The organism is Roseburia rectibacter (assembly GCF_014287515.2).
Lineage (GTDB): Bacteria > Bacillota > Clostridia > Lachnospirales > Lachnospiraceae > Roseburia > Roseburia rectibacter.
This window is the reverse complement of record NZ_CP092473.1, coordinates 1,010,344-1,125,686: the sequence shown is the minus strand read 5'-3', so window position 1 is coordinate 1,125,686 and position 115,343 is coordinate 1,010,344. Positions and strand designations below refer to the sequence as shown.

At 41.8% G+C, this 115,343-nt stretch carries 109 protein-coding genes, 2 tRNA genes and 2 pseudogenes (2 of these 113 only partly in view); 18 read left to right on the top strand and 95 right to left on the bottom strand.

Annotation, left to right across the window (positions count from 1 at the left end; genetic code table 11):
- The 4 genes from cls (H8S51_RS05360) to H8S51_RS05345 all read right to left on the bottom strand — a co-directional run.
- Positions 1-437 carry the 5' portion of a cardiolipin synthase gene (cls, locus tag H8S51_RS05360; RefSeq protein WP_014080824.1) on the bottom strand. The gene continues 1,123 nt to the left of window position 1, outside the view, so 437 of the gene's 1,560 nt are visible here — the first part of the coding sequence; its start codon is at positions 435-437; the stop codon falls past the left edge of the window.
- Positions 438-472: 35 nt separating this feature from the next.
- Positions 473-1,153, bottom strand: a complete 681-nt coding sequence (locus H8S51_RS05355) for a GTP pyrophosphokinase (protein WP_117525961.1) — start codon at positions 1,151-1,153, stop codon at positions 473-475.
- A 38-nt stretch (positions 1,154-1,191) separates the two neighbouring features.
- Positions 1,192-2,169, bottom strand: a complete 978-nt coding sequence (bsh, locus tag H8S51_RS05350; protein WP_005347230.1) for a choloylglycine hydrolase — start codon at positions 2,167-2,169, stop codon at positions 1,192-1,194.
- Between the two features lie 135 nt (positions 2,170-2,304).
- The gene (locus tag H8S51_RS05345; RefSeq protein ID WP_117594046.1) at positions 2,305-2,439 is read right to left on the bottom strand and encodes a DNA cytosine methyltransferase; all 135 of its coding nucleotides are present in this window, start codon (positions 2,437-2,439) and stop codon (positions 2,305-2,307) included.
- A 231-nt stretch (positions 2,440-2,670) separates the two neighbouring features.
- Here H8S51_RS05345 and H8S51_RS05340 point away from each other — a divergent pair.
- Positions 2,671-3,755 (top strand): annotated as a pseudogene (locus H8S51_RS05340) (transposase); the annotation flags it as partial.
- A 183-nt stretch (positions 3,756-3,938) separates the two neighbouring features.
- On the opposite strand, the gene H8S51_RS05335 reads toward H8S51_RS05340, so the two are convergent.
- A complete protein-coding gene (locus tag H8S51_RS05335) occupies positions 3,939-5,279 on the bottom strand; it encodes an MATE family efflux transporter (RefSeq protein WP_117919840.1) in 1,341 nt (446 codons plus the stop codon).
- Between the two features lie 272 nt (positions 5,280-5,551).
- Between H8S51_RS05335 and H8S51_RS05330 the strand changes: the two genes are divergently transcribed.
- Positions 5,552-6,862 carry an MATE family efflux transporter gene (locus tag H8S51_RS05330; RefSeq protein WP_186900616.1) on the top strand — a complete coding sequence of 437 codons (1,311 nt, stop codon included), beginning with the start codon at positions 5,552-5,554 and terminating at the stop codon, positions 6,860-6,862.
- Positions 6,863-6,909: 47 nt separating this feature from the next.
- Here the strand turns inward: H8S51_RS05330 and H8S51_RS05325 are convergent, their stop codons facing one another.
- The 37 genes and pseudogenes from H8S51_RS05325 to H8S51_RS05150 all read right to left on the bottom strand — a co-directional run bounded on the left by H8S51_RS05325 (position 6,910) and on the right by H8S51_RS05150 (position 42,065).
- On the bottom strand, positions 6,910-7,212 hold the full coding sequence (locus H8S51_RS05325; protein WP_186900617.1) for a hypothetical protein: 303 nt from the start codon (positions 7,210-7,212) through the stop codon (positions 6,910-6,912).
- Position 7,213: 1 nt separating this feature from the next.
- A complete protein-coding gene (locus tag H8S51_RS18100; RefSeq protein ID WP_256451909.1) occupies positions 7,214-7,339 on the bottom strand; it encodes a hypothetical protein in 126 nt (41 codons plus the stop codon).
- Between the two features lie 10 nt (positions 7,340-7,349).
- Positions 7,350-7,646 carry a hypothetical protein gene (locus H8S51_RS05320; RefSeq protein WP_055066640.1) on the bottom strand — a complete coding sequence of 99 codons (297 nt, stop codon included), beginning with the start codon at positions 7,644-7,646 and terminating at the stop codon, positions 7,350-7,352.
- Between the two features lie 11 nt (positions 7,647-7,657).
- A complete protein-coding gene (locus tag H8S51_RS05315) occupies positions 7,658-8,641 on the bottom strand; it encodes a DUF6017 domain-containing protein (protein WP_186900618.1) in 984 nt (327 codons plus the stop codon).
- On the bottom strand, positions 8,638-9,552 hold the full coding sequence (locus H8S51_RS05310) for a ParB/RepB/Spo0J family partition protein (RefSeq protein WP_186900619.1): 915 nt from the start codon (positions 9,550-9,552) through the stop codon (positions 8,638-8,640). Before H8S51_RS05310 ends, H8S51_RS05315 begins: the two co-directional genes overlap by 4 nt.
- Positions 9,542-10,327, bottom strand: a complete 786-nt coding sequence (locus H8S51_RS05305; protein ID WP_186900620.1) for a ParA family protein — start codon at positions 10,325-10,327, stop codon at positions 9,542-9,544. The genes H8S51_RS05310 and H8S51_RS05305 overlap by 11 nt, the downstream gene beginning before the upstream one ends.
- Before the next feature lie 10 nt (positions 10,328-10,337).
- A complete protein-coding gene (locus H8S51_RS05300) occupies positions 10,338-11,210 on the bottom strand; it encodes a ParB/RepB/Spo0J family partition protein (RefSeq protein WP_186900621.1) in 873 nt (290 codons plus the stop codon).
- A 101-nt stretch (positions 11,211-11,311) separates the two neighbouring features.
- Positions 11,312-12,958: an IS66 family transposase gene (tnpC, locus tag H8S51_RS05295; protein WP_241070915.1), complete on the bottom strand. Its 1,647-nt coding sequence runs from the start codon at positions 12,956-12,958 to the stop codon at positions 11,312-11,314.
- Between the two features lie 146 nt (positions 12,959-13,104).
- On the bottom strand, positions 13,105-13,458 hold the full coding sequence (gene tnpB, locus H8S51_RS05290) for an IS66 family insertion sequence element accessory protein TnpB (RefSeq protein ID WP_006855325.1): 354 nt from the start codon (positions 13,456-13,458) through the stop codon (positions 13,105-13,107).
- Positions 13,451-13,789 (bottom strand): IS66 family insertion sequence element accessory protein TnpA, encoded by a 339-nt coding sequence (gene tnpA, locus H8S51_RS05285; RefSeq protein ID WP_117922646.1) that lies wholly within the window; start codon positions 13,787-13,789, stop codon positions 13,451-13,453. Before tnpA ends, tnpB begins: the two co-directional genes overlap by 8 nt.
- Positions 13,790-14,234: 445 nt before the next feature.
- Positions 14,235-15,794, bottom strand: coding sequence for a cardiolipin synthase (cls, locus tag H8S51_RS05280; RefSeq protein ID WP_014080824.1), 1,560 nt, complete (start codon positions 15,792-15,794; stop codon positions 14,235-14,237).
- A gap of 243 nt (positions 15,795-16,037) precedes the next feature.
- The gene (locus tag H8S51_RS05275; protein ID WP_015559630.1) at positions 16,038-16,463 is read right to left on the bottom strand and encodes an EMAP domain; all 426 of its coding nucleotides are present in this window, start codon (positions 16,461-16,463) and stop codon (positions 16,038-16,040) included.
- An 89-nt stretch (positions 16,464-16,552) separates the two neighbouring features.
- Positions 16,553-17,074: an O-acetyl-ADP-ribose deacetylase gene (locus H8S51_RS05270; protein WP_186900632.1), complete on the bottom strand. Its 522-nt coding sequence runs from the start codon at positions 17,072-17,074 to the stop codon at positions 16,553-16,555.
- A 1-nt stretch (position 17,075) separates the two neighbouring features.
- Positions 17,076-17,222 (bottom strand): hypothetical protein, encoded by a 147-nt coding sequence (locus H8S51_RS05265; RefSeq protein WP_241070914.1) that lies wholly within the window; start codon positions 17,220-17,222, stop codon positions 17,076-17,078.
- The gene (locus H8S51_RS05260) at positions 17,219-17,581 is read right to left on the bottom strand and encodes a DUF6361 family protein (RefSeq protein WP_241070913.1); all 363 of its coding nucleotides are present in this window, start codon (positions 17,579-17,581) and stop codon (positions 17,219-17,221) included. The genes H8S51_RS05265 and H8S51_RS05260 overlap by 4 nt, the downstream gene beginning before the upstream one ends.
- Positions 17,582-17,593: 12 nt before the next feature.
- Positions 17,594-20,671, bottom strand: a complete 3,078-nt coding sequence (locus H8S51_RS05255; RefSeq protein ID WP_186900633.1) for a type I restriction endonuclease subunit R — start codon at positions 20,669-20,671, stop codon at positions 17,594-17,596.
- 3 nt (positions 20,672-20,674) lie between these two features.
- Positions 20,675-21,721 (bottom strand): restriction endonuclease subunit S, encoded by a 1,047-nt coding sequence (locus H8S51_RS05250; protein WP_256451918.1) that lies wholly within the window; start codon positions 21,719-21,721, stop codon positions 20,675-20,677.
- Between the two features lie 51 nt (positions 21,722-21,772).
- Positions 21,773-22,905, bottom strand: a protein-coding gene (locus H8S51_RS05245) for an IS3 family transposase (protein WP_118772524.1) whose coding sequence is annotated in 2 segments (ribosomal slippage) — positions 21,773-22,638 and positions 22,638-22,905 — 1,134 coding nt in all. Because the reading frame shifts where the segments join, the coding sequence is not laid out codon by codon here.
- Positions 22,906-22,963: 58 nt separating this feature from the next.
- The gene (locus H8S51_RS05240) at positions 22,964-23,179 is read right to left on the bottom strand and encodes a hypothetical protein (RefSeq protein ID WP_186900642.1); all 216 of its coding nucleotides are present in this window, start codon (positions 23,177-23,179) and stop codon (positions 22,964-22,966) included.
- Positions 23,176-24,909: a type I restriction-modification system subunit M gene (locus tag H8S51_RS05235; RefSeq protein WP_186900641.1), complete on the bottom strand. Its 1,734-nt coding sequence runs from the start codon at positions 24,907-24,909 to the stop codon at positions 23,176-23,178. Before H8S51_RS05235 ends, H8S51_RS05240 begins: the two co-directional genes overlap by 4 nt.
- A gap of 23 nt (positions 24,910-24,932) precedes the next feature.
- On the bottom strand, positions 24,933-25,148 hold the full coding sequence (locus tag H8S51_RS05230; RefSeq protein WP_154520135.1) for a helix-turn-helix domain-containing protein: 216 nt from the start codon (positions 25,146-25,148) through the stop codon (positions 24,933-24,935).
- A gap of 217 nt (positions 25,149-25,365) precedes the next feature.
- Positions 25,366-25,842 carry a SecDF P1 head subdomain-containing protein gene (locus H8S51_RS05225; RefSeq protein ID WP_408639575.1) on the bottom strand — a complete coding sequence of 159 codons (477 nt, stop codon included), beginning with the start codon at positions 25,840-25,842 and terminating at the stop codon, positions 25,366-25,368.
- A complete protein-coding gene (locus H8S51_RS05220; RefSeq protein ID WP_241070911.1) occupies positions 25,793-26,146 on the bottom strand; it encodes a hypothetical protein in 354 nt (117 codons plus the stop codon). Before H8S51_RS05220 ends, H8S51_RS05225 begins: the two co-directional genes overlap by 50 nt.
- Before the next feature lie 11 nt (positions 26,147-26,157).
- Positions 26,158-27,078: a ParM/StbA family protein gene (locus tag H8S51_RS05215; protein WP_241070910.1), complete on the bottom strand. Its 921-nt coding sequence runs from the start codon at positions 27,076-27,078 to the stop codon at positions 26,158-26,160.
- A 7-nt stretch (positions 27,079-27,085) separates the two neighbouring features.
- Positions 27,086-27,316, bottom strand: coding sequence for a hypothetical protein (locus H8S51_RS05210; protein ID WP_186900608.1), 231 nt, complete (start codon positions 27,314-27,316; stop codon positions 27,086-27,088).
- Positions 27,317-27,606: 290 nt separating this feature from the next.
- Positions 27,607-27,732 (bottom strand): annotated as a pseudogene (locus H8S51_RS05205) (helix-turn-helix domain-containing protein); the annotation flags it as partial.
- A 392-nt stretch (positions 27,733-28,124) separates the two neighbouring features.
- On the bottom strand, positions 28,125-29,645 hold the full coding sequence (gene hemZ, locus H8S51_RS05200; RefSeq protein ID WP_186900607.1) for a coproporphyrinogen dehydrogenase HemZ: 1,521 nt from the start codon (positions 29,643-29,645) through the stop codon (positions 28,125-28,127).
- Positions 29,646-29,660: 15 nt separating this feature from the next.
- Positions 29,661-30,290 (bottom strand): MBL fold metallo-hydrolase, encoded by a 630-nt coding sequence (locus tag H8S51_RS05195; RefSeq protein WP_186900606.1) that lies wholly within the window; start codon positions 30,288-30,290, stop codon positions 29,661-29,663.
- A 104-nt stretch (positions 30,291-30,394) separates the two neighbouring features.
- Positions 30,395-32,707 (bottom strand): RelA/SpoT family protein, encoded by a 2,313-nt coding sequence (locus H8S51_RS05190; RefSeq protein ID WP_015521218.1) that lies wholly within the window; start codon positions 32,705-32,707, stop codon positions 30,395-30,397.
- Positions 32,708-32,788: 81 nt separating this feature from the next.
- Positions 32,789-33,751: a GNAT family N-acetyltransferase gene (locus H8S51_RS05185; protein ID WP_186900605.1), complete on the bottom strand. Its 963-nt coding sequence runs from the start codon at positions 33,749-33,751 to the stop codon at positions 32,789-32,791.
- Positions 33,752-33,775: 24 nt separating this feature from the next.
- Complete coding sequence (locus H8S51_RS05180; protein WP_186900604.1) at positions 33,776-36,019, bottom strand: DUF5722 domain-containing protein; 2,244 nt, start codon at positions 36,017-36,019, stop codon at positions 33,776-33,778.
- 20 nt (positions 36,020-36,039) lie between these two features.
- A complete protein-coding gene (locus tag H8S51_RS05175; RefSeq protein WP_006855808.1) occupies positions 36,040-36,948 on the bottom strand; it encodes a dihydroorotate dehydrogenase in 909 nt (302 codons plus the stop codon).
- Positions 36,948-37,724, bottom strand: a complete 777-nt coding sequence (locus tag H8S51_RS05170; RefSeq protein ID WP_186900603.1) for a dihydroorotate dehydrogenase electron transfer subunit — start codon at positions 37,722-37,724, stop codon at positions 36,948-36,950. The genes H8S51_RS05175 and H8S51_RS05170 overlap by 1 nt, the downstream gene beginning before the upstream one ends.
- A 29-nt stretch (positions 37,725-37,753) precedes the next feature.
- Positions 37,754-39,079: a dihydroorotase gene (locus H8S51_RS05165; protein ID WP_186900602.1), complete on the bottom strand. Its 1,326-nt coding sequence runs from the start codon at positions 39,077-39,079 to the stop codon at positions 37,754-37,756.
- A gap of 59 nt (positions 39,080-39,138) precedes the next feature.
- Positions 39,139-40,383: a GTPase HflX gene (hflX, locus tag H8S51_RS05160; protein WP_186900601.1), complete on the bottom strand. Its 1,245-nt coding sequence runs from the start codon at positions 40,381-40,383 to the stop codon at positions 39,139-39,141.
- Positions 40,384-40,403: 20 nt separating this feature from the next.
- Positions 40,404-41,552: a tetratricopeptide repeat protein gene (locus tag H8S51_RS05155; protein WP_117919868.1), complete on the bottom strand. Its 1,149-nt coding sequence runs from the start codon at positions 41,550-41,552 to the stop codon at positions 40,404-40,406.
- Between the two features lie 21 nt (positions 41,553-41,573).
- A complete protein-coding gene (locus H8S51_RS05150; RefSeq protein WP_186900600.1) occupies positions 41,574-42,065 on the bottom strand; it encodes a GNAT family N-acetyltransferase in 492 nt (163 codons plus the stop codon).
- 328 nt (positions 42,066-42,393) lie between these two features.
- Between H8S51_RS05150 and H8S51_RS05145 the strand changes: the two genes are divergently transcribed.
- The 5 genes from H8S51_RS05145 to H8S51_RS05125 all read left to right on the top strand — a co-directional run bounded on the left by H8S51_RS05145 (position 42,394) and on the right by H8S51_RS05125 (position 47,413).
- The gene (locus tag H8S51_RS05145) at positions 42,394-42,903 is read left to right on the top strand and encodes an RNA polymerase sigma factor (RefSeq protein ID WP_330414640.1); all 510 of its coding nucleotides are present in this window, start codon (positions 42,394-42,396) and stop codon (positions 42,901-42,903) included.
- Positions 42,900-43,808 carry an RsiV family protein gene (locus H8S51_RS05140; protein ID WP_186900599.1) on the top strand — a complete coding sequence of 303 codons (909 nt, stop codon included), beginning with the start codon at positions 42,900-42,902 and terminating at the stop codon, positions 43,806-43,808. Before H8S51_RS05145 ends, H8S51_RS05140 begins: the two co-directional genes overlap by 4 nt.
- A 29-nt stretch (positions 43,809-43,837) precedes the next feature.
- Entirely contained in the window at positions 43,838-45,190 is a 1,353-nt protein-coding gene (locus tag H8S51_RS05135) for an MBOAT family O-acyltransferase (RefSeq protein ID WP_186900598.1), read from the top strand.
- Positions 45,191-45,202: 12 nt separating this feature from the next.
- On the top strand, positions 45,203-46,042 hold the full coding sequence (locus H8S51_RS05130; protein WP_186900597.1) for a GDSL-type esterase/lipase family protein: 840 nt from the start codon (positions 45,203-45,205) through the stop codon (positions 46,040-46,042).
- Positions 46,043-46,156: 114 nt separating this feature from the next.
- Positions 46,157-47,413 carry a DUF4317 domain-containing protein gene (locus tag H8S51_RS05125; RefSeq protein WP_118210041.1) on the top strand — a complete coding sequence of 419 codons (1,257 nt, stop codon included), beginning with the start codon at positions 46,157-46,159 and terminating at the stop codon, positions 47,411-47,413.
- 1,053 nt (positions 47,414-48,466) lie between these two features.
- Here the strand turns inward: H8S51_RS05125 and H8S51_RS05120 are convergent.
- The 3 genes from H8S51_RS05120 to H8S51_RS05110 form a co-directional block, all read right to left on the bottom strand.
- Positions 48,467-48,964: a CarD family transcriptional regulator gene (locus H8S51_RS05120; RefSeq protein WP_117922659.1), complete on the bottom strand. Its 498-nt coding sequence runs from the start codon at positions 48,962-48,964 to the stop codon at positions 48,467-48,469.
- Between the two features lie 217 nt (positions 48,965-49,181).
- Positions 49,182-49,586: a site-specific integrase gene (locus H8S51_RS05115; RefSeq protein WP_241070909.1), complete on the bottom strand. Its 405-nt coding sequence runs from the start codon at positions 49,584-49,586 to the stop codon at positions 49,182-49,184.
- 335 nt (positions 49,587-49,921) lie between these two features.
- Positions 49,922-50,947: a sugar kinase gene (locus H8S51_RS05110; protein ID WP_117922657.1), complete on the bottom strand. Its 1,026-nt coding sequence runs from the start codon at positions 50,945-50,947 to the stop codon at positions 49,922-49,924.
- Between the two features lie 282 nt (positions 50,948-51,229).
- Between H8S51_RS05110 and H8S51_RS05105 the strand changes: the two genes are divergently transcribed.
- Positions 51,230-52,249, top strand: coding sequence for a sugar kinase (locus H8S51_RS05105; protein WP_118210045.1), 1,020 nt, complete (start codon positions 51,230-51,232; stop codon positions 52,247-52,249).
- A gap of 142 nt (positions 52,250-52,391) precedes the next feature.
- Here H8S51_RS05105 and H8S51_RS05100 read toward each other — a convergent pair whose 3' ends face one another.
- The 4 genes from H8S51_RS05100 to H8S51_RS05085 all read right to left on the bottom strand — a co-directional run bounded on the left by H8S51_RS05100 (position 52,392) and on the right by H8S51_RS05085 (position 59,163).
- Positions 52,392-53,420, bottom strand: coding sequence for a dipeptidase (locus tag H8S51_RS05100; RefSeq protein WP_186900627.1), 1,029 nt, complete (start codon positions 53,418-53,420; stop codon positions 52,392-52,394).
- Positions 53,421-53,467: 47 nt separating this feature from the next.
- A complete protein-coding gene (locus H8S51_RS05095; RefSeq protein ID WP_241070908.1) occupies positions 53,468-54,781 on the bottom strand; it encodes a permease prefix domain 1-containing protein in 1,314 nt (437 codons plus the stop codon).
- Between the two features lie 89 nt (positions 54,782-54,870).
- Positions 54,871-55,212 carry a PadR family transcriptional regulator gene (locus H8S51_RS05090; protein WP_118210048.1) on the bottom strand — a complete coding sequence of 114 codons (342 nt, stop codon included), beginning with the start codon at positions 55,210-55,212 and terminating at the stop codon, positions 54,871-54,873.
- A 1,698-nt stretch (positions 55,213-56,910) separates the two neighbouring features.
- Entirely contained in the window at positions 56,911-59,163 is a 2,253-nt protein-coding gene (locus H8S51_RS05085; RefSeq protein WP_186900256.1) for a glycogen/starch/alpha-glucan phosphorylase, read from the bottom strand.
- 185 nt (positions 59,164-59,348) lie between these two features.
- Here H8S51_RS05085 and H8S51_RS05080 point away from each other — a divergent pair, with 185 nt between their 5' ends.
- Positions 59,349-60,248, top strand: a complete 900-nt coding sequence (locus H8S51_RS05080; RefSeq protein WP_186900257.1) for an AraC family transcriptional regulator — start codon at positions 59,349-59,351, stop codon at positions 60,246-60,248.
- A gap of 23 nt (positions 60,249-60,271) precedes the next feature.
- On the opposite strand, the gene H8S51_RS05075 is transcribed toward H8S51_RS05080, so the two are convergent.
- The 4 genes from H8S51_RS05075 to pap all read right to left on the bottom strand — a co-directional run bounded on the left by H8S51_RS05075 (position 60,272) and on the right by pap (position 64,664).
- A complete protein-coding gene (locus H8S51_RS05075; RefSeq protein ID WP_241070907.1) occupies positions 60,272-62,044 on the bottom strand; it encodes a GGDEF and EAL domain-containing protein in 1,773 nt (590 codons plus the stop codon).
- Between the two features lie 94 nt (positions 62,045-62,138).
- Entirely contained in the window at positions 62,139-62,639 is a 501-nt protein-coding gene (locus H8S51_RS05070; protein WP_117921496.1) for a phosphatase PAP2 family protein, read from the bottom strand.
- A complete protein-coding gene (locus H8S51_RS05065) occupies positions 62,636-63,091 on the bottom strand; it encodes a signal peptidase II (protein WP_117921498.1) in 456 nt (151 codons plus the stop codon). The genes H8S51_RS05070 and H8S51_RS05065 overlap by 4 nt, the downstream gene beginning before the upstream one ends.
- A gap of 100 nt (positions 63,092-63,191) precedes the next feature.
- A complete protein-coding gene (gene pap / locus H8S51_RS05060) occupies positions 63,192-64,664 on the bottom strand; it encodes a polyphosphate:AMP phosphotransferase (RefSeq protein ID WP_186900258.1) in 1,473 nt (490 codons plus the stop codon).
- Between the two features lie 241 nt (positions 64,665-64,905).
- On the opposite strand from pap, the gene H8S51_RS05055 reads away from it, so the two are divergent.
- On the top strand, positions 64,906-66,141 hold the full coding sequence (locus tag H8S51_RS05055; RefSeq protein ID WP_117921502.1) for an EAL and HDOD domain-containing protein: 1,236 nt from the start codon (positions 64,906-64,908) through the stop codon (positions 66,139-66,141).
- 117 nt (positions 66,142-66,258) lie between these two features.
- Here H8S51_RS05055 and H8S51_RS05050 read toward each other — a convergent pair whose 3' ends face one another.
- The 13 genes from H8S51_RS05050 to H8S51_RS04990 form a co-directional block, all read right to left on the bottom strand.
- Positions 66,259-66,885: a V-type ATP synthase subunit D gene (locus H8S51_RS05050; protein ID WP_117921504.1), complete on the bottom strand. Its 627-nt coding sequence runs from the start codon at positions 66,883-66,885 to the stop codon at positions 66,259-66,261.
- 40 nt (positions 66,886-66,925) lie between these two features.
- Positions 66,926-68,311, bottom strand: a complete 1,386-nt coding sequence (locus tag H8S51_RS05045) for a V-type ATP synthase subunit B (RefSeq protein ID WP_186900259.1) — start codon at positions 68,309-68,311, stop codon at positions 66,926-66,928.
- Positions 68,312-68,390: 79 nt separating this feature from the next.
- On the bottom strand, positions 68,391-70,157 hold the full coding sequence (locus H8S51_RS05040) for a V-type ATP synthase subunit A (protein WP_186900260.1): 1,767 nt from the start codon (positions 70,155-70,157) through the stop codon (positions 68,391-68,393).
- 89 nt (positions 70,158-70,246) lie between these two features.
- A complete protein-coding gene (locus H8S51_RS05035; RefSeq protein WP_186900261.1) occupies positions 70,247-70,813 on the bottom strand; it encodes a V-type ATP synthase subunit E in 567 nt (188 codons plus the stop codon).
- A gap of 15 nt (positions 70,814-70,828) precedes the next feature.
- Positions 70,829-71,137: a V-type ATP synthase subunit F gene (locus H8S51_RS05030; protein WP_117921512.1), complete on the bottom strand. Its 309-nt coding sequence runs from the start codon at positions 71,135-71,137 to the stop codon at positions 70,829-70,831.
- A gap of 27 nt (positions 71,138-71,164) precedes the next feature.
- Positions 71,165-71,578 (bottom strand): ATP synthase subunit C, encoded by a 414-nt coding sequence (locus tag H8S51_RS05025; protein ID WP_186900262.1) that lies wholly within the window; start codon positions 71,576-71,578, stop codon positions 71,165-71,167.
- Positions 71,579-71,591: 13 nt separating this feature from the next.
- Complete coding sequence (locus H8S51_RS05020; RefSeq protein WP_241070906.1) at positions 71,592-73,529, bottom strand: V-type ATP synthase subunit I; 1,938 nt, start codon at positions 73,527-73,529, stop codon at positions 71,592-71,594.
- Positions 73,530-73,546: 17 nt separating this feature from the next.
- Positions 73,547-74,581: a V0D/AC39 family V-type ATPase subunit gene (locus tag H8S51_RS05015; RefSeq protein ID WP_186900263.1), complete on the bottom strand. Its 1,035-nt coding sequence runs from the start codon at positions 74,579-74,581 to the stop codon at positions 73,547-73,549.
- Positions 74,582-74,664: 83 nt separating this feature from the next.
- A complete protein-coding gene (locus tag H8S51_RS05010; protein ID WP_186900264.1) occupies positions 74,665-74,976 on the bottom strand; it encodes a hypothetical protein in 312 nt (103 codons plus the stop codon).
- A gap of 215 nt (positions 74,977-75,191) precedes the next feature.
- A complete protein-coding gene (locus H8S51_RS05005; RefSeq protein ID WP_117921521.1) occupies positions 75,192-75,374 on the bottom strand; it encodes an aminotransferase class-III in 183 nt (60 codons plus the stop codon).
- Between the two features lie 221 nt (positions 75,375-75,595).
- Positions 75,596-76,360: an adaptor protein MecA gene (locus H8S51_RS05000; RefSeq protein ID WP_118210057.1), complete on the bottom strand. Its 765-nt coding sequence runs from the start codon at positions 76,358-76,360 to the stop codon at positions 75,596-75,598.
- Positions 76,361-76,454: 94 nt separating this feature from the next.
- The gene (locus H8S51_RS04995) at positions 76,455-77,747 is read right to left on the bottom strand and encodes a glycoside hydrolase family 3 protein (protein WP_186900265.1); all 1,293 of its coding nucleotides are present in this window, start codon (positions 77,745-77,747) and stop codon (positions 76,455-76,457) included.
- Between the two features lie 47 nt (positions 77,748-77,794).
- Positions 77,795-78,688 carry a C39 family peptidase gene (locus H8S51_RS04990; protein WP_186900266.1) on the bottom strand — a complete coding sequence of 298 codons (894 nt, stop codon included), beginning with the start codon at positions 78,686-78,688 and terminating at the stop codon, positions 77,795-77,797.
- Between the two features lie 214 nt (positions 78,689-78,902).
- Here H8S51_RS04990 and H8S51_RS04985 point away from each other — a divergent pair, with 214 nt between their 5' ends.
- A complete protein-coding gene (locus tag H8S51_RS04985) occupies positions 78,903-79,421 on the top strand; it encodes a peptidylprolyl isomerase (RefSeq protein WP_117921529.1) in 519 nt (172 codons plus the stop codon).
- Positions 79,422-79,522: 101 nt separating this feature from the next.
- Here H8S51_RS04985 and serS read toward each other — a convergent pair whose 3' ends face one another.
- The 6 genes from serS to H8S51_RS04955 form a co-directional block, all read right to left on the bottom strand.
- A complete protein-coding gene (gene serS / locus H8S51_RS04980; RefSeq protein ID WP_117921531.1) occupies positions 79,523-80,812 on the bottom strand; it encodes a serine--tRNA ligase in 1,290 nt (429 codons plus the stop codon).
- A gap of 419 nt (positions 80,813-81,231) precedes the next feature.
- Positions 81,232-82,413 (bottom strand): glycosyltransferase, encoded by a 1,182-nt coding sequence (locus H8S51_RS04975; RefSeq protein ID WP_241070905.1) that lies wholly within the window; start codon positions 82,411-82,413, stop codon positions 81,232-81,234.
- Positions 82,414-82,442: 29 nt separating this feature from the next.
- Positions 82,443-83,696, bottom strand: coding sequence for an ABC transporter permease (locus H8S51_RS04970; RefSeq protein WP_117921535.1), 1,254 nt, complete (start codon positions 83,694-83,696; stop codon positions 82,443-82,445).
- Between the two features lie 14 nt (positions 83,697-83,710).
- A complete protein-coding gene (locus H8S51_RS04965) occupies positions 83,711-85,468 on the bottom strand; it encodes an efflux RND transporter periplasmic adaptor subunit (protein WP_186900269.1) in 1,758 nt (585 codons plus the stop codon).
- Positions 85,465-86,154, bottom strand: a complete 690-nt coding sequence (locus H8S51_RS04960) for an ABC transporter ATP-binding protein (RefSeq protein ID WP_006855684.1) — start codon at positions 86,152-86,154, stop codon at positions 85,465-85,467. The genes H8S51_RS04965 and H8S51_RS04960 overlap by 4 nt, the downstream gene beginning before the upstream one ends.
- Positions 86,151-87,650 (bottom strand): efflux RND transporter periplasmic adaptor subunit, encoded by a 1,500-nt coding sequence (locus tag H8S51_RS04955; protein WP_117921539.1) that lies wholly within the window; start codon positions 87,648-87,650, stop codon positions 86,151-86,153. The genes H8S51_RS04960 and H8S51_RS04955 overlap by 4 nt, the downstream gene beginning before the upstream one ends.
- 240 nt (positions 87,651-87,890) lie before the next feature.
- Between H8S51_RS04955 and H8S51_RS04950 the strand changes: the two genes are divergently transcribed.
- Positions 87,891-87,963 (top strand) — tRNA-Gly (locus tag H8S51_RS04950).
- A gap of 8 nt (positions 87,964-87,971) precedes the next feature.
- On the opposite strand, the gene H8S51_RS04945 is transcribed toward H8S51_RS04950, so the two are convergent.
- The 7 genes from H8S51_RS04945 to H8S51_RS04915 form a co-directional block, all read right to left on the bottom strand.
- On the bottom strand, positions 87,972-88,115 hold the full coding sequence (locus H8S51_RS04945; protein ID WP_186900270.1) for a hypothetical protein: 144 nt from the start codon (positions 88,113-88,115) through the stop codon (positions 87,972-87,974).
- 107 nt (positions 88,116-88,222) lie between these two features.
- Positions 88,223-88,305, bottom strand: a tRNA-Leu gene (locus H8S51_RS04940).
- Positions 88,306-88,452: 147 nt separating this feature from the next.
- Positions 88,453-88,707: a hypothetical protein gene (locus H8S51_RS04935; RefSeq protein WP_241070904.1), complete on the bottom strand. Its 255-nt coding sequence runs from the start codon at positions 88,705-88,707 to the stop codon at positions 88,453-88,455.
- Between the two features lie 161 nt (positions 88,708-88,868).
- Positions 88,869-90,554, bottom strand: coding sequence for a S8 family peptidase (locus H8S51_RS04930; RefSeq protein ID WP_241070903.1), 1,686 nt, complete (start codon positions 90,552-90,554; stop codon positions 88,869-88,871).
- Between the two features lie 467 nt (positions 90,555-91,021).
- Positions 91,022-92,575 carry an ATP-dependent Clp protease ATP-binding subunit ClpX gene (gene clpX / locus H8S51_RS04925; protein ID WP_117921543.1) on the bottom strand — a complete coding sequence of 518 codons (1,554 nt, stop codon included), beginning with the start codon at positions 92,573-92,575 and terminating at the stop codon, positions 91,022-91,024.
- A 197-nt stretch (positions 92,576-92,772) separates the two neighbouring features.
- Complete coding sequence (locus H8S51_RS04920) at positions 92,773-93,195, bottom strand: hypothetical protein (protein ID WP_241070902.1); 423 nt, start codon at positions 93,193-93,195, stop codon at positions 92,773-92,775.
- A gap of 95 nt (positions 93,196-93,290) precedes the next feature.
- Positions 93,291-94,073, bottom strand: coding sequence for an IclR family transcriptional regulator (locus tag H8S51_RS04915; RefSeq protein ID WP_117921547.1), 783 nt, complete (start codon positions 94,071-94,073; stop codon positions 93,291-93,293).
- 290 nt (positions 94,074-94,363) lie between these two features.
- Between H8S51_RS04915 and H8S51_RS04910 the strand changes: the two genes are divergently transcribed.
- Both H8S51_RS04910 and H8S51_RS04905 read left to right on the top strand, forming a co-directional pair.
- Positions 94,364-95,326: a bifunctional 4-hydroxy-2-oxoglutarate aldolase/2-dehydro-3-deoxy-phosphogluconate aldolase gene (locus H8S51_RS04910; protein ID WP_117921549.1), complete on the top strand. Its 963-nt coding sequence runs from the start codon at positions 94,364-94,366 to the stop codon at positions 95,324-95,326.
- 88 nt (positions 95,327-95,414) lie between these two features.
- Positions 95,415-95,831: an HIT family protein gene (locus H8S51_RS04905; protein ID WP_117921551.1), complete on the top strand. Its 417-nt coding sequence runs from the start codon at positions 95,415-95,417 to the stop codon at positions 95,829-95,831.
- A gap of 3 nt (positions 95,832-95,834) precedes the next feature.
- Here the strand turns inward: H8S51_RS04905 and spoVAE are convergent, their stop codons facing one another.
- The 3 genes from spoVAE to H8S51_RS04890 form a co-directional block, all read right to left on the bottom strand.
- A complete protein-coding gene (spoVAE, locus tag H8S51_RS04900; RefSeq protein ID WP_117921553.1) occupies positions 95,835-96,191 on the bottom strand; it encodes a stage V sporulation protein AE in 357 nt (118 codons plus the stop codon).
- A gap of 20 nt (positions 96,192-96,211) precedes the next feature.
- Entirely contained in the window at positions 96,212-97,225 is a 1,014-nt protein-coding gene (spoVAD, locus tag H8S51_RS04895) for a stage V sporulation protein AD (RefSeq protein WP_186900271.1), read from the bottom strand.
- Positions 97,226-97,350: 125 nt separating this feature from the next.
- Positions 97,351-97,560: a hypothetical protein gene (locus H8S51_RS04890; protein WP_117921557.1), complete on the bottom strand. Its 210-nt coding sequence runs from the start codon at positions 97,558-97,560 to the stop codon at positions 97,351-97,353.
- 176 nt (positions 97,561-97,736) lie between these two features.
- Between H8S51_RS04890 and H8S51_RS04885 the strand changes: the two genes are divergently transcribed.
- Positions 97,737-98,198, top strand: a complete 462-nt coding sequence (locus H8S51_RS04885; protein ID WP_241070901.1) for a helix-turn-helix transcriptional regulator — start codon at positions 97,737-97,739, stop codon at positions 98,196-98,198.
- 112 nt (positions 98,199-98,310) lie between these two features.
- On the opposite strand, the gene H8S51_RS04880 is transcribed toward H8S51_RS04885, so the two are convergent.
- Together H8S51_RS04880 and H8S51_RS04875 are read right to left on the bottom strand one after the other, a co-directional pair.
- Positions 98,311-99,702 carry a L,D-transpeptidase family protein gene (locus H8S51_RS04880; protein ID WP_241070900.1) on the bottom strand — a complete coding sequence of 464 codons (1,392 nt, stop codon included), beginning with the start codon at positions 99,700-99,702 and terminating at the stop codon, positions 98,311-98,313.
- Positions 99,690-100,142, bottom strand: a complete 453-nt coding sequence (locus H8S51_RS04875) for a hypothetical protein (RefSeq protein WP_241070899.1) — start codon at positions 100,140-100,142, stop codon at positions 99,690-99,692. The genes H8S51_RS04880 and H8S51_RS04875 overlap by 13 nt, the downstream gene beginning before the upstream one ends.
- 396 nt (positions 100,143-100,538) lie before the next feature.
- On the opposite strand from H8S51_RS04875, the gene H8S51_RS04870 reads away from it, so the two are divergent.
- Complete coding sequence (locus tag H8S51_RS04870) at positions 100,539-101,150, top strand: phosphatase PAP2 family protein (RefSeq protein ID WP_207724065.1); 612 nt, start codon at positions 100,539-100,541, stop codon at positions 101,148-101,150.
- On the opposite strand, the gene H8S51_RS04865 is transcribed toward H8S51_RS04870, so the two are convergent.
- Genes H8S51_RS04865 through H8S51_RS04845 form a run of 5 tightly spaced genes read right to left on the bottom strand, consistent with a single transcriptional unit; the run spans position 101,145 to position 107,268 of the window.
- Positions 101,145-102,425, bottom strand: coding sequence for an amidohydrolase family protein (locus H8S51_RS04865; protein ID WP_186900274.1), 1,281 nt, complete (start codon positions 102,423-102,425; stop codon positions 101,145-101,147). The genes H8S51_RS04870 and H8S51_RS04865 overlap by 6 nt on opposite strands.
- Positions 102,426-102,450: 25 nt before the next feature.
- Positions 102,451-103,629, bottom strand: coding sequence for an aldo/keto reductase (locus tag H8S51_RS04860; protein WP_186900275.1), 1,179 nt, complete (start codon positions 103,627-103,629; stop codon positions 102,451-102,453).
- On the bottom strand, positions 103,610-105,544 hold the full coding sequence (locus tag H8S51_RS04855; protein ID WP_186900276.1) for an NAD(+) synthase: 1,935 nt from the start codon (positions 105,542-105,544) through the stop codon (positions 103,610-103,612). The genes H8S51_RS04860 and H8S51_RS04855 overlap by 20 nt, the downstream gene beginning before the upstream one ends.
- Positions 105,545-105,580: 36 nt before the next feature.
- Positions 105,581-106,456: an Hsp33 family molecular chaperone HslO gene (hslO, locus tag H8S51_RS04850; protein ID WP_117921567.1), complete on the bottom strand. Its 876-nt coding sequence runs from the start codon at positions 106,454-106,456 to the stop codon at positions 105,581-105,583.
- A gap of 35 nt (positions 106,457-106,491) precedes the next feature.
- Entirely contained in the window at positions 106,492-107,268 is a 777-nt protein-coding gene (locus H8S51_RS04845) for a class I SAM-dependent DNA methyltransferase (RefSeq protein ID WP_186900277.1), read from the bottom strand.
- A 160-nt stretch (positions 107,269-107,428) separates the two neighbouring features.
- On the opposite strand from H8S51_RS04845, the gene H8S51_RS04840 reads away from it, so the two are divergent.
- Positions 107,429-108,472, top strand: coding sequence for a DUF6709 family protein (locus tag H8S51_RS04840; protein WP_117921571.1), 1,044 nt, complete (start codon positions 107,429-107,431; stop codon positions 108,470-108,472).
- Between the two features lie 171 nt (positions 108,473-108,643).
- Here H8S51_RS04840 and ilvN read toward each other — a convergent pair whose 3' ends face one another.
- From ilvN to H8S51_RS04820, 4 genes are all read right to left on the bottom strand, one after another.
- Positions 108,644-109,141, bottom strand: a complete 498-nt coding sequence (gene ilvN / locus H8S51_RS04835; RefSeq protein WP_186900278.1) for an acetolactate synthase small subunit — start codon at positions 109,139-109,141, stop codon at positions 108,644-108,646.
- Between the two features lie 14 nt (positions 109,142-109,155).
- Positions 109,156-110,877 (bottom strand): biosynthetic-type acetolactate synthase large subunit, encoded by a 1,722-nt coding sequence (gene ilvB, locus H8S51_RS04830; RefSeq protein ID WP_186900279.1) that lies wholly within the window; start codon positions 110,875-110,877, stop codon positions 109,156-109,158.
- A gap of 78 nt (positions 110,878-110,955) precedes the next feature.
- Entirely contained in the window at positions 110,956-111,909 is a 954-nt protein-coding gene (locus H8S51_RS04825; protein WP_186900280.1) for an AEC family transporter, read from the bottom strand.
- 31 nt (positions 111,910-111,940) lie between these two features.
- A complete protein-coding gene (locus tag H8S51_RS04820) occupies positions 111,941-112,435 on the bottom strand; it encodes a dihydrofolate reductase (RefSeq protein WP_186900281.1) in 495 nt (164 codons plus the stop codon).
- A 217-nt stretch (positions 112,436-112,652) separates the two neighbouring features.
- Between H8S51_RS04820 and H8S51_RS04815 the strand changes: the two genes are divergently transcribed.
- Positions 112,653-112,895, top strand: a complete 243-nt coding sequence (locus H8S51_RS04815; protein WP_117921576.1) for a hypothetical protein — start codon at positions 112,653-112,655, stop codon at positions 112,893-112,895.
- An 87-nt stretch (positions 112,896-112,982) separates the two neighbouring features.
- Here H8S51_RS04815 and H8S51_RS04810 read toward each other — a convergent pair whose 3' ends face one another.
- The gene (locus H8S51_RS04810) at positions 112,983-113,399 is read right to left on the bottom strand and encodes an FMN-binding protein (protein WP_118210089.1); all 417 of its coding nucleotides are present in this window, start codon (positions 113,397-113,399) and stop codon (positions 112,983-112,985) included.
- 82 nt (positions 113,400-113,481) lie between these two features.
- Positions 113,482-115,343, bottom strand: partial view of a bifunctional diguanylate cyclase/phosphodiesterase gene (locus H8S51_RS04805; protein ID WP_186900282.1) — the 3' portion only. The gene runs 364 nt beyond the window's last position; only the last 1,862 of its 2,226 coding nucleotides appear in the window; its start codon lies off the right edge, out of view; its stop codon occupies positions 113,482-113,484.

The following is a 115,343-nucleotide window of genomic DNA, read 5'->3' as shown; positions in this document are numbered from 1 at the left end:
TGCGAATTTCTTTGTATGTAACTTGCTATATTTCCTGCTTTCGGAATTGTTTCTTTTATTCTGCTCAAACACTCCTGACTGTCCGGAAGCATTGGTAACAATTTGCTATCAATTTCTGCATATCGCTCACGCATTTTATGTGTGCCACCATTCAAACCAATCAACAAATACAAGCCTACACCCATAATTGGGAAAATTAGAATTAAGATGACCCAAGGCATTTTCATAGAGGATGTCTTATTTGATGCGTACAATCCCAAAACCAAGATCCCACTCAAAATCCTTGTAAATAAATTTATGATTTCTGCATATTCATTCAAGCGTGTTACGATAGTAATAATAAAAATCACTTCCAAAAGAATGCAGATTATGGAAAAACACAGCCGTTTTACCCCATTTTTTGTTTTTGCTTTGCCCTCTAAAGTATCTTGTTTCATATATATTCCACCTTCCTATTTGCTCAGTTTTCTCCCTAAATTTCGTGGAACATACCAATTTTGTCTTTTATTCTCTGCATTTCATTATCTGCTTCAATGATAGCTCTTGCAGAATGAAGTAATTCTTCACTTATCTCATCATAGCCAGGCATTTCTTCAATTCCTTTTTTATAGCGAAGTTGATGTTCCAATGTTGCCCAGAAATCCATACCATTGGTTCGAATCTGTAATTCTACACGCATAGGTGTTTTACCCTTAGCAAAAAATACTGGTATTTCAACAATCATATGATAGCTTCGATAACCATTCGATTTTGGATTTTTTATATAATCTTTTATTTCAATAACTTTAATATCATCCTGTTGGGTAATCAAATCTGATATCATATAAATATCGTCAATAAACGCACAAACTATTCGAACGCCTGCTACATCATTGAGATATGTCTGTATATTTTCTGTTGTAAATTCATATCCCATCTTCTGCAGTTTATCGTAAATACTATTGGGCTGCTTAATTCTTGTTTTTATAAAAGAAATAGGATTTCGATTGTTCTCAACTGAAAATTCATCATCCAAAACCTCAAGTTTAGTTTGTATCTCCCGAATAGCACAACGATACATCATCATTAAATTATAAAATTTTGTAGCATTATTTAAAAACTGTAGTGATTCCGGACTAGCCATCCTGAGTTTTTTTACTTCATCTTTTGTCATGAAACTTTCCTTTCTACCTCATCCCTGATTTCAAAACATTATTTATTTTGATAGTTGATTCGTTCTCCTTGAATTACTGGATAACAAATCATTTTATCACTATCCAGATTTTCTACATGCATATCTACTGCACTGATCTGATGGTTTTCATAAGTATTGTAATAATAAATACCTTTTGTAACATTACAACACGACGTATACAATGTGATTTCATATTTTCCATCCGCTACTTCGCAACATCCTCGTTGCTGATCCACAGATCCGAGAATGTGGAAGAATTGGCTAACGCTTTCTTCCTCTGATTCACCTGAAATTGCATTTACCTTTGTAAAAGCTACACGTACAAAGCGAGAGGAAGATGAGAGATCTCCCGGAAGACCTAATCCTCCCATACCTCTACTATATGCATCAAGAGCCAAATTTTCGCAGAAAGTATTTCTGGGCTGTTTAGGAGATAAATACATATAATTATTTAGTTGAAACATCTGCTGTGGAAATGGCGGATTATTCGTAAGCACTCCTACTGGATTGTCATAAATATGCAAACCATCTGACATAGATTCTACCGTAATTGACTCATTCTCATCAGAAATGATCCAGTGTAATTGTGCTAATGGTAATTGCTCGCTGAAAGGAGTATTAACAATATTAATTCGTTCAAGAAGCTCGCGAACTTCAACTAAAGAAGAACACTGACTTAAAATCCACGGAATAAATTCAAACTGTGCAATATTTTCCACATCTGGCTTAATCGCGGCATAAACAGCATTTCCGACAAAATTCAGTCCTGCCATTGCCACTCCTTTTTCATTCATAGCATCATAATACAAAGGATAATCTTCTGCAACATGAGCCATTCCAATAATTGCATAATGATTTTTCATATCGCCAACATGGCGAAAATTAAACGCATAATTACGTGGTGTAATTACTATCTGATCACCATAAGAGAATTCATAATCGAGGGTTCGTCCAAAGTAAAAATCTTTTGTTTTATAAGTTGCTGCTGTACACATGATCGTTTATCCTCCTAAATAGATTGAAATATGTCAATGAGTTTTTTTCTTGAACAATATTATAGCACAATTCTTTTATTTTGTTCCAACTTCATACATGATCATAACATGTAAACTTTAAACTATTTTCCTAGATTATTTCTCCATCAGTTTTTCAAACCAGGTATCCATAGCTAGGATGAATTGACCTACTGGTATATAGCCATTTCTTTGAAAGCCCTCTGAAAGGCCACCTGCACCAGCAAATATATCAATATATGAAAATGCCATTGTAATGGCCCTCCTTCAATAAAACAATTATGCCAAGTTTAATTTATCCTTTTTTCTTGATATCTATCATTTCACAAACATACGTATACTTTAAAAACTTAGTTCAGCAAGAGAATGAACTTACCGAATTATTTTTGTATTTAATGCCTGAGAGCTAAGAATAGCAGGGACAGGCAGTGTATATACACTGCCGGGCATTCGCCTCAAAAGCGGGACCCTCCCCACTTTTGGAAACGAAAGCTTGTAAAACATAAAAAGCTTTCAAATAACCGTATTATAGAGATCGATAACTGTTCACCGCTTGAAATACGGAAACTCCAGAACAATCTCACGATGATCGCAGACAACGAGGGAATCGAATTCGTTTACGGAAAAGGAAAAAGAAAACCTGCACTTCAACAGCTGCATGAGGAACTGGAACAATGCGGAAAACGACTGATGGAATATAAAGAATGCTTTGAGATCATGGGAAAAGACAGAAACAGTTATTCCAAAACAGATCTGGAAGCGACTTTTATGCGTATGAAAGAAGATCACATGCTGAACGGACAGTTAAAGCCAGCATATAATGTTCAGATCGCGGTAGAGAATTATTATATCGTACATGGATATGTAAGCAGCGACCGCACCGATTATAATACCCTGATCCCGGTCCTTGAAAAACATAAGAATGCTTTCGGGAGTATTCTGGAAGAAGTAACTGCGGACAGCGGGTACTGTAGTGAAAAAAATCTGCTTTATTTAAAACGGAATGAAATATCCAGTTATATAAAACTGCAGGATCATGAAAAGCGAAAAACACGCGCTTATTCAGAAGATATCAGTAAATATTACAACATGAGGACAGGGATCTTTGAAGATGAACAGTTCTATATCTGCCATGACGGACGTGAACTGCGGCATCTCAGGATAGAGAGCAAAGAGCAGGATGGATATACACAGACCTTTGAGGTATATGGTTGTGCAGACTGCAGCGGATGTGAACATAAAGCGCGTTGTCTGTATAAGTATGATGCGGAAAAAGATGCCGAAAAGAACAAAGTCATGAAGATCAATGAACAATGGGAGAAACTGAAAGAAAGATCGCATGCCAATATCCAGAGTGAACGCGGGATCCTGAAACGCCAGACACGTTCCATTCAGACGGAAGGACATTTTGGAGATATCAAGGAAAATGAGAACTTCCGGCGTTTTAATTACCGTTCGGCAGATAAGGTATATAAAGAATTCATGCTGTATGCTATTGGAAGAAATATAAATAAATATCATCGTTTTTATACGAAAAACTGAGAAAATTTGAAGGAAAAACTGCCTAGAAAAAAATGCGGCTGAAAAAATCCAAACAAGGATTTTTTGCGGCCAAAAACAGAAAGTATTTATCAAAATAAAAATATCCTGAACAAGTTGCAGAGCCAGAAAGCTCTGTAACTGTCAGGATATTTTTGTTTGGTGCTGTCAGCTCTAAAAAACGTTATTTACCGACAGCTCCCTGTTTTGTTTTAATGATATTTATGCATCCGTACATAATAGCTGATGCATAAGATCACAGTGGCTCCGCTCCATGCTGCAATCTCTGCAAAGAAAATACCGTCCTGTCCGATAAAATGGGGAAGGATCAGTGCAGCACTGATACGCATGACAAATTCAGCCATACCACTTACCATAGGCATTAAGGTATCTCCCATCCCCTGAAGTACAGATCTGTACACGTACAGGAAGTACAAAACCCAGAGCATGGCAGCCATAATAGAAAGGTATTTAAAAGCAATTGCCAATACCTGCTGTGTCTGCTGCGGTTCACCTGAGATGAAAAGTGAGAGAATATTTTTTCCAAATAAAAACATGGCAGCAGAAATGATCAGTGAGGTAAGCAGGGAAAGCAGCATACTGCTGCGTACGCCTTTTCTGATCCTGTCAATCTTTCCGGCTCCCAGATTCTGACCCACATAGGTAACGATGGCATATCCATAGGAAATAGCAGCCATTTCCAGCAGACCATAAAGCTTGTTTGTAGCTGTAAATCCTGCTACAAAAAGGAAACCATAGCCATTGATCACATACTGGACTACCAGACCGCCCACACCGATGATGATATTCTGAAATACAACAGGAATACCAAGCTTCATCAGGCGGGCATTCATGCCGGAGGCAGGCATAAAATCTGCTCTGGTCAGATGAACGATATCAATTCTGCGTAAAATCAGGAAACAGTAAACAGCGGAGAAGCTCTGTGCAATCACAGTTGCGATTGCTGCTCCTGCCACACCCCATCCGAAGCCTGCCACAAAAAGGATGTCCAGTGAGACATTCAGCACAGATGCGATGATCATTGCGGTCAGCGGTGTTTTACTGTTTCCCATAGCCCTTAGAGCAGAAGCAAACATATTATAGGCTGCTGTGGCGGGGATTCCACAGAAAATGATGCGCAGATATAACAGAGACATTCCGATAATATTGGAAGGTGTATGCAGCCCTGTTAATACCAGCGAAGCAAATGACTGGCTGAGAATCAATACTCCGGCTGCGATGAATGCGGTCAGCCGGTAACTGTGAGCCAGAGATTTACGCAGATTTTCGAAATCCTTTGCCCCATAATACTGGGAGAGTTGAATAGAAAATCCCTGAGTGAGTCCTGTGGATATTCCTGTGACAACCCACATCAGAAAGTCAACAGCACCCAGTGCGGCAAGAGCCTCCACACCTGCAACCTGACCAACAATCATGGTATCCACCATTGTATAAAGCTGCTGACAGATATTTCCCAGCATCAGGGGAATTGCAAAAAGAATGATCAACCGTCCCGGTGAACCGGAGGTCATATCCTGAATCTTGGTTTTCATTAGTATAAAAGTTCCTTTCCGGAGCATATTTGAAAAAGTTTAGAAATGATTATTCGAATATGCCCTGATATTTACATTGATAATTTTACATCATTAACGTGAAAAATGAAATATAATATATCATCAGAATGATATAAATTTATCAATACCTGCTATAAGCAGCATGTTGTTGAAATTATTATGCATAGCGCCTGAGAGGAGTTTTTGATTGCTATTTTTTAAAATACAGATATATAATAGAAGGCAAGTCTTTACGGAAGGAGACATGAATTATGCTGAAAAGATTCACTAAATATGTAACCCAGAGTGTTGCCGGAATGATCGGGATTTCCGTTTATGTTCTGGCAGATACTTTCCTTATATCTGTATATTCCGGTGCTGACGGACTGGCAGTTCTCAATTTGATCCTGCCGGTTTATGGACTGATCTATGCGATTGGGGCTATGATCGGGATTGGTTCCGCTACCAGGTATGCCATAAGCAGGGCAAAAGGAGAAAATACAGAACATTATTTCGTACAGTCAGTAACCTGGAGCATACTGGTTGCTGTTCCATTTATGCTGATCGGAATTTTTATTCCGGACAAAGCATTGGCTTTGCTGGGTGCAGATGCCGGACTGATCGGACTTGGACGAAACTATGTGAGAATTATTCTGATCGCAACACCATTCTTCATGTCAAATTATACATTTACTGCATTTGCCAGAAACGATGGGGCGCCTTCTATTGCAATGATCGGTTCCATCAGTGGAAGTATCTTTAACATTATATTTGATTATATATTCATGTTCCCAGTCGGTCTGGGATTTTCCGGAGCCGGACTGGCTACTGCAATCTGTCCGATCGTAACAATGAGCGTCTGTACCATACACTACAGAAGCAGCAGAAACCATGTAGGATTCCATTGGAAAAAACCGTCATTCAGACACCTGATTTCCTGCTGTCAGCTAGGAGTTTCCGCATTCGTCGGTGAACTGTCTTCCGGTGTGATCGCTATTGTATTTAACTTCCTGATCCTGGGAATTGCAGGAAATGTAGGTGTAGCAGCCTATGGAGTTGTGGCAAACCTTTCTATCGTGGCATTTGCAATCTTCAACGGTCTGGCCCAGGGAGCACAGCCTCTGATCAGTGAAAGCTACGGAAAAGGTCAGCCTACTCAGGTAAAAAAACTTCTGAAATGGAGCCTGCTCGTATGTCTTGCAGTAGAAGCATTGATCCAATTGATCATCTGGACAGCAACTGACCCGCAAATCAGCATTTTCAACAGTGAAAACAATGTTCAGTTATTGAATTATGCACATACAGGACTGCGTCTGTATTTCCTTGGATTTATAGTTGCAGGAATCAATGTTGTACTGGTGGCATATTTCTCAGCAGTAGATGAACCGAAAATCGCGATTGTGGGATCATTCCTGAGAGGAATTGTTGCTATTGTTATCTGCGCAGTTATACTTGCGAAATTATTCGGATTAAATGGAATCTGGATCTCTCTTCTTGCAGCGGAGACAGTTACGTTTCTGACGATTCTGTTTCTGGCATATAAAGACAGAAGAAAAAGAATGGGGCTGTCGGGAAATATGTAAAAAACGTTATTTACCGACAGCTCCACTATTGATTGTGATTTCCTTAATTATGATGTCATAAAACTGTTTCCCTCAAATGGACTTTCGCTTCCCTCTGCGTCATCCATAAGTATATTCATTGCAATAATATATTTTGCAGCATGTGGCTGCTGGTCTATCATCTCCTCCAGAGATTCTTCCAAATCATATTTATGATAACGAACCCAACAAGCTAAGTTACAGGATTGCTGAACAATATCACGAATCATGCTCCGCATGGTTTCTTCATATAAATGAATTGCGTCTGCATCAATCTTTTCGATATTCTCCTGTAATTGCCTGTCTGCTTCTTCTTTCCTCTGATTTAACAATTCAATATTGCTCCTGATAGCGTGCTTGGTATTCCTCAGGTAATTGAATAAACGCCCATAAAACCTTTACAACATCTGGATCCAGATCTCTTTTTAATGCTGGTAGCTGAATATATTCTTTTTCCATAATAGTTTCCTCACTTAATAATCCATTTTCCAATTTTGTGTTGTGCTGATTCCAGTATAACTTCCATAAACACTCCGATCCACAGAAAGAACAGCAAGATACCACTGGCAACTGCAAGTAAAGCAAACCGCTCCCATTGTCTGTACCAGAGCAGTGTTCCAATCAGCATAAAACCCAGAATGAGATTGACAATCCCTTTGCCGATGCAGTAGATTTCAACTACGATCTTTACCAGTAAATGGGCAGTGGCTAATAATAACCACACCGGTAACAATAAAATTTTTCCTGCCATTCTTAAAACAATCATAAGTACCTCCTTCAGTTTGCGTACTGTGGCATGTCGTGATTTACCGCTGCTTTATAATAACTTCCAATCGTTGATGGTGCATTAAATAAAGCAGCCAGCAAATATTGTTTTATGTTTCTGACTTTCGTAGTATTTTTATCCATGCACTCCAGCACATACTCGATATGCGAATAATTCAGTTTCAGTAATTTTCCCTTCACAAAGCCTGCCGGATAATATTCGCCGGCGATCCGTATCATATCCTTTTCAGTTTGAACGGTCTCCAGAATCAACTGATATATTTCTTCTACCAGATCCTGCTCTCTGCTATATGTATGCAGTAAAACATCAAAATCAATATTTTTCTTTACCAGTTCAGCATAAGCATTGATTGTCTGTTCTTTTTGATCACATCGAATCCTATCGCCATCTGATTTGATATGATTCGATGTGATATTACTCTGATTATTATAATTCATATAAGTCTTATTATATAGCGGTACCGTTTTGGGAACCTCTTGCAGTCCGTTTTTGGGCACTTCTGAGGTATCTGTTTCGGCACCTCTGAGGTGCTTATTCATCACCTCAGGAGTTCCCATTTCGATACTTCTATGTACCACATCTTTTTCCTGTGAAGTTCCCATTTCATTACTTCTTTGACTACTCTGATGTGCCATAAAGCTCTTAACATATATAATGTTCGGCAATCCAAAGCCTCTCTTTTTCTTTTCAATCAGTCCGATTTTCTCCAATTCTGTGAGATAATCCATTGCTTTTTTCTTAGAGAATCCCAAGTCACTCTGTATCTCCGTGATCTGATAGATAATGTACACCTTGTTTTCTTCGTCAAGCCATTTATTTTTCATTGACAGTCCCATTCTATCCAGAAGTACCGAGTAAAGGACTTTAGCTGATAAAGACAGTGCGGAAAATGCTTCATCTAATAATAATATCCTTGGAATCCGGATAAAACTGAACTGATCAGCCTGAGTGCCATAATAGTATTCAAAATTCATACTGTTATCTCACCTCTTTTCCATTGATCCAGAAGTTCCAGAATTACACTTTCCATATCTTCTGCCGTATATTTATCAGAGAAGAAATTTCTCAGTTTTTTCTCTGACAATGTGATTTTCTGTTCCTGCTTCCTTCCAGGCTGGCTGTTTACCAGTATGGAAATCATTTTCGCCTGCGTCATCGGTTCTGCTTCAAGTGCTGTGCGAAGTGCCGCTACCTGAACTGCTTTAACCGTACCATTTTCTTTGATGTATTCAAATAACCATGTTTGAATCTCTTTGTCAATATAGGAAATGTCAACCGCAACGGTAAACTGCAGACGTTTCTTATCTACATAATCAAGAAGGTCTGGAATAAGTTCTGTTAGGCGGATATACCTTCTGACTTGGTTTTTACTTTCGCCAACTTGTTTTCCTATTGCTTCGGCTGTTTCTGACTTCCACCCAATTTGGGTGGAAGTGGAACTTGCAATATCATTTCTGGCACCTTGCCTCTTCATCGCATCCATTTTCATTTTATATGCAAATGCCTTTTCACTCGGAAGTAGTTCTTCTCGTTGGATATTGGCATCTACCATTATGACAATGGCTTCATCGTCTTCCATATCTCGCACAATGGCCGGTATTGTTTCCAGTCCTGCTTTTATCGCTGCGTGCATTCTTCGATGCCCGGATATCATCTCATAGCTGTTATTCTTATCTGGCCTTACTAAAACAGGTGTCAGCACACCATTCTGTTTAATACTCTCTACCAGGTCATCCATCTTATCGTCATCCAAAACCTTAAATGGATGATTTGCAAAGCTATGAATTCTGCTAATCTCAATATCTGTTGCACTTTCCTCACCGGACACTCCCAGCAGTTCATCTATACTAGGCATCTTTATTTTGTCTGCACTCTTACTCTTCATTTCCCAGTACCTCCTTTGCAATCGTCTCATATGCTTTCGCTACTTTTCCATTCAGGCAATGAGAAAAAATGCTGACACCTTCTGCACTTGTTTCAGCTGCTTTCACTGACATAGGAATCACCGTATCAAAAATCTCTATCTTTTCTCCATAAGCTTCACGCACTTTACCAGCCACATCTTTTGCATAGTTTGTGCGGAAATCTACCATTGTGAGAAGTATTCCTTCAAATACGAGCTGCCTGTTCAGACGTTTCTTCACCATTGCAATCGTATGTATCAGCTGCTGAAGACCTTTCACCGGAAGGTAAGCCGCCTGTACTGGAATCAACACGGAATCCGCAGCTACCAGCGCATTAATTGTCATTAGTCCCAGGCTTGGCATACAGTCAATCAAGATATAGTCGTACTTCGTTCTCACAGCCTCAATATATTCCTTCATAATCAGTTCCCTGCTCATCACATTCCCCATTGTTACTTCCAATGCAGACAATTCGATATTTGCCGGAAGCAGATCTACATTTTCTTTATGATGCAGAATGCCATCTGTGATCTCAAATTCTTTTTCATTGATGATAGCCATCATAATTGTGGCAAGTGTAGTTCCTATTTCGTCCGGTTCTACATAACCAAGACTTGCTGTAAGGCTCCCCTGTGGATCTGCATCAATCAGCAAAACTTTCTTTCCCTGTCTGGCAAGTCCAATTCCAAGATTTACGGTTGTGGTGGTTTTTCCAACTCCACCTTTCTGGTTTGATATTGCGATTACTCTACACATAATTTTCCTCCTATTTTGCTGCCGTTTTCTGCGATTTCCATTGATTTAACATGCTCAGTATCTCTTCTTTCATTTCTGCCGGGGTATATGATTTTGGGAAATACCGATACAGTTGTTCGTTGTTAAACATCACTCTGGTAATTTCCCCTTTTTTGATCTCACCCATGATCTCTCTCATTTTTGTTCCCGTCAGCTTTTTTTCCCGGCTTAATTTTTTCATTCTCTGTGCCTGAGAAATGGATGGAACTGCCTGTGTATACTCCATAGCATCTATAAATTCCTTTTGTTCCTCTATCGTTAAATACGAAAGTTCCACAGCTGGGTTAAATGAAAGTTCACCGTTATCCAGCTTTTCCAGTAACTCAGGAATCAAATCCGTCAGTTTCAGATACCGCTGTACCTGTTTTGCGCTGTCACAAAATTCTTCACCAATGATTTCTACTGTCTTTTTTCCTTTCAACGGGTAGTCAGACTGGCTACTTTTTCTTCTTCCTCCGGTTCGCTTCATAGCTTCATTCTTCATCTTATAAGCAAAAGCCTTTTCACTGAATGTTATCTGCTGCCTCTGTAAATTGGAATCCACCATATTAATTACTGCTTCATCATCTGACATGACTCTGATAATGACCGGCACCTTCCTGTAACCAAACTTTTCAGCAGCTGCCTTTCTTCTGTGTCCGGAGATAATCTCATAAACACCATCTGGAATCGGTCGTACAATCAGTGGATTTATGATTCCGTATTTCTCAACACTCGCACTGAGCCGAATCATTTCCTGATCCATCCGAACCTTAAATGGATGGTTCCTAAAGGTCCGCAGACGTTCCAGCTGAATCTCTATAATTTTTTCGCCATCTTCTGGAACTGATGCCACTGTATCCATATCTTTCCTCCATTTCTTATCTGCAACAGAAAGAGCGTAAGTACGTAATCATCTGTACCTTGCCTTTTAAAAAAACATGCCGCCCATCAGGGCGGCACATTTTATTTCTTCTTTTTGGTTCGAAATCCTTCCGGTAATTCATTTGACCATGGCAAAAGCCGATTTAGATCATCCAGCTTTGGAAAAGGTCCCATTTTACGAAGTTCGTCTAATACATAGGAAAGATATACATACGGCTTCAGACCATTCAGCAGGGCTGTTTCTGCGATACTGTAAACAATAGCACTGGCATCTGCACCACGGATACTCTTGGCAAACAGCCAATTCCGGCGGCCTACTGCAAAATTTTTGATTGCACGCTCCGCACTATTATTATCAATGCTCAGATGCCCATCATCCAAGTACCTGCGAAGATAGGTTTCCTGATTCAGCGTATATAAAATGGCATCACCAATAAGGGAAGATCTGTCTACAGAATCTTCCATCGAATGCAGCCATTCAAACAGGGCTTCCACTACTGGACGCGACTGCTTCTGGCGTTCCTGATACCGTTCTTCCGGTGTCTTATCTTTGATCAGTTCCTCTACTTTATACAGGATTCCGATCCTCGTCATTGCCTGATATGCAACTGTTTCTTTCAGCTGCTCCTTTGTGAAATCCTTTTTTAATGCCGTGAGTGCAGCATCAAAACGGCGTCTCGCATGGGTAAAGCATCCGGTTACGGTGATGGAATCGTTCAGTCCATGATACGCCTGGTATCCATCACACGTCAGATATCCATGAAATGTATCTCCAAGGAAGTTTACCGGGTGATATCCGGCACGCGTTCTCTCATAATCAAAGAGAACCATCTGTGGGGCTTCACTGTAATGATCTGTCAGATATACCCACATCCAGTTTTGAGATGATCCTTTCTGATCTGGTTCATCAATCACCTGGATCCTGGTTTCATCGCAATGGATGTATCTGCTCTTTAGGAATTCTTCCTTCATCTGCCCATAAAGCAGTCCCAGATACCGGTCTGCACAGCTGATGATCCAGTTTGCCATTGTTTTTGTTGAAAGATTTAAGTCATACCTTGCGAATTCCCGTTCCTGTCTTGCCAGCGGCATGCCATTGACATACTTTGCATTCATGATTCCGGCAACCAGCGAAGGTGTAGCAATGCTTCCCTTGATCAGCGGAAACTCTTTTTCCGGCCGGATCATAGCACCACATTTTGGACAACTGTATACATAGGTTACTTCTTCAACCACTTCAAAGGTGGAGGGGATGAATTTCAGTCGTTTTACGACTTCTTTTGTGACGACTTTATACTTTGTTCCACAGTCCGGACAATAGCGGTCTTCGCCGGTCAGTTTATATTCGATTGTTTCTGTTACTTCGAAATTAGAGAGATCTTCTTCTTTTTTGCCGGTGCGTTTTTTCCGTTTGTGCGATGGAATCACGATTTCCTCTTCAATCTCAGCAGTATCCATATCTGCATTGACTTCAGCCTCATTAAACAGATCCATCTGTTCATATCCATCTGCGTATTTTTCACTGGAAGAACCGAAACGTCTTCTTTGTGCAAGCGCAAGACGGTCTGAAAGCATTGCGTTCATAAATTCCAGTTCTTTCTGCTTGTCTTTCAGAAGCTGTACCTCGGTCTCTTTTTTTTGAACCTGATTCTGCATGATTCTCATAACTTCCATCATGTTTTCACGGCTCATGTTATTCAGCTGTTCCTCTGTAAAAAACGGATCCATCCGGCAATCTCCAAACTCTTATATGATAATTCCAGTATAGCATAGAAAGTCCAGCTGTTCGAGAAAAATCAACGTTTTACTGTGTAGGAATATATACCGATATCCACAAGTATTTCGTGCTTTTTGCGAATTGACAAATCCGTTCTTTATACAACAATCTTTGGATGTCTTTCTTCAAAAGCTCCCTTCGGAGTAAGTGAAAGGCCATCACACAGCCAATGCATTTCTTTCAGGGTCACTTTCTGTAATTCATCCGGAGTATCCGGCCAGTGAAAGGAATCTTTGTCAAGCCTCTTCATCAGAATCCAGAAACCGGATCCGTCCCATTGCAGAATCTTAATAGAAGTCCGCCTGCGGTTGCAGAACGCAAACATGCAGCGCGAATAGGGATCAAGTTTGAATTTTAGCTTGATAATTGCAGCCAGTCCGTGATAGCTTTTTCTCAGATCGGTAGCTCCACATGCAAGGTAAACGGTTGTGCCACCTGCCAGATCAAGCATGATCTTTCAGCCCCTGGATCAGAACACGAAAAAATTCCGGCGGGCATTCAGGCATCACTTCAATCCGAATAGCGTTTGTGATAAAAATGCGGACTGGAGACGGGCTGATATTCAAAGTCTCATTCTTTGAAATCTCTTTTTCCGTTGGCATTTTTGCAAAAATCATATCTGTATCTGATTGTTCGTCCAATTTTTTCAGCTTGCGCATCCAATAATTCATTGTAGAGACTGGAACGTGATGTTCCTGACACCATGTTTTGCAAGTCTGCCCACTGGATTGAAATTCATGGATTCGTTCAGACCACAGAGTGATTTTTTCATCTTTTTTCATAATGATACAGTTTCCTTCCTTTGTTATGAAAAGAGTGTATCAGAAAAATATAGTTGCGGACAGATACGGATGATTACGTACTTACCATACTCTGAATACAGATTCTTACTAATGCTATCATTTTGTTCACAAAAAATTGCTTGCTGTTTCATATAATTTTCCAAATTGCTCATTTGAATCGCTCCTTTCATTCTGTTACGAACTTACATACTATACTCAGATATTCTTGTTTCCAGAGCATTCAGCATTGTCTGTTCTTTTTCTTATTCTTATTCATTAGCAATACAATACAATGGAAAACTCAATTTAACCTCAACAAGGTTTGTTTTTTCATCCATGCAAAATCTTCTTTGTACAACAGACTGTTAGATATAGCAAAAACGGCCTTTCAAAAACAGTTAACTTCTAAATCAACTGTTTTTTGAAAGGTCGTTTCATCAGATTCTTATAGCAATCCAGCAAATAATCTCATAAATAATTGTCCCAGTCGCAAATATGCACTTCGTCCGGTTTGATATTGGTCTGTCACATCACGACATTCTCCCATCGTTCTTATCAGATCATTTTTTATTTCCACAACTGCCTGACAATCTGCCATAAAACAGCCGTTTTCAAAATGGTGATATAAACTTCGATAATCCAGATTAATTGTTCCACAAGTTGCCATACAGTCATCTGCCACACTCATTTTTGCATGACAGAAACCAGGAGTCCACTCATAAACACGAACACCATGTTTAACTAATCCATGATAAAAAGAACGAGTTATATTATAAATGAATTTTTTATCAGGGATACCAGGTGTGATAATTCTTACGTCTACCCCTCGCTTAGCAGCCAGACATAACGCATGCGTCATTTCATCTGTTATGATTAGATATGGAGTCATAAACCAACAATATTTTTCAGCTTTATTTATCATACTGATATAAACTTCTTCTCCTACTTGCTCATTATCCATAGGGCTGTCTGCATAAGGTTGAACAAACCCAGTTTGCTGTGCCGCATAATCATAGTGGAAAAGGTATTTACTAAAATCAGAATCATTAGCATCCTTATCACTTACTGCATTCCACATTTCCAAAAATGTCACCGTAAGCGACTGAACAGCATCTCCTTCTAAACGAATACCTGTATCTTTCCACTGTCCATACGGGTGTGTGTAATTAAAATATTCGTTTGCTAGATTATATCCACCTGTAAATCCGACTTTTCCATCAATAACTGTTATTTTTCTATGATCACGATTGTTCAAAAACAGATTTAAACCTGGCATAAACGGATTGAATACACGGCAATGAATTCCTATTGCCTCCATCTTTTTCACAAAATCTGTGTTAATAAAGCCTATAGAACCCATATCATCGTAGAATACTCTAACTTCCACACCTGCTTTTACTCGCTCTTCCAGAACATCTTGAATCTTATGCCATGCTTCAGCGTCTTCTATCGCATGATATTCCATAAAGATAAACTTCTGTGCTTTCTCCAAATCCTTAAGCTGTGCCTCTAATCCTTTCACTGCTTCATCAAAATACACAATATCCGTATTCTGATAGATTGGATACTGCGAATTTCTTTGTATGTAACTTGCTATATTTCCTGCTTTCGGAATTGTTTCTTTTATTCTGCTCAAACACTCCTGACTGTCCGGAAGCATTGGTAACAATTTGCTATCAATTTCTGCATATCGCTCACGCATCTTATGTGTGCCACCATTCAAACCAATCAACAAATACAGGCCTACACCCATAATTGGGAAAATTAGAATTAAGATGACCCAAGGCATTTTCATAGAGGATGTCTTATTTGATGCGTACAATCCCAAAACCAAGATCCCACTCAAAATCCTTGTAAATAAATTTATGATTTCTGCATATTCATTCAAACGTGTTACGATAGTAATAATAAAAATCACTTCCAGAAGAATGCAGATTATGGAAAAACACAGCCGTTTTACCCCATTTTTTGTTTTTGCTTTGCCCTCTAAAGTATCTTGTTTCATATATATATTCCACCTTCCTAATAAAATACTAATAATTTATTCTACTCAATCATTCTTTCACTAATATCTGCAACCTCATTTGTATGTAACATGACCAATGATATATGCTACTTTATCATCAAAGTCACATAATAACCTTATATGTTTTACCTCTCTCCATAGTTCCTCCTGCTTTTCACATTCTTATCAACAACAACGATAAAATGCCACACAGTTATTAACAACCATGTGACATTTATACTCTTAATACAATTTTGCACCTGCTGGAATTGCATCATCTAACATTACCAGATTCAGTTTTTCTTCTCCATTTACATTGTGAATTGCAGAAAGAAGCATACCACATGAATCTATTCCCATCATAGAACGTGGTGGAAGATTTACGATTGCCAATAATGTCTTTCCAACAAGTTCCTCTGGCTCATAAAAAGCATGTACTCCTGAAAGAATCGTTCTCTCATTCTCAGTTCCATCATCAAGTGTAAATCTAAGAAGCTTCTTGCTCTTTGGAACTGCTTCACAATTCTTCACCTTTACAACACGAAAATCTGACTTTGAAAATGTATCAAAATCAACCTGCTCTTCAAATAAAGGCTCAATTTCAATACCTGTATTATTTTCAGCAACTGCTGCCACTTCTTCTGCTACTACTACTTCATTGTTATCCATTTGGTTAATCTCCTTTTCTTCATTTCTCACAATATATTATATCGACAAAAACAAAATCATCAACAGATATACTAGACATTTCGTTTCTATTATTCATATATCTTATCCACCTCAGCCTCATATACCGCCTCAGTATGAGCATCAAACAACACCCACTCGACTAAATCAAAGCTGTCCGGATTATCTTGCAGGAATCTATTAACTATCTTTACTGCAACCTTTGCTGCCAGTTCTACAGGAAATGCATACACACCAGTTGATATAGATGGAAATGCAATTTTTCTAATTCCATTCTCTAATGCAAGTTTCATCGAATTAAAATAACAGCTTGCCAAAAGTTCCTCTTCCTTATCCCTACCTCCATACCATATCGGTCCAACTGTATGTATTACATAATCACAAGGCAGATTATATGCTTTTGTAATCTTTGCTTCGCCAGTCTCACATCCGTGAAGTGTCCTGCACTCTGCCAGAAGCTCCGGTCCTGCTGCTCTGTGAATCGCACCATCTACACCACCTCCGCCAAGAAGGGAATTGTTTGCTGCATTCACGATTGCCTGCACATCTGTTATCTTTGTTATGTCGCCTCTTATAGTTTTTATTATATACATCTTATTGCTCCTCTTCTAAAGCCTGCCAGGGTTCCAGTCCCATTTCTTCCCAAGTTACTCCATATGGTGCTCCACCGGAAGTATATCCTACAATATAGAAAAATGTGTCATCCTGACAAGTATTATTTTCTACTGCATGATTTTTCATAGCCTGCTTTTTGCTCTCCGCTGTTTTCTTTTCATTTTCAAAACAGCAGCCTTTTCTTCTGGAGTTTTCTTTCGCTTTCTCATATTCAGTTTTTCAAGAGTAATACCATTCTGAATATCTCGTAATATACGCTCCTCATACCTGCCATCAACAGCTTCTCTTAACACATATGGAACAATAAGGAAGTACTTTGCTCTATTCTGGATGGTAGATGTCCCCGGAAAGAAATAATTGGCAAAAGCATCACGAATAATGCCGATTCCAAGTTCATCGACTGCTCCCTGTTCACTCAGAAGGTTGATCACATCTAATGCCTTCTGCCGGTCTTCTTTTGAAAAATCTATCCATCCTAACTGCATGTTTTCACTTCCTTATTTCTTCGTCAAATATGTATCTTCCACATAAGTCTCCGGTGTCGCCTCTTCAATTACGCCAGACTTCGGATCAAAGATATATTTCTTCTTCAATCTCTCATACAGTACAGAACCTACAGTTTCCATTACCTGTTTCATCATATCCGGATCGTCAAATAGCTTGCGGAAAAACTGGTCATTCTGCTCATATCTGTCTGCTGCCATATTCGGAAAATCCTTTTCAAACAACAACATAAAGGTTGCCCTGTCATTGTTCTTTGCGTAGCTCTGCCACTTCTCCTGATTGGCATAATCATTTTCCATCTGAACAAGTACTTTATCCATTTCTGTAAAATGGGTTCCATACTTTTCATTTATCTTATCAATAATTACTGTCAGCGGATCTTTCTTAGGCTCTCTATGACCGGAATCACCGGAGATAGGTGTATATCCGCCTTCTGTGCTTTCAAGCTCTATCGGACCTTCAAAGTCTTTTTCCAGCTTATAGTATTCAAGAAGAACTTTGTCATCAATATTTATCTTCTCTCCACCATGTCCTTTTGGAAGCATCGTGTATAAAAACTTTGAATAAATACTGAATCTGTGAATATCCTTGTCAAATAACCTGTATACCTGTGTAATATAGGCATACACACGATTAAAGCTTGCCAATGTAGACTTGAATATATCCTGTTTTTCAACTTCAAGCACTTCATATCTGTCTACTGCTGGTCTTAACTGTCCCTGAAGCTTTCCAAGATCACCAGCTGATTGATTCTCATTCTGATAGAAAATATCCGCAAATTTATCCACTTCTGATTTCTGATATACCCTGAAATCATCCAAGGTATTCTTCATGTCATATACAACATTAGGATCTGTTTCCTCCAAGAGCACAGTTTCCTCATAGAATGGCTCAAAAGATGCTTTGATATCTTCTGCTGAATTGGCAAAATCAAGTACGAAGGTATCTACTTTTCCTCTTGTAGTACGATTCAGTCTTGATAAAGTCTGTACTGCCTTTACACCAGACAATTTCTTATCCACAAACATGGTGTGAAGCAATGGTTCATCAAAGCCTGTCTGATATTTTTCCGCAACAACAAGGATTCCATAATCATCTGTATGGAATGTTTCCGGTAAAGCCTTTTCTTTGATTGTCTTGCCTTCTTTATCCTTGTTCATTCCCTCTTCGGTAAACACATCATCGTTATCTTTCACTTCACCGGAAAAAGCGACTAACACTTCAAGGTCATTCAGTCCTTTTTCTTTTATCTGTCTCTTAAATTCCTGCACATATCGCACTGCATGAAGTCTGGATGGTGTAACAACCATAGCCTTCGCCCTGCCACCTATCTTATGTCTTGTGACATTCATAAAATGTTCCAGCATAATGGCAGTCTTCTGAGATATATTATGTGGATGTAGTGTCTCATAATTTACAATTGCCTTTGAACCTGCAGTTGTATCAAATTCCGGATTATCCTCAATAATCTTGGCAATCTTGTAATACATTTTGTAGGTCATATAGTTCTGCAAAACATCCAAGATGAAATGCTCTTCTATTGCCTGTCTCATAGAATATATATGGAAAGGTCTGTAGATTCCTTCCGCATCCTTCTGACCAAACATCTGCAATGTCTTTCCTTTTGGTGTTGCTGTAAATGCAAAGAATGATAAGTTCTTATGCATACCCTGTGCCGCCAATTCATCTAAGAGCTTATCCTCATCGTCCTTACGATTTCTCTCGTCCTCATCTTCCATCTCGGCATACTCTTTCAGAATTTCTTCTGTATCAGCTAACGCTCTTTTTAATTTTTTCGCTGCATCTCCGGTCTGCGAAGAATGTGCCTCATCAATAATAATAGCAAATCTTTTGTTTGCAGAATCTACCTCTTTATAGATTACCGGGAACTTTTGTAAAGTAGTGATGATAATGCCTACGCCATCATTAATCGCATCTCTAAGCTGTCCCGAATTTTTATCTACTTTCTTAACCACACCTTCCACATGGTCAAACTGATATACTGTAGACTGCAACTGGCTGTCAAGCACTCGTCTGTCAGTAACGATGATTACTGACTGGAAAATCTTATTATCCTCATAATCATGGAGTCCGGTCAGTCTGTGTGCCAGCCATGCAATCGAATTGGACTTTCCCGATCCTGCACTATGCTGAATCAAATAGCTCTTACCCGAACCATTCTTTTTCACATCTTCCAGAAGTTTTGTGACTACATCAAGCTGATGATATCTTGGGAAAATCATAGTCTCTTTCACTAGATTTCCATTCTTATCATATTCCTGTTGCAAGTGCATATATTTCTGTAGAATTTCCATCAAACTGTCCTTGCAGAGTACTCTTTCCCAAAGATAAGCTGTATCATATCCATCTGGATTTACAGGATTTCCTTTACCGCCTACTTTTCCGGCACCATTACTGCCTTGATTAAATGGCAGAAAATAAGTGTGTGCGCCATCAAGCTTTGTTGTCATATAGACATTGGTAAGGTCTACTGCGAAATGCACCAATACTCTTTCTTTGAAGGCAAAAATTGCATCCTTACCGGCACGATCAAACTTATACTGATTAATGGCATTTGTGGTATCCTGTCCTGTAAACTGGCATTTCAACTCCATAGATACTACCGGAATTCCGTTTACAAAAAGCACTATATCTATGCTGTTCTCATTATGTACAGAGTAGTGAAGCTGTCTTGTACAATGCAGGATATTCGCATCATACTGAATCTGCGTAGTCTCATTCAAAGAGGTCTCCGGCTTCCAGAAAATCGGATAAAACTTAATTCCTCTGTCCGTAAATCCATGCCGCATCACATTCAAAAGATTAGTTGTCTTGACTTCTCTTTTAAAACGCTCAACCACCTGTTTCTCGGAATTCTCCGCATAGATTTTCACATATCTGTCCCATTTCTTAGGCTGGCTTGTCTTAATAAACTCAACAAATGTATCTTCATCAAGTCCTGATTCACGATTAAATTTCTTTGGATCACCTTTGGTATATCCGCCATGATGAATCAGATAGTCTTCGATATCTTCTTCAAATCGTTTCTCTTTTACATCAAAATCAGACATTAGCTACACCTCCTTTTTTCCTGTAACAACCTCGTAGATGAGGGATTTTTTGTATTCCTGAAGTTTTTCAATTGCTTTGTTTCTATCAGCTATTGTTTTATCAAGCATCTCACATTTACTATCTAAATAATCTGCTATTTGACATTGTTCGATATAAGGTGGTACAGGCACTTTAATACTTTTAAACTCTGATGAATATGTCCGCCAGCGCATCGCCATTATTCCACGTCCATATTTATAACATTCAGCAGAAAACGGCTTTGTCCTATATAAATAATGATAATATCTTGAACATACATTTTCATTTGGTTTATATATATCATATGCGGGACTCGTAACCCCATCATATGCCGATCTTCCTATTGCCCCCATCCATGCCAATATAATATTTACTACTATATCATTCTCATAAACCACCTTGTATCCTTCTGCCTTTACTGCCTTATTCCCTCTTTCCTCTTGTTCACCATGTGGAAACACGCCTAAGTCAGTATAAAGAGAAAGTAATCTCACTTCCTCTAATGGTTTATAATTTTTTTCATCTCGTAACGAGAATAAGTATCTATTTTGCGATATGCTCCAATGAACTGGTATTTGTTCACACATATCTATAGTACTATCCTTCAGCTCTACATCTGTATTTATTCCCTTTGTTACAGCTTCCGTAATAATTGAAAATTTGTATTCCTTTAACTTTTCAATAATTGCCTGCTGCTTTTCAATAATTTCATCAATCTTTGAGCACTTGGCATCCAAATAACTAGCAATTTGTATCTGTTCACGTTGCATTGGTAATACAATTTTCAAATCCATCAAATTAGTATTATTTATTGCAGGATAACTAATGCCAACAGAATGAGCTTCTACATTTGATATAAAAGAATGTGTACTCAATGCATAATATAAAAATTTTGCGACAACATCTTTATGTGGTGTCACTACCGAAAAACCAGTAGATACAATTTTATCTGCTAATGAATTATCAATATATGCAATGGCTTTTAAATATGTTCTCACAGTTGAAATAATAGTATCACCATTATGTACAATACGTCTTGCCCTACTTGGTGCATTACCAAATTTTGGATTGTCAACACTTTTTCAGACAAATTTTTTTAGGTTATTTTTCCGATATTGTACAGGCGTTTGATACCCTAAGGAAGAATGTATGCGGTGATGATTATACCAGTTTACATAATCCCATAGTTTTATCTTCAGTTCTTCCTGCGTATGGAATGTTTCATTCCATACAAATTCTGTTTTTATAATCTTGAACGTAGCTTCTGCCACTGCATTGTCATAAGGACATCCCTTATGGCTCAGGGAGCGTTCCATATGGAACGTTTCTAACAGTTCTTCAATTGTCTCGTTTTTAAATTCATTTCCACGGTCTGTGTGGAAAATATGGATTTCCGACAGATTTCCGTCTACTTTCATAAATGCCTGTTTTACAAGTTCTGCTGTTTTATGTTCTCCTGCACTGTATCCAATAATCTCCCTGTTAAAAAGATCAATCAGTACACAAATATAATTCCAGCGGTTTCCTACCCTTACGTAGGTCAAATCACTTACCACTACATTGCGGTATGGCTGGTTTTGAAATTGTCGGTTCAACACATTCTCTACTTTTGATTCATTACATCTGTCTTTTTGCGGTTTAAACTGTGCTGTAGTATAGCTTGATACCAGACCTTCCTGTTTCATAATCCGTCCAATCCTGCGTCTTGATACCTGTTTCCCGCAATCAGCCAGTTCTTTCTTGATCTTTCGTGTACCATAATGGTTCCGGCTTTTTCTAAAAATTTCCTGAATGTCTGCAGTGAGTTCTGATTCATCTTTTTTTGCTGCTGCTTCATAATAATAGGTGCTTCTGTTTACCTGTAGGACGCGACACATTGCTGATACAGAGTATTTGTGGGCATTTGCTTTAATCACATTTACTTTCGTCCTAAGATCAGCGCCGCTTGTTTTAAAATATCATTTTCCATTCTTAACTGCTGGTTTTCTTTCCGAAGCCGGATCAGTTCTTCCTGCTCCGGAGTCCGGTTATCTTTTTCATGGAAAGAACCGGAATTGGATGCCTGCTTTACCCACTTGTCAAACAGGGAAGTAGCAATGTCATATTCACGGCAGATATCACATCTGCGTTTGCCGGAACGATATAGTTCCACCAGTTGCTGTTTAAATTCATCTGTATATTTGCGAGGTTTTCGTCGTTGTTTTTGTTCGGTCATAAAGAGTGCTCCTTCGTGTATTTATTATAGATTATATGACCTTAAAAAATCTGTCCAGTTAATTGTAACCTATCCATTTCATTTTTTCTGTTGTTCTTACCCCATGTTCATATGTAACAGAACCAATCTCTATGTAATCAATTTCTTGCTCTTCTTCATAATTTTCTGGAAGAACATCATTATTGCTGTCAGCAATTTGTTTAACCTTATATACTTTCCAGCTAGAAGGGATTTCACCTACCCACTTCACCCCACTATCCTTCATCTCTCTCATAGGTCAAATACCTCCTCAAGACTTCCGGACAGTTCTGTCTCTAAATCCATAATCTCTGCCATGATTTCTGCTGATGGTCTTGGAGCTTCATACTTATAGAAGTATCTTGTAAATGGAATCTCATATCCCACCTTTGATTTTTTCGTATCTATCCATGCATCCAGTGCGAAAGGTAATACTTCTCTTTCAAAATATTCTTTGATATCCTCTTTTAATGGAACATTTTCCGTATCACGAAGACTGGTATCCGGCTGTTTCTTTCCTTTTTTCAATATTAGATTACCTTCTTCATCACGAAGCGGTCTTTCTACTGTAATCTTTGTATAACCAAAATCCTCGTTATCATAAATCTGACTGATTTCACTCTCTTTAAAATCACCATATATCTTTGTAATCTCTGCAATATCTTCCTCAGAAATATCATTTCGCTTATTTCCCAATGCTTTTCTTCTCTTCACGAACATCTCATTGGCATTAATAAGCTGTACTTTTCCCTCTCTGACTGTACCTGCCTTTTTATTTGACAATACCCAGATATAGGTTGCAATTCCTGTGTTATAGAAAATATCATTCGGTAAAGCAACGATTGCCTCAAGTAAATCATTTTCGAGAATATATCTTCTGATTTCAGAAGGTCCGCTCCCTGCATCTCCTGTAAAGAGTGGTGAACCATTATGAATGATTGCAATTCTGCTTCCACCCTTATCAATATCTTTCATTTTTGATATCGCTGTCATAAGAAAAAGCATCTGTCCGTCACTTGCAGCCGGAAGTCCTGCTCCAAATCTTCCTCCGAAGCCAAGCTTTGCCTCTTCCTCTACTTTCGCCTTTTCATTCTTCCACTCACGTCCAAAAGGTGGATTGGAAAGGATATAGTCAAAGGTACTACCTGCAAACTGATCATCTGATAATGTGTTGCCATCCTTGATATAATCCGCATTGTTCCCCTTAATCAGCATATCCGCCTTACAGATTGCAAATGTCTGATCGTTAATTTCCTGTCCGAAAGATACAAGCTCTGTAGAAGCATTCAGACTATGTAAATATTCCTCTGCAACAGAAAGCATACCTCCGGTTCCACATGCCGGGTCATAAATCGTCTTTGCCACATTATTACCGGAAAGGATATCATTATCATCATAGAAGAGAATATTGACCATAAGTTGAATAACTTCTCTTGGAGTGTAATGCTGTCCTGCATCTTCATTATGCGACTCGGAAAATCTTCTTATAATCTCTTCAAAGATATAGCCCATTTCAAGGTTAGAGATTTCATTCGGATGAAGATTTCCTCTGTCTGTTGTGTATTCCTTTAAAACAATATAAAGAATCCCCTTATTTGCCATAGTTGTGATGTGACCATCAAACTTAAACTTTTCCAGAATGTCCTGCACATTTGCTGAAAATCCATTCAGATAATCTCTGAAATTCTCCTCAATATGGTCTGGATCATCCATAAGTCTCTCAAATGTATATTTGCTGGTGTTATAAAAATCTTTTTCTGCTGCCTTACGAAGTAAAACATCCTTCATTGGAAGATTTTTTACTTCCTCATATTTCTGCAAAACTGCATCCTTTGTATCGGAAAGAATACAGTCAAAACGCCTGATTACTGTAAGCGGTAATATAACATCTCCATATTCATGTGGTTTATATACTCCGGTCAACTTATCTGCTATTGCCCATATCAGGTCTGCTTTCTGATCTATTTTTGCGCTTCTCGTAGCCATTTCATTTTCCTCCATAAGGTAATTTACTTTTCTTCTTCATCCGGTACATAGTCAACCAAATCTCCAAAGTTACAATCCAGCTCTTTGCAGATTTTTTCCAGAACAGATAGTTTAACTGACTCACAGTTTGTCATCTTTGCTATTGTACTGGAACTAAGACCAGTCTTGGCACACAAATCTCCCTTTTTCATATTGTTATCAATCAGTAGTTTCCACAATCCATTATAACTAATTGCCATATGTATTTCCTCTCTCTAACAATTGTCGTAATCTAATACCATCATTGTAAGTATAGCACACAAATTGCGAATATACAATTTGCATTTGCAAATATCGAATGCTATTTTCTAAAGAAAAAAGGAACCAAGGCAGAATACTTCTATCTTGATTCCTATTTTATATCATTTAATGTCCAAAAAACGGGACTTGGCACAATTTACTTCCATATTGTAAATATTATTTGCACTTTTCAAGCGTCTCAGATAATACCTGAGCCTGTTCATATGTATCTACTTCTATTTGACAACTACCTTCAGTTATTGCACACATTACCCTTGGATTTGCAATCATTTCATCATTCAAATAAATACCTATCGTATTTCCAATATTATTTGTAGTAATATCTGCAAATGTTTTCGTTGATTCATCATCAAACTCTATTTGTACTACTGCCTTCTTGATTCCGTCGCCATTATCAACCATTGTTGCTTCTGCCGATTTTATACCACCAGTCATAAGTATATTCCCATCGCTATCCCGTAATGTGAATATATTTGTCTCTTGTTTCCCTGATGGCTGATCATTACTGACATTTTCTTCTATAGTATTTGAACCTTTTTGAAACCATGCTTCACCATGATATCCTTGATATGCACCGATTGCACTATTTATTATTGTCAACACAAGACATATAATACCTAATACAATACCCACTATTGACAATCCAGACCTCTTTCCTAGCCTCATTGGTTGCTGCTTCAATGACTTCTTCCTTAATGTCATCAATATCTTCTGACCGGATATATTCAGCCCTCTCTTTTTCCTTCTTCTTGATAACAAAAGTTTCTTTTCCATAATTATCAATGTAGAACTGAATCGCATCTATAATGAACTGGTTCTTAGATTTGAAAATCTTCGGATCAAGGTTCTGAATCACATCATTGATTTTCACATGCTGAGGATTGCTCATGTTGAGGCGGACAGAAGTTTTTACTTCATATTCAAGTCTTCTTCCCATCATCTGCCTCCTTATGATAATCGCTTAGTGCTTTTAAGTCCCATTGTGGCAAGCTGCTCATATCCTCTTGCATTTGCCTTTACATCAAGGTTATAGGAAATGTTCTTAGCATCATGACTACCAAAATTCTTCATCACAACTGCCCCGCCTCCAACAAATACAATCGGTGTAGTCTTTAAGTTATACCCAAACTCACGGATTGAGTTATATACCTTATCAACAAAATCCTCTATCTCTGCCTTGATAATGGCAAAGTATTCATCATCAATATCTGACCTGCCATATCGCATGATGTTCTGTATCTCCGACTCGTCTACCTCTCCGTTAAGCTGTCTTACACACTGCTCATTGATAGAACGCATACAGGTAATAAGACCTTTTGGAATCGTCACACACTTTGATTCATCCGGTGACTTGTTGATTACCGGCATAATGTCGATTGTCCAGCTACCGATATCTACTATCAGCGTTTTCTTTGCCATAGCAGGTATCTTGTCAACCACTGCTGCATAGCACTGTGGGAATACTGCCACATCATCAATTTCAATATGATATGACTCATTCTCATATTTGAAGCTTAAACGCTTATTCTTTGTCAGGTACTTGATAAAATCATTCTTCTCTGCTCCAAATCTTGTAAGTGGAAGTCCTACAGCAAGGAATACCTTTGCCTCTGCAAGACCTCTTCTTTTAAGTTCCTTAGCAACTGCTGCAAGAGTAAGAAGATAAAAGCTGTCATCTTCGACCTTTGTATCCTTTACTTCCTGCCTCACAGTTCCAACCTTATAGAACTTTCCTTCATACTCAAGTACATCGCCGAAAAGTGCCGGAGTTGTTGTAATCTCCTTAACTCCTGTGACAAATACCTGAGAAATTGTTTTCATCATTGGCCAACCATGATCAATGCCGATTACTTCTAACTTGTTATTCATGTTCCTTTCACTCCTTTTCTGTATTGTCTGCATTATTGTTTTGCAAAATTTCATATAATTGCCCACACCCTTTCAAATGCTCGGTTTTGTCAGATGCAGGAATATCATCAGACCTGCCATAAAAATGTTTTTTCATTAATTCCTCATACAGTTCATCACTCTCTGCCTTAACTTTCATAAGACAGTAGAGAACCACTGTACTAATAATGATTACGAACCAAATTAACACTTTGCCCATTCGACCACTCCTCTCAAATAAAAAGAGGACCAAACCAGCTGATGGAATATTCCATCTCAAGTGCTAATTTAGTCCTCACTAAATGTTTTAATATAAAATTGTACCTAATCTAAGCACACAGATTCACTCTCAGACTGATTGCGGACATCTGTGATACTGACTTGGATTTTCGGTTTTGATATAACAGCGCTGCCTTATCTACCGCTAAATTGGTATAAAAATAAGGACTAAATTAGGCATAACCCCTTGATTTTACTGGGTTTCATCTAACTTGGTCCTATTATAACTCAAACACCACGTTCCCATTTGGAAACTGACTTATCACTCTTACCCAGTTTCTCAGCAAGCTGTTTTTGAGTCATACCAAGTTTTTTTCTTTTTTCTGCAATATAGCTTCCGATTTTCACAAGGTCCATAAATACTTCCCCCTTTCAGAATTATAGTATCTATTTTGTCCCAAAAAGTACACACCTTAATGGTAGAATCGTATTATATAGGCAGAATCTCATCCAATTTCATAAAAAAAATGATAAGATACTATTTCTCTGTTTTCCCATTACCCAGGTTGCATCCTATTACGCTTCCGTATCCGTTTCTACTTTCTGCACCCACTCTTTTTGCATAGCAGCAGCCAGAAAGCATTGAATCAGTTTCATAGAAAACGCTCCACATTCACCATTTATAATCATCCTTACCGCTTCTCCATGTCTCAATTTGCGTTTATATGGTCGTTCACTGACCAATTTTTTGATGTACTTTTGATGTACTAACCCTCATTTGATGTACTATTTCAGGAAGAAAAACCCTTTTATTCTTCTGCAAAAAGTTTCTGCTTCCGCTCAATCATCTCATCAATTCTCTCGATATACTGCCCGACATCCTTGACATTCTCGCATCGTTCGATCCGATGTGTGCCATCCGGATTTGGTTCTGTCCAGACACGTTTTGTGGAAGCTCCGGCTCCGCAAGCTACGATGGTCTGTTTCTCTTCCATGATCAGAATATTATAAACTCCCGCTTTTCCTTCTTTCGCATAACCGACATTCTCAAGGTTTCCCGCCATTCCCTTCTGGCGGTACAGATAATAAGGGAACAGGTCCATCTTCTTCGCATAGGAAGCGGTCAGGTCCATATGTTCCTGCGTGTTGACCATCTTATAATCTTTATAGTCTTCCTTGAACATATTTAAGCGCGCCGCGCGTTTTAGTGCCAGAGAGTGAACAGTCAGATTGTCCGGTTTTAACTGCATGATCTGCTCTAATGTATCGCGTACATCCTCTAAAGATTCTTCCGGCAGTCCCATAATGAGATCCATATTAATATCATCAAATCCAAGTTCTCTTGCGATCTTAAAACTTTCCACAGTCTGTTCTACCGAATGGCGCCTTCCGATCAGGTCGAGCGTTCTCTGCTGCATGGTCTGCGGATTGATGGAAATTCGTGTGATTCCCCATTTGCGCAGCACCTCTAATTTTTCTCTTGTGATGCTGTCCGGTCTGCCGGCTTCCACAGTAAACTCAAGGCAGTCTGACAAATCAAAACTACATTTAATTTTACGGATCAGACGGTCTGACTGATAAGGCTCTAATGTTGTCGGCGTTCCGCCACCGATATAAATGGAATTTAAATGCTTGTGATAAAACTTTGCCGCCGTATAATCAATCTCTTTTTCCAGTGCATCTAAATAAGCATCCACACGGTTCTTCCAGCTTACAAGCGGATATGATGTAAACGAGCAGTACAGGCAGGTCGTCGGACAGAACGGGATTCCGATATAAAGACTGTATCCGTTGTCATAATCAATTTTCTTTAAGATCGCATTTTCTCGTTCTGCAATATCGGTTGCAAGTTCAATCTTCTCATCGGAAGCAAAATAGGTATCCTTCATATACCGGTAGATCTCCTCCCGGCTTTTTTCTTCCTCCAGCAATTTCATAGGAATCTTCGTTGGACGGATTCCGGTCAGGTTTCCCCATGGAAGTGTTCGTTTCGTATAATCACAGAGCATACGGTACAGCATCTGCTTCAGCTGATTTTTCGTCCGCACGCGATCCGAAAAATCTACCTGAATTGTCTCACCCGGTATCTCTTTTACTTCTTCCTGACCCGGTTTTTCATTTGCCTGCGCATCCTCATTTGCATGCACGATCTCCTGCCATGTGATCTGAATCGTATCTTCCCCGTAGTGTACCTGCATGCGGATATCGATTTTTCCATCATATTCTTTTTTTTCTGCCGACACACCCACATACTGTTCCGGGAAAAATGCCTTGATCAGAGAATGAATATCATATTCAAATTCCGGTTTATTTAATAAAACTTCTATCATCCCAAAACCTCTCACTTACAGATACGGATTATACATCCGCTCTGTCCCAATCGTTGTAATATCATTGTGTCCGGTGTACACGGTCGTCTCATCCGGAAGCGGCAGAAGTTTCTCCTTAATGGAGCGGATGATCTGTGCTGCACTGCCCTTTGGAAAATCGGTGCGTCCCACCGATGTGCAAAAGAGGGTGTCCCCGGAAAAAACTACATTCTGATATGGGAAATAATAGCAGCAGCCACCCACCGTATGTCCCGGTGTATGGAATACACGGATATGAAAACCGGCAAGGTCGATCTCCTGCTCATTCTGCAAAAATACATCCGCATGATAGGTCTTTTGTACACCTTCCCAGCCGCTTAAATTGAGAGACGGCGTATCTAAGGTCTCTTTTTCATGCTCCTCGGCATATATTTTGATATCAAAATGTTTTGCAAGTTCCTCCGCTCCACCCGCATGGTCAAAATGTCCATGTGTCAGCAAAATTGCGATCGGTGTCAGCTTTTCCTGACGAATCTTCTTGGCAAGTTGATCTGCACTTGCCCCCGGATCGATAACCAGTACTTCTTTTGTGTCATCGTTGATCGCAAAATAACAGTTTGTCTGTACCGGACCAACTACATATTGTTCTACTTTCAATGGTGCCATATTTTCCCCTTTCCTGTCTGACAAAATCTTTTTCTTTACAGAAAAACTGGCTGCCCATCTGGATGCGGTTCATGTTTCCCACAACCTTCTGACAACCAGTTCTTTTAGCCCGTCGTTCTCTCTATATCAATGATACTCTCGATCTGCCGCAGTCTCTCCACAACGCTTGTAAGTTCTTCCCTGCCCTTTGTGCTGAAAGATACATCGATTGTTGCAATTCCCTGCTTGCTTGTTTTGGAGTGAATCGAATCAATATCGATCTCACGCTCTGTAAATACCTTTGTGATATCCACGAGAAGACCGGTTCGGTTATTGCCGTAGATCTTGATCTCTGCACGGTACAGGCCACTGCTGCCGGACTCTTCATCATGCTGCCACTCGGCATCGATCAGACGCTCACGCTCCATATCAGACAGATTGATAATGTTGATACAGTCTGTTCTATGGATGGAAACACCTCGGCCTCTGGTTACAAATCCAACGATCTCGTCTCCCGGTACCGGACTGCAGCACTTTGAAAAATGCACTGCCACATCATAAAGTCCTTTTACAATGATACCGCTCTTGGAATGTTTCTGTACGACCTTATCTTTATTCTCGGCAATGGTCTCAAGCACTTCATCATCCGTGATACACGCAAGATGGTCTTTTTTGTATTCCTCATACATGCGGTTTACGATCTGACCTTCTTTTAAACCACCATGTCCGATCGTTGCAAGGCAGGAATTCCAGTCATGGAAACCATATTTTCTTAAAATTTTCTCCTGATATTCCGGCTTATTGATATCCGGGAAATTGATTCCCTTGGATTTTGCCGATGCGATCAAAAGTTCCTTGCCGTGTGTAATATTTTCTTCTTTTAACTCACTGCGGAACCACTGATTGATCTTATTTTTCGCCTGGGTGCTTTTTACAATATTTAACCAGTCACGGCTCGGTCCCTTTGAATTCTGGGAAGTGATTACTTCCACACGGTCACCGTTCTGAATGATGTAGTCGATTGGAACCAGTTTTCCGTTGACTTTTGCACCGATCATCTTATTGCCGACCGCGGAATGAATACTGTAAGCAAAGTCGATCGGCGTGGAACCGGTCGGAAGATTCTTGACATCTCCGGTCGGTGTAAAACAGAATACCGTATCGGAAAACAGGTCAAGATCGCTCTTTAGCAGGCTCATGAACTCTTTATTATCTGACATGTCGCGCTGCCACTCTAAGATCTGACGGAGCCAGCTCAGCTTTTCCTCTTCGGTAACGGTCATTGGCTGTGACACACCGCCATTGTTACTTGCCTCTTTGTACTTCCAATGGGCAGCGATACCATATTCAGCCGTACGATGCATCTCAAAGGTACGGATCTGTATCTCAAACGGCTGACCGGTCGGTCCGATCAGAGTCGTATGGAGTGACTGGTACATGTTCGGCTTAGGCATCGCAATGTAGTCTTTAAACCGTCCCGGAATCGGCTTATACATCTCATGAATCACACCGAGTGCTGCATAACAGTCCTTGACGGAATCCACGATGATGCGGATGGCAAACAGATCATAAATCTGGTCTAATGTCTTGTGCTGATTGACCATTTTTTTGTAAATACTGAAGAAATGTTTTGCACGTCCGTCAACCTGTGCAGGAATTCCTGCATCTTTGATGTGCTGACGCACTTCTTCCACCAGTTTCTGTACATATTCGTCCCTGACACTCTTGCGCTGTGCGATCTGATGTACCAGATCATAATAGGCATCCGGCTCTAAATACTTGAGTGAGAGATCGTCCAGCTCGATCTTGATCTTGGAAATACCAAGACGCTGTGCGATTGGTGCGTAAATATCCATCGTTTCACGCGCTTTTTCCTTCTGCTTCTCAGGTGTCATGTATTTGAGCGTACGCATATTGTGAAGACGATCCGCAAGCTTGATCAGGATAACACGGATATCCTTTGCCATTGCAAGGAACATCTTACGAAGATTCTCTGCCTGAACCTCCACTTTATCCGCATCATAAGAGAGCTGTCCTAGCTTTGTAACACCATCTACCAAAAGAGCAACCTCATCGCCAAACTCCTGTGCGATCTGTTCATCCGTCATAACAGTATCTTCCACAACATCATGTAAAAGTCCTGCAACGATCGTCTCCTTATCCAGCTCTAATTCCGCTAAAATAATCGCAACACACAATGGATGGATGATATATGGCTCGCCGGACTTTCTTGCCTGTCCCTCATGTGCATCCCTCGCAACATGATATGCTTTCTCGATCAGCGATATATCTGTCGATGGATGATACTTTCGCACGCTGGCGATCAGTTCGTCATATAGTTTTTCCGGACTCTCAAACTCTTTCATCGGCTTGATGTTATCGTCCTCTTCTTTTACTTTTTTTTGCAGATCCAGTGATTCTGATGAAAAATCCGCCATGTGCCTCACCCACTTTATCCCTTTTTTAGTAGTTTATATTATATTTTATTTTTATGGAAAATGCAACGTTTATTGATGATATCATGCCCCGCTTTTGCTTATGGTATAGCGTTTCATGCATTTTCCGTCCAGATCCATTTCCTCCCGGAACATAAATCCCATTTTTTCTGCCAGACATTCCGATGCTTTATTTCCTTTCTGGATCAGACAGTTTAATTTATTGAATTCAAGAAAATTCCATGCGTAACCGATCACAGCAAGACAGACCTCTGTTGCATATCCTTTTCTCTGATACGATACGTCGATCATATATCCAAGTTCCGGCTCACCGTCACACGCCTCACGATTCTCTATCCCGACCCGCCCGATCAGTTTTCCCGTCGCCTTTTCGATCACGACCCACATGCCGTACCCATAAAGGCGGTACATATAGTTAATATACGACCGCTGATACTCTTTTTCCTTTTCGTATTCATACAGCGGGTCTAAATATTCCGTCATTCCCTCCCCGGCATACAGTGCAAACAGGCCGTCTAAATCATCCAGTGTGATTTCCCGCACAATACAGCGTTCTGTCGTGACGATCGTCCACGGAATACCATGTTTACGTTCATACGCACGAAACAGAAACGTTTCATCCACTTCCTCAAGACCTTCGATTAACATAACCGCAGCCTGCATTCCCTGTTCTTCGATTCCCTCCGTCACTTCATCTGTGCTGTCATTACAATTCACGTTCTGACTACCAATTTCTGTAATCACATCGTCCGGTACTTCTCCTGTGCTCTCATTCTCTGCTCCGCCCGGTCCGATATATCCCAGCGTTGCCATTCCAAGCTGATCCATATTAGAAATAATGTGCCCATCTGTAGAGATGAGCACACTTTCTTCTGGCGGGAACAGAGAAAACTCTGCTCTGCGATTGGCATTATTTTTCCCTGTTACCACCAGTTTCAGATCCGGTTCCGGTCTGATATTCTGTTTTAAATAATCCAGTTCCCGCTCCGGGAGTCTGTCTGCTATTATAAATCTTAATTTCGGCATCGTATTTCACATTACCTCAATCGCTTATTCTAAGGTATCCTCTTCTGTATCCGGTTCCGGCACGACCGGATCTGTGGCATAATCATATTTGATATCATCATATCCCCATCCGGCAATGATATCTTTTGGTTTGCCATCTACCATAACTGTTTTATAGGTCGTTATTCTTACAAAATAGCGTTTGCCCTTGGTAAGTCCCTTGATCGTATATTTTAATTTATTGCTGTTTTTGATCTTGATCAGATGGATATTTTTTTCCGGTGTCGAATAAAAACCACCTTCTCCATCCGTATACTGGATCATATAACCGGTAATCTGCTCTTTGGTCTTCTTTGGTACATTCCAGCTTACCGTAGCAGAATTTGACGTCATCACCAGATCATTCAGCATTGCATTCTGCGGTGCGATCGTAAACTCCCGGATGATCGTTCCGCGGAAATCACCTTTTAATTTAATCTGAATACGATGCACTCCGATACTCCTGCAGTCTGTCAGATATTTTACGGAATAATTCTTTTTTGGAACCGTCTTTCCGGTATAATTACGTTTTACCGTTACTGCAGGTTTATGTTTCTTTCCGTCGTAGACATAAGTTGTCTCTCTCTGCCAGTTATCATCCGCAAGACACACATACAGGCTGGTTGACTGTACTAGCGGCCATTTGTTTTTGATGGAACGGTTATTTTTAAAAGTAGACTTTTTAATTCCAGGAATCTGTGTCCATGAACTTAAGTCTGTATAGGAGAGAAGATTCTTCGTCTTATCCAAAGACTCCTTTGAATCGATCACTTTAAATGTATTATATATTTTACGCTCTCTGCCATTGATATCGCGAAGTCCCCAGTAAAAGCCCTGATCCACATCCGACTGCGGTTCGGTATCTCTCGCATAGATAAAGGATTCGATCATCTTATTTCCTTCGCTGATATAATAAGCATACGCATAAGTTGCTGCCTGTAATTCTTCTCCCTGTGTCGAATTGAATGCCTGCTCTGCGAGCATAATCGTCGCATTTTTTCCGATCTTCTTTTTCACATATTCTGTAAGAACAGAAATGTTTTTCATAGTGATGATCGTAGAATCCACTCCACTGCCTGCTAAAGAGTCATCCCAGAATTTCGGTTCAATAAGTCCCTGTGAATATGCATGATATGCAATGTTTGGACATATCTTACCCTGCGCTTTCAGTTTCGAATAAAATGTGTCCAGTGTATTCTTCGTCGAGAAAAAGCTGTTTCCGCCTCCATCGACATCCTGATTCCAGTTATAATCAAGGCTGATATATACCTTTGAATGGCTGCTGACACTCTTTGTGGCATTATATGCAATGCGGAATGCCCGCGCATAATCATCCATATACGCACTTAAACTTTTTCCGCCCGCATAGTTCCAGTCATAAGGGCTGTCAACCTCATTTCCTAAGATCCATCCGGACACCAAATGCTGTTCATTGCCAAATTTCTCTGCCATGTAACTCATAAATGCTTCCCAGGTACGGCATCCTGCTGCTGATGTTGTCTTAATGGAAGAGAATATTTTTCCACCGCCATAACTCATTTTGCCCGCCTGGCCTTTTGCGTCTTTGCCAAGAAGCAGGATCACATATACTTTGGATCCATCGTCAATATACTGACGCACCTGATCCTGCAACCAGTTTACACGATCCCTGTCAAATGTATATTTTTTCCCGCGGTATTTATACACCTCTTTATTTCCGCAGTTTTTGTTTAAAATTTCTTCAATTGACCAGTTTAAGACAACATGCTGTGTACGAAGCTTTTTTACGGATGTATGGTCTGCCCAGTCCGGCTGCAGTCCCTTTTTAGAGGTAGTCTTTACGCCGGTTCCGGTGTAGGATGCTAATACTTCCGGATTGGTAATGTACTGTGCACCGCTTATTGCTGCATATTTTTTCCCTTTTTTGTATGCAGCCACAAATTTCTGACAAAGCATACTGCTTTTATATTTTACGGAAAATGTAACTGTACCTTTCTTAAAGTTGGCCGAAGCCACCGGTTTTCCGGTAAGCTTTGCATTCTCTTTTACATTGGCGTCCACCGAAAACAGGTAAAGCTTGTTTCCCATTCCTTTCTGTTTTCCGGCAACTTTTGCTTTTACTGTCACCTTGCTGCCACCGGAATTTAGTTTACAGGATACTAACTGTACCGGCTTTCCAGCTGCATAAACCTCTGTCTGTGCACCGGGAAAAAACCCTGCTGCCAGGATTGCAACGAGACAGATACAAATGATTTTTTTTAATATTTTCATAACTTACATTCCCCTGTGATTTATCTATCGTGTACTGCACCTACGAGTTCTTTGATATCTTTTACCTGATAACGCTCCATATAATCGCGGATTCCGTCAACAATCTCCATGGTTACCTGTGGATTGGTAAAGTTTGCTGTTCCGACAGACACTGCCGTTGCTCCCGCAAGGATCATCTCGATCGCATCATCTGCATTCATGATCCCGCCCATACCAACGATCGGGATATTTACCGCCTGTGCGGTCTGATATACCATGCGCACTGCAACCGGATGCACGGCAGGACCTGACATGCCGCCCGTTCTGTTTGCCAGTGCAAACGTGCGTCTGTGGATATCGATCTTCATTCCTGTCAGCGTGTTGATCAACGATAAACCGTCCGCACCGCCGGCTTCTGCCGCACGCGCCATCTCCGTGATGTCTGTTACATTCGGTGAAAGTTTCATGATGACAGGCTGTTTTGCATGCGCCTTGATCTCTCTTGTGATATCTTCAACCATCTTTGGATTCTGTCCAAAGGCAATTCCGCCCTCTTTTACATTCGGACAGGAAATATTGATCTCTAAAAGATCGACCGGCTGGTCTGCAAGTCTGTCCACAACTTCTATGTATTCCGACGTTGTATGTCCACATACATTGACCACAATTCTGGTATCATATTTCTTTAAGAAAGGAATATCGCGCTCAATGAAAAGATCAATACCCGGATTCTGAAGTCCGATCGCATTTAACATGCCCCCGTATACCTCAGCCACACGCGGTGTCGGGTTTCCTTCCCACGGTACATTGGCAACACCCTTTGTCACAACAGCACCAAGACGGTTTAAATCCACAAACTCCGAATATTCTTCCCCGGCGCCAAACGTTCCGGACGCAGTCATGACCGGATTATTTAATGTCACTCCACATAAATCTACTTTCATGTTCATCAGAATTCTACCTCCTGTGCAAGAAATACCGGTCCCTCTTTACAGATTCTCTTATTTTTTACATTGCTGTGTGCATCTTTTTCTTTTGACTTGCACACGCAGGCAAGACAGGCTCCGATACCGCATGCCATGCGCTCTTCCATGGAAATCCAGCACTCGATGTTCTGCTCTGCGGCATATTCTTTGATTGCACGCAGCATCGGGGTTGGTCCACAGGCATAAATGATGTCTGCATCCAGTCCGTTCTCACGGATCGCATCAAGTACATTTCCCTCTGTTCCGGCACTGCCATCCTCCGTTGCAATATAGATCTGTCCGCGATTCCGGAAATCCTCTAATAAAAACAGTTCATCCCTGAATCCAAGCACGATCTTTTTCTCGCAGTCTAACTCTTTTGCGAGTTCTAACATTGGCGGGATTCCGATTCCTCCACCGATCAGAAATGCCTTTTTGTTTTTCTGTGGGAATCCATTTCCAAGCGGTCCTACCACTTTTAACTGCATACCGGTGCGCATGCCGGAAAATTCTGCGGTTCCTTTTCCTGCCACACGGTATACCAGACGGATCGCACCGTCCTTTCTGTCGATCTCACAGATACTAATCGGTCTTGGAAGCAGTCTGCTTCCCTCATTGCAGTAGACAGAAACAAACTGTCCTGCTTTTGCATGTGCTGCGATGTGCTCTGTGCGCAGCCACATACTGTAAATATCGTCCGCGATCTCTTCCTGCCGGATGATGATCGCAGTTTCCTCAAATTTTGTACCCTTTGTCTGCATGAATTTTCTCCTTTTATTAACCGCTTTTCTTATTCTTCATATACAATGTGACCGCCAACGATCGTCATTTTTACTTTTCCGGTCACGGTTCTGCCGTCAAACGGTGTATTTCTTCCTTTGCTGGCAAATTTATTTTTATCAATCTTATAAGTCTCATTTGGATCAAAGATCACAATATCTGCTGTCTTTCCCGGTGCAATATCACCCTTATCGATTCCAACGATCTTTGCCGGATTGTAGCTCATTTTTTCTGCCATCTGCATTGGTGTCAGATAACCGCCAAGTACAAGTTCTGTATAAGTCAGGCATGCAGCCGTCTCAAGACCTACGATTCCAAACGGTGCATTTTTCATGGATGTATTTTTATCTGCAAATGTATGCGGTGCATGATCGGTAGAAATAACATCCATAATATTGTCACGAAGTCCCACTCTTAATGCCTCCACGTCTTTTTTGGTACGAAGCGGAGGATTCATCTTGAAATTGGTATCTGCATCCGCATCCGCAGCGATCACATTCTTTTCCACATCCATTTCCGGTGCGATCTTGCGTATATCATCCGAAGTCAGTGTAAAATGATGCGGACATACTTCTGCGGTAACTTTTACATTCTTCTGCTTTGCAAGATCGACCATCATGACGGAATCTTCCGTCGAGCAATGACATAAATGAAGTTTTGCCCCGGTGTCGTGGCTTAGCATGATATCTCTTGCAACAATGATATCTTCTACGGAATTGGTGATTCCCTTTAACCCAAGCTCCCTTGCGTGCTCATCCTCGTTCATGACTCCGCCATTGACAAGATTTTTATCCTCACAATGTGCAAGTACCACAATGCCCAATTTTGCAGCTTTTTCCATCGCCTCGCGGTATAACTGGGCATTCATGACGGATTTTCCGTCCTCACTGATTGCAGGGATTCCAGCCTTTACCATTCCCTCAATATCCGCAAGTTCTTTTCCTTCCTGATTTTTTGTCACGGCACCCACCTGTAATACATTTACAAGTCCGACCGTTTTTGCTTTATTATGCACATAGTTTACAACATCCGGATTGTCAACGACCGGTTTGGTATTAGGCATTGCAAGGATCGTCGTGTATCCGCCATGTGCTGCTGCCCGGCAGCCTGTCTCGATCGTTTCCTTATCCTCAAATCCCGGATCGCGTAAATGCACATGCATGTCAATGAATCCAGGCATGACAAAACATCCCTTTGCATTGATCTTTTTGTCTGCCTTATCTTTGATCCCCTTTGCGATCTTAGAAACAACACCATTTTCCACAAATACATCCGCAACCTCATTCATCCCTGTAGCAGGATTGATCACCTGTCCATTTTGAATTAATATTGTCATAATTTCTCCATTCCGAAGCACATTCTCATGCTTCTGTTAAAATTCCAACTTTATTTTACCTATAAACTTCCATAGATCTCCGGTGTGACATAGGCGCGGATAAAAATGCCATCCGGCCGGTACTCTTCTTCTAAAAGTTCCCCGCTTTTCCTGATCTGCTGCAAAATTCCCGCATCCTGATAAGCGATCGTGCGCTCCACCAATATCTTATTATCACGCAGTAACGTGCAGAAAAGCTCTTTTAACTCCTCTAAACCGGTTTCCTCTTTCGCAGAGATCGCTAATGTATGATCCGCCTTAAAATCACGTAACGGTTCCCCGTCTGTTACCTGATCCTGTTTGTTAAACAGCGTTATGATCGTTTTTTCTTTGATATCGAGCTGGTAAAGTGTGTCATACACGATATGCATCTGCTTATCGCGCTGTGGATTGGAGGCATCCACCACATGCAGAATATAGTCCGCATATTTTGCTTCCTCTAAAGTACTCTTAAACGCTTCGATCAGATGATGTGGCAGCTTCCGGATAAAACCGACCGTGTCCGTCAGAAGAATTTCCTGTCTGCCCGGCAGTTCTAAGACACGCGTTGTCGGATCTAAAGTAGCAAACAGCTTATCTTCCTCTAACACGCCCGCGCCTGTTAAGTGATTTAACAGTGTTGACTTTCCTGCATTGGTGTATCCGACAATCGCAGCCACAGGTATCTGTTTCTTTTCTCTCTGGGCACGCGTGATCTCGCGGTGTTTACGCACTTCTTTTAATTCGCGGTTCAACTGGGCGATGCGGTCTTTGATAAGACGCCTGTCCATCTCTAACTTTTTCTCACCCGGTCCTCTTGTACCGATACCACCACCAAGCCTTGACATTGACCTGCCAAGTCCGGTCAGACGGCTGAGTCTGTATTTTAACTGCGCTAACTCAACCTGGATCTTTCCTTCACTTGTTGTCGCCCGCGCCGCAAAAATATCAAGAATAATAAGTGTCCGGTCCATGACCTTCGTGTCTAACATCTGCTCTAAGTTTTTAAGCTGTGCCGGTGACAGCTCATCATCACAGACAATACCTGTTGCCCCCAGCTCTGCGATCATGTCTGCGATCTCCTGAACTTTTCCGGTTCCGACATAGGTGCCCGGATGGATCAGTTCGCGTTTCTGGATCAGAGTTCCAACGGTAACCGCTCCGGCAGTCTTAACGAGTTCTGCTAACTCTGCAACAGAATCCTCCGCATCGTCTCCCTCCTGTTCACTGACACCTACTAAGATGACGCGTTCTTTTACCTCTTCTATTTTAATGGGTTCTGGCATTTGTTCCTCCCTTGCTGTTTTTAATTCTGACTTCCCGTATCCTGTGAAGAACTATCCTCTGCGGAACTATCTCCTGTGGCATTTTCTGCTGAGCCATCTGCTGTGGAACTATCTCCTGTGACATTCTCTGCTGGGCTATCTGCTGTGGAACTATCTCCTGCAGCACTTTCCTCTGTAGATTCTGTGTTACTGCTCTCATCCGTACTCTGACGATTCTTTAAGAAAATATATTCTCTCTGTGCCGCCTCATCATCCGGATAAAGCGAAACATACTGCTGGACAACATCCCATGCGGATGTAAAATCTCCACTATATTCATAAGCAATGATCTGATTTGACAGAAGTTCCTGCTGGTTCGTAACATTATCCATCGCAAGTCCCTGTCTGATATCCTCTAAAGCTGCCTCATAGTTGCCTTTTCCCATCTGGATCTCGGCAAGTGCATTCATTGCAATCGAATCAGCCGTACCACTGTCCACATATGCCTGATAATACTTCTCTGCATTCGCAGAATCTTCCTCAGCTTCATAGACCTGTGCAAGATAGAGATTTGCCTTGGCACTGTCTTTTTTCACTGCTTCTTCTAACTCTTTAACTGCATTTGCATACTGACCAAGAAGATAATAAATCCTGCCTCGCCAGGTCAGATTTTCTGCAGAATTGCCTTTGATATCAAAAGCCCTGTTTAAATACTCTTCCCCTTCGTCAGTCATATTATTAGCGGCAAGGTTCTCATAAATCCCAACATACAATTCATAATCATCCGGGTTATATTTCACTGCATTTGCAAAATCTTTTTTTGCTGTATCTGTATCCTGCTGTTTTAAACTCAGACATCCATGCAGGTAATAGGCATTTCCATTCTTCCCATCATAATCGATCATCGCCTGGTAAGTTGCAAGTGCTCCCTCAATATCTCCTCCGGCATACTGTGCCGCTGCCTTGTAGTAACAGATATCTAACTCGGTATCTGTGATCTTACCTACACACTGGGAAAGTGCACTGTTAAAAGCTGCAACTGCCCCCTCATAGTCACCGGACTGCATACTGTTAATCCCGATCTTGCGGAAATCCAGTTCGTCCTCTAAACGCTCATTGGTGCATCCGGTAAAAAGTGCAGCAAACAGCACTGCCCCTGCAACCATATACGGCAATCTGTGTTTCTTCATCTCTATATTAATTCCTTTTCTCTATAATTCTTCAAACACCAGCCGCATATCATACCACACGGCTCCCCCATGTTTTGACATGGACTTTCCTTCATTAATATAACCAAATTTCTCATAAAATGGAATAAGACTTTCTTTACATGTCAAAACAATTCCTTTGCGTCCCTGTGCTTTCACGTCCTCAACCACATGCTCCATGAGCTTTGACGCACATCCCATCTTCTGATATGCCGGCAGCGTTGCCACTCCAAAGATCATCTGCCACTGCCCATCTTCCATGTGCATCGTGGCATCCTCAAACATCTCATCCCGCAAAATCGGAATATTGGTCGTCATTCCATTGATCATGCTCACTATTTTTCCAGAGTCCTCCAGTAACCAAAAATGATTCGGAAATACGATCAGTCTTTTCTCAAAAGAGTCTTTTTCTGCTGCTTCTTCCGGTGGAAAGCACTGTCTCTCCATTTCCGTGATCGCATCTATATCATTTATTGTTGCTAATCTTATGTCCATTGTTGTGTGTCTCCATTATTTCTTAAAAAGTGCCTGCAAGCAGTCATTTTTTATCATTTGGCTGCACTCCTGTCCGCAGTGCACGTCCGTAAAATCAGAGATTTTCCGGACTGACGGGCTTTCGCCCTATCAACGAAGCAAACAATAAAAAAGTGCCTGCAAGCAGTCATTTTTTATTGTTCACTTCGTTGGCACTGCTCAATGCTTACGCACATTATACCATACCTTTTTGATATTTTGCATTGTATTTGAAACTTTTTATGACTATGCTGTATCTAATAGTCAGATGATTCGAAAGAATCAAATATTTGCAAAGGAGGATCTGATCTTGAAATTCTTTTCCGGAAAAGAAAAAAAACTTACTGCAGAATCCAATGACGAACTCATTGAACGATTACTGCTTGAAAATTACAACCGCTACTATCATCTTGCATACAGCTATGTACATAATCCAGACGATGCAAGTGACATCGTACAAAACGGCGCTTATCTGGCGATCAAAAACAGTGCTTCCCTAAGGCAGCCGGAATATGCGGCGACCTGGATTTACCGCATCATGTTAAATGAGATTTTTCATCATTTAAAGCGGCCGGATACCATTTCTTACGAGGATTCACTGATCGCAGAGGGAAAACCGGACCAGTATCAGGACTTAGATCTTAGAACTGCGCTTGATTCTTTGTCCCCGGAGGATAAGGCGATCGTGGAACTTCGGTATTTCGAGGACTTAAAAATCGAAGATATCGCCCGCGTCTTAAATGAAAATGTCAATACCATAAAAAGCCGTCTGTACCGCAGTATGCAGAAGTTAAAACTGAAAATGGAGGTAACCGAATGAACACAAATGATTTTTATGAATTAAAAAAATCCTATGACACCTTGCAAATGCCCGAAAAGGAGATCATAAAAATGAAAGAAAAAATGAATCAGGCGAAAGCCGAGAAGAAGAACAAACACAATAAAACCATTATCACAAGAATCTGGGTTGGCGCTGCCGCAGCGATCGCAGCGTTTGTCATCCTGCCAAATACTTCACCGCGTGTCGCCTATGCGATGGAACAGATCCCGCTGCTTGGAAATCTGATCGAGGTTGTCACATTCCGCGATTACCAGTACAGCAGTGACAAAAACAACGCCGATGTCAATGTTCCAAAACTGGTACCGGAAACTGTCGCTTCCACTGAAAATACAACGGAAGACCCGGTTGGGGAAAATTTAAAGAAATCAACCGATGAGATCAATGCAGAGATTGAAAAGATCAGTGACAGCCTGATCGCAGAGTTCAAACAGAATATGAACAACGAAGGTTATCAGGATGTCATGATCAAACATGAGGTCATCAACACAACTGACGACTATTTTACCTTAAAACTGATGTGTTATCAGGCTGCCGGCAGCGGTTATGAGATGGATTATTATTACACGATTGATTTAAAGACCGGGGAACGCCTTGCGTTAAAAGATCTTTTTAAAGAGGGATCTGACTATATCACCCCGATCAGCGAAAACATCAAATCACAGATGAGGGAGCAGATGGATGCCGACGAAAATGTCTCCTACTGGCTGGATGATACAGAAGTTCCTGAATGGAACTTTACCTCCATTAACGATGATACTTCCTTCTATGTTAATGCTGACGGAAATCTCGTCATCAGCTTCAACGAGGGCGATGTCGGTCCAATGTCTATGGGTGTTGTAGAATTTACGATCCCACACGATGCGATCGCCGATATTTTAAAATAAGAAATGTCTATGTAGTAAAGGATTCTGGCATGGTATTCAGCAGTCTCAACTTTATTTTTATTTTTTTGCCATTATTTCTGTTTGCCTATTATGTCACACCTGCTGCTTTCAGAAACAATACGCTCTTTGCAGGGAGCGTATTGTTTTATGCAATCGGGGTGATCAAACAGCCATATGCACTGTTTCTATTAATGGTTCTGACCTATCTCAATTATGTGTTTGGAATCTGCCTTTATCAGATACACAATTCAAGAAAAAAGAAACTCTTTTTGACAAAAGTTATTTTTTTCGATTTTTTATGGTTGTTTTTGTTTAAATATTCCAGACATTTATCTCTGCCGCTCGGAATCAGTTTTTATACGTTCCAGCTGACTGCATATCTTTTTGATATCTATTACGGACGTATTTTACCGGAACGGGATTTTGTGACATTCGGTACTTACATCAGCATGTTCCCAAAATTAATTTCCGGACCAATTACCCCGTATGAGATGCTGCGCAGGCAGCTTCACAGCGCAAGACGCTTTCTGCCCGAAAATCTGGCGGAGGGTATGAAACTTTTTATCCGGGGACTTGGCTTAAAAGCGATTCTGGCGAATCAGTTTGGCAGTCTGTGGGCAAATGTTGGCACGATCGGATATGAAAGTATCTCCACACCGCTTGCATGGCTTGGAATCTATGCATATTCTTTCCAGATTTACTTTGATTTTTATGGTTATTCCCTGATGGCAGCAGGTCTGGGCAGAATGCTTGGTTTTAAGCTTCCCATAAACTTTATGCACCCCTATCTCTCCACAAGCATGACAGAATTCTGGCGGCGCTGGCATATTACACTTGGACAATGGTTTCAGACCTACATCTATATTCCACTTGGCGGCAACCGCACAGGTACCTGCAAATGGATCCGCAACCTGCTTGTCGTGTGGATACTTACCGGAATCTGGCATGGCACAGAATTTCATTTTATTCTGTGGGGATTTTCCCTGTTCGTCATTGTATTGACAGAAAAACTGCTGTTAAAAAAATTGACGGACCGATACGCGCTGGCCGGACATCTTTATATGGCAGTTCTGATCCCATTGTCGTGGATGCTTTTTGGAATCAGTGATCCCGGCAGTATCGAAGTCTACACCCGGAAATTATTTCCATTTTTTTCCGCCGATGATGCCATTATTTATGTGAATGATTTCTGGAAAAATTTAAATGATTTCCGCTTTATCATCCCTGCCGGCTTCCTTTTTTCTACAAGGCTTCCGGTCCGCTTTTTAAAAAAAATCAGGGGTTCTGTGCCAGAAATTTTTGTCTATCTGGCAATTTTCTGGTCTTCTGTTTACTGTATTTACGTTGGCTCTAATGACCCATTTTTATATTTCAGATTTTAACGAAGGAACACTATGCGAAAAAAAATATCTGCCATATTGTTTTATTTTTTCTTTTTGATAAGCTGCCTTCTGATTCCACTCATTTACTTATATGTAACGTTAAACATAAATGCAGCCAAAAATACTTCCTTGTCCGTGTCTTCTGTCTCCGCCGCACAAAAACAGGACACCACGACACCATCGGACACTTCCGGTACGCCATCTGACAATACAGACCGGCAGGATATCCCGGACACAGAAGTTCCGATGACAGAAATGACCACTGTTGATGCAGATTATTTCGATGACGCTTTAATGATCGGTGATTCCCGCACCGTCGGATTAAAAGAATATGGTACGTTGGGCAATGCCACCTTTTATTGTGATTCGGGTCTCAGTATCTATGATCTGGAAAACAAAAAAATTATGGTGGACGGTATCGGAAAGGTCAGTATCTCTGATCTTTTAGCCAGCCATACCTATCATAAAATATATCTGATGCTCGGCATTAATGAACTTGGCTACGATGTCACACAGACATTTGAAAAATATGCGTCGTTTGTAAATTTTCTGCAAACCATGCAGCCGGATGCGATCATTTATGTGGAAGCAAATCTTCATGTGACTGCACAGCGCTCAGACTCGGATAAGACATTCAATAATGCCAATATCAACGCCTTTAATCAAAAAATTTCGACATTAGCCGATCAACGGACCATTTATTATCTGGACATCAATGAACTTTTTGACGATGCAAACGGCAATCTCGGCACACAGTACAGCAATGATAATGCGCATCCCCTCGGAAAATACTACGCAGTATGGTGTGACTGGTTAATGGAGCACGCCGTTGTCTGTGACGGGAAATCATAACCCCTTGCACCGGTTTTAAAATTTCGTTATAATATTTCCTGCAGATTACGGGGACATGAAACAGCCTGCGCTATCTTTTGTATGGCATCCCCTCAGAAACGGAGATATAGATTTATGAACAAAAAAGATATTTTAGAATTAAAACGGCGTTTTAAGAAAGATGCCTGCACTTTTACAAGACTGTGCGGCTGCTATGTGGATGCCGACCACAATAAGGTAACTTCTTTCGGGGAGACATTTTTAAATCTGGAAGATGAGGAATTTTACAAATACTTAGAGATTGCCAAAAAAGTAATGTCCGGCACGATCGGGAATAACCTTTTAGAGCTGGAATTTCCAACCGCGGAGGAAGCTGCCGGCGGCAGACAGCAGTTTTTAATGGGACTTCGTGAGAGTGCCTTAAAAAATGATGATCTGATGGATGCATTTTATGATCTCGTCATCGACAGTTACGACTACGTGGGAAATTATCTGATCCTTGTATTCCATGATGCCTATGACGTCATGACAAAAACATCAGACAATAATAAATTAGACGAATCGGAGGAAGTTTACGAATACCTGCTCTGCGCGATCTGTCCGGTCAACCTGACAAAACCGGGTCTTGGCTACCGTGAGGATGAAAACCGTATCGGTCCGCGTATCCGTGACTGGGTTGTAGGCGCACCGGACACCGGGTTTGTATTTCCTGCATTTACTGACCGAAGTACTGATATCCACTCTGTCATGTTTTACACCAGAGATACCAAGACACCTCACTCTGAATTTATGGAATCCGGTCTCGGCTGCGGTTCTAAATTTACTGCTACCGAGCAGAAACTTACTTTCCAGAGCATTGTAAAAGAAGTTATCGGGGAAGATGATGATGAAAGTGATGCTATCTTCATGGATATTCAGGATAATTTAAATGACCTGATCCCTGTCGCTTTAGAAGATGAACCAGAACCGGAACCGGTTCCTGTCACAAAGAGCACAATCTCTTCCGTACTCGCAGAGAGCGGTGTGACCGAAGAACAGGCAGCTGTGATCGAACAGACCTATGAAAATGTATTTGGAGAAGAAGTCCCGGTCGCAGAACATTTAGTAGATCCGAAACTGGTAGAAGCAAATGCAAAACGTAAAGAAAAATTAGAACTGGTACAACAGGTTGAAAATCTGAAACAACAGTTAGAAGAAACACGTGCCCTTCCAGTCGGAGAATCTGATGAGGACGATGTCCCGGCAGTCAAAACCTATGATGTCATTCTGCGCGTCAAACCGGAAAAAGTCGATCAGATCCACTCTCAGGTTATCGACGGTCAGAAATGCCTTGTTATTCCAATGGATGAGGACGAGCATGCTGCCGTTAATGGTGTGAATACAACGATCTGATAGCCTTTCTGACAAATGCTGGTTTGTTTATGAAATAAATCATCTCCCCAAATGGTGTATCGTAGGCTTGTGAGTGGCATCTTGCGCAAAGCCGGAGTAATTTTTGTTCCGTTGTACGAAAATAAGAAAAGTCTAGGTATGCCTGAATTAGATTTTCTCGGAGTGACGTGACCGGCAACAACGAGTCATCCATGACTCGATGCTGCCTTGTTCTGCCATCCGTGGCAGAACATCACTATGTATAGACAGGCACACCAAGATTTTCTAATTTTCTCCCAAAGTCACAAAATCAGCTTCGGCTTTGCGCAAGATGCCAGCCTCCAGGTTATGAAATACCATTTGGGTGGGCGGTTCATCTCAAAATCGGGGGGCGTAGGTGTGGATTTTTGATATTCGCACGAATGAAAATATGCTTAAAATTCTAATGTGCTGTATCATTAATATTTAGCCTGATGACTTTCCAAAATTTTCAGCTGCTGCATTGTATTACATGAAATTTTTCGTAAATTGCCAGATTAATAACGCAGAATATTTTTTCAAATGTGTATGGCAATAAATATGGGCATAGTGGTATATATCGATGTTTTTACCAGTGTTATCAAACAAATAATAAATTATTGAATCTAGTTATTTGGAAATATTTTTTAATCAGATTCAGACACAAAACACTAAAAATTTACGCACTTCCAAGGTTGTAAAATGAGTTCCCCGGCGAAGGGTGGTTCACAGCCTTGCGGCTGGCAAATCGCATCAAGCCGGGACCTGTTTTGTGACTTTGGGAGAAAATTAGTCAATCTTAGACTGCCTGTCCGTAACACAGTGTTGTGCTGCCACGGACGGCAGCACAAGTCTTAATGCCCCCGGACGGGGCGTTTAAGACGCACACGTCACTCCGCCACAACCTATACCAGGCAGCCTTAGATTGACTTATTTTCGGACAACGGAAACAAAACAGTCCCGGCTTGATGCAATTTGCCAATCGAAAACCCCGGAACCACCATTCACCGGGGAACCCATAGTCCAACAAACCAGCATTTGATGGGCAGTTTTCTTTCATGAAAGCCGTTCTTTAATATAATCTTCCATTTTCTCCCGCGGTACACCGAGCGTCAGAGAAAGCTCTCCATACAGTTCATTCTCTGCCACTTTCATATAACGTTCATCTACCGCAGTCACTTTTTTGCCCTGCGCGATCCGCTCTTTTTTACGCTTATACAATGTCTTTACAATGCTGACCCATGCATGATAATCACATGTCCGGAGTGCTTCTTTATATTTTGCCTCGCGTTGTTTATCATCAGGCACCCACAAAAGTTCTATCCGGGGCATTTCCTCAATCAGCTTTTCTGCCTCTTCCTTTGAAATCGTCCTACGCATTACAATTTTCTCGCTGTCCGTAGGTACATAGACAGTCCCATTCGAATCCCCGACCGGTGCTAAAACATAATACAAACGTTCCTGGTCCGCTCCCGAAATATCGATATGGGTAATATCTTTGATCTGACAGACACCTTTTGCGCCACACACAACATATTCTCCGATTTCAAACATTCTTTTGATTCTCCTTTCCCTGGTTTCAAATTTAAATGATCATCTACAGGTATTTTTTCTATCTTATATTTACCTGGTATTTCATACCTGATATTTTTTATATCATACCACTATTTAACTATATCATTATTTTTCCCAAAAAGTCAGCAAAATAAGCGTTCAACGTTTATTTTTGTGAAAACTATAGCACATGATACTGTACTTTATTAGTCATATTTTACATAAAACGGGCGGCACAAAATTTTATGCCGCCCGTTTTTGATATAGTAATATTTTTTCTGCCACTGCTTTTGGCATAATCTAACAATTCCTGATATTCTTTCCGGTTAATGACATTTTCCACGCTGTTCTTTTTTTGCACTTTCAATGTCTTTATGGATGCCTGTTCACACTCTAAATATCTTAAATACCTGTTTACCGCAATCACGTAAAGATTTATCGTTGCAGGTGCCAGATTCTCATCCTGCAATTTCTGTTTATATAGCAGTGTCCTTTCTTTTGTAACTTCCTTTCCATTTAAGTACCGGATAAATTTTTCTGCCTCCCTCAGATATACCTGTCTGGTATGTTCTGACAGCTCACTTTGTTTTAAATATTCCTCATACATTTCTGATCGTTTCATATGATAATCCTCCATATTTCTAATAGTTTTTCCATAAGAAATAAAATTATCACAAAATAAAGAGTCGCTTGTGACTCTTTTGCGCTCGAGCGGTGCTGTTTACAGCTAACTTCTTCTCCGCGAGATGCGCATCCCGCCCGGAGGGCTTTTTGATTCATAGGACGTAATATCTTATGAATCAAAAAAACTGCCGTCTCATGATATTCTCATGAAACGGCAGTCCGTCTTGTTCGTACAGTCCAAATGGGTAAAAAGACTGTACACTATCTGCACATGGCAGACAATTATATTAAATTAGGGAAAGGAATTAACAAAATGATCTTGTCGTAATCTTATTATCTCTGAACACGTCCGGAAGCATCTCCGCCAGCTAATTTCTTAACTTCATCAACGCTTACCATGTTGAAGTCACCTTCTACAGAATGTTTCAGACAGCTTGCTGCTACTGCGAACTCAATGGTAGCCTGTGGATCATAATCATTTAAACAAGCGTAAATTAATCCGCCACCGAAGGAATCTCCTCCACCAACACGGTCAACGATGTGCATTAAGTACTCTTTGGAGAAGTAGCTCTGTCCATCCTCATAGAGCATTGCTGCCCAGCGGTTGTCGTTTGCAGAGATAGATGTTCTTAATGTGATCGCAACTTTCTTGAAACCGAAACGGTCTGTTAATTTCTGTGCAACCTCTTTGTATCCTTCTTTATTTAACTCGCCTGCAGTTACCTCTGTACCCTCAGACTTGATACCGAATACGTCGTTTGCATCTTCCTCATTGGAGATACATACATCTACATATTTGCAAAGCTCGCCCATAACCTGGCCTGCTTTTTCTTTGGACCATAATTTATTACGGTAATTTAAATCACAGCTTACAGTGATTCCTTTTGCTTTTGCAGCTTTACATGCCTCTAAACAGATTGCTGCAACATTATCGCCAAGTGCCGGTGTGATTCCTGTAAAGTGGAACCAGTCTGCACCGTCAAAAATCTTATCCCAGTCAAAATCAGCTGTTGTAGCTGTTGCAATGGAAGAACCTGCACGGTCATAAACAACTTTAGATGGTCTCTGGCTTGCGCCTTTCTCTAAGAAGTAGATACCAACACGGTCACCACCACGAACGATATCAGATGTATCAACACCATACTGTCTTAATGCATTCACACCAGCCTGTCCGATCTCATGTGTCGGGAGCTTTGTAACAAAGCTTGCATCCAAACCGTAGTTTGCTAAAGAAACTGCAACGTTAGCCTCTCCACCGCCGTATGTTGCGCCGTAGGATGTAGCCTGTACGAAACGATAATATCCTTCTGGTGCCAGACGAAGCATGATCTCACCAAATGTAACGACTTTCTTTGCCATGATTTAAATCCTCCTAAAATAAAATGTTTCACATAGTGAAACGTTGTTTCATAATTTATATTTTTATTATAGCACTGAAAAATAGAATGTCAAACATGTTTTTACTTTAATGCAATTTTTATAGGTTCTGTTATTTTTATCCAAAAAAGTTGTGAAATATTTGCAACTTTCTCTTTTTTATTTTTGAGATGTGTTATATAATGCATATGTATTGGTTCATATTGTAGAACTTGGTTTCATATTTTGAAACTGTTATGATATATTTTTTAAGGAGGTTTTTCCATGGACCGTAAATATGATGTCATCACATTAGGAGAGATTCTGCTTCGTCTTTCCACTCCGATCAACGGACGTCTCGCACAGGGCGATACTTTAATGAAGCATTTAGGAGGTGCCGAGTTAAATATTGCCTCCGAGATCGGACAGCTTGGCTTAAAGACGGCAATGATCTCTAAGATTCCAAATAACCTGCTCGCCGCATTCATCAAAAACCAGATGAACGCATCCCGTGTCAGTGAAAATTATCTGATCTCCGATACAGCAGACGACAGCCGTATCGGTGTCTATTATTACGAATATGGTTCCTATCCACGTAAACCGCGTGTTGTCTATGACAGAAAACATTCTTCCATCAACAACATCGATATTAAAGATGTACCGGAAACCATGTTTTATAACACACGCCTGTTCCACACCAGCGGTATCACTTTAGGTCTTGGCGGCAAAGCACAGAAGTTTGCCATCGAGTGTATCCGCAAATTCAAAGAGCAGGGCACTTTGATCTCTTTTGATGTCAACTACCGTGCCAATCTCTGGACTGGTGAGGAGGCAAGAGCCTGCATCGAACAGATTCTTCCCTTTGTAGATATCTTTTTCTGTTCTGAAGATACCGCCCGCCTGACCTTTGGCAAAACAGGCTCGATCGAAGAAATCCAGAAGTCTTTCTGCGAGCAGTACCCGATCTCCGTGGTTGCATCCACAGAGCGCACCGTCATCACGCCAAAGAAGCATAACTTTACTTCCATTATTTATTCTGCGAAAGATGATGCCTACTACCGCGAGGAACCCTACAACAATATCGACGTAGTCGACCGTATCGGAAGCGGTGATGCCTATGTTTCCGGTGCCCTCTATGGCTACTTAAAACATAAGGACTGCCGTAAAGCCTTAGAATACGGCAATGCCATGGCAGCCATCAAGCACAGTGTCATCGGTGATATGATAACGACCGACCTTGAAGAGATCGACAGCATTATCGCAGAACACAAAAATACAGGTTATCATTCTGAGATGAACCGGTAATAAATATACCGCCTGCTGCTTTGAGCATGCAGCAGATAGAAAGAACCGGAATATCCATATCCAATTTTTATGGGTATTCCGGTCTTTATATTTTCATTCCATTATATTGGTACCTGGCTGCTCTTTTTCACAATAATAGTTTTTACATCACTTCACGGATCACACGTTCCACATTTTTGTACGCGATTCTTTCTATGTCATCCTCACAAAATCCTTTTTTCTGCAGTGCATCAAATAATTTTTCCATCTCCATGCAGTCAGCAATCTCAAGATTTCCCTCAATCCCGTCAAAATCCGTACCAATGCCCACACATTCAATCCCGCCAACATTGACCAGATGTTTCACATGTTCACACATTCTTTCGATCCTGCTTACTTTATCCACAGGATCTGTATTTAAAAACGGTGGATAAAAATTAAGTCCACACACACCGCCATGCTCTGCCAATATCCGTATCATATCATCCGTCAGATTTCTCGTTGCAGGAGCGAGTTCCCTGCAGTTTGAATGCGATGCCACAAACGGTCCCTTCACAAGCTCTGCCACATCATAAAATCCGCCATCCGATAAATGGGAAACATCCACAAGGATTCCACGTTCTGTCATATATGTGACAGCTTCCTTCCCAAACGGCGTCAGTCCAAGCTGCATCCTTCCTGCATCTTTCGCATGCGGATGTCCGAAACAGTTATCATCATTCCAGGTCAGCGTGATAAGCCGTACTCCCATCTGATAAAGCTGCTCTAAGCGCTCCATTTTTCCATCCACAACGCATCCGTTTTCCACCGTCAGAAAGGCTGATACTTTTTTCTGCTGCCAGTTGCGCTGCAGATCCTCATAGGTGCATGCCGGCGCAATGATATCTGCACAATTTTCCATCGTATTCTGATATACTGCATACATATCCTGCATCTGCTTTTCGATCTCTGCCCCGTTATACCAAAGACTTATCTTTCTCTTTTCTGACCGGCAGTCGTCTGGATCATGTCCCGGATCACTCCAGTTTTCTTCTTTTTTCTGCTGTAAAAACATGGCAAAAAACTGTGCTTTTGTGCCACACCGGTGCAGCCTTTCTGCATCCACCATCGTATGTTCCAGTTTTTTTGCCGTCTCTTTTTTCTGTTCCACTGCTTTTACAAGCGTATCACAATGCATGTCGATATAATTCATATCCGATGAATCCTTTCTGCAAATCTGCCCCTGTAAACCTGCCAGGCTTATAAAACCGCCGTATTTTTTCTTTCAATGCACGGTTCTTTTAATATCATTTTATTCCGCAGCACACAAAATAACAACCCGACATAAATTCCATTGACTACTGCCATCATCAGATTTGTGGAAAAAAACGGAACTGCCACCGTATAGATCACGGCATATCCAAAATTCATTGCAACATAAATGACCAGCACACGCACGATCAATGCAATACTGCATGCCATTCCGAGCAAAAATCCCATCCGGTTGCTCTGCATCAGTGACTGTCTGAATGCCTGAAGTAAAAACCACACAAAGGCTGCTATAACCAGCACACCTGCTATGATTCCAAAATAACAGAAGATATTTCCAAGTAAATATTCGCCGTCCTGTGCATGCCCCTGCATCAGCAGCGTCCTGTTTCCAAACAGGCTGTATTCTGCAGCCGCACTCTTTATCATTCTGTTTTGGAAACCAAATTGCCCCATATGTTCAAGTCTTGCCTTCACATAACCATTTGTGAAAAAATGATGATATAAAAGCACTCCTGCTCCCAAAAGCCCGAACGCAAGACCTGCCAGTTTTACCAGATACCGTTTCTTCTTATTTCCAAATATCCCATGAAGTACCGCTGCCACAAGCAAGAACAGACAGACCACTGCATTTTCCAAAACCGCCGCTGTACTCATCGGTGTTGCCATAAGAAGCAATACCAGAAATGGTACAAAGATCCATCCCACTGCTTTCAGGATACCAGCAAATTCTTTCCCACGATACTGGTAAATGATTCCTGCAAAAATAACCGGCAGTAATACCTGCATACTGTAACACGCAAAAAGTGCGGTCTGATAATTTCCAATAACACCACCTGACCATACCAGACACAGGCAGATCAGATAACAGACAGCAACCGCACGGATATGTAAAAACAGCCATGTATAATCGACATACATCACCAGAAAGATCATTGCGAAGCTGACACCATTTATCACAAGCAATGATCCAAGCTGTTCTGCCTGTGATGCCCCACCTTCTGTTTTTCCGAAAATAACAACTGACATGAGTATAGATGCCGCCGTTAAAAAGATCGCCAGCACAAAAAGTTTCCATGGAAATGCCGGTCTGTGGATACGGTTTAATGCACATCCTGTTTCCACCGGATCTCCCATCTGCCGCACTGCCTCTCTTTTTGCATCTTCCCTGCTCATTCCTTCTTCCTCATAACCTTGTGCCTGTTCTTCTATATGCCCGTTTATTTCTTCTGACACAAGCGCTCTGGCACGCTTATTTTGAATCTGTTCTTCCAGAGTCTTCATATATTCTTTGTAATCTGTCAATGTATTCCCTCCCGGCTCTTTCTGCCATGTTTGCTTTTTTCATCCCTGCATTTTTTACACATTTCACTGCCTGATGCCATTTCATTTTTTCAAATACACATTTCCATGGCTTTACATGACAATACATTTGTAACTGCTGCGGCATACGTATTCCATTCGTCTTTTTTCTCTTTTAAAATACGTTTTCCTTCTCCGGTAATGTGATAATATTTGCGCATTTTCCCACTTGCATCATCCTCATAGACCGTAACAAGATTGTTTGCCTCTAAGGCATGCAAAAGCGGATAAAGAGATCCCGCTTTTAATTCAAATACATTTTCCGATCTTTTCCTTAATGTTTCGATCATTTCGTAACCATACATGTCTTTCTCGTCTAAAAGCCGTAAGATCAGCATGGAAAGACTACCCTGAATCAATGATTTGTTTAACATAAAATCCTCCTTGTTTTCCGAAGGAAAATGCGAGCCCTTTGGCGAGCAGAGGATTTTCCTCCTTGTTTTGCGAAGCAAAATCCGAGTCCCTTGACGAGGAGAGGATTTTCCTCCTTGTTATATAGTCTATCTATATATCTAAACTATATAGTCTGTCTATATATATGTCAAGTTTTTTCTCATTTTTTGATCTTACATATTTGTTTGTAAGAATAAATACTGCATCCCCTTCACTTTCGGCATTATCCTGAAAATACTTTTGATCATAAAATATACAAAAACATCTTCAAGCCATTCCTACATATTTTTGTTTTGTGAAACTTGCTGCTGATGTGGCATAGAATTACTGAGTTATCAGAACTATTTTTATAGTATACTACAAGAAGCCGCATTATTCAATCACAAAATAAAAGGAACTCTGCTATCCGGTTAAATGCTGGTTTGTTTATGAAATAAATCGCCCGTCCCAATGGTGTGTCGCAGGTCTGTGAGTGGCATCTTGCGCAAAGCCGGAGTTAATTTTGGTTCCATTGTACGAAAATAAGAAAAGTCTAAGTGTGTCTGAGTTAGATTTTCTCGGAGTGACGTGACCGGCGTTCAACGAGCCATCCGTGGCTCGTGAAGCCTTGTTCTGCCATCCGTGGCAGAACATCACTGTGTATCTACAGACACACAATCTCAATCTGACCATTATCAGATTGAGATAGATTTTCTAATTTTCTCCCAAAGTCACAAAATCAGCTCAGGCTTTGCGCAAGATGCCAGCCTCCAGATTATGAACACCATTTGGGTGGGCGGTTCATCTCAAAATTGGGGGCGTAGGTGTGGATTTTTGATATTCGCACGAATGAAAATATGCTTAAAATCCTAATATGCTGTATCATTAATATTCAGCCTGATGACTTTCCAAAATTTTCAGCTGCTGCATTGTATTACATGAAATTTTTCGTAAATTGCCAGATTAATAACGCAGAATATTTTTTCAAATGTGTATGGCAATAAATATGGGCATAGTGGTATATATCGAGGTTTTTGCCAGTGTTGTCAAACAAATAATAAACCATTGAATATAGTTATTTGGAAATCTTTTTTAATCAGATTCAGACACAAAACACTAAAAATTTACGCCCCCAAGGTTGTAAAATGAGTTTTCCAGCGAAGGGTGGTTCACAACTTAGTGGCTGGCAAATCGCATCAAGCCGGGATTCGTTTTGTGACTTTGGGAGAAAATTAGGCAATCTTAGTCTGCCTGTTCGTAACACAGTGTTGTGCTGCCACGGACGGCAGCACAAGTCTTAATGCCCCCGGACGGGGCGTTTAAGACGCACACGTCACTCCGAGAAACATTAAATCAGGCTGACTTAGACTTGCCTTATTTTCGTACAACGGAACAAAACAGTCCCGGCTTGATGCAATTTGCCAATCGTAACCTCCCAGAACTACCCTACACGAGGAAACTCATGTCACCCGCAAACCAATATTTATCAGATAACGCGTTCTATAAAGCAAAAAAGGAACCACAAAACCATTCTAAGTTTTGCGGTTCCCAATTAGGAAGAATTTGTAATTTAAATATTGTGAATTAACTGCTGCTCTGCAAGCCACATAATCGCTTACAAGATTTTACAAGATGCATGGCATTTTACAAGATGCATGGCATCTTACGAGATGCATGGCATTTTACAGATGCATGGCATCTTACAGATGCCAGATATCCTCATTGTACTGTGCAATGGTACGGTCTGATGAGAAGAATCCTGCCTTGCTGATGTTGACAAGCATTTTCTTAGCCCATGTCATACGGTCTTCGTAATCTGCGTAGATACGCTCTTTGGTTGCAACATACTCTTCAAAATCCGGAAGAGTCATGAACCAGTCTTTGTTTAACAGCTCGTTGTAAAGGCGCTCTAAGTTCTCTGCACATCCGACTGCTTTCATCTGGTCACTTACGATGAAATCGATCGCACGTTTGATGTTCGCATCATTCTCATAGTAGCTTCTTGAAACGTAATCTGCTTTCTCGTAGTGTCTGATAACTTCCTCAGAAGACTCACCGAAGATATAAATGTTGTCATCACCAACGAACTGATGCATTTCAACGTTTGCTCCATCCATGGTTCCGATTGCAACGGCACCGTTTAACATGAATTTCATGTTGGATGTTCCACTTGCCTCTTTGGAAGCTAAAGAGATCTGCTCATGGATATCTGCTGCCGGGATCAGTTTCTCAGCTAATGTTACGTTGTAGTTTTCTACCATCACTACTTTTAAGTATGGTGCGACTTCCGGATCATTTGCGATCAGTTCCTGTAAGCAGAGGATCAGATGGATGATATCCTTTGCAATGATATATGCCGGAGCAGCTTTTGCACCAAAAATAACAGTGATCGGACGTGCCGGTTTCTTTCCCGCCTTGATCTCGAAATATTTATGGATCACATAAAGAGCATTCATCTGCTGTCTCTTGTACTCATGTAATCTCTTGATCTGGATATCGTAGATAGAGTTGTCATCTAACTCGATGCCCTGTGTTTTCGCAAGATAATTCTTTAACTCTGTCTTTCTTGTACCTTTTACTGCAAGAAGTTTCTTTAATACTTCTTCGTCATTTACATATGCGCCGAGTTTCTCTAACTCTTCTGCATTTTTCTTAAATCCAGGTCCGATTAAGGATGTGATAAATTCGGTCATCTCCGGATCGCAGTGTAATAACCAGCGGCGGAATGTGATACCGTTTGTCTTATTATTGAACTTCTCCGGATAAATCTTGTAGAAGTTATTTAACTCTGTATTCTTTAAGATCTCTGTGTGCAGGTAAGCAACACCGTTAACACTGTATCCGTAATGAATATCCATATGTGCCATATGAACACGTTTCTCATCATCGATGATCGCTACGGATTTGTCATCATATTTCTTTACAACACGGCTGTTTAATTCGTAAATGATCGGCAGTAACTGCGGAACCGCTTTCTCTAAGAAATGAATCGGCCATTTTTCAAGTGCTTCTGCTAAAATGGTGTGGTTTGTGTAAGCACATGTCTTAGATACGATATCGATTGCTTCATCCATTAAGATTCCACGCTCCATCAACAGACGGATCATCTCAGGAATTACCATACTTGGGTGTGTATCGTTGATCTGGATCACTGCATACTCATTTAATTTGTGAAGATCTCCGCCTCTTGCAAGTGTCTCATCAATGATCAGGCGCGCTGCGTTGCTGACCATGAAGTACTGCTGGTATACACGAAGGATTCTTCCCTTATCATCGGAATCATCCGGATATAAGAATAATGTTAAATTCTTTGCAATATCCTCTTTGTCAAAATCGATGCCGTCTCCAACCAAACTCTCATCCACTGTCTCAACATCGAACAGATGAAGTTTTGTGGTACGGTTCTCATAACCGATCACATCGATATCATATAATCTGGACTGTAACGTAAAACCGCCAAACTGAATCGGGTAAGTAACGTCTGTTTTTGTCAGCCAGCTTTCTTTTTCAATCCATGGGTTTGGTGTCTCATTCTGCAGGTTGTTTTTGAAAACCTGTTTGAACAATCCGTAATGGTAATTTAAACCAACACCGTCACCGTTTAAACCAAGGCTTGCGATAGAATCAAGGAAGCATGCTGCAAGACGTCCAAGTCCGCCGTTTCCTAATGACGGCTCCGGCTCAACCTCCTCGATCTCTGCAAGGCTCTTGCCGTTATCTGCTAAAAGTTTTTTCACATCCTCGTAAATACCAAGGTTGATCAGGTTGTTGGATAATAATTTACCGATCAGGAACTCAGCGGAAATGTAATATAATTTACGTTTTCCCTGATTGCTTTCTTTTTCCTTAGCCATTCCTTTTGTCATCTCAAGCAGTGCATAGTAAAGTTCCTCATTTGTGCACTGTGAAATTTCTTTGCCACATCTGTTTGATACGATTTCCTGTAATTTCATTTTTTCCTCCATTCCAGCGCCCCTGCGCTGTTTTCATTATGTTCCCCAATTTTAATGTTTATGCTTGTTCCTGTTGTCCTGATTTCGCTTTTTTTCGCAAAATCATTGTTTATGATGTTATTATAGTTTCCATACTCACTTTTTTCTTGTAATATTGACTCAAAAAGTGGTACAATCCTATCATCATGAATATTTTAGAATATGAAAACTACCAGGAAAAAATTTCACATGGCGATCCTTTATTTCCTTATATCACATATCTCTGCTCAATTCCGTTAGATTTCGGGTATGTGCCGATGCACTGGCACGATGAGATGGAAATTATCTATATAAAAAAAGGAAAAGGCACGATCACGGTCGATTTCGCCCAGCACATGGTAACTGCAGGAGACATTGCCCTGATTCTTCCGGGACAGCTTCACTCGATCGGGCAGTTTGAGTCTGAATCCATGGAGTACGAAAATATCATTTTTCACCCAAACATGCTGATCTCCAAGAAAACGGATACCTGTAATACGGATTTTTTAGTTCCGCTGATCTCCGGCAATGTCTCCCTGCCGCTTTTGTATACACCGGACAGTCCGCATTATGGGGAGATTTCTGCCTGTATCGATGCAAATGATGAGATATGCAAAACTTATCCGTCCGGTTATCAGCTTTTTATCAAAGGACAGCTTTTTCTGCTGTTTTATACTTTGTTTCATAAGTGCAGCACAAAAGAACTTTCCGGCAAAGACCGCAGCAAGTCTTTAGAAAAAATGAAGCTGATCCTAAAATATGTAGAAAACAATTATATGGAAAAGATCACGATCGAAGATATCGCAAACGAAGTGGACTTAAGCCAGTCCCATTTTATGAAATATTTTAAAAATACCATGGGAACCTCTTTCGTCGATTATCTCAACGAATACAGGCTCACCATGGCATCAAGACTTTTGATCTCCTCCGACTCTTCAATCCTTGCGATCGCATCGGAAGTCGGTTTTGAAAATCTTTCTTATTTTAACCGTATTTTTAAGAAACGCTTCGGACAGACCCCCCGCGAATACCGCAGGCGGCAGTCGCCAGATACGGTTCATCCATAAGCCTAAGATCCTGTCATGTCCGATCACGCAGTAAGATGAGCAGCAGCCACCGCCGGCCCAATCAGATTCTCATAGAATTCTTCTGCCGGCTGTGGTCTGCCGAATAAGAATCCCTGGATATAATCCGGATCTAACTCTGATATCTTTTTAAACTCACTCTCTGTCTCAATTCCCTCAACACAGAGCGTCAGCCCAAGTTTGTGCGTCATCGTGATGATCTGTGTCATCAGATCGTGTTCGTACTGGTTATTTAATGCTTTTAATGTAAAGGAACGGTCGATCTTGATATAATTCGGTCTTAGATCACCAAGACAGTGAAGATTGGAATATCCTGTTCCAAAATCATCTAAAATTACAAGTACACCGTTTTTCTTTAATCCATCCCACAGTTTTTTGAAATGTGTATTAGAATCCAGATAACCACTTTCTGTCAGCTCAATTCCTACTGCGGACGGTTCAAGTCCGTAAAGACGCAGTGCTGTCAGTATCTCTGTCAGAACACGGCTTTTCATGACCTGCACATAGGACAGATTGATATTGATCCTGAAATCAGGAATATATTTCTGCCATCTGCTGCAGGTTGAGATTGCCTGATGAAGCATCCATTTTCCTGCCGGAATGATCAGACCGGTTTCCTCCAGTAGCGGAATAAATTCTACCGGAGAGATACGCTCCCAGCGGACTGTATCTTTTGCCCCGTTTTCATCTTCCTTTACACATACCACTTCTTTTTCAGACTCTCCCGCCTGAATTTTTTCCGGCATGGAAAAACGCATCAGTGCCTCTGCACCGACCAGCCGGCGTGTCTTTGTGTCCACGATTGGCTGATAATAAGTCTCAAATCCCTCAAATCCATGATTTACTGCATGATGAAGCTGGCGTGTGATCTGTTTCTTCCGTAGAAAACTGTCATAATCTTCCTTCATAAATATATAACAGCGGTTCTTTCCCAGATCTTTGGCAGTGTTAAGAGCATACTCGGACAATTTCATGATATTTTTGTATGTTCCGGATGTCTTTGCTGTATCGACAGCCCCCGCAGATATGGTAAATACAGATTTATATCCATTTTCCTCAATAAATACGTCAAGACTCTTCCGGATTGCTTTATAGAGTTCCGTTGCTGCTTCCATATCACCACCAGAAAAATCAACAACCATGAACTCATCTGCTAATACACGGTACAGCTTCTGCCCCGGTTTGATGTTAGCGCTGATACAATCTGCCGTACTTTTTAAGATATAATCGCCATACTCCATTCCGAAGTCACCATTGATATCCCGAAAATCATCAATGCCAATACGAAGGAAAAATCCATCCGGCAGTCCGTCCCCAAACTGCTCCACATAAGCCGAAAGGCTCGATTCACCAAGCAGTCCGCTGACATTGTCTGCCTTTTGTTTCTGACCGATCTCATTGATACATCCAACCAGAAAATGTGGTCTTCCGTCAGCGTCATTTAACACACGCCCCCTGCAGTTGATCCAGACTGGATGCCCCTCACGGTCTAACCACCGGTAATGCATATTATGAAAAACAATCTCCCCTTTCATAATACGGTTAAACTCTTCATCCAGACGCGGCTGATCCTCTGTGTACACAAATGTATGATGCTCTTTTGCTGCATTGTCAAAAGTTTCTCCCGGTAAAAGGAAACGATCTGTCGCATGTTTTGAGATCTTATAAAAATCTTTCTGCAGATCAAACACATACAGATAATCGTCCATACACGGATTAAACAATTCCACGATATATTCCATCTGTTCTCTTGAAAAACTATTCATCATCGTGTCCATCTTCTTCTCCATTTCTGCAAATCCAAAAAATTTTCATTTACAGTTCGTTGTTTTTATTTTTCCAAAAATATATGGTAATATTCGTTTACTATCGCTAATACGGAAGCAGATAATATCCAAGTACACCGCTTACAATCCCCACTGCTGCGCCTGCTGCGACATCGAGTACCGTATGAACACCCCCGATTACCCGGATCACTGCGATCAGAATCCCTGTCACTGCAAGTATACAACCTGCCACCGGATTCTTTACAAATACCGTAACAGCAATCACAAATACAGAAAACACATGACGGCTCGGAAACGATTTTCCACTGGTATCCTTGTCTAACACCGGCGGAATGCCGTATTTTTCATAAGGTCGCGGTTCATTGATAATCTTACGTGACACCGACACTACCACAAATGAAACCGCCGGTACCAGTACCGCCTGCAGCAGGAAAGTATCTCCTAAAAAAAACAAATACAGCAGATAAAGCGGATAACTGAAAAAAACGATCCCTGTAAAAATCCTGTTTGCCCAGACGATCCGGCAGATTTTTTTTTTATCCTGTAAAAAGTACCCCATCATCTTCCGGTAAGTCTGCTGCGTCATGATGAGACCTCACTTCCCACAACCGATAAAAATGCACCGATAAAAATACAGAAATCTGAGATATTAAATATGATCCCACGCAGCCACTTCGGTCCAAAATTAAACTTCACATAATCAACCACATACCCTCTGGTATAACGGTCCAGCAGATTATTTAGCCCTCCACCGACAAGTAAAGATGCACCTGTCTTGCTCAGACGGTGCCCCGGCATACGAAGCAGGAAATAATATAAAACTCCGACAAAAAACATGATCACCGTATGCAGCGTGCGCATTACACGGGGCTTTTTTGCCAGGAAATTAAGTGCAGCCCCGCGGTTATAATATTTTTCGATCAGAATCTTATTCCGCCGCCTCGGATGCACCACATATCTGGCATATTTTTTATCCATATGGTGCTTGATCCACAAATCAGAACCAAATACAATCCCTGCTAGTAATATATATGGCATGCAAATCTCCATTTCTAAACAATCTGTTGTGTCTGTTGTATTTCTTCTTATTATAATGCTTTCGTCTCAAAAAGGAAAGTACAAAACGATACTTTGTTTATCACTTTCCAAGCGCCTTTTCCAACTCTTCGATCACGATCTTAAGTGCCTTGATCCTTGCATACCGCTTGTCTACCGACTCTAAAATATGCCACGGCGCATACGTGGTACTTGTTTTCTGGATCATTTCATTGACCGCATCTTCATACTGATCCCATTTTTCACGGTTGCGCCAGTCCTCATCTGTGATCTTCCACTGCTTCTGCGGTGTATTCTGCCGCTCATTGAAACGTTCCAACTGCGTATCCTTATCGATCTGCACCCAGAACTTGATGATGACAGCGCCCCAGTCGTGCAGCTCTTTTTCAAACTCATTGATCTCGTTGTAAGCACGTTTCCAGTCATTTTCACTGCAGAATCCCTCAAGGCGTTCTACCATGACTCTGCCATACCAGGTACGGTCAAAGATCGCAATATGCCCTGTCTTTGGCAGCCTTGTCCAGAAACGCCAGAGATAATGTCTCGCTTTCTCGTGCGGCTCCGGACTTGCGATCGGATGTACTTCATAGCCTCTTGGGTCCAATGCGCCTGTGATCCGTTTAATATTGCCACCCTTTCCTGCCGCATCCCATCCCTCGTATGCAATGATAACCGGAACCTTTTTACGGTACAGACGGTTATGAAGTTCTCCTAATCTGTGCTGTAATTGTTTCAGCTCTTTTTTGTACGCATCTTCTTCCATCGTCTTATCCAGTGGAATCTCAGATAATAACGGCATTTTTTTCATGGAAAATACATTCTGTAAGATCGGTACTGCCATCGCATTATTGGCAAGTGCCACATCAATTCCCTCTGTCAGAATCTCAAGTGCCTGCAGCTCTGTCCATTTTTTTGACTCTGCATCAATGATATACCACGGTGCCGACGGCAGATTCGTTTCCTTTAAATAGGAATCAAATGCATCTGAGCATTTTTCATAGTGATCATTCTGCCAACGGTCATTTTTACTGACACGCCATCTGGTATCCTTCTCCTTCGACAGATGCTCTATACGTTTTTCCTGCTCAGATTTGGAAACCTGCAAAAATAATTTCACAACAAGATAACCGTTGTCTGTCAGCTGACGTTCGAACCGCTTGACACTCTCAATACGGTGCGCATATGCCTCATCGCTGATCTTTTCGTGCAGTCTTTCTTTCATGATCTCGTCCATCCAGCCGGAATCTAAGAAACTGAACTTGCCGTTTTCCGGAATCTTCACAAAATGACGGTACAAAAACGGCTTTCTTTTTTCCTCCTCCGTCGGTGCTGACATTGATTCTACCTTAAAAAATCGCGGATCGATATTTTTGATGATCTGACCGATCAGAGAACCTTTGCCTGCGGTTCCCCAGCCTTCGACCAGTACAAGTACCGGCAGTCCGTGTTCTTTTACCTTAAGCTGCTGCTCCTGTAATTTCATCCGTGCATCCTTAAGCCGCCCCTCTAATTTCTCATCCGACGGACGCTCTGGTTTTTCCCATTGTTTTAACATGCAAAACCCTCCATTCTTTCATGTTTTATTTTCACGTTCATCCAGTTCTTCTTTCTTTAGTTTTTCACATTCATTCTGAAATATCAAGCATTTTCATATTTTTTCAAAAAATATGTTTTCTGTTTATTAATTGTAAAAAAATGTGTCTTTTTTCACAGATTTATAGTATAGTAAAGATAGATAAATATTAAAGTTTTGTATGGTTTTTCCAACAGGAATCCATGCTATAAGGAGAACGCCTATGCTGGTTACATTAATACCCCTATTTGATGAAAACATAAAAGTCAGCGCATATTCTCTATATACGCAGAAAGCGAATTTCCTGCTTCACCCAAATCTTTTAGGAAGCGGAAGCAATGACGGTGCCGCCCAGATTGAAGGGTTCGAACTGATCTTAAATATGGGGCTTGAAACACTTTCCCCTGCAAAAGAGATTTTTGTTCCGGTCAATGAAATATCGATCTTTTCCGATATTCCTGCACAATGCGGTCTGCCACACGAATTTTTCGTATTACTGCTAAAAGGAAATATTCCATGCACACCAATGTATATTGACCGTGTAAAAGCGCTCAAAGAGATGGGATACCGTTTTGCCATCCGTAAACTTCCTGTATCAAGCTATGAGGCTTATCATGATCTGCTCACACTGATGGATTATGTCATGTTAGACTGTGAACAGATCGATATCAGTAAAGCCCGTATTTACTTTAATCAGGTTTATCCGGATATCAGACTCTGTGCTTCAAACATAACAGATACAGAGACCTTCGATGCGATCCGTCAGGATAAGAGCTGCTGCCTTTATGAGGGAAGTTTTTACAGACTGCCTGTCACAAAAGGAACACACAAGGTAGCTCCATTAAAGATCAATTACATTGAACTTATGAATCTGGTCAATACAGAAGACTTTGACCTGACAAAAGCAGCAGACATTATCGCTCATGACACTGCGCTTGTCATCTCACTTCTTCGTATGGTCAATCATATGGCTGTCAACTCGGAGATTACTTCTATCCGGCACGCGGCTGCCATGCTCGGACAGAAAGAGTTGAAACGCTGGATCAACACAGCCGTTGTCAATCAGTTGTGCTCTGACAAGCCAAACGAGATCACGCGTTTATCCCTGTTACGTGCAAAATTTGCCGAAAATCTCGCTCCTGCATTTGAACTTGGCGGAAAGGCTTCCGAACTGTTCTTAACCGGACTCTTCTCCGTGCTTGATATTATCCTCGACAAACCAATGGAGGAAGCACTATCCCTTGTCAAGGTTTCGCATGACATTGAAGATGCACTCATCCGGCAAAGCGGCATTTTTGCAGAACCGTTATATTTTATCAAACAGTACGAGGCTGGCAACTGGTCTGAAGTTTCAAGACTTATGATCTTAGAAAATCTCGATACACAGACCGTATATGATGCCTATATTGATGCCCTGAAATGGTACCGCGAGCTGTTTTCCGATACCTACCGGAGCTGATGCGCCAGGCATTTCGCTTCTTATAAAAATATGGGTGCAAAATCTGGTTCATAACTTAAAGACTGTCAAATTGCACAATCATAAATTCAAAATCCAGATTTTGGCACCCATGTTTTTTTATTTTTCATTCTTTATCCGGTTTTTCTTTACAACTTTCTGTCTTGTGAATTCTTCCCTCTCTTTTTCTTCCAGATACTCCTGTATTTCACGCGACAATTTTTCATATTTCGGAATCGTAATATTCGATAGCGCATTTGCACGCTTCTGTGTTTTTTTTATATTATATGCAAGACGGTAGGCAGAATTTTCAACCTCTGCAAGGCGGATGGTAAGCTCTTTTACCTTTTCAAACTGCTGACATGCCTCATCTAACGACATTCTTGTATGATAAAAAGAATACGCAGGGGTCTGCTTGTTTTTTTCATACTCTACCTTTGGAATCTCCGTACCCATGACACTGCGGCGCTTGATACGGATGGAATTTTCCACCGGAACTGCCTTTGCGATCTGTTCTACCTGATGGATTCCCATCTGGATATTGGCTTTCTGCAATGCCTGATAGGCATTGGAAAATGTCTCATCGATCTGACTCTGGATATCCGACGCTTCCGTAATTAATTCCATCAATTCCCGGATCAAGATATTTCTTTTTTTATCCATCAGATCGAATCCCTGTCTGGATAATGCAAGCGCATTTTTTGCCAGTATGAGGTTTCCTTTCGTCGGAAACGTATTCGGATCCATGCGTCATCCCTCCCTGTAAAAAAATTTGCGGTGAACAGAATTATTCTTCCCTGTCCCAGTACTTTTCAAGGATCTTTGTATCAATACGGTCTAACTCTCCGCGTGGCAGAATATGAAGCAGTCTCCATCCGATATCAAGTGTCTCTGCCATTGAACGGTTCTCATCTTTTCCCTGCCCGATAAATTCTTTTTCGAAAGCTGTACCAAACTTTAAATACTGTTTATCGGTATCGGAAAGTTCATCCTCACCGATAACACTTGCAAGATCTCTCGCCTCGCCGACACGGGCATAGGATGAAAAGAGCTGATTGGCAAGATCCTGATGATCCTCTCTCGTGTATTTTTCACCAATGCCGTCTTTCATCAGACGCGACAAAGACGGCAGCACATTGATCGGCGGATAAATATTTTTCTGGTGAAGTGATCTTTCAAGTACGATCTGACCCTCGGTGATATAACCGGTAAGATCCGGGATCGGATGCGTGATATCATCATTTGGCATTGTCAGAATCGGGATCTGTGTCACAGAACCGGCCGATCCTTTTACGATTCCGGCTCTCTCATATAGAGCTGCAAATTCACTGTAGAGATAACCTGGATATCCTTTCCGGCTTGGGATCTCACCTTTCTGTGCCGATACCTCACGCATTGCCTCCGCAAACGATGTCATATCCGTCAGTATTACAAGAATATGCATATTTTTTTCAAACGCAAGATATTCAGCAGCAGTCAGAGCCACCTTCGGCGTGATCAGACGCTCTGCGACCGGATCATTGGAAAGATTTAAAAACATTGCAACATGATCACTTACACCACATTCTGCAAAACGCCGTTTAAAATATTCCGCCACGTCATATTTTACGCCCATTGCCGCAAACACGACTGCAAACGGCTCATCCTCATTTTCCCCGTCTCCTAAACTTGCCTGCTCTACGATCTGGGCTGCAAGCTCGTCATGCGGCAGACCGTTACCTGAAAAGATAGGAAGCTTCTGTCCACGGATCAGTGTTGTAAGACCATCGATCGCAGAGATACCGGTTCTGATATAGTTTCTTGGATATTCCCTGCTGCACGGGTTCATCGGCTGACCGTTCACGTCGCGTACAACCTCGGCACGTACTGCCCCAAGCCCATCAACCGGCTGTCCTAAGCCGTTAAACGTCCTTCCTAAGATCTCCTCTGATAATCCCACACAAAGTGGTCTGCCGGTTAACCTTGCATGCGTATTTAAAAGAGACATTTCCTCCGTGCTCTCAAATACCTGAACGACTGCATAATCATCATTGATCTCTGCAATGCGCCCTAATTTTTTCTGTTTTCCATCCACGACCAATTCCACGATCTCATCATAGAAAGCACCTTTTACGCCTTCCACAGCAACTAACGGTCCATTGATCTCACTTAATCCCAGATACTCAATCGCCATACTAATCTCCATTCCTGCACTGCCCTCAGCGCATCTTAAGTTCGTGTGCAAACAAAATTTATGCGTAGTCAGCCGCCTTTTATGCGTTTTCTGCCATCAGATGCTGATAAAATTCTTCAATTCTGTCATCATACAGATTCAGCTGTTCTAACTTGTCATTTGCCACATCATATTTAATGGATATGATCTTCTCAAATATATCACTTTCGCGTAGAAGCGCCATCGGCATATTCCGGTCGATCAAGGCTTTGCACCGGTCATACAGATGAAGGATGATCTCCATCATGCGAAGCTGTTTTTCCATCGGCACATAGGTATCTTCCTTATGGAATGCGTTCTGCTGCAGGAATCCAAGCCGGATCACACGTGCGATCTCAAGCACCAGCTTCTGGTCATCCGGGAGCACATCACTTCCGATCAGCTTTACGATCTCATTCAGACGATTTTCCATGGTAAGCAGATTTAAGATCTCATTCCGGCACTGTACAAATGTCGGTCCGACATTTGTTTCATACCATGCTGTCAGATCCGGAATATATTCGGAATAACTGGTCAGCCAGTTGATCGCAGGATAATGTCTCGCATAGGCAAGTGATTTATCAAGCGCAAGGAAACAGCGGACAAACCGCTTGGTATTCTGTGTGACCGGTTCCGAAAAATCGCCTCCCTGTGGGGAGACTGCTCCAATGATCGTCACACTTCCATCCGAACCGTTTAGATTTTTCACATATCCGGCACGCTCGTAAAATGCAGAAAGCCTTGATGCTAAATATGCCGGGAAACCTTCCTCTGCCGGCATCTCCTCAAGTCTGCCCGAAAGCTCACGCAGTGCCTCTGCCCAGCGCGATGTGGAATCTGCCATGATCGCCACATGATATCCCATATCACGATAATATTCTGCCAGTGTAATGCCGGTATAAATACTTGCCTCACGTGCTGCTACCGGCATGTTGGAAGTATTTGCGATCAGTGTGGTACGATCCATCAGAAGGTTGCCGGTCTTTGGATCGTTTAACTCACCAAATTCCTCTAAAACGTTGGTCATCTCGTTTCCACGTTCCCCGCAGCCGATATAAATGATAATATCTGCATCACACCATTTTGCAAGCTGATGCTGTGTCATGGTCTTTCCTGTTCCAAATCCTCCCGGCAATGCCGCTGTACCGCCCTTTGCGATAGGAAAAAGTGTATCTAAGATACGCTGTCCCGTCACAAGCGGTCTGTCTGCCGGATACCTGTCTGATACCGGGCGCGGTTTACGGATCGGCCACTCCTGTGTCATGGTAAGTTCTCTTGTACTGCCATCCTCCGTCTGTATCGTAACGATCCCTTCACAGATCGTATATTTTCCATCCGGTTTTACAGTTGTTACCGTCCCGGATACTCCGGGCGGAAGCATCACACGATGTACGATCGACTTTGTCTCCGGTACCTCTGCAATAACAGAACCTTCTTTTACCTGATCACCAGCCTGTACCGTGATGTGCGTCTCCCAGAGTTTCTCTCTGTCCAACGCATCCGCCTGCGCACCTGTCGGGATAAATGCCCCGCTTTTTTCTGCAATCTTCTGCAATGGACGTTCAATACCGTCAAAGATATTATTTAAGATTCCAGGAGCTAATTTTACACTGATGGCACTGCCGGCACCGATAACTTTTTCCCCCGGCTTTAACCCGGAAGTCTCCTCATACACCTGAATCGTCGTTTTCTCTTTCGTCAGCCGGATCACTTCCCCGACTAAATGTTTCTCTCCGACATATACCATCTCATTCATTTTATAACCGAGATTTCCCTGTATCGTGATAACCGGTCCGTTAATCCCATATATCTTTCCTGTTATACCCATGTCTGATCCTCTCACTACTATCCGTTTTCAGGCAGCCTATTGCTGCAAAATATTCCTGCAAATCAGTCTCTGCCCTAAGACAACTCATATCATATCCAGCAGGTTTCCTGTGCGCGTCTCATTCTCTCCGCAAACGATTCATCGATCAGAACGTTCTTTGACGGAATGACAGCCCGTATGCCACCGGAAAATTCATCCTCGGCAATCTCTACCTTACACCCACTCTTTTCCTGCAGCACTGTCTGCCTTTCCCGATCCGAGGAACTGATAAAAATTATCATTTCCTCACCCTGTGCAAATTCTTCTGCCTTCTTAATCTGGGCAAGTAAAAATGTCTCATATCCGTCTGTCTGCCGGTATGATGCGAGCTTCTTTGTTACTATTTCAAATAATTCTCTGGTTTTCTGCTCTCTTCGTGCCTGGTAATCTTTTTTCCAGGTCATCATCTGCTCCGCAGCCTGACGGTTTACTTCTTTTTTCTGTTTTTCTAAGAAAATACGTCTTGAGCTTTCAAGTGCAGCACGGCATGACTGTTCATGTTCTTCCATCGCCGACTGATAAATATTTTTCTGCTCGCCTAATATCGCCGCACTCTGACTGTTTGCAGCACCGATCGCCGCGCCATAAAAAACTTCCAGTTTTTCATTGATCTCCATGCATCCATCCCCCGTTTACAGCTTCAGTCCGATCGCCTGACTAACATAATCCGTAATAAAATTCTTGCTTCTGCCACTTCCGTGCCGGTCCGGGATCTCCACAAACAAAGGCGTTCTCCGGTTTAATTTCAGATCGCTCACCAGTTCCGGAAAATCCCTGCCTAACTTTTCTGTCAGCAATACAATGCCTATATCTGCCTGTCCCGTCACAAAGGTAAGTGCCTCTTCTAATTCTTCTCTCTCATGTACGACCACTCCCTCAACACCGGAAAGCCGCATCCCCGTATATGTGTCTATATTGTCGCTGATCAAATACATCCTCATGGAAATCCGCCATCCTTTCCGTCTCTTTTATCCCAGAATGGAAAATGAGATCAAAAGACCATACAGCGCAATAGATTCTGCCAGTGCAACGAAAATGAGTGCTTTACCCATAATACCGGAATCCTCGCTCAATGCTCCGATTGCTGCGGAAGCTGCACTTGCAACTGCAACACCTGCACCGATACAGGAAAGTCCTGTCGACAGTGCTGCTGCCATATATCTCCAGCCCTCCGCTGCAGAAGCTGCCGTATCCGATGCCGCATAAATATGTCCGCTAAAGAGCAGCATGTCTGCCACCACAACCGTTCCAAAAAACAATACCAGATTTACCGCAAGGGACGCTTTAAAACTTTTCTCTTTCTTTTGTCCAAGATAGCATCCCAAAAAAGGGATCACCATACTGAAAATTAAAATTGCCACCAGTGTTATTTTTGCTGCCATATCTTTTCTCCTCCTATTTTCGTTTTCCGGAAAAAGCCACAAATGGTTTTCCTGTTCCCTGATAAAATCTGCTGAACATCTCATAATATTCAAGCCTTAATACCTGAATCCCTACGACAAGTCCTTCCAGTCCTGTCACGACAATATTTCCAAGTACCACAACGATCCAGTTTGGCGAACCGCTCTCATATCCGGCAAGTGTCAGTACTACGCCCATCATTCCCGCATGGCTTAACGCAAATGCGCCAACACGGACAAAGGATATACTGTTTGTTGCATAACTTAATACCACGTCAAACAATTCCACAAGAGATTCGACAAAAAACATTGCCTTGCTCTCTCCTTCCGGAAACAACTTCTTCTTTCGCTCGATCAGATTCGTAAGCGGTTCCTTCAAAAGAATTGCGATGAGCGGCACCCCGATCAGGACACCAAGAATACCAGTCGCCGGAACCGGTCTGCCCATCACGTACAATACAATACAAAGGACTACACAGCCATAACATATCATTCCTGCAATTCCGCTCGGACTGAATAAAATGCGCCCCAGATCCTTTGCACGCACTGCATTGATGATATTTAAAACCATCGCAACCAGGATCAAAAACATTCCAAAGCCGATCGCCAACATAAGCGTTGTCATGATATTATCCATCGGACGCATCCACACAGGTTTTAGTATTTCCTCAAATCCAAACACGCTGCCATACATAAATCCAAATACGGTAGACCAGATGCCTGCTAACGAAAGGATTGCTCCAAGATTCATATGTTTTATCTTATAAAAAACAAACCCTCCGATCAAAAGACATAGTCCCTGCCCGACATCCCCGAACATAATACCGAACATCAGCGTATAAGTAAGGGCAATAAATATCGTCGGGTCCATTTCCTGATATGCCGGGAGTCCGTACATTTCCACAAACATTTCAAACGGCTTAAACAATGCCGGATTCTTTAATTTTGTCGGTGGACTGACGGACATATGATCTTCCACATCCTCCTCCATCACATGGATCTTTGGATCTTCCACTGTCTCTTTTTCTAATTTCACGGCATCTTCCGCACTCATCCAGCCATATAAAATATAATATTCTGTCTGTTCTCCCGGTTTTCTTCCCGGTGTTGTACAGACCGCAAATTTACGCACATCAAAATTATTACAGTAATGTTCTAATGCAGCACATGCACCTGCAATTTTCCCGGCATGTTTTTCTAACATATCATGAAGCTGTTTTTTCAGCTTCTGCTCTTCCTCATCATATGCCTGTTTTTTCTGCAATGCCTCCTGATAAGCACTTTCCGGTGTTCCATCAAAAGAATCCGGTATATAGATACGCTCAAAATGAAATGACAGGCACACTGCATCTACTTCTTTTGCGTAGACTCTCGGCACAAAATAGCCGCCCCACACATATGCCTCATCGCTGTCACATTCATAAAACAGTACATGATCAGTATCATGGATATAACGTTCGAGTTTCTGATAATGTTCTCTTGCGATCCTTCCAAAACGGAATGCGATAAACTGAAATTCCAGAATTTTTTTAAATTCATAATCAAGTCTTCGAAATGGTGAAATCTGATCCATCAGACTCTGATTCTCCATGCGTTCCTTCCGCACTTCTTCCTGACGTTTTACGATCTCGTCGGTCAGACGGTACGCGGCTTCCACTACTTTCTCTGCTTCTGCAGGTTCCATTTTTACCGGTACGGCATAATCTGCTGTCCCACCCGGCTTATCTTTGATATGCTCCCACAATGCCTGTGCTTTTGTACAGGCATCCTTGTAGATATTCGTCTCGGCAAACGGTCTCACATGACCGGATATGCCAAATCCGGATGTGGCATTTTCAAAATGTATCTCATATCTGCTCAGATACTGCTCCATTACACGGTCGATATCATTTTTCGGTCCGGTAATATGAAGCAGTTTCATTTTCTCTACCACTTGCACCCCTCCATCCTTTACATTGCAAAAATAAGATTCCGTATCTCATACGGCGGTATGTGGTAACGGATTCCCTCAAGTGCCGTCGTCAGGCGATCGATCTCATGCTCTTTCTCATACAGATAACGCAGAACCGGTGCCACAGACATTGGATGCTTTTTACATATTTTCTCATATGTCTTTATCATGACCCGCTCCCACGTCAGTTCATCCTCCGGCTCAAGCACTGCCTGTTTTCCACGAAAATATGCAGTCTGCCGGACAAATTCCACAAATTGCTCTGCCGATTCTGTTTCTAAAAGTCTGTTTGTCTCCGCAGGCTTTAAACGGTAGCTTACCGGTATCCGGTGCTTTTTCATATCCGCCTCTCCCATCGAATAAAACCGCTTTGCCCGGTACATCCACATCAGATTCTGCCAGTCGATCTCTGTTCCGAAAATCTGTTCTAAGATCTGCCTCGTTTCTTTGTCGGAAACCTTTGCGATTTCTTTCCATATTTTCTTATAGTAATAAATATCAAGTGCAAATGCATAATCCGTGTAGTTTTGTCCTGTTTCCGTCTCTAATTCCCTTAACAGAGCTTCATATTCCGTTCCAGCCACCGCCCGTATCAGCTCCTGCACACTGCATGCCGCCATCACTGCTCTTAAATCAAAATCTGCATGCCGTTCAAAAAAACCTCCGCTTAAGGTAAGCTCACGTCCGTTTCCTTCCATCGCAGACTGCAGACAGTTTTTAATCACATTGACCTGATAGCGTGAAAATACAAACTGCAATGCACTTCTTGGCTGCACACCGGAAAACCGATATAACTTGCAGTAATCCATATACAGTGAATCCCTTATCACCGCTTCTGCCTGACCACGGTGTGCCACTTCCCCGTGCCGCTCAAATACCGGTGCATATGCAGGCTGTTCCCGCAAAAAAGCAATAAAATCTGTCACAGATTCATATTCCGAAACTACCGCATAATCATCCGCCTCAAGCAGTCTTGCACGCATTGCTTTGGTCTTTGTCACCAGACCGCTGTACTCTAACAATCCTCCTGCCATTATCTTCCCCCATTTCGCCATGCTATCAGCATTGCTATCAGCATTGCTACCTGCATTTTCTCAAGCTATCACCGCGCATAACATCAGGAGCTTATAATACTTTCAAAAATTTTCTCTGCAAGAGTCTCCTTTTTCTGCAGAAATTCCTCTTCCAACTGTCTCATTTTGGCTTCGTAATGTTCTTTCTGCCCCAAAAGTTTTGTCTTAGACTCCGATAAAAGCTGCTGTTTTATCTCTTCTTCCTGTTTTTGTCTCATGGAAGCATATTGCCTGTCCATCTCTCGTTTATCAAATTCTAACTGTTTTAACATCATTTCTTTTTCCGCAGCTACATCCGTCAGAATAGACTCTGCCTTCTTTTCGATCTCATCAAGCTTCGTAATGATCTCATTCATGAAAAACCCCTGTAACCTTTCTGTTGTCTATTACGTTTCCCAAAAATTACTGATATATTAATTATATTCGTTTCTTAATCTGATAGCAAGGCATTATTTCGGTTGTTTTTTCAGTCAATATAAATGTCAGATGCTTTTTTATAATACAAAAAAGACCAGTCAATGTATCGCTACACCGGCTGATCTTCTTGTATACAATATTTACTTTTTCTCCGCTATGCTTCTGCAGACCTTTGTATTCTGGCTGTAATATCCCTTACCTCAGCCATAATAGCCGCATACATTTCATGCTCTAATCCCACTGGTGACATATGCGGGCACTCCTGTTTCATTCGATATGCCTGTACTAAAAGTCCCCTCTTCATGTCTTCGAGTTCCAAAAGCTGCTCTCTGCTCATAACGCTTCTCCATCTCCTGCTCTTATTCTATACTGCCTTCTCTGATCTGCCGACATACGGCAAATCCTTCGCCATAAGTATAACTATATGCTGTGCACGCACCTATGACATAATAGCATATCTGGTAAATTTTAGAGCATCAACTTGTTCGGCAATTTCACCAAATTTTGGAGATGGTTTTTCCCATTTTGCCTATTTACAAACTATCTTTTATTCATTTGTTACAACGCTATCAGCGTTTGCAGAGCCTCTTTTTTAACAATACAATCTCCGTGTTCACGGATATAGGAAATTTGTCCTATCTCCGAAATTCTGCCCGCATCATACTCGACAGCACCGAATGCAAACGCCCTCATTTCGTCTCTTGGGAACTTCGAAAAATCCATAATCAGATAATATGCACCCTCTAACCGGTAAAGACTGCTCTTTGGAAAAATCTCCTCAAAACATGCCCTTCCCATGCGTGATGCTTCATCTAAATCAAAGAACCGGAGTGCACAGACCATCTGTCTGTTGATCATCTGCTGTTTTTTTGATTTTTTTTCTTCTTTTGATGACTTCTTTTGATTTTCTTTTTCCTGCGTATATTCCTGTTCTTTTGTATCTTTCTTCCGGTCTAAGAACGCATCCAGTACTCCCTGGCGCTCCTCTTTGCTTAATTTTCGGAACTCCTGCATCTTCTCCGGCGTCATCTGACCGACCAGATCAGAGATTGCCTCCATCAGCTGCTGAAAACTCGTATCTGAATCGCCGCCAAATGTGATCGCCATACTGTGATCTGAAAGAAGTTCTGCTTTTACCATCGGTGAAATGTTCTCCAGACTGATGTTCTCGTGTTCTTCCACGATCTTTAAGACAACACGCATAAATTTCTGTGTTGCTTCTCCATTTCCAATGATCTCATCAATATCAAAACCCATATCCCGTATTTCTTCCTCGGTCAGGGCACATCTGATTTTATTTTCTCCTACGCGCTTTATTTCCATGTCGTATTCCCCATTCGTATATCATAAATCTATTACTATTATCCTATTTTTCCGGTTATTTGTAAAGTCTGAATCACTGGAGAATAACAACTCTTTACTGCATCTGCAGTTTTACTTTTACAATACGCACAACCGATTCGTTGATACGTTTCTCCGTGATCGTTCCATCCTTTACCGCCTGAAGAAGTCCGTTATATGCTATTTCATAATCAGAAGGTGCTAAGATCATATCAACACCTGCATTGACTGCCATGACTGCTGCCTGGTCTGCCGTATAACTGCCTGTGACTGCCCCCATATTCATGGCATCTGTGATCACGATCCCCTGATATCCAAGCTGTTCCCTCAACACATTGCTTACCATCATCTGGGACAGTGATGCCGGCGTATTATCTCCAACTACCTGCGGAACTGAGATATGTCCGACCATAACAAATGACACACCGTTTTCAACCGCTCTCTGGAATGGCACAAGTTCGGTCTGCATCAGTTCTTCTAATGATTTATCAAGTGTCACTGCCCCGTCATGGGAGTCGCCCGAAGTGCCGCCATGTCCCGGAAAATGTTTTACTACGCCAAAAACTCCCTGACTGCTTAATCCTTCAAGTTCTTTTGTGACCATATCTGCCACCACAGATGCATCCGAGCCAAAAGATCTTGTCCCAATAACTGTATTGTCCGGATTGGTAAGTACGTCTGCTACTGGTGCATAGTCCACATTAAAACCAAGCTGTTTTAAATATGTTCCGATCGATGCTCCCGCATCATATGCTTTCTGCAGATCACCGGTCGCACCGATATCACTCATGTTCCCAACATCTGTAACACCAAACGCTTCATTCTTTGCAACTCTTACAACTGTTCCGCCTTCTTCATCCACACTTAAAAAGACGGGCAGCCCGGTCCGCTCCATGGCTATATTCTGCATATTGGTAAGCATCTCTGTCGTCTGTTCCGTACTGACAAGATTGTCTGCCATATAGATCAGACCTCCGACCGGCCTGTTTTCATATGCCGCTTTTGTTGTATCGCCGGCTGCCGTCACACTCGCATACCCTGTCAGCGCCTCCGGTGTAATAACAAACATCTGTGCGACTTTGTCTTCCAGTGACATGCCTGACACAAGCTGTGCAGCCTGCTCAACTAACGGATCAACTACAGGTTCTGCTGCTTCACTCTGATCCTGTACGGTCTGTGAATCCTCCATTATCTCCGTACTTTGTGTTTCCGGTTTTTTTTCTGCTTTATCATTCTTTGGTAAAAACTTATGTATGGCAGCTGCTGCCCCTGCAAGCAATGCCGCCAAAATCAACACAAACACAGCTACTACAACTACTGCATGTTTAAAATCGTCCTGTCTTTTCTGTCTTCTTTCTTCCTGATTCATACATTCTCCATTTCCATATATTTCTGTTTATATTGTACGCATATTTTTTATGGTGCCACCCATGCCTCATCTATTCCATCCTGTTTCCACTGGTTCTGTTCCTCAGAATAACCTTCTACAACCAGATACTGATATTTACTGACCGTTTTTAAAGCATCATAAACATAGCGCAGCGGAATATAATTCCGGTTTCCATCCGGGTCTGCCGGATCTGCAAGAAATACTTCATCTGTCTCTTCTTTGTACAGACAGATATTCACATAATGACCACCTGTCTTTTTCCAGTAAGTATTATCATCATGACTGCTGACTAAAACAATGGCACTTTTTGCTGTTTTGATCTGCTCCCGGAATGCCTCATAAGTCTGTGGTTTTATATAAAGCTCCGCATCAAATCCGCATTTACGCATAACCGTTTTCATATCACCCCAGCCGATCGCCCCAATCTTTTTCGTCGGCGTATATCCGGAAGTCTCCCGTGCATATAGAAACATATCCCATGGCGAACAGGTATGATCCGAAAATGTACTGTATATATTTGCCATACAGCACAGTCCACACCCGAAATTACCAAAATAATTGCCTCTTACATACTGATTACTCCATTCGCCGGACCAGGCCCGTCCCTCTCCCCAGGATTTTGGTCCCTGCAAAAAAGAGTAGACATCCGTCTCATTATAATATCCCCTGTTTGCCGCAGCTACCAGAATGTCTTTATTTTTTTTGATCACAGCATACTCTTCGCCGTCCAGTTTTGTAAAAATACCAGCATACAGTTTCACTGCCGGCACATATTCCGGCTGCGTGGCAGAAACGTCTGCAGCATTTTGATCATTTTCTGATGTAAAATCTCCATCCAGACAGTATGCCCCAGCAATCAGTAGAAACATTCCTGCTAACATCGCATAAAATCTGTACTCCTTTCTTTTCTGACGATTCAAATACCCTTCCTCCCAATTCTGATCTGATTTCTGATATTTTTAAATAGTATCTCCCATTTTCATCTCAAACCCGTCTATATTTATGTTACCTTGTAAAGAATCTTTATTCAAGCAAAGATTTTCTTAAATTATTTACTTTACTACTCCTTTTTTTTCCGCTACAATAGAGCAGTATCATTACAGACACTATTATTTTGAAAAGAGGTACACAATTATGGCAAATCCAGTCGTTACGATTGAAATGGAAAATGGCGATATCATGAAAGCGGAACTTTATCCTGAAATCGCTCCGAATACTGTCAATAACTTTATCAGCCTGATCCAGAAAGGTTATTACAACGGACTGATCTTTCACCGCGTGATCAAAGGATTTATGATCCAGGGCGGATGTCCTGACGGAACCGGCATGGGCGGTCCTGGCTATGATATCAAAGGTGAATTTTCCCAGAATGGTTTCAAAAATGATTTAAAACACACCGAAGGTGTTTTATCCATGGCAAGAGCTATGCACCCGGATTCAGCCGGCAGCCAGTTCTTTATCATGCACAAAACATCTCCGCACTTAGACGGAGCTTATGCCGCTTTCGGTAAAATCACTGAAGGAATGGATATCGTAAATAAAATCGCAGAAACCGCAACCGATTACAGTGACAGGCCATTAGAGACACAGCGCATGAAAACTGTTACTGTTGAGACTTTCGGTGTGGATTATCCGGAACCGGAGAAATGCTGATCCAGACTGCAAACCTGTTATCCTGACAAGACAAAAAATCCACAGCGCACACCATATCGTGTGCACTGTGGATTTTTATTATAAATTGTTTGAACCGTCAATTATTTTACCGGAATAAGTTTCTCTTTTCCACCCATATACGGCTGTAATGCCTTCGGTACATTAACACTGCCGTCTTCATTTAAGTTGTTCTCTAAGAATGCGATCAACATTCTAGGTGGTGCAACAACAGTATTGTTTAAAGTGTGTGCAAAATATTTATTTCCGTCGGAACCTTTCACACGGATCTTTAAACGTCTTGCCTGTGCATCTCCTAAATTAGAACAGCTTCCAACTTCAAAGTATTTCTTCTGTCTTGGAGACCATGCCTCAACATCGCAGGATTTTACTTTTAAGTCTGCAAGGTCGCCGGAGCAGCACTCTAAGGTACGAACCGGAATATCAAGGCTGCGGAATAAGTCTACCGTGTTCTGCCATAATTTGTCATACCATGTTTTAGACTCTTCCGGTTTGCAGACAACGATCATCTCCTGTTTCTCGAACTGGTGAATACGGTATACTCCACGCTCCTCAATACCATGTGCACCTTTCTCTTTACGGAAACATGGAGAGTAGGAAGTCAGTGTATACGGTAATTTCTCCTCATCGTTGATCGTGTCGATGAATTTACCGATCATGGAATGCTCAGAAGTACCGATCAGATAGAGATCCTCACCCTCGATCTTGTACATCATTGCATCCATCTCATCAAAACTCATAACACCTGTAACAACGTTGCTTCGGATCATAAATGGCGGGATCACATAGGTAAAGCCACGGTCGATCATAAAATCACGCGCATAAGAGATCACTGCAGAATGAAGGCGTGCGATATCGCCCATCAGATAATAAAAACCATTTCCTGCAACTTTTCCTGCAGCATCAAGATCGATACCATTAAAACGCTCCATGATCTCTGTATGATATGGGATCTCGAAATCCGGTACGACCGGCTCGCCGAATTTTTCGATCTCTACATTGCAGCTGTCATCTTTTCCGATCGGTACAGACGGATCAATGATATTCGGGATCGTCATCATGATCTTTGTTACTTTTTCCTGCAGTTCTTTTTCCTGCTCCTCTAACTCTGCAAGACGTGCTGCATTGGCATTTACCTGTGCCTTTACTGCTTCTGCCTCATCTTTTTTCCCCTGTCCCATTAACTGTCCGATCTGTTTTGACAGTTTATTTCTGCTTGCACGCAGATCATCTGCTTCCTGCTGTACAGCTCTCGCTTTTGCATCAAGCTCAATCACCTCATCTACTAATGGCAGTTTGTGATCCTGAAACTTATTTTTAATATTCTGTTTTACAACTTCCGGATTCTCTCTTAAAAATTTTAAATCGATCATCTTTCTCCTCTTTCTGCGGAACATGCCGCCCGTTTTTGTAGATTTTCATTTTGCCTGACCTAATATCTGTCTGACATTTTCTTAACGATAACACAAAAAGCCTTCCGCCCTGTGTGCCATCCTGCACATGGGACGAAAGGCTCTAAAACTCTTCCGCGTTGCCACCCATCTTGTCACTGCTTTTTCTTTTTAACACAGATGCTCATTTCCAGTATCTGTTTCTCCTGCTGTGACCTCTCAATTCGTATGCTATGGGATACGACCCCGTGACTTTCATCACTGACTCCGGAAGTGGAAAGGCATCTTTTCTGTACCGGTTTCCAGCACCCACCGGCTCTCTGAAACAGTCTTGCTGCCGCAGCTTCCATCACTGCCAAATTCTTTCGTTATTATACACTCATTATTTCCGTAATGCAAGTCTAACATGCTTCCTGCCTGATTTTTTCTTCCAGTTCGATTGCCCGCATCGCCCAGATATGCTTCCCTGCCGTTTTCTCCACTCCACGCATAACAATATCTCTCATCTGCTGTTCATTTTTCAGCAGATCACTTACTTTTACCGGTAGTTGCTCTAAATGTTTCAGGTCATAATACGAGACACCATCTCCCTCTTTTAGTTCTTCGCAGAGGTAGTGACTGGTATCCGAAACACAGACTGCACCGTTTAAAATCGAATTAAACACCCGGTCATGTGCACCATCTTTAAACCATGGCATCACATTAATTGAAATCTTCGCATGTGCAAGCTGCTCTAAACAGGTCAGGGAATCCGTCTGCGGATGTATTCTTATATTCTGCATCGCAGTACAGTCAAGTTCTTCCCAGCCCTTTCCAACAACATCCACGGTGATCCCTGCTTCTGCCAGCGTCTTTATGACCAGGCCACGCCAGTAATTGCGCACATACAGATCAATGAATATCATCTTATGCATCACAAGTCTGAAATCATCCGGTACCACCTTCCCCATCTCACGTTCACAGTGACGCAGTGTCACCTCCTCGATGGTCTGGTCCGTTTTTTCCAGCAGCTCGTCAATGATTCCGCGGTAAAATGCCGCATACTCATCATTGATCCAGTTGATATGCTGTTCAAAAAAAGACGGAGGCGTGTAATTTCCGGTCATGATCACATCAATATTCCGCTGTTCATACGACACATCAAGTGCTCCATCCAGCCCGGTTCCCGCTAACGGAAGAAATCCGGCACTTTTATATCCGGGATAATATTTTAAAAAATATGCTTCCTGTTTTCTGTCAATACTGATGTGGTGATATCCGGATGGCAGATCATGCAGACGGTTATCATAATAGTACGGATGATCTGCCGCAATATTATAACAGGGAATCTTATATTCATCCCAAATATAACCGTTTCTTTCACTGTATACACCCGCTTCTTTTTCCAGTCCCTGAAAATTGAAAGTGATCATCACTGTCTCGCCGGGTTTTATGAATTTTCTCAGCCTTTTGGCACTTCCCTTTTCATCTTTCAGATCGTAGAAAAATACTGCATATCCCATCTTTTCAAACTGCCCCGCCATCTGTTTCGAGAAATACGCAAGCGTTTCCACGCCTCCTTCAAACATCACGATTTTTTTCACACGAATCTCCATTTCCATTATCCAGACGTTTATTCATGGCGCAGCGCGTCAATCGGGTTTAGATTCGCCGCCTTATAAGACGGGAAAACCCCGAATACAATTCCGATCACCATAGAAAACAGTACGGAACCGATCGCCGCCGGAATACTGATTGCAACCGGCATCGTCGTCACATAGGAAATGATCTCTGCTAATATGATACCGACAATTACACCAAGCACACCGCCTAAACTTGTAAGCACCGCTGCTTCGGTCAGAAACTGATTCAAAATCTTTGACTTTCTTGCACCGATTGCCTTCTTTAAACCGATCTCCTGCGTACGCTCTGTCACTGATACCAGCATGATATTCATAACACCGATACCACCAACGATCAGGGAAATTCCAGCGATCCAGATCAGCATCGTATTTGTTGAACTGCTGAGTTCCTGTATCTGCTGTGCCTGCTCTAAAAGATCCTTTGCCTTATACTGGATCGTATCATCTTTCGGTGACAGATAATTGTTTAGCAGATCTGCACATGCTTTTCCGGCAGATGTCATATTATCCGTACTGTCCACACGGATCACAACATTCTGTGGCTCGTCATACTGATATATGATCGGCCAGGTCGTATTCGGGATATAAATAGAACCTGCCGTATCCTGCGCATATGTATAATAATCATCAATGGAATTGATGACCGGCTCAAACACCTTTGCCTTGGTTACGATTCCAATTACCGTATAAGGCTCCTTCTGGATCTCGATCGTATTTCCGACCGGATCTTCTCCCTGAAACAGCGCATTTGCGGAATCCGTATCCAAAATAGCGACTTTTTTATACTTTTTAAAGTCCTCATCCGTAAAAGCACGTCCCTCTTTCATAACATAATTGCAGGTATCAAAATAGCTGTTGTCGATTCCGCGCACATATCCACCGGAAAAAGCCGTATTTAAATGATACACTCCGCTATAATCCTGTCTGCTTAAGTATGCAGATGCATTCTCTACATGATCGAGATCTTTGATGTCACTCATGACCTCATCCGTTACAAGCGGCACTCCCTGCGGCACTCCGTTGTAATCCATCTCGTATTCCCACTCGCCCTGATAAAGAGACACTTCCACTGTATTCTCTCCGGAGCCGATCAGGTTTTCTTTGATCTGTTCATTCGTTCCTTTGATCGTTGATACGATCGCAATGATCGCTGCGATACCTATGATAATTCCAAGCATGGTCAGAAAGGAACGCATCTTGTGGGACCAGATTCCCTGAAAAGATAATCTTATATTCTCAAACATCCTGTTCCTCCTGATTAATATTCAACACTTTCATCCTCTGTTACTGCTGCTCCCTCGACTGCTGTCTTTCCATAAGGGAAGGCGATCCTGTCATCCTCTGTCAGTCCTGATTTGATCTCAACTGCAGTACCATATACTGTTTTTCCGGTTACAACATATTGTTTTTTCAGATGATCACTCTCATCTGCGATCATAACATATGATTTTCCATCTTCCTGTCTCACATATGCCTTATCAAGGTAAATTCCGCCTGTTTCTGACTGATTTGTCTGAATTGCAAGATCCACATATTCTCCATTTTTCAGTGCAGAACTGTCTTCCATATATGCAGTATACTGATAATAAGAAACATTCGGATTTCCTTCTCCCCAGGAATTGCCACTCACAGGATAATCCGATACGCTCGTTACGGTTGCCTCAAATGTCATTCCTGATTCCCATGAATTTGCGGTAACAACCGTTCCCGGTTTGACTTCATCTAACAAAAGTTCGCTGATCGTACCGCTCACGTACAGTCCGTCATCCCCGGTTACCACAAGAAATGCATTCCCATCATCCTGTTTCTGATCCGGATCTCCCACAGATTTCACAACACCATCAAGTTTTGCATAAACCACACCATCATTGATGCTGTCCTGTAACGTTTCCAGCTCCAGTTTTAACTTGCGAAGCTGTATATCCAGTTTTTTTACTTCTGATTCTTTGTCATTGATTGCCTCTGCAAGTTCTTTTTCGGTATATCCTTCCGGCTCTTCCCAGTCATCTTCATCGTTCCAGTTATCTTCATTCTCAAGTTCATCCAGATAATCCTGAAGACTTTTTCCAACTTCTTCTCCTGAAAAAACATACCAGGACCGGCTTTTATCATAGTCCATAGGCATGGTACTTCCATCGACATCTTTTACATTCGGTGAAATACTGTCATCTGCCACAGGCTCATATTTCTGTACTGTAACTTCTTTTGTGTCACCATTCGACTCAGTACTGTCATCCACCACTTCATCTCCTGTTTCCACACTTTCAAACACCATTTTCCCATCGCTGTCTTTTTTGCAGATAATAAACTTTACATATTTTCCATCCGTATAAGTGCCATCTGATTTTTTCTGCGGCCGCAGCGAATTGTAAAAACTTCCATATGCAAAAACATCTTTATTACAATAATAAATGTAAGGATTCTCTGCTGTTCCATCTGCCGTGTCTTTATTATATGGCTCCGAATCTTCCGTCACATAATTATAAATGCGGTTATCCTTCGCATCCTTTTCCGGCAGTGACTCTATGTAGGCTTTCTTCTGCTCTAATTCCTGCAGCTTTTTATTTATGTACGAGGATGCAGTACTGGCAGTAGAAGGCCGTGTCTTATCCACCGGTTTTGTGTTTTTTAATGACTCTAAAGAATGCTGTGCCTTCGCAAGACTGTTTTCTGTTGTACTGATCTCAAGATTTTTCCTCTGGATATCGATCTCTGCCTCCGATGTATCATACTGGATCAGCGGATCTCCCTCTTTCACTGTATCGCCTTTTGAAACATAAACCTCCTGCACTTTGTTGGAATCATCTAAATATACTTCCTGGGAAGAATCATTCGTCACAACACCATAGCTTGTTTCAGAGTTCCCATAATATCCATAGTTTAAACTGGAAACAGACTGTACTTCTGCCACCAGATTCTTCTTCTGATACGACTTATAACCATAAATTCCTCCGGTGACTGCACCAACAGTGACGGCAAGTACGACAATGACTGCGATTACTTTTTTTAATTTCATGATGCATCCTCCTTTTCATCGCCCTCAAAAATCTCCCCGTCAATGATTTTCACCATGCGTTTTGCATTGGATGCGATATGCGGATCATGTGTGATCATAACGATCGTAACACCCTCTTCATTGAGTTTCTGGAACAGTTCCATGATCTGCTCTCCTGACTTGGAATCAAGTGCTCCGGTAGGTTCATCCGCAAGTAAGATCTTTGGATTATTGACCATTGCTCTCGCAATCGCAACCCTCTGTTTTTGTCCACCGGAAAGCTGCGTCGGACGAAAGTCCACCCTGTCACCAAGTCCGACACGTTCCAGTGCTTTGATTGCACGCTCCCTGCGCTCCTTTTTTTTCACGCCGGCATAACTAAGCGGCAGTGATACATTTTCCACCGCAGTCTCTCTCGGCATCAGATGAAAACTCTGAAATACAAACCCGATACTGCGCAGTCTTAAATCTGACAGCTGCTTGTCTTTTAACTTTAAGACGTCCTCTCCTGCCAGCTCATAAGTCCCGCTCGTCGGCTTATCCAGACAGCCTATGATATTCATAAGTGTTGTCTTTCCGGAGCCGGATGGTCCCATGATCGCAACATACTCTCCCTCTTCCACGGTAAGACAGACATCTTTTAATACCGGAACGACCAGCTTATCCTGCTGATAATCCTTGTAAATATTCTGCAGATTCAGTATCATTCCCCTACCTCCATATCATTGGAATCATCATAGGAATCATCAGAATCCTCATAGTCAGAATCATCGTAATCAGAGTCATCATATTCCGCATCATCCGCAGAATCGCCATCGTCAGCTCCATCATAACCTGATCCATCTTCCATATCGCCATTTACATAATTCTGCATGCCATTATCGTTCATCATTTCCGTATCGTACATTCCGTTTTCATACAACATTTCGGTTCCGTAATCAAGCATCTCTGTACCATCCTGATTGTACAACGGAGAAGAATAATCGACCTCGCTCACATCTGTCACCGTAGTTACTCCTTCATAGAGTCCTTCCATCGGCCATGTGATATAATCATCAAGTGAAAGACCGGATAAGATCTCATACTCTGCCAGATCCTCATCATATTCACCAAGTTCTACATATCGTTTTTCCAGACGTTTCTTATCATTTGCAGCCCAGACATAAGCACCGCTGTCATCCTGAACAACATAGTTTGAATACAGCCAGATTCCTTCTTTCTGCTGATCGTCTTGACCTTCGTCAAGTTCAATATATACATGCTGTCCTAACAGCAGTCCCTCTGCAGATGGAAGTTCCACATAAAACGGGTACTTTGTTGCAGAGACACTACTGTCTGAAGATGAATCGTCATCACTTTTCTGCACGTTATCTGTATCAATCTTTGAAATCGTTCCATTCCATGTCTGACTTTCATCCACCCTCGAACGTATGATGACCGCCTGTCCATCTGAGATCATCCATACATTCTGCTCATCGATACTTCCTTTTACACGGTATTCACCTGTCTGAAGAATCGTCATAAACGCAGCATTATTACCATTACTGTCTGTACCGTTCTCGTTGATTTCCTTTACCACGCCGGATTTTTTGCTGACAACAGACGATGCATCGATCTGGGCTTCATATTTTGATATTTCAAGGTTCTTGCTCTCAAGATCAAGTTTATTCTCCTCGATGGAATTTTCCTCCGACTGAATATCTGTCGTCAGTGAAAATTTATCGTCCTCATCTGTCGTTTTATTTAATTCATCGGTCAATGTGGCTATCTTTTTTTTGGAACTGTCAATCTCATTCTGGATTCCCTCGAGTTCAAGTTTTGCCTGTTTCACCTGCATCTCAAGTTCGCTGGTATCATAGGTAACAAGTGTCTGACCCTCTTCTACCTCATCCCCTACTTTTACAAGGATTTCTTTGATGGTACGCGATGAATCTACATTTACCTCATAACTGTCCTGCGATTCCACAACACCATTATACCGGTTGGTATTTCCCGTATATGTATTCATGATCTTAGAAACTTTCTCAACATATACCTTGTCATCCGATTTTCCTGACTGTAAAAACGGAATTTTCTCTGAAACTACATCAATTGCCTGTGTTGTCACATCTATAATATTGTCGCGATAATAATAACCGGTTCCTCCTACTGCTCCAATTACTGCAATGGCTACGACCGGAATAATTATTTTTTTCTTTTCCATAGTTCCTCCTTAAATGTACACTGTCTGCATCCTGATTATCAGACATTCCGTATTATAGCATTTTTCCTACTTAATATATAGATGAATATTATTAATTCTTTTTTAAATCACAGATGAACTTTTTCCCTTAAGGATTCAAAAAATATGATTGCTATTTAAAAAAAATTATTGACAAATTGTTTTTACCATAGTATGATATCAAATGTGTCTGACAGACAGATACAGAATAATTTCAGATATGCGCGAGTGGCTCAGTTGGTGGAGCACGACCTTGCCAAGGTCGGGGCCGCGGGTTCGAGTCCCGTCTCGCGCTCTCTTTTATCAAAAAAGGACATCATTCAGATGTCCTTTTTTTGATAAATCGAGTCCTGCCGGACTCGAACTTTCGAGTTTCTTCGCTTCCGCTCCGGTCCGCGCATAGCGGACATCCACCGGATGTCCTGCGGCGGGTCGCTCTAGCGACATTATTCCACTCCGCCGCAGTGCGATCCTGCCCGGAGGGCTTTTTGATTCATAGGATGTAATTTCCTATGAATCAAGAAAAAGTCCAGTAAAACTGGACTTTTTTCTAATGCCGGCAATGGGACTTGAACCCATACGATGTTGCCACCGCCAGATTTTGAGTCTGGTGCGTCTGCCATTCCGCCACGCCGGCTTATTCTTTTTTAATCGCTCGAACAATAAACATCTTATCATATCATGTTACAAATTGCAAGCAATTTTATTTTAACATTTAGGGATTACTTTCCTGATTTCAGCAAAAATCCGAAGGTTCACACTCCCTTCGGATTTTTTACCATCGCTATTCTTCACCAACTCCACTGATCTTTGTCCTCTGCACACTTGTGACACCGTTCTCCACAGTCGTTGTTTCAAGATAAGTAATACCATTGACCACAACCGTCTTTGTTGTTGTAGTAGTTTCGTCATCACTGTCTCCACCGCCACCGGCACTACCAGCAGCCCCGGTTCCAGATGCCTGCCCTGTCTGTCCTTCTCCGCCGGAAGCAGAATATCCATCAGACTGACCTGCTTCTGCTTTTGTTTTCTGGATCACTTTTAAGATATCGCCTTTCTCTCCCCGTTTGTATTCTTATTTTTATTTATATCGTATTACATTTTGAAGTTTATAACCAGTTTCACAAAAATTACATAAATACAGATAAACAATCTTGCTGTTTTTTCTAAACATTTTCTAAATAATATTTCGTCGTTTTATCACAGTCTCAGATTCTGAAATGCCCCATACACATCAAGTGTCCCATATCCCCACTCCCGGTTCGGATATGTCCGGTTTTCCGGTTTTGCAGTACCGCGGATCAACATGTTTTTGATAGATGTATGTGACATGATCGTATTATTCTGATCCACGATCGCCCACTGCATGATCTGCGCACAGGCTCCAGCTGTGATCGCTGCGGCTGCACTTGTTCCCGTAAAAGTGATAAAATTATTGCGAAGTCCGGGACCATAAACATCCACCGCCGGTGCCACAAAATCGGGTTTGATCTCTCCTGTCGTAGTATAACCTCTTCCGGAATCCGCATAGATACTGGTGTTCGATGCCTGATAACCGCCCACTGTGATGACCTGTCTTGCCGCACTGGGGGAAGTCAGTGTAATTTCCGGATTCGACCGAAGGAAAAAATTATTGCCATCTGTCATTTCTTTCAAAGGAAGCCAGAGATGATAATTTCCGGTGACAGTAAGCTGTGGAAAAATACGTATTGTCCAAAGTCCCGGTGTCGGTCTTATAAACCGGAAAAAAATCAGCTGGCTTGACGTTTCTTTCATATCGATCCGGTAATCTACCGTGATCGTCGTCCCCTCAAAAATAAAGTTAAACTGCTCTGATGCCCCACGGCGCACCGAAATCCGCGGAATCTGCTCTCCTGATGGTGAAATTACCGCAACCGCATACAGTTCCGGCGCAGATGCCCACAGTTCCACAAAAAAACCTTTCGTATTTTGCTCTACCGTGATTTCTGCATCCTCATGCTCCATCTCCCCTATGATACGTCCCTGAAAATGATGTCTTGCATTCGCCTCGTTTCCGGCTGCAACCACAACGACTCGTTTTCTTCTTCCGCACATATAATTAAGATAAGAAGGAAGAAAACCCTCACTCGCATGGCTCCCGGCACTGTTTCCTAATGCCATGCATATGACAAGCGGACGATTCAAAATATTTGCTACACTGTTTAAATAAGAAACTGCCATCATAATATCATTTTCCTGATATGCCGGAACACCGTCCTTCACAAAAAAGAAATCCCGAAGATACTGCTTTGCCTCTTTTAATTTTATCATAATGATCTCAGACTGGGGTGCCGCCCCGACAAAATCACCGTTTTCACTCTCACTTGCACATGCCACTCCTGCAAGAAATGTACCATGTCCATTGGTATCACGCGACGGCACGATATCGTACGGGTCTTCGGAAAATAACGCCGCATTGATCTGTTCTTTTGTATACTCTGCCCCATATAAAATACCCGCTGGTGGCGTTCCATCCTGTATCGTCTGATCCCAGATACGGACGATCCGGCTGCTCCCGTCACTGTAGCGAAATGCCGGATTGGTATAATCAATCCCCGTATCAATAAATCCGATCAGCACACCGTTTCCCTTTAATGCAAGAACAGGCTGATTCTGCATTTTTAAAATACCGGACACCTCAAGTGCTGTCCGATCCAGCAGTCCATAACATTTTGGGATCTCAGAATAAGAATAACCGCCTACACTAAGCGGAGGTAATCTCTCCCTCGGATAATAATAGATATCATACCCTTCATCGATTCTCTGGATACAAGCCTCTGCGATCGTCTGTCCACTGGTTTCCTCATAAGATACGATAAAATCAAAAAAATCATCAGAATATACCTGTTCCCTGCAATCTGCCATAAATAAAAAAACTCCAGTCATCTATTCAATTACTAAATAGATGCCGGAATCTTTTACTTTAGAACCATATTTTTTATTTTAATTCGAACTTCTGCACAAGTTCATTTAATGTAACTGACTGTGCTGTCTCCTGCATCATAATCATCTCCGGAGATCGTGTCACCTGATGTAATAGATACATTACTGTCAATGTCCGCAACAAATACGCCCTAAATGTTTTATAAATTGAAAAAACTCCGGTCATCTGTTTATCGTAAAACAGATGCCGGAGTGCCCGTTACAGACTTATTTAATTGTATTATTCGAAAGCCGCGATCTCCGGAGCTTTCTGTTCCCCGATCTGTGGTTACTGTTCACACTTCCAGTGTGACCAGCAACGATTACAGCCCATGAAAAGTGCCTCTTCGAGGCAGGGGCTGTAATCTCACAACAATATACACTACGGCGCATAGCTTGACAGCAAAGTGTCAAGCTTGCGTCTGAACAGCAGCAATCTGTGCACAGCCACGCATCGTAATAAGCGGACCGCCTTTTTTCTCCACATACTCTTTCGTAATGGTTACCATACCGATATTGTCATCTTTCGGAATTTCATACATGATGTCAAGCATAAATTCCTCGATGATCGCGCGAAGTGCACGCGCACCGACTTTCTTTTCCTTCGCCTGCTTTGCGATCGCCATCAACGCATCATCCTCAAATTTGAGTCTTACCTCATCCATGGCAAGCAGCTTCTGATACTGTTTTAAAATCGCATTTTTCGGTTCTTTCAAAATGCGTACCAGCATATCTTCTGTAAGTGCTTCTAGCGTAAACATGATCGGCAGACGTCCTAAGAACTCAGGTATCATGCCAAACTTACGCACATCTTCTGTAGTCACTTTCTGCAGGATATTTTCGTCCTGATCATATTTATCCTTTAATTCTGATTTAAAGCCGATCGACGCAGACTTATTGAGACGTTCCTTAATGATATCCTCTAACTCCGGGAATGCACCTCCACAGATAAAAAGGATATTCTTTGTGTTGACCATAGTCATCGGTACCATCGCATTCTTACTGCTGGCTCCGACAGGCACCTCAACTTCTGCACCCTCTAACAGTTTTAACATTCCCTGCTGTACGGACTCACCGCTGACATCACGCTGGTTCGTATTGCGTTTCTTGGCGATCTTATCGATTTCATCGATAAAAATAATACCGTGCTCTGCGCGCTCCACATCATTATCTGCTGCGGCAAGCAGCTTACTTACAACGCTCTCGATATCATCACCGATATATCCTGCCTCTGTCAGGGATGTTGCATCTGTGATGGCAAGCGGCACATCTAAAAGTTTTGCAAGTGTTTTCACCAGATAAGTCTTACCGGAACCGGTCGGTCCGATCATTAACATATTGGATTTTTCAATCTCAATACCATCCTTCTCATCTGATGCGATTCTCTTATAGTGATTGTAGACAGCAACAGACATAACCTTCTTTGCGTGCTCCTGTCCTACTACGTACTCATCTAACGATGCCTTGATCTTATGCGGTGCCGGGATCTTTTTGATATCAAGCACCGGCTCTTTATTTTCTTTTGGCTTTTTCTTTTTGATCTTCTGGTTATTCGGAATAAATCCCTGCATCCCCTGAAGATCTGACAGATTGATCATGCTGATATTCGGCATCTTGCCCATATTCATGTTCAGCATATCATCCATGGAAAATCCTGTCTGGTTCATACTGTCAAAAGTTTTCTGCATGCAATCCTGACAGATACAGATATTATTCGGTATCCGTATCATCTTTCCTGCAATATGTTCCGGTCTGCGGCAGATATAGCAGATATCTTCGTATTCCGTTTCTTTCTCCTCCGGTGTGTCTGCATTTGTCACTTCTGCCTCTGCGGTTTCTTTTTCATGTTCTGATACATCATGGGTATCACTACTGTTTTCCTGTCCGTTTATTTCGTCCTTTGAACTTGTAGAAACTGTTGTTGCTTCATCCTCTGTTACTTCTCTATAATCATTATTATTCATCTGAAAATCTCCTAAATCATTCCATTCATCTATCTTTAAAACAGACTTATTTAAGACATTGTACCGCAAAATATCTGCAATCACAAGGAAATCAGGAAGATTTCATTTTTATTTAAGGATTTCTGCGAATATTCTGTAGCAGAAAAAATCCGGGCATTCCTTTCACCGAAAGGTCATACCCGGAGATTCCACATCCGTTATCTTGCACTGTTATCAGTAGCATTTCCACTATTGTTATTATTTCCGGTTGCATCATCCACACCGTTTTCAACACCGTCGATAATATCTTTTCCCGCATCACCGATGCCGTCTACTACATCATCCACAACAGCACCACCGTCTGTGTCATTGCCATTGTTATTATTTACGGTTCCATTCGTGCCATTTGCGTTGGTATCATTCATTGTATCAGTTCCATTCACATTGGTATCATTCATACCATTTTCGGTAGCATTAACACCATTTTCCGTGTTACCTTTTACCTGATTTTCCGTACCTACAGCCGGATTATTTCCATTGTTATTGGTATCCGTGTTGTTACTGTTTGTGCCGCATGCGGTCAGTGCACTAAGAGACAATGTAAGCACCAGGCATGCCGCAAGCATTTTGAATTTTTTCATGGTCATTCTTCTCCTTTACTTTACAAGAAATTATTTGTAACCGCTCAAAAACTCTCTGAACCATTACCTTTTCAAGGATAGTATGACCAACTCTGCTATTTTCTATACCAGCCTAATTCCATGGATAATTCTTCCTGTACTTTTTTGACATCCACAGACAGCTCTTCCACGCGCTCTCGCGTCATCCGGCTGGTCGGACCGGAAATACTGAATGCATATTTTACTTCATTATGATAATCACGAAGACTCGCCGCGATGCAGCGCACACCTTCTTCATTTTCTTCATCATCAAGCGCATATCCATTCTTTTTTGCTTCTTTTAACACCCGAAGCATCTCATCATAATCTGTGATCGTATGCTCTGTCTTTTTTTCGATGATACTCTCATTCCAGATCTGCTTCACTTCTGATTCCGGAAGTTCTGCCATGATCGCTTTACCCACACCGGAACAATACATCGGATGCACCATACCAACATGGGACACCATGCGGATCGTACCAATCTTTGCTTCTATTTTATAAATATATAAAATATTATTTCCTTCCCGCTGCACTAAATGCACCGTTTCCCCGCTGATATCTGACAAACGTTCCATATATGGTTTCGCGACCTGTAAAATATCCATGCGGTCAAGCATTTTTCCTGCCATGCTTACTATTTTATAGGAAAGCATATACTTCTGGGATACCTCATCCTGCTTTGCATATCCCATATAGACTAAAGACATCAGAAGGCGATGTACCGTGCTTTTGTGAAGTCCTAACGCTGTGCTGATCTCCATCAGTCCCATCTCACCGTGATCGGCTAACATCTCCATTACCTGAAAAATACGTTCAGCCGACTGCACCGGATTTTTTGTTTCTTTCTGTTCTGCCATAATTACCTCATATTCTATGTAAGGTATCAGTTATTTTTCCAATACCTGTCTTTTAGGTTTCATAATTCACATTATTGTTTCATTATATGAAACCATATGACATCATAACATGACCTTCCAATAAAAGTCAAATTTTTGTTTTTTGCAAAATACAACATTTTCTTTCCCTAAATTATTGACAAGGCATTTTGTAATGTTATAATACTATTGTACCGTTGTATGAAACAATGTTTCATATTGTGAAACCAATTTAAGAACCTTAAAATTATTCAAAATAAAGGAGAAGAATTATGAACAAAGTATTAGAAGAGTTTTCCAAAATCGGTATTATCCCGGTTATCGCACTTGACAATGTAGAGGATGCTGCACCTTTAGCAAAAGCATTATGCGACGGTGGTCTCCCATGTGCAGAAGTTACTTTCCGTACAGCAGCTGCTGAGGAATCTATCCGCATCATGTCCGAGCAGTTCCCGGAGATGTTAGTAGGTGCAGGTACTGTTCTTACCACAGAGCAGGTTGACCGTGCTGTAAATGCAGGCGCTAAATTTATCGTAAGCCCTGGTTTAAATCCAAAAGTTGTAAAATACTGTGTAGAAAAAGGAATCCCGGTAACTCCTGGATGCTCTAACCCAAGCGACGTTGAAGTTGCGATCGAACTTGGTCTTGACGTTGTTAAATTCTTCCCGGCAGAAGCTGCAGGCGGACTTAGCATGATCAAATCCATGGCAGCTCCTTATACCAAAATGAAATTCATGCCGACCGGCGGTATCAATGCAAAGAACTTAACAAGCTATCTTGATTTCAAGAAGATCATCGCATGTGGTGGATCCTGGATGGTTAACAAAGACATGATCGCAGCAAAAGACTGGGCTGGCATCACAGCTTTAACAAAAGAGGCTGTTTCTACCATGTTAGGTTTCAAACTGTTACATGTAGGTGTAAACAACGCTTCTGAGGAAGTAGCTGCTGCTGAGTCAGCAAAATTCGCAACTTTACTTGGTGAAAACGTAAAAGTTGGAAACAGCTCCATGTTCGTAGGTTCCCTGATCGAAATGATGAAAAATCCGGGACGTGGAACCAATGGTCATATCTGCATCCAGACTAACTACTTAGACCGCGCTATTTATCATCTTGAGAAACGTGGTTTCGTATTTGACGAATCTTCTTTCAAATACAATGACAAGGGCGAACTTACTGTTGCCTACTTAAAAGACGAGATCGCAGGTTTCGCAATTCACTTCAACCAGAAATAATTTTAAAAAATCAGGTCTGCACCGGTCTATGATTTGTGCAGACCTTTTTTTCAATGTTAAATAAAAAAACAGACACGGGAGGTTTCTTATGGATCAGAATTGTGCATATTGTATGGAGGGCGAATTAGTTGCCCAGTTTGGTATTAAAATCTGTGAACTGCCAAGTTCAAAGGTATATCTTTTTAAAGAGCAGAGCCACAAAGGCCGTGTAATCGTTGCACACAAAAAACATGTCAGTGAGATCACCGAGCTGACCGCCGAAGAACGTGCTGCTTACATTGAAGATATCAATCATGTGGCAGAAGCACTTCACAAAGCATTTCACCCGCAGAAAGTTAATTATGGTGCTTACGGTGATACAGGTCATCATCTGCATTTCCACCTCGTTCCAAAATATACAGACGGTTACGAGTGGGGAGGCACATTTGCCATGAATCCGGGAGAAAAATTCCTGTCAGAGGAAGAATATGCCACATTGATCGAAGAGATCAAAAAATACTTATAAAGTCTATTTTTTCATCTTAGGCTGAAAAATAATACTTGCAAGATATGCAAAGACCAGTGCCGCTGAAATACCAGCGGCACTTGCTTTTAAGCCGCCTAAAAAGATCCCAAGAAAACCATATTCATCTACTGCTTCTTTCACACCCTTAAACAAGGTATTTCCAAATCCAAGCAACGGAACACTTGCTCCCGCTCCTGCAAATTCAATAAACGGCTGATAAATTCCCAACGCTCCAAGCAGCGCACCAAGACACACCAGCATGACCATAATTCTGCCCGGAAGCATCTTCGTTTTTTCCATTAAAATCTGTACCAGTGCACAGATCGCACCTCCCACCCAGAATGCATTGACATAATCCATGATTTTTTCTTTCCTCCTTTTTAATCTGCATGCTCGATCACAACACCATGTGCGATTCCAGGCACCGTTTTTCCCTCATTAAAAGATACCGTGGAAAGCAGTGCACCGGTCGGTACGAATAAGATACGGCGTAATTTTCCCATCTCAACCTGCTTTAAGAAATGTCCTGCAAGTGTCACGGCAGAGCAGCCGCATCCTGAGCCTCCGGCGCCGGTTTTCTGTGCTTTACTCTCAAAGATCAGCATACCACAGTCTAAATGCTCCTGGCTGATATCATATCCTTCTTTCTTTAAAAGATCGATCAGTATCTCCTGTCCCACACTTCCAAGATCCCCGGTAATAATTTGATCATAGTCCTCCGGTTTCCGTCCGAAATCTTTGAAATTCTGACAGATCGTATCTGCTGCCGCAGGTGCCATTGCTGCCCCCATATTCATGGAATCTTTAATTCCATAATCCATGATCTTACCGGTCGTGATTCCAGTGATACAGGCACTGCTTTTCCTTTTTCCAAGCACATACGCACCACTCCCTGTCACCGTCCATGTTGCTGACATTGGTCTCTGGTTTGCATATTCCAGCGGAAACCGGAATTGTTTTTCGGCACTTGCAAAATGACTCGACGTCATTGCCACAACGTAATCTGCATATCCTGCCGCAACACACATTGCACCAAGTGAAAGTGCCTCGCCACAGGTACTGCATGCACCGTACAGCCCAAAGAGCGGTACCTGATAATCCATAAGTCCAAATGAGGTTGCAATATTTTGTCCCAGGAGATCCCCTGAAAAAAGATAGCGGATATCTTCTTTAAAAAGTCCTGCTTTACCAACCGCCATCCCAAAGGCCTCTTTCTGAAGCGTACTCTCAGCCTCTTCCCATGTATTCTGTCCGAATTTATCATCTTCACCGATCAGGTCAAAACAATCTCCCAGTGGCCCTTCTCCCTCTTTTTTTCCAACAATGCTTGCGCTGCTTATGATATAAGGCGGCTCCTTAAAACAAATACTCTGTTTTCCCATCTGCATGCTCATATGATTCTCCATTTCCAGATCTTATTACAGCATCGTTTTTTCAAACATCATGCTCTCTATATGCTTTAGCATGTACATTTTGCAGATATTTATACCAGAGTCTTCATCTACTTGCACTTCATTTATTACACTTTATTTATCACGCTTCGCACCTGCTCCGGCTGTATGCCAAGACACACACATAAAGTAAGAAATTCCTCCGCATCCAGTGGTTCTTCATAATCCTCCCTCAGTTTTCCCGCATCGATGCCCGCATGTGCCGCAAGCGATTTTGCATCCATCCGGTTTTCTTCTATATAACGGATCATATAATCAGTCACTTTTGATTTTCCCATGTTATCGCACCTCTTCTACAAAAATCTGTTTTCCCTTATTTTATTCTTTAGTTTTAGGAATTGCAATTATATTTTTCTCCCGTATTAAGAACTCGTTGACTGATAAAATGAGGTGGGATATGATACGGTTACAAAGCATTTTGACTGCTTTAAAATGCAATAGAACGGAGATCAACATGAAAAATCAGAATATAGCAAAGGTTTTAAAAGAATATCGTAAACGTAATCATCTGTCTGTCAATGATGTATCTCTCCTGTTGGACGAACGTTCTTTTACCGCTGCTCCAAAGACAATTTACGGTTGGGAAAGCGGGCAGGCAAATCCAAGTGCAGATATCCTATTAACACTCTGTGATATATATAATATTACCGATATTCTTGACGCATTCGGTTATGACAGTAATGAAAATTTTCATGTAACGCCCTCTGAACGGATGATCATCGAAGCCTACCGTGCACATCCGGAAATGCATGAGGCAGTCAGCGTTCTGTTAGGCTGCAGTGCGCCACGCAAAAATCCTGCACCTTTACACGGTACGACAATACAAAAAGACAGTTCACATAAAAAACAACACTCTGCGGAAATGAATACTTTGACCGCCCATAAGAATATTTCTTCCAATAACCAGCATCTGTAATCTGCCACGAAAAAGCTCCTGCGCTAAACATAATGCGCAGGAGCTTTTTCTCTCTGATCTCTGTATCTGTTAAATTAGTTTTCTCATCCTCTTACCGCTCTTTATCTGTCTATTACCCCTGATCCTGTGGCTGGCTCTGGTCTGACTGCTGTCCCTGATCCTGCGGCTGGCTCTGGTCTGGCTGCTGCCCCTGATCCTGCGGCTGGCTCTGGTCTGGCTGCTGGCTCTGATCCTGCGGCTGGCTCTGGTCTGGCTGCTGGCTCTGATCCTGTGGCTGGCTCTGATCTGGCTGCTGCCCTCCATCAGCCGGCTGCTGTGCCTTCAATGCCGCAAGTGCCGCCTCTGCCGCTGTCAGTGTATCATAATTCGTTACCTGCGCCTTGTCTGCATCTGAAAGTGAATTGTACATATTTCTCGCATTCACGATTGCTGTTTCGCTCTCTAATGTTACAGGCCCGATAATACTGATCGCATTGATCACAGATGGAACATCCGCCTGGGGCTGCTGCACAACAGTCGGATTGTCACCCGGCATACGATATACTAAAACTGCATATCCCTTATCGATCGTCTCATAGATCTTCTTTGCTGCAGATGCCGGCAGGTTGATACATCCATGAGAACCACCTGTCTTATAGATACTTCCTCCAAATTTGTTACGCCAGGTCGCATCATGCATACCTACGTCACCATTAAATGGCATCCAGTAAGTAACCGGTGTCTCATAATCCGGTCCTCTTAAAACCGCATTCATGGTCTTATAAGTCAGTCCAAAAGCACCTGTCGGAGTATCATGCCCTTTTGCAAGATTTCCTGAAACAAAATCACTTTCCACCACCAGCTTTCCATCTTTATAGAGGAATAAATGCTGGTTTGTCAGATTGATCTCAACGTAAGAATCACCATAGTCATGCTCTCCATGACTGTTCGCAGTTGTGAGATATACCGGCTCTCTTTCCACGTCTTTTCCTGCTTTTAAATCTGCTAAAATCTGTTCTACTTCTCCACTGTTGTCAATTCTCCAGCCATAAAAACCACCTGTGACCGTAACTGTCGTACCGTAAGAAGTTTTTAATTCTTTCGGGGAATAGGCTGTGTTATATTTTTTTGCCAGCGTCTTTACAAATGCAAGCACTTCTTCCTCATCAATGGAAACCTTTTCATCGGTACCCTCAGAAAGCCAGGTACTGATCGTAGTTCCATCCAGGACTTCCTTATCATCCCCAAAGTCATATGTAATCGTAACACCTACATACTGGTTTAACGTGTCAATCAAATCCAGCAGATCTTTGTCATCATCTCCGACTGCAGGCTTCCGATAACAGTCGCTCTGCTCTAGATCAACGGTTTCATCCAGTACTAAAATGGCGTCACTTACTGCCTTTTTCACTTTTGCCGCATCAACCTCTGTTCCATAATCGGCCGGGACAAGTGCATAACCGTTTTCTTTTGTATAATCAGCATAAGTCGCATCCACCGGTGCGCGCTGATCTATCTCATACATGGTAAATTGCTGACTGCCTCATTCAGTTTCTGCTCATCATAGGATACAACCTTTTCCAGTTCAAACTCCTGCTTCTGAAACATCCGTATCAGCCAGGAAAAGCCATTCTGCTCATTTAAAAGTGTTTCTATCTCACCCTGGAATACAGGCTCCATATCAATATCCGAACCTGCGATCGTTCCATTTTTATCCTCACGTGCAGTAACTGTCAGCTGGTAATTTTTCATTTCAGTCCGAAAAGCATCCTCGACTTTTTCCACACTGCTGCCACCGACAGCAATTCCATCAATAGACGTTCCAAAACAAAAATGACTTTCAAAATAAATCGCAAAACCGACATAAATCACTGCGATCGCCGTCATAATGCATGTAAGCACCAGTCCCGTATAATTTTTCCCGGACGCAGCCTGCTGCTTTTTCCGCTTATTTTTTTCTTTCATTCTCCTAAATATCCTTTCATCCCATGTGTAAAGATATGTTGTATCGCATAAAATATGCAAACGGACACCTACTCTATTATAATATCCCGCAAAGTCTTGTCAACAAATTGTCCAAATCGTAACATTAAATTAAGAATTCGTTCTTTTTTCGCATTGTTCTGTAATAAAAAAAACGTCAAACTCCCCAAAAACACTGGTCATAGCTTAAAGTTTTCTTAAATTTTAAATAATCTTTCTTAAAATAAGAAAAAGGTAATTGTTTCTGAAAAATTGCTGTGCTATAATCCCTATCGTTGAGATTAATGAAAAGAGGGTGAAACCGTGAAAACAAAGACACGTGATGCGGTCAACGCATTTATTGAGAGAAACAAACATGCTCTTCTTTTGCTTTATTTCATGATTTATCTGCCATGGTTTGGTCATTTAGAGAGAACCGTTACCACACATTTTCATGTGATCCATGTTGCACTGGATGATTATATTCCATTCTGTGAATATTTTATCATTCCATACTTCTTATGGTTTGGATATGTGGCATGGGGACTTGGTTACTTCTACTTTAAAAATAAAGATGAATATTTCCGTTTATGCACCATGTTATTTACCGGTATGACGATCTTTCTGATCGTTTCTACCATTTATCCAAACGGGCATTATTTAAGACCGACTACCTTTGCACGTGATAATGTATTTGTACATATGGTAAAATGGCTTTACGCAACTGATACAGCAACGAATCTTTTTCCGAGCATTCACGTTTACAATTCCATTGCCGTCAATTTAGCTGTATGGCACAGTGGGAATTTCCGTGATAAAAAAGTTATCCGGATCGGCTCTGCTGTTCTTATGGTAAGTATTATTCTTTCTACCATGTTTTTAAAACAGCACTCTGTATTCGATGTTGTTACCGGAATCATCATGGCAGTATTTATGTATATGCTTGTTTATGTACAGAATCCGGCACGTATGCCGGCTGGTGAGCGCAAATACGAGCGCAAATTTTTATAATTTGCACTCGTATCCCGCTACATATTTCGCACAGACTGTCATCAAATTCTCATCATACATCATCCGCTGTGTGCGCTCTATTGGTGTATATTTTCTGACTTCCTTCGATATATGATCTTCTACTACTACCGCATCAAATTCATATCCATCCAAAAAAGTACCAACTTTTCCAAAATAGCTTCCGCCTCCGGCTGTTGCTAAATAGAATGCCTCTGCAAACGTCAGCGGCTTGCTGTTTTCATCGATCAGACGCCAGTACATTTTTGAAACCTGTACTGCTAATGTCAACGCTTTTGCCATGGATAAAGATGAGCCTCCCGCCACATCAGAGCCAAGTCCGACCGCGATACCATCTTCTAAAAACTTCCGGATTGGTGCGATACCGGAGGAAAGATTTAAGTTTGATTCCGGACAGTGCGCCACATAGACACCATGTTCTTTCAAAAGATCCATCTCATCTTCACTGTAAATACAGTGAGCCATGATCGCCGGATGCTCCTTATCTCCTAACATATCAAAAATAGCATAAGCATCTGCATAATTTTTTGCCGCCGGAACAAGTTCTTTTACCCAGGCAACCTCAGACGGATTTTCCGACAGGTGAGACTGCACACGAAGCCCGGTGGTCTTTTGCAGTTTTGCAAGTGCCATCATCAGCTCATCCGTACAGCTTGGAATAAATCGAGGCGTTAAGATCGGTTTTGTTCTTTCATATTTTCCGGCTGTCTCATCAATCCACTTTTTTGTGTCCTCTGCTGCTGTCAGCGCATCTGCCTCGCATAGATTTTCACCGCCATTGCGATCCATATCTACCTTACCGACATAGCTTACAACTCCGCTCTCTTCCAAAAGATCCATCAACATGATCGTCGCTTTCCTGTGAAGCGTTGCAAAAATACATGCACGTGTCGTCAGACTGTGTTTCAGATCAGACACAAAATTCCCATATGCACGTTTTGCATAGGAGATATCCACATATTTTGCCTCTTCCGGAAAAGTATGCACATTCAGCCAGTCTAAAAGTTCTAAATCCATGCCAAGCCCGCGGAAGGTATATTGTGGGGCATGCACATGAAGATCCGTCATGCCCGGAAGAATGATCTTATCTCCGTAATCTGTAATCGGCAGTTTTTCATACTGCTGCGGCAGCTTTTCAAATGCACCTCTACAGATACCGTTTTCACAAACAATATAACCTCCTTCCATGCTGTACAGTTCTTTATTTTCTCCTGAAAATACAATATTTCCTTTTAAAACAAAACTCTTTTTTTCCAATACTTTTTATCCTTTTCTTTTTGTCTTACCATAATTTGAAAATCCGGATCGCAGATTTCATTACTTTATATTTCACATCTTCCAGTTCTGATGCCGCACACTTTAGTTCTTTTCGGATTTCAAGATGCTGTGGACAATGTGTCTCACATTTTCCGCATCCGATACACTGGGATGCACTTGCCGTGTCCTTACGGAAAGCCGTACATTGTAAATAATCTTTCCTTCCGGATTTTTTTCCTTCTGAATACATTGCATTATAGCAGCGGAATGTTCCCGGTATATCCACGCCTCGCGGACACGGCATACAGTATCCGCAGCCGGTACATCCGACTTTCACGTGCTTTTTGATTTCTTCCTTTACCTGTTCGATCAGCGCAGCATCCGATGTCGTCAGACAGCCCACATGAGACTCTGAGGCAGTCTTTACATTCCGCTCTACCATTCCCATGGAATTCATTCCTGAAAGTACACAGGTCACTTCCGGCTGGTTATAAAGCCATTTTAAGGCGAGTTCTGCCGGTGTACGTCCTTCTTCATCGTTACGGAACAGCTCTTTTGCAGATTCCGGCAGAAGATTTACAAGCCTGCCTCCCCTAAGCGGCTCCATGATAATAACAGGAAGTCCTTTCGCATTTGCATAGCGCAGTCCCTCCACGCCTGCCTGTGAGTATTCATCGATATAATTATACTGGATCTGGCAGAAATCCCAGTCATAAGCATCCACAAGCTGTTTGAACATCTCGGTATTCCCATGATAGGAAAATCCGATATTACGGATCTGACCGGACGCTAACTTTTCCTCGATCCAGTCCTGCATACCGATCTTTTTTAATTTTTCCCAGGTTGGAATATCGGTGAGCATATGCATCAGATAATAATCGATATAATCGGTCTTTAATCTGCGAAGTTCCTCCTGAAACATCTTTTCCGCACCTGCGACAGACTTGATCAGATAATGCGGCAGTTTGGTTGCAAGATAGATCTGCTCCCTGCAATGGTTGCGGTTTAAGATCTCTCCAACTGCCACTTCATTGCCTGCATAAACATATGCGGTGTCAAAATAATTCACACCTGCTTTTATCGCAGCCATCACTTCTTTTTCTGCTTTATCAATATCCACACTGCTGCCGTTTTTGGTAAAACGCATACATCCATATCCCAAAACAGAAATTTCATTTCCTTTTTTATCCCTGCGATACTGCATCCTTTAACTCCTCCAGTTCCGATAACCATATAGCAGCACTCGCATCCGACGGCATACGCAGATCTCCGCGCGGAGATACTGCAACACTTCCAACCTTCGGTCCGTCCGGCAGACAGGAACGCTTAAACTGCTGCGCAAAGAACCGGCGGTAAAATGTCTCTAACCACTTAAAAATCGTTGCATCATCATAAGTTCCGGCAAAAGCCTGTTTTGCCAGACGGTAAACCTTTGCCGGTGCATAGGAAAGACGCAGCATATGATACAGATAAAAATCATGCAGTTCATAAGGACCGACCAGATCTTCCGTTTTCTGTGAGATCTTTCCGTCCTCCGGCGGTAAAAGTTCCGGCGAAACCGGTGTGTCAAGCACATCAAGAAGAACCTGTTTTAATGTTTCATCCCCACAGGTATCTGCATAATAGCGTACCAGATGGCGCACTAACGTCTTTGGCACCGATGCATTGACTGCATACATGGACATATGATCTCCATTATAAGTTGCCCAGCCAAGCGCAAGCTCCGAGAGATCACCGGTTCCGATGACCATACCGCCGGATTTATTTGCAATATCCATCAATATCTGCGTACGCTCTCTCGCCTGTCCGTTTTCATAAGTCACATCATGCACGGATGGATTCTGTCCGATATCACGGAAATGGACGTTAACAGCGTCTTTAATATCAACCTCTGTAAAGTCCGCTCCAAGACAGCGGATCAGTGATACAGCGTTATCATAGGTACGGTCTGTCGTACCAAATCCCGGCATCGTAACTGCCTTGATATTACCATGATCCATTCCAAGAGCATCAAAAGCACGCACGGTAACAAGAAGTGCCAGTGTGGAATCGAGTCCTCCGGAAATTCCGATCACCGCAGATTTACAGTGTGTATGCTCTAAACGTTTTTTCAGTCCCATTGACTGAATGGATAATATCTCTTCACAACGCAGTGTTCTGTCACGCTCCCCGGACGGTACAAACGGCATCGGATCGATATAACGTGTCAGTTTTGTCTCCTCCATCTTTAAGGAAAATACTGTCTCATGATACATAGGCTCTGTAGCTGTCTCAAATGTCGTCATTCTGCGGCGCTCGGACGCAAGACGCATCACATCGATCTCTGTGGATACTGTCTGTGTAGAAAAAAGCTCCGACTCTGCCAGCAGGCGGCCGTTTTCTGCGATCAGGTTATGCCCGGAATAGACAACATCCTGTGTGGATTCTCCATCTCCTGCACTCGCATAGATATAACCACAGAGCAGTCTCGCCGACTGTCCGCTCACAAGCTCCCTGCGGTAAGCCGGTTTTCCGGTTGTCTCATCCGATGCAGAGAGATTCACGATAAGAGTTGCCCCATGCATAGCATGTGAAATGCTTGGCGGATTCATCGTCCAGAGATCCTCGCAGAGCTCTGCCGCGATCACAAGTTCCGGCATTTCGAGGCAGGTAAAAAGCTGCCTTGTTCCCATTGGCACGATCATTTCTTCGGTCAGTCTCACATCAACCACTTCTTCCATGCCTCTTGTAAAATGACGTGTCTCATAAAACTCATTGTAATTCGGAAGATAGGTTTTCGGCACAATGCCAAGAATTTTTCCACGGTTTAGTGCCGCTGCCGCATTATATAATTTACCTTTATATGCAAGTGGAAGACCAACAAATACGATCGCATCTATATCTGCTGTAAATTTTGCAATATTTATTAATTCATTTTTTGCCTCCCGAAGCAGCTTTTCCTGCAAAAACAGATCTCCACAGGTATATCCGGTGATACATAACTCCGGCAGAACGATCACTTTTGCTCCCTCATCTGCTGCCTCTTTGATTGCCTGGCAGATTACTTTTGCATTATATCCGGTGTCGGCAACCCTGATCTTTGGCGTTACTGCTGCAACTTTTACAAATCCCTGTCTCATTCTTTCCTCTTTTCCGGTTACGTTTTACCTTACTTTCTATTTTGCGGAACGCATTTCTTTTAACTCGTCCACATCAAAATGATATGCCTTATTACAGAACTGGCATTTTACTTCGATTGCCTCTCCGTCATTGATGATCGAATCTAAATCTTTTTTGCTCAACGTGGAGATTGCGCGTGAAACACGCTCTTTAGAACAGTCACACTCAAATGCCGCCGGAATTTTATCCGTGATTTCAAGACCAAAATCTCCTAAGATCTCCTCTAAGATCTGCTCCGGTGTCATGCCCTGTTCTAACATTTCCGTCACGGATGCGATCTCTTTGATCTTATTTTCCAGTTTCTCGATGATCTCATCACTGGTAAATGGCATAAGCTGGATAATAAAACCGCCTGCCTGACGCACTGACAGATCTGTATCTACTAAAACTCCAAGTCCTACTGCGGACGGAATCTGCTCGGATGTCGCAAAATAATAAGTCAGATCCTCTGCGATCTCTCCCGTCTGCAGCGCGATCTGTCCCACATACGGTTCTTTTAAACCCATATCCTTAATTACACTCATCACACCAAGTCCGAGTGCACCGCCCACGTCTAATTTGCCCTGTGCATTTAACGGCAGTTCTACCTGGGACTCCATCGGAAATCCCTTGACATGACCATGGGAGTCAGCAGTCACGGTAAGTCCTTTTGCAGGACCGCCGCACTGGATCTGGATCGTTAAAAGATCCTTCTCCCCCTTCATCATTGTTCCCATCATTGCTGCACCACTCAAAAGACGTCCTAACGCTGCTGTAATGACCGGTCTTGTTTCATGGTCACGTCTTGCCTCTTCCACCAGCTCTTTTGAATTAATGGCAAATGCACGGATCTGGCTGTCTGCCGCTGTTGCTCTTACAATATAATCACTCATATTTTATCCTCCATTTTCGTACTATATTTATAATTTTATTCAGTTATTTCTGTCTTTCCGGCATTACTCCTCGCAATCACATAGATGCGCTCACTTTCCTCTTTTACCGGTTCTCTCGTAAATGCGTCATATGCTGCGACGAGTTCAAGTCCCGCCTGTTCCAAGAGATGTTTTACGTTTTCTAACGCATATGCACGCTGATAATGCGTCTCTTCAAACTTACGATAAAGCCCCTCTTCTTCGCGGATAAAAAGTGTCAGATCGTATTCGTTGATCTGTTCTTCTTCATCAAAGTAATTGTCCCAGATAAAACTGCCTTCCTCACGGTTCTCTGCAATCGTCGTCTCACCTAAAAGCTCTTTATATTTATATACTGTGTTCAGATCGAAGATAAAAATACCATCCGGGTCTAAATATTCATTTACACGATAAAACAATGAAAGCAGATCCGTCTCTTCCAGCAGATAATTCATGGAATCACAGATACTTACGACTGCACGCACACTTCCATACAGTTCAAGTTCTCTCATATCCTGCAGCAGATATAAAATCTCATCCTCCGGCATCTCCTGATATCCGGTTTCCGCTGCGATCTCTAACATTTCCGGTGAATTATCCACACCGATCATATCGTAGCCCGCTTTTTTCAACAATCTTGTGATCTTTCCTGTACCACATCCTAAATCAAGCACTGTTCCTTCACAGATCCCATATTCTTTCAGAAGTCCTATAATGTACTGGCTCCACTCTTCGTATGGAACATTATCCATGAACAGATCATACACCTGTGCAAAACTCGTATATGCTTCCAAATTATAATCTCCTTTTAGTGTTGGTTACTGCTTTTCAGTCATTTCTGCAGTACCTTTCCAAGCAAGTACCATCTTATCACAGGTTTTAGTTGAAATAAAGCAAAAAAGAATCTATACTATTAACAGTATGTCATTTTTTATTTGAGAAAAGGATTTTGATATGCCTGAAAATTACGATCATTATATCAGCAAAAATATAAAGGCGTTTTATAAACGAAGACTTGCAGCTCCGATTATTTACCTGATCGTGCTCATTCTTGCATGGCACTTTTTTTCACTGTCCTCCGTATTTTCTCCGGATATTCTGCCTGCAGATACTTCTTTAGAGACAGCTTTCCGGAATGGCGAACAGTATGTGAGCACCACGCTTTCTGATTTAAAATTTACCGGATATACACAGTCCCTTTTTGGGCACACCAACGGTTATTATTATTACACGATGCGTGCCGGAGAATGTGTCATCGTATTGTTAGCCCCAGATACAAGTGAGGAAGGTCTGCCTTCGATCGAAGATGTTACCATTCAGGGAAAGATTTCAAAGGGAAATGAAAACTTTGACACCCTGCTTTCAAACCTTTCAACCGATTTAAACTGGACAGAAAATGGTATCCGCAACAAGGTATCTTCCTATTATATCAGTGAACCCGGATTTAATCATGTTGGGAACCGGATCTTGTTTGCAGCTATTTTTATTACCGGGATTTATGCACTGCTCTGTGTCGTACTGTCTATTGTGTATATGTTTTTCCCGGTACTCTCTCCTGCCTGCCAGGATCTTGCGCTTTTTGGCAATCCGAAAAAAATGTTAGAACAGGCAGAAGAAGAACTTGCCACATTGCCGCAGCTTGCAACAGAAGATATGTTTATCACGGAACATTTTTTCATCGAAACTTCCGTTTATGGCAATGCGATCGTACCGATCGATCAGATCATATGGATCTACAAATATTCCACGCTGCACAAGTTCTTCTGGTATCATTTCAGTATCTCATATACACTGCATATCAGTGCAAATAAGCATCTGTATATCCAGTGCCCGAAAAATATCAAATCCGACATCGACGGTATCATTGATTATCTTTCGGAGGCAAACCATAATATTCTTGTGGGATTTAATGAGAAAAACCGCCTGAAAGTACAGGAAATACAGGGAACACCGATGCATTTCGAAAAATTTATCGCTTTCTTAAATAAGCGTGTATAGACAATCCCATATATTTTTCTTTCCAAATGAAAGGAGGCAGGTGAAATCATCACCCGCCTCTTTTTTTGCGTTCTGTTTTAACTATATAACCCTATTGATCCCTGTAAAATTTACTAATCTTTGCTGATTCCGTTTTTTCTGCCTATATAAACCCAATGATCCCGGAAAATTTCACCTGCACGATGTGCTGATCGACTCGATCGCCACTGCACCGCCGCGCACAACCTCGATCCGGTGGAATTTGGATTTTAACAGATCGATCAGTTCATTGTTGCGTCGTTCTGTCAGTTTGCACTCTAAGAGTACACTGTCGTTTCCGATATCTGCCACCTGCACATTAAATACCTGTGCGATCTGGAATACTTCAAGTTTTCCAGCCTCATCGACATCTAACACTTTTGCAAATAAAATCTCCTTCATGTGAATCGGCACATCTGTAAGATCGATGACTTTAATGACCTCGACCATACGGTTCAACTGCTTTTTGATCTGCTCAAATGTGATATCATCACTGGTCACACAGATCGTCATTCTTGAAACTGTCTCATCCTCTGTTGTACCAACCGTAAGACTCTGGAGATTGTAAGATTTTCCGGAAAAAAGACCGGATACTTTTGCTAAAACACCTACCTGGTTTTCCACATATAATGCAATCCATCTATTTTTCATATCCGTATCCTCTCCTATTTCAAAATCATCTCGCTCATTGGATTTCCGCTCTTTACCATAGGAAGTACGATCTCATCTGTGGAAATCATAAATTCAATGATCGTCGGGGCATCTGTATAAGTACGTGCCTCATCAAGTGCTGCCTGGATATCCTCCTCTTTTTCCACCCGGATACCATGTGCACCATAACTCTTCGCTAATGCAATAAAATCCGGTGTATATGGAGGGCAGGATGCATTCGGTCCCTTACAGTTTGCCGGACAGGTTCTTCTTCTCCGCAGACAGGTTGCCTCGTAACGTTTTCCATAAAACAACTGCTGCATCTGACGTACCATGCCAAGATAATAGTTATTGAACAGACAGATGATCACCGGTGCTTCCTGTACCACCGCCGTTGCCATCTCCTGAATATTCATCTGAAAACCGCCGTCACCGGTAAAGCAGACGACTTCCTTATCACGATTACCGATCTTTGCCCCGATTGCTGCCGGGAATCCAAATCCCATTGTGCCAAGTCCACCGGATGTGATCAGCTGATGCCAGGAATCTAACTCTAAGTACTGTGTTGCCCACATCTGATGCTGTCCGACATCTGTTACATAAACAGCCTCCCCAAAAGTACGGTTTACATGCTCAAATACCATCTGCGGTGTCATGCCACAGTCTCTGCGCATCTCAAGCGGATTTTTCTTATCCCACTCTGCGATTTCTTTCTGCCACTGTTCTGTATCCTTTGATTCTGCCCATTCAAGCAGCTTTTCCAACGCTAAATTAGCATCCGATACGACCGGAACATCCACAACGACATTTCTGGAAATAGATGCCGTATCCACATCGATATGCACGATCTTAGCTTTCGGTGCAAATTCATTTAAATCTCCGGTTATACGGTCATTAAATCTGGTTCCGATGGAAAAGAGCACATCACATTTGCTGACTGCCATATTTGCCGCATATTTTCCATGCATGCCACTGTTACCAACATAAAGTGGATGGCTCGTCGGGATCGAACCTTTTCCCATGATCGTCGTAACAACCGGAATCTGCATCTTCTCTGCTAACGCAAGCAGCTTATCATTTGCATGCGCAATATTGATACCACCTCCGGCAAGGATCAGCGGTTTCTTTGCAGTACGGAGCAGTTTGTATGCTTTTTTCAACTGTCCGATATGTACCGAATCATTCGGCTTATAACCACGGATCTGGATATTTGACGGATATTCTGCCGGTCCTGCTGCCGTCTGGATATCCTTTGGAATATCAATCAGTACCGGCCCAGGCTTGCCGGTGGATGCGATATAAAATGCCATCTTGATGATCCGTCCTAAATCTTCCCGTCTGCGCACTGTTACGCCATATTTTGTGACACTTCTTGTCATTCCGACAATATCTACTTCCTGAAACGCATCATTTCCTATTAAAGAAAGTGGAACCTGCCCCGTAAAACAAACTAACGGAATACTGTCATAATGTGCATCTGCAAGTCCTGTGATGATATTCGTTGCCCCAGGTCCGCTTGTTACCAGACATACACCGACTTTTCCGGTAGATTTCGCATACCCTTCTGCTGCATGTATCAGTCCCTGTTCATGTCTCGGCAGGACGACGTCAATACTATCCTGTTTATATAATTCATCGAAAAGATCTGTTACAGTACCGCCCGGATAACCGAAAATGGTATCCACGCCCTCTTCCTGCAGCGCTTTTACAAATAATTTTCTGCCTGTTATATCCATATCGTCCTCCCAAAAAACCAAGGTATTTTTCTTTCAAAAAACTATATCCCATCTTACCGGGAAATGCAATGATTTTATTTATCCAATCAGACCGACTGATTTTAATATAAAAATCCATCCGGTCAGCGTAAATGCTGCAAGCAGCGTTGTCGTCACGATCACACTCGCCGTCAGTACACCATCATTATTCATGCTTTTCGCCATGATATAACAGCTCGGTGTTGTCGGGGATGCAAGCATGATCAGTATCGCGATCATTTTTTCCCCGCTAAATCCCATCCAGGCTGCAACCGGAAGAAAAATAAGCGGCTGGATCACCAGTTTGATCATAGATGCCGCGATCGTCGGTTTTATTTTTGCGAGTGCTTTTCTCCCCTCAAATCCGGCTCCGATCGTGATCAGTGCAAGCGGTGTTGCCATCTGCGCCACACTGTTTACCGTCTTATTTATAATCGTTGGAAATTCGATTCCGGAAAGTCCCACGACCAGTCCCGCTAAAATACCAAGAATGATCGGATTTTTAGCAATTCCGACACATGCCTCTTTGATCTTTTCTTTTCCATTTACTCCGCTCGCATTTTCGCCCTCGAAAGTCAGCACGATCACAGAAAAAATGTTGTAAAGTGGTACCGCACTGACGATCATCAGCGGTCCCATCGCCGAAGTTCCGTAAATATTCTGGATAAAAGCAAGCCCCATGACCGCTGCACTGCTACGGAACGATGCCTGCACAAATGCGCCCCGCATGGACTTATCTTTCAGAAAAAGTTTCACACCGCCCCAGATCAGCCAGAAACATGCTGTACTTACCAGTGCACAGAATAACACATATTTTAAATCAAATACTTCTCTGATATCCACACCTGCGATATCGCGAAACAGCATAAACGGCAGCGTCACCTTAAAATTAAAACGATTTGCCACCGTAACAAAATTGTCATTTAACATTCCGATCTGTTTTAAAAAATAACCAATGACCATAACTAAAAAAATCGGGAACGTCACATTGATACTGTAAATAAAATTTTCCATCTTCGCTGCACTGCTTTCCGTTTTGGTTTATTTATTTTCTGACTCTCTCATACCGGTAAAAATAATACTCCAGATCAAAATATGTCTGTTCTTCACTGTCCGCTGTTACCTGCCATGCCGGATCTGCATCCAGATCCGGAAAATGTGCATCTGCATCATATGCAAAATCAATCTTTGTGACATGTGCCACATCACACTCATCAATGAGCTGCCTATATACGGATTCGCCGCCGATCACATAAATATCTTCACTATCGTACTTTTTCAGTTCTTCATGAAGTTCTTCCATATCATGTACGATCAAAGCTCCCGGAACCCGGAACTTTTTATCATGTGTCAGCACAATATTCGTCCGCCCCATCAGTGGAAGTCCATTCGGAAATGTTTCTAACGTTTTCCGCCCCATCACAACTACTTTTCCCATCGTTGTTTCACGGAAAAACTTTTGATCTGCCGGAATCCGGACTAACAATTCATTTTTATTACCGATCGCCCAGTTTTCATCTGCTGCAACAATTATATTCATAAAAATTTCTATCCTCCATCCACAATGCACTTCGTTTCCTGTGCATTGTTGTTTTCTGTCTGTCCATACTCTTTCAAACTCTCATTTTAACCAATTTCCCCAAAAATGACAAGGTGTATTTCTATTGCTTTTTCGGGCAGAATGGGGTATATTATCAATATGTTTATATGATTTTTACCCATGCATCAGCATGTAAATAATAATACGGAGGATAATTATGAGTCAGGCAAAAGTTGACCGCTATAAAGAAGAGAAAGCAAACCGCAAAAAGATTCTCGCAAAGGAAAAAAGAAAACGCATCGCAGGTATTATCTGTGGATGGGTAATCGCAGTCCTTATCGTTGGCTGGGCAGGATATTCCGGTTATCATGCATATGAAAAGAGCAGACCGATCAAAACGATCTATGCCAATCTTGACGCAGTAAATGATTATATGAATACACTCGATACAGAAGAATAACATTTCAACAAAAAGGTTCCGGAACATCCGGAACCTTTTTTACATAACATATCATCTGCAGACCAGCCATTCTTTTTCCATGCTCTGTCAATCTGCTTCCCCCTCTGCGATCTCTGCTTTTGCAAGTGCATTCTCGATCGCATTTAACAGTACGATCGATGTATACTGATTATCCTTATTATATGTAATTCCTTCCGTTGACTGCTGTTTTATCACCTGTTCGCTGACATTTTCCAATGCCGGTTCCATAAGCGGATACATTGTCGCTACTGTTTCATCCAGACTGAGCAGGGAAATAGATTGTATACGATTTTCATCTACAATGACCTGTATATCAGCTGACTGACTGCCCATCATTACCGACGATGTATATACACCTGCTGTATACTGCATCGTTGGCTCTGCCCCATTCTTCTGTTTTTTCGGCAAAAACATGAAAAGCAGCAATATAATCAATACGATCCCAAGTCCGACAAATATCGCTGTATAGATAACCTCCTTCATATGAAGGACTACGATCCTCGTCTTTGCGCTCACCCTGTACCTCCATGGTATCGATTGTTATATTGTATGAATCCAAAGCATATTACATGCATGCTTCTTTTAAACATTCTTCATATTCTCTTACCGGCAATGGCCGTGAAAAATAATATCCCTGTATATCATCACAGTCCAGATTGCACAAAAACATCAGCTGTTCCGCAGTCTCTACACCCTCAGCCGTGATCTCCATTCCAAAACTCTGCGCCAGTTTTGTGATAGAATTCAACAATTTCTCCCCATTGTCATCTCCGATATAATCAACCAGACTCTTATCCAGCTTGATCGTATCAAAATGCATCCGGTTTAATGTGGAAAGAGACGAATAACCACTTCCGAAATCATCCAGAAGTATCTTAAATCCTGCCGTGTGAAACTGTTCTAACAGATTAAATATTTCGTTATTATCGATTGTTGCACTCTCTGTGATCTCCAGTTGGATATATTTTGAATCAAGATCATACGAACGGATAATGCTTTCATATTTTTCAACAACATTCGAATAATAGAGACTGACACGCGAAATATTTACTGAAACAGGAAACATCTTCTGTCCCTGTTCCTGCCAGGCTTTCTGCTGCCTGCACACAGCCCGGAACACATACTCATCAAGTCTTATGATGTTGCCATTTCGCTCAAACAGAGGAATAAATTTAAGCAGAGGAATAAGGCTTCCATCCTGTCTCCTCCAGCGTACCAGTGCCTCTGCACCTACAAGTTTTCTGGTATGTGCGCTGTATTTGGGCTGATACCAGATCGCAAACTCTTCTTTTTCAAGTGCCATCTCAAAATGATCTTCCAGTTCACGATTTTCCTGGATACTCTCATGATTCAGTTCATCATAAAACATGTAGTGTCTGTCACGTCTTCCTTTGATCTGGTGCTTTGCCAGAACAGCATTTCCATATAAAGGATCGATCTCATCCAAAACCATTGTATGATAAATTCCAAACACCGGAAAAAGATTTGGTATCTCTAAACGCTCCGGTATCTCTTCTATCTTTTTGATTACACGTTCCAGTCTCTCTTTGATTGCGTCCTGATTTTCTTCCATCCAGAACAATACAAACCGGTCAGCATTCACATGTGCCACCAGTTCATTATCCCCCTTCTCATTTTCAAATATCTCACTTACAGCCCGCAGCACCTCGTCACCTTTTTTCACGCCACAGGTACTGTTGATCAGTTTAAAATCCGCAAGATCCATGGCTGCCAGCCATCCAGCACCATCTTTTTTGCTCTTTGCCTTTTCCTTAAATGCTGCAAAATTATCTCCTAATGTGACAGGATCCTGATATGCAAGCGAAATAAGTTCTTTTTTACTCTTACGCCATGAATAAATATATACTCCGACACTGACTGATATTATAACCAGAATGATAATGATCAGGCTGTTGATTGCATCCATAACCACCTGCATACGGTTTGTCAGAACACTTTCCGATGCCGCTGTGACAACATACCATTCATCACCGGTTTCCTCTATCTTAAGCGGCATATAATAATAAAGAGAAACTTCCTTACGTTTTGGATCCATTCCATAACCGCTTTTTCCTGACTTCATATCACTGATCATACGGCTCTTTGCAGCATCATCATTTTCATCTGCTGAAATATCGGCAGTAAAAATATTTTTACCAATTCCCCATTCCTTACTGTTTCCGGAAGCAGCAATGATCATACCATCCATTTTTACAATATAATTAAAAGCCTGACCTTCAAATATCTCATTTTGCAGGCATCCCTCAAACATTTCATATCTGCCAGTTGCAAATAAAACGCCTTTTACCGTTTTTTGATCTTTTTCATATACCGGTACACTGAATGCATTTACAATTTCATCTGAACCATCAATCTGGTCTTCAAATGTATCCGTCAGACGTTGTTTTCCCTGCATCGACTGTCTGA

Excerpts from the sequence above, each read along its gene's own strand:
- H8S51_RS05080 (WP_186900257.1), top strand. The coding sequence starts at position 59,349 with ATGAATATTTTAGAATATGAAAACTACCAGGAAAAAATTTCACATGGC.
- H8S51_RS05035 (WP_186900261.1), bottom strand. The coding sequence starts at position 70,813 with ATGGAGATCAATGAAAAACTGGAAGTTTTTTATGGCGCGGCGATCGGT.
- H8S51_RS05235 (WP_186900641.1), bottom strand. The coding sequence starts at position 24,909 with ATGGCTACGAGAAGCGCAAAAATAGATCAGAAAGCAGACCTGATATGG.
- H8S51_RS04965 (WP_186900269.1), bottom strand. The coding sequence starts at position 85,468 with ATGAAATTAAAAAAAGTAATCGCAGTCATTGTCGTACTTGCCGTCACT.
- H8S51_RS04815 (WP_117921576.1), top strand. The coding sequence starts at position 112,653 with ATGAGTCAGGCAAAAGTTGACCGCTATAAAGAAGAGAAAGCAAACCGC.
- H8S51_RS04855 (WP_186900276.1), bottom strand. The coding sequence starts at position 105,544 with ATGAGACAGGGATTTGTAAAAGTTGCAGCAGTAACGCCAAAGATCAGG.
- H8S51_RS04840 (WP_117921571.1), top strand. The coding sequence starts at position 107,429 with ATGCCTGAAAATTACGATCATTATATCAGCAAAAATATAAAGGCGTTT.
- H8S51_RS05260 (WP_241070913.1), bottom strand. The coding sequence starts at position 17,581 with ATGCAGTTAGGATGGATAGATTTTTCAAAAGAAGACCGGCAGAAGGCA.
- clpX (WP_117921543.1), bottom strand. The coding sequence starts at position 92,575 with ATGAATAATAATGATTATAGAGAAGTAACAGAGGATGAAGCAACAACA.
- H8S51_RS05130 (WP_186900597.1), top strand. The coding sequence starts at position 45,203 with ATGCGAAAAAAAATATCTGCCATATTGTTTTATTTTTTCTTTTTGATA.
- H8S51_RS04915 (WP_117921547.1), bottom strand. The coding sequence starts at position 94,073 with ATGGCAGAACAGAAAGAAACAAAAAATCCGGTGCAGTCGGCTGAACGT.
- H8S51_RS18100 (WP_256451909.1), bottom strand. The coding sequence starts at position 7,339 with ATGGAAAAAGAATATATTCAGCTACCAGCATTAAAAAGAGATCTGGAT.
- H8S51_RS04820 (WP_186900281.1), bottom strand. The coding sequence starts at position 112,435 with ATGAATATAATTGTTGCAGCAGATGAAAACTGGGCGATCGGTAATAAA.
- H8S51_RS05345 (WP_117594046.1), bottom strand. The coding sequence starts at position 2,439 with ATGGCATTTTCATATATTGATATATTTGCTGGTGCAGGTGGCCTTTCA.
- H8S51_RS05115 (WP_241070909.1), bottom strand. The coding sequence starts at position 49,586 with ATGAAACGATCAGAAATGTATGAGGAATATTTAAAACAAAGTGAGCTG.
- H8S51_RS05330 (WP_186900616.1), top strand. The coding sequence starts at position 5,552 with ATGCTGAAAAGATTCACTAAATATGTAACCCAGAGTGTTGCCGGAATG.
- H8S51_RS04890 (WP_117921557.1), bottom strand. The coding sequence starts at position 97,560 with ATGGGAAAATCAAAAGTGACTGATTATATGATCCGTTATATAGAAGAA.
- H8S51_RS05265 (WP_241070914.1), bottom strand. The coding sequence starts at position 17,222 with ATGAAAAATCATGCAGTAGAAAATAATACTTGTCAGGATGACACATTT.
- H8S51_RS05175 (WP_006855808.1), bottom strand. The coding sequence starts at position 36,948 with ATGAACATGAAAGTAGATTTATGTGGAGTGACATTAAATAATCCGGTC.
- H8S51_RS05310 (WP_186900619.1), bottom strand. The coding sequence starts at position 9,552 with ATGAAGAGTAAGAGTGCAGACAAAATAAAGATGCCTAGTATAGATGAA.
- H8S51_RS05030 (WP_117921512.1), bottom strand. The coding sequence starts at position 71,137 with ATGAGGATGTATTTGATCAGCGACAATATAGACACATATACGGGGATG.
- H8S51_RS05075 (WP_241070907.1), bottom strand. The coding sequence starts at position 62,044 with ATGGACACGATGATGAATAGTTTTTCAAGAGAACAGATGGAATATATC.
- H8S51_RS04960 (WP_006855684.1), bottom strand. The coding sequence starts at position 86,154 with ATGATACTGAATCTGCAGAATATTTACAAGGATTATCAGCAGGATAAG.
- H8S51_RS04860 (WP_186900275.1), bottom strand. The coding sequence starts at position 103,629 with ATGCAGTATCGCAGGGATAAAAAAGGAAATGAAATTTCTGTTTTGGGA.
- H8S51_RS04970 (WP_117921535.1), bottom strand. The coding sequence starts at position 83,696 with ATGTTTGAGAATATAAGATTATCTTTTCAGGGAATCTGGTCCCACAAG.
- H8S51_RS04910 (WP_117921549.1), top strand. The coding sequence starts at position 94,364 with ATGAACAAAGTATTAGAAGAGTTTTCCAAAATCGGTATTATCCCGGTT.
- H8S51_RS04885 (WP_241070901.1), top strand. The coding sequence starts at position 97,737 with ATGAAAAATCAGAATATAGCAAAGGTTTTAAAAGAATATCGTAAACGT.
- tnpC (WP_241070915.1), bottom strand. The coding sequence starts at position 12,958 with ATGGATCCGTTTTTTACAGAGGAACAGCTGAATAACATGAGCCGTGAA.
- H8S51_RS04930 (WP_241070903.1), bottom strand. The coding sequence starts at position 90,554 with ATGGCAGATTGCAGGGAACAGGTATATTCTGATGATTTTTTTGATTTT.
- H8S51_RS05140 (WP_186900599.1), top strand. The coding sequence starts at position 42,900 with ATGAACACAAATGATTTTTATGAATTAAAAAAATCCTATGACACCTTG.
- serS (WP_117921531.1), bottom strand. The coding sequence starts at position 80,812 with ATGATCGATTTAAAATTTTTAAGAGAGAATCCGGAAGTTGTAAAACAG.
- bsh (WP_005347230.1), bottom strand. The coding sequence starts at position 2,169 with ATGTGTACAGCAGCAACTTATAAAACAAAAGATTTTTACTTTGGACGA.
- H8S51_RS05305 (WP_186900620.1), bottom strand. The coding sequence starts at position 10,327 with ATGTGTAGAGTAATCGCAATATCAAACCAGAAAGGTGGAGTTGGAAAA.
- hflX (WP_186900601.1), bottom strand. The coding sequence starts at position 40,383 with ATGCCAGAACCCATTAAAATAGAAGAGGTAAAAGAACGCGTCATCTTA.
- H8S51_RS04825 (WP_186900280.1), bottom strand. The coding sequence starts at position 111,909 with ATGGAAAATTTTATTTACAGTATCAATGTGACGTTCCCGATTTTTTTA.
- H8S51_RS05215 (WP_241070910.1), bottom strand. The coding sequence starts at position 27,078 with ATGAATAACAAGTTAGAAGTAATCGGCATTGATCATGGTTGGCCAATG.
- spoVAE (WP_117921553.1), bottom strand. The coding sequence starts at position 96,191 with ATGGATTATGTCAATGCATTCTGGGTGGGAGGTGCGATCTGTGCACTG.
- H8S51_RS05180 (WP_186900604.1), bottom strand. The coding sequence starts at position 36,019 with ATGAAAATATTAAAAAAAATCATTTGTATCTGTCTCGTTGCAATCCTG.
- H8S51_RS05150 (WP_186900600.1), bottom strand. The coding sequence starts at position 42,065 with ATGGACATAAGATTAGCAACAATAAATGATATAGATGCGATCACGGAA.
- H8S51_RS05015 (WP_186900263.1), bottom strand. The coding sequence starts at position 74,581 with ATGGCAGGAGGATTGTTAGAGTACAGCGGTCTGGTGACAAAGACCAAA.
- pap (WP_186900258.1), bottom strand. The coding sequence starts at position 64,664 with ATGTTAAAACAATGGGAAAAACCAGAGCGTCCGTCGGATGAGAAATTA.
- H8S51_RS05045 (WP_186900259.1), bottom strand. The coding sequence starts at position 68,311 with ATGGCGATTGAGTATCTGGGATTAAGTGAGATCAATGGACCGTTAGTT.
- H8S51_RS05185 (WP_186900605.1), bottom strand. The coding sequence starts at position 33,751 with ATGCCGAAATTAAGATTTATAATAGCAGACAGACTCCCGGAGCGGGAA.
- H8S51_RS05100 (WP_186900627.1), bottom strand. The coding sequence starts at position 53,420 with ATGAATTATATCGACATGCATTGTGATACGCTTGTAAAAGCAGTGGAA.
- H8S51_RS05315 (WP_186900618.1), bottom strand. The coding sequence starts at position 8,641 with ATGAATTTTGAATACTATTATGGCACTCAGGCTGATCAGTTCAGTTTT.
- H8S51_RS05165 (WP_186900602.1), bottom strand. The coding sequence starts at position 39,079 with ATGACAATATTAATTCAAAATGGACAGGTGATCAATCCTGCTACAGGG.
- H8S51_RS05195 (WP_186900606.1), bottom strand. The coding sequence starts at position 30,290 with ATGGCACCATTGAAAGTAGAACAATATGTAGTTGGTCCGGTACAGACA.
- H8S51_RS05170 (WP_186900603.1), bottom strand. The coding sequence starts at position 37,724 with ATGCAGACAAAGGGTACAAAATTTGAGGAAACTGCGATCATCATCCGG.
- H8S51_RS05255 (WP_186900633.1), bottom strand. The coding sequence starts at position 20,671 with ATGTCTGATTTTGATGTAAAAGAGAAACGATTTGAAGAAGATATCGAA.
- H8S51_RS04945 (WP_186900270.1), bottom strand. The coding sequence starts at position 88,115 with ATGTCGCTAGAGCGACCCGCCGCAGGACATCCGGTGGATGTCCGCTAT.
- H8S51_RS05220 (WP_241070911.1), bottom strand. The coding sequence starts at position 26,146 with ATGGGAAGAAGACTTGAATATGAAGTAAAAACTTCTGTCCGCCTCAAC.
- tnpB (WP_006855325.1), bottom strand. The coding sequence starts at position 13,458 with ATGCTTGATCTGGCAGGTGGCACAACCGTTTACCTTGCATGTGGAGCT.
- hemZ (WP_186900607.1), bottom strand. The coding sequence starts at position 29,645 with ATGATAGAAGTTTTATTAAATAAACCGGAATTTGAATATGATATTCAT.
- H8S51_RS05320 (WP_055066640.1), bottom strand. The coding sequence starts at position 7,646 with ATGATTGTTTTAAGAATGGCAGGAAAAATTTTATTGTTACCGGTGTGG.
- H8S51_RS05105 (WP_118210045.1), top strand. The coding sequence starts at position 51,230 with ATGGACCGTAAATATGATGTCATCACATTAGGAGAGATTCTGCTTCGT.
- H8S51_RS04880 (WP_241070900.1), bottom strand. The coding sequence starts at position 99,702 with ATGTATGAGATAGATCAGCGCGCACCGGTGGATGCGACTTATGCTGAT.
- H8S51_RS05300 (WP_186900621.1), bottom strand. The coding sequence starts at position 11,210 with ATGGATACAGTGGCATCAGTTCCAGAAGATGGCGAAAAAATTATAGAG.
- H8S51_RS05065 (WP_117921498.1), bottom strand. The coding sequence starts at position 63,091 with ATGCCATATATATTACTAGCAGGGATTGTATTTGGTTCTGATTTGTGG.
- H8S51_RS05070 (WP_117921496.1), bottom strand. The coding sequence starts at position 62,639 with ATGACGCAGCAGACTTACCGGAAGATGATGGGGTACTTTTTACAGGAT.
- H8S51_RS05120 (WP_117922659.1), bottom strand. The coding sequence starts at position 48,964 with ATGTTTGAAATCGGAGAATATGTTGTGTGTGGCGCAAAAGGTGTCTGT.
- H8S51_RS05005 (WP_117921521.1), bottom strand. The coding sequence starts at position 75,374 with ATGAGCAGAGAGCAGCTTTTGGAACTCGAAGACATGAAGAGGGGACTT.
- H8S51_RS04995 (WP_186900265.1), bottom strand. The coding sequence starts at position 77,747 with ATGAATCAGGAAGAAAGAAGACAGAAAAGACAGGACGATTTTAAACAT.
- H8S51_RS04875 (WP_241070899.1), bottom strand. The coding sequence starts at position 100,142 with ATGAAAGAAAAAAATAAGCGGAAAAAGCAGCAGGCTGCGTCCGGGAAA.
- tnpA (WP_117922646.1), bottom strand. The coding sequence starts at position 13,789 with ATGAAAAAAGATGAAAAAATCACTCTGTGGTCTGAACGAATCCATGAA.
- H8S51_RS05210 (WP_186900608.1), bottom strand. The coding sequence starts at position 27,316 with ATGGGCAAAGTGTTAATTTGGTTCGTAATCATTATTAGTACAGTGGTT.
- H8S51_RS05040 (WP_186900260.1), bottom strand. The coding sequence starts at position 70,157 with ATGGGTATAACAGGAAAGATATATGGGATTAACGGACCGGTTATCACG.
- H8S51_RS05025 (WP_186900262.1), bottom strand. The coding sequence starts at position 71,578 with ATGGCAGCAAAAATAACACTGGTGGCAATTTTAATTTTCAGTATGGTG.
- H8S51_RS05050 (WP_117921504.1), bottom strand. The coding sequence starts at position 66,885 with ATGGATCCGAATACGTTTCCGACGAAAGGAAACCTCATACTGGCAAAA.
- H8S51_RS05010 (WP_186900264.1), bottom strand. The coding sequence starts at position 74,976 with ATGAATGAGATCATTACGAAGCTTGATGAGATCGAAAAGAAGGCAGAG.
- H8S51_RS05190 (WP_015521218.1), bottom strand. The coding sequence starts at position 32,707 with ATGGCGGATTTTTCATCAGAATCACTGGATCTGCAAAAAAAAGTAAAA.
- H8S51_RS05055 (WP_117921502.1), top strand. The coding sequence starts at position 64,906 with ATGCTGGTTACATTAATACCCCTATTTGATGAAAACATAAAAGTCAGC.
- H8S51_RS04810 (WP_118210089.1), bottom strand. The coding sequence starts at position 113,399 with ATGAAGGAGGTTATCTATACAGCGATATTTGTCGGACTTGGGATCGTA.
- H8S51_RS05275 (WP_015559630.1), bottom strand. The coding sequence starts at position 16,463 with ATGGATAACAATGAAGTAGTAGTAGCAGAAGAAGTGGCAGCAGTTGCT.
- H8S51_RS04870 (WP_207724065.1), top strand. The coding sequence starts at position 100,539 with ATGATTTATCTGCCATGGTTTGGTCATTTAGAGAGAACCGTTACCACA.
- H8S51_RS04955 (WP_117921539.1), bottom strand. The coding sequence starts at position 87,650 with ATGGAAAAGAAAAAAATAATTATTCCGGTCGTAGCCATTGCAGTAATT.
- hslO (WP_117921567.1), bottom strand. The coding sequence starts at position 106,456 with ATGAGTGATTATATTGTAAGAGCAACAGCGGCAGACAGCCAGATCCGT.
- H8S51_RS04920 (WP_241070902.1), bottom strand. The coding sequence starts at position 93,195 with ATGAAAAAATTCAAAATGCTTGCGGCATGCCTGGTGCTTACATTGTCT.
- H8S51_RS04985 (WP_117921529.1), top strand. The coding sequence starts at position 78,903 with ATGGCAAATCCAGTCGTTACGATTGAAATGGAAAATGGCGATATCATG.
- H8S51_RS05230 (WP_154520135.1), bottom strand. The coding sequence starts at position 25,148 with ATGGCAATTAGTTATAATGGATTGTGGAAACTACTGATTGATAACAAT.
- H8S51_RS05355 (WP_117525961.1), bottom strand. The coding sequence starts at position 1,153 with ATGACAAAAGATGAAGTAAAAAAACTCAGGATGGCTAGTCCGGAATCA.
- H8S51_RS05135 (WP_186900598.1), top strand. The coding sequence starts at position 43,838 with ATGGTATTCAGCAGTCTCAACTTTATTTTTATTTTTTTGCCATTATTT.
- spoVAD (WP_186900271.1), bottom strand. The coding sequence starts at position 97,225 with ATGAGCATGCAGATGGGAAAACAGAGTATTTGTTTTAAGGAGCCGCCT.
- cls (WP_014080824.1), bottom strand. The coding sequence starts at position 15,794 with ATGAAACAAGATACTTTAGAGGGCAAAGCAAAAACAAAAAATGGGGTA.
- H8S51_RS05155 (WP_117919868.1), bottom strand. The coding sequence starts at position 41,552 with ATGAAGAAACACAGATTGCCGTATATGGTTGCAGGGGCAGTGCTGTTT.
- ilvB (WP_186900279.1), bottom strand. The coding sequence starts at position 110,877 with ATGGATATAACAGGCAGAAAATTATTTGTAAAAGCGCTGCAGGAAGAG.
- H8S51_RS05110 (WP_117922657.1), bottom strand. The coding sequence starts at position 50,947 with ATGGCAAAGAAAGTCGTTACATTTGGTGAGATCATGCTTCGTCTGGCA.
- H8S51_RS05270 (WP_186900632.1), bottom strand. The coding sequence starts at position 17,074 with ATGTATATAATAAAAACTATAAGAGGCGACATAACAAAGATAACAGAT.
- H8S51_RS05240 (WP_186900642.1), bottom strand. The coding sequence starts at position 23,179 with ATGAGAGAGATGAAGGATAGTGGGGTGAAGTGGGTAGGTGAAATCCCT.
- H8S51_RS05090 (WP_118210048.1), bottom strand. The coding sequence starts at position 55,212 with ATGTTAAACAAATCATTGATTCAGGGTAGTCTTTCCATGCTGATCTTA.
- H8S51_RS05335 (WP_117919840.1), bottom strand. The coding sequence starts at position 5,279 with ATGAAAACCAAGATTCAGGATATGACCTCCGGTTCACCGGGACGGTTG.
- H8S51_RS05000 (WP_118210057.1), bottom strand. The coding sequence starts at position 76,360 with ATGGAAATAAAGCGCGTAGGAGAAAATAAAATCAGATGTGCCCTGACC.
- H8S51_RS04905 (WP_117921551.1), top strand. The coding sequence starts at position 95,415 with ATGGATCAGAATTGTGCATATTGTATGGAGGGCGAATTAGTTGCCCAG.
- ilvN (WP_186900278.1), bottom strand. The coding sequence starts at position 109,141 with ATGAAAAATAGATGGATTGCATTATATGTGGAAAACCAGGTAGGTGTT.
- H8S51_RS05085 (WP_186900256.1), bottom strand. The coding sequence starts at position 59,163 with ATGAAATTACAGGAAATCGTATCAAACAGATGTGGCAAAGAAATTTCA.
- H8S51_RS05125 (WP_118210041.1), top strand. The coding sequence starts at position 46,157 with ATGAACAAAAAAGATATTTTAGAATTAAAACGGCGTTTTAAGAAAGAT.